Source organism: Pseudomonas sp. 30_B, from assembly GCF_017491605.1.
Lineage (GTDB): Bacteria > Pseudomonadota > Gammaproteobacteria > Pseudomonadales > Pseudomonadaceae > Pseudomonas.
Window position 1 is genome coordinate 395,525 of record NZ_JAFGYY010000001.1, and the last position, 92,644, is coordinate 488,168.

At 64.2% G+C, this 92,644-nt stretch carries 80 protein-coding genes, 2 tRNA genes, 1 rRNA gene and 1 riboswitch (1 of these 84 only partly in view); of the genes, 46 read left to right on the forward strand and 37 right to left on the reverse strand.

The window, feature by feature from the left end; genetic code table 11:
• The 9 genes from J5M67_RS01750 to J5M67_RS01790 form a co-directional block, all read right to left on the reverse strand.
• Positions 1–574 carry the 5' portion of a type 1 glutamine amidotransferase domain-containing protein gene (locus J5M67_RS01750; RefSeq protein WP_207882663.1) on the reverse strand. 104 nt of this gene lie to the left of the window's left edge, so the window shows 574 of its 678 coding nt (coding positions 1–574); its start codon is at positions 572–574; its stop codon lies beyond the left edge, outside the window.
• Positions 575–662: 88 nt separating this feature from the next.
• Entirely contained in the window at positions 663–1,673 is a 1,011-nt protein-coding gene (locus J5M67_RS01755) for a sodium:calcium antiporter (protein ID WP_207882665.1), read from the reverse strand.
• Between the two features lie 51 nt (positions 1,674–1,724).
• Positions 1,725–2,037: riboswitch (yybP-ykoY riboswitch) on the reverse strand.
• A gap of 38 nt (positions 2,038–2,075) precedes the next feature.
• Positions 2,076–5,360, reverse strand: a complete 3,285-nt coding sequence (locus J5M67_RS01760; protein WP_207882668.1) for a carboxyl transferase domain-containing protein — start codon at positions 5,358–5,360, stop codon at positions 2,076–2,078.
• A 194-nt stretch (positions 5,361–5,554) separates the two neighbouring features.
• Entirely contained in the window at positions 5,555–5,806 is a 252-nt protein-coding gene (locus J5M67_RS01765; protein ID WP_207882670.1) for a hypothetical protein, read from the reverse strand.
• A gap of 85 nt (positions 5,807–5,891) precedes the next feature.
• Complete coding sequence (locus J5M67_RS01770; RefSeq protein WP_207882672.1) at positions 5,892–7,298, reverse strand: ATP-binding protein; 1,407 nt, start codon at positions 7,296–7,298, stop codon at positions 5,892–5,894.
• Positions 7,295–7,972 carry a response regulator gene (locus tag J5M67_RS01775; RefSeq protein WP_207882676.1) on the reverse strand — a complete coding sequence of 226 codons (678 nt, stop codon included), beginning with the start codon at positions 7,970–7,972 and terminating at the stop codon, positions 7,295–7,297. Before J5M67_RS01775 ends, J5M67_RS01770 begins: the two co-directional genes overlap by 4 nt.
• A gap of 157 nt (positions 7,973–8,129) precedes the next feature.
• Positions 8,130–10,952 (reverse strand): FAD-binding and (Fe-S)-binding domain-containing protein, encoded by a 2,823-nt coding sequence (locus J5M67_RS01780; protein ID WP_207882678.1) that lies wholly within the window; start codon positions 10,950–10,952, stop codon positions 8,130–8,132.
• A 168-nt stretch (positions 10,953–11,120) separates the two neighbouring features.
• On the reverse strand, positions 11,121–12,266 hold the full coding sequence (gene lldD / locus J5M67_RS01785; protein ID WP_207882681.1) for an FMN-dependent L-lactate dehydrogenase LldD: 1,146 nt from the start codon (positions 12,264–12,266) through the stop codon (positions 11,121–11,123).
• A gap of 124 nt (positions 12,267–12,390) precedes the next feature.
• Positions 12,391–14,067: a lactate permease LctP family transporter gene (locus J5M67_RS01790; RefSeq protein WP_207882683.1), complete on the reverse strand. Its 1,677-nt coding sequence runs from the start codon at positions 14,065–14,067 to the stop codon at positions 12,391–12,393.
• Between the two features lie 330 nt (positions 14,068–14,397).
• Between J5M67_RS01790 and J5M67_RS01795 the strand changes: the two genes are divergently transcribed.
• The gene (locus J5M67_RS01795) at positions 14,398–15,174 is read left to right on the forward strand and encodes an FCD domain-containing protein (RefSeq protein WP_207882686.1); all 777 of its coding nucleotides are present in this window, start codon (positions 14,398–14,400) and stop codon (positions 15,172–15,174) included.
• A 36-nt stretch (positions 15,175–15,210) separates the two neighbouring features.
• On the opposite strand, the gene smpB is transcribed toward J5M67_RS01795, so the two are convergent.
• The gene (smpB, locus tag J5M67_RS01800; RefSeq protein ID WP_017518965.1) at positions 15,211–15,690 is read right to left on the reverse strand and encodes an SsrA-binding protein SmpB; all 480 of its coding nucleotides are present in this window, start codon (positions 15,688–15,690) and stop codon (positions 15,211–15,213) included.
• A 154-nt stretch (positions 15,691–15,844) separates the two neighbouring features.
• Here smpB and J5M67_RS01805 point away from each other — a divergent pair, with 154 nt between their 5' ends.
• Together J5M67_RS01805 and J5M67_RS01810 are read left to right on the forward strand one after the other, a co-directional pair.
• Positions 15,845–16,279 carry a type II toxin-antitoxin system RatA family toxin gene (locus J5M67_RS01805; protein ID WP_045216710.1) on the forward strand — a complete coding sequence of 145 codons (435 nt, stop codon included), beginning with the start codon at positions 15,845–15,847 and terminating at the stop codon, positions 16,277–16,279.
• The gene (locus J5M67_RS01810) at positions 16,272–16,580 is read left to right on the forward strand and encodes an RnfH family protein (protein ID WP_207882688.1); all 309 of its coding nucleotides are present in this window, start codon (positions 16,272–16,274) and stop codon (positions 16,578–16,580) included. The genes J5M67_RS01805 and J5M67_RS01810 overlap by 8 nt, the downstream gene beginning before the upstream one ends.
• Positions 16,581–16,649: 69 nt before the next feature.
• On the opposite strand, the gene J5M67_RS01815 is transcribed toward J5M67_RS01810, so the two are convergent.
• Complete coding sequence (locus J5M67_RS01815; protein WP_207882690.1) at positions 16,650–17,195, reverse strand: outer membrane protein assembly factor BamE; 546 nt, start codon at positions 17,193–17,195, stop codon at positions 16,650–16,652.
• Positions 17,196–17,291: 96 nt separating this feature from the next.
• On the opposite strand from J5M67_RS01815, the gene fur reads away from it, so the two are divergent.
• Positions 17,292–17,696, forward strand: a complete 405-nt coding sequence (gene fur, locus J5M67_RS01820; protein ID WP_015478949.1) for a ferric iron uptake transcriptional regulator — start codon at positions 17,292–17,294, stop codon at positions 17,694–17,696.
• Between the two features lie 144 nt (positions 17,697–17,840).
• Here the strand turns inward: fur and recN are convergent, their stop codons facing one another.
• The gene (gene recN, locus J5M67_RS01825; protein ID WP_207882693.1) at positions 17,841–19,517 is read right to left on the reverse strand and encodes a DNA repair protein RecN; all 1,677 of its coding nucleotides are present in this window, start codon (positions 19,515–19,517) and stop codon (positions 17,841–17,843) included.
• Positions 19,518–19,688: 171 nt separating this feature from the next.
• Here recN and grpE point away from each other — a divergent pair, with 171 nt between their 5' ends.
• From grpE to J5M67_RS01870, 9 genes are all read left to right on the forward strand, one after another.
• Positions 19,689–20,252 (forward strand): nucleotide exchange factor GrpE, encoded by a 564-nt coding sequence (grpE, locus tag J5M67_RS01830; protein ID WP_207882696.1) that lies wholly within the window; start codon positions 19,689–19,691, stop codon positions 20,250–20,252.
• Positions 20,253–20,342: 90 nt separating this feature from the next.
• A complete protein-coding gene (gene dnaK, locus J5M67_RS01835) occupies positions 20,343–22,259 on the forward strand; it encodes a molecular chaperone DnaK (protein WP_207882698.1) in 1,917 nt (638 codons plus the stop codon).
• 122 nt (positions 22,260–22,381) lie between these two features.
• Entirely contained in the window at positions 22,382–23,512 is a 1,131-nt protein-coding gene (gene dnaJ / locus J5M67_RS01840) for a molecular chaperone DnaJ (protein ID WP_207882700.1), read from the forward strand.
• A 58-nt stretch (positions 23,513–23,570) separates the two neighbouring features.
• Positions 23,571–24,377 (forward strand): 4-hydroxy-tetrahydrodipicolinate reductase, encoded by an 807-nt coding sequence (gene dapB, locus J5M67_RS01845; RefSeq protein WP_207882702.1) that lies wholly within the window; start codon positions 23,571–23,573, stop codon positions 24,375–24,377.
• Positions 24,378–24,564: 187 nt separating this feature from the next.
• The gene (gene carA, locus J5M67_RS01850) at positions 24,565–25,701 is read left to right on the forward strand and encodes a glutamine-hydrolyzing carbamoyl-phosphate synthase small subunit (protein ID WP_207882704.1); all 1,137 of its coding nucleotides are present in this window, start codon (positions 24,565–24,567) and stop codon (positions 25,699–25,701) included.
• Between the two features lie 26 nt (positions 25,702–25,727).
• Positions 25,728–26,381, forward strand: a complete 654-nt coding sequence (gene leuE / locus J5M67_RS01855) for a leucine efflux protein LeuE (RefSeq protein ID WP_207882852.1) — start codon at positions 25,728–25,730, stop codon at positions 26,379–26,381.
• A gap of 19 nt (positions 26,382–26,400) precedes the next feature.
• Complete coding sequence (gene carB, locus J5M67_RS01860; protein ID WP_207882707.1) at positions 26,401–29,622, forward strand: carbamoyl-phosphate synthase large subunit; 3,222 nt, start codon at positions 26,401–26,403, stop codon at positions 29,620–29,622.
• Positions 29,619–30,095 carry a transcription elongation factor GreA gene (gene greA, locus J5M67_RS01865; protein WP_017518953.1) on the forward strand — a complete coding sequence of 159 codons (477 nt, stop codon included), beginning with the start codon at positions 29,619–29,621 and terminating at the stop codon, positions 30,093–30,095. Before carB ends, greA begins: the two co-directional genes overlap by 4 nt.
• Positions 30,076–30,510, forward strand: a complete 435-nt coding sequence (locus J5M67_RS01870; RefSeq protein WP_207882709.1) for a DUF4149 domain-containing protein — start codon at positions 30,076–30,078, stop codon at positions 30,508–30,510. The genes greA and J5M67_RS01870 overlap by 20 nt, the downstream gene beginning before the upstream one ends.
• Positions 30,511–30,552: 42 nt before the next feature.
• Here the strand turns inward: J5M67_RS01870 and J5M67_RS01875 are convergent, their stop codons facing one another.
• Positions 30,553–30,867, reverse strand: a complete 315-nt coding sequence (locus J5M67_RS01875) for a YhbY family RNA-binding protein (protein ID WP_207882711.1) — start codon at positions 30,865–30,867, stop codon at positions 30,553–30,555.
• Positions 30,868–30,946: 79 nt separating this feature from the next.
• Here J5M67_RS01875 and rlmE point away from each other — a divergent pair, with 79 nt between their 5' ends.
• The 17 genes from rlmE (at position 30,947) to J5M67_RS01960 (ending at position 48,174) form a co-directional block, all read left to right on the forward strand.
• Positions 30,947–31,570, forward strand: coding sequence for a 23S rRNA (uridine(2552)-2'-O)-methyltransferase RlmE (gene rlmE, locus J5M67_RS01880; RefSeq protein ID WP_017518950.1), 624 nt, complete (start codon positions 30,947–30,949; stop codon positions 31,568–31,570).
• Between the two features lie 201 nt (positions 31,571–31,771).
• Entirely contained in the window at positions 31,772–33,688 is a 1,917-nt protein-coding gene (gene ftsH / locus J5M67_RS01885) for an ATP-dependent zinc metalloprotease FtsH (protein WP_207882720.1), read from the forward strand.
• Between the two features lie 9 nt (positions 33,689–33,697).
• Complete coding sequence (folP, locus tag J5M67_RS01890; RefSeq protein WP_207882721.1) at positions 33,698–34,567, forward strand: dihydropteroate synthase; 870 nt, start codon at positions 33,698–33,700, stop codon at positions 34,565–34,567.
• Positions 34,564–35,904, forward strand: a complete 1,341-nt coding sequence (gene glmM / locus J5M67_RS01895; protein WP_207882723.1) for a phosphoglucosamine mutase — start codon at positions 34,564–34,566, stop codon at positions 35,902–35,904. The genes folP and glmM overlap by 4 nt, the downstream gene beginning before the upstream one ends.
• 65 nt (positions 35,905–35,969) lie before the next feature.
• Positions 35,970–36,725: a triose-phosphate isomerase gene (gene tpiA, locus J5M67_RS01900; protein ID WP_207882725.1), complete on the forward strand. Its 756-nt coding sequence runs from the start codon at positions 35,970–35,972 to the stop codon at positions 36,723–36,725.
• A 2-nt stretch (positions 36,726–36,727) separates the two neighbouring features.
• Positions 36,728–37,120, forward strand: a complete 393-nt coding sequence (gene secG / locus J5M67_RS01905) for a preprotein translocase subunit SecG (RefSeq protein ID WP_207882727.1) — start codon at positions 36,728–36,730, stop codon at positions 37,118–37,120.
• Positions 37,121–37,136: 16 nt separating this feature from the next.
• Positions 37,137–37,222 (forward strand) — tRNA-Leu (locus J5M67_RS01910).
• Positions 37,223–37,313: 91 nt separating this feature from the next.
• A tRNA-Met gene (locus J5M67_RS01915) sits at positions 37,314–37,390 on the forward strand.
• Positions 37,391–37,517: 127 nt separating this feature from the next.
• On the forward strand, positions 37,518–37,976 hold the full coding sequence (gene rimP, locus J5M67_RS01920; protein ID WP_207882729.1) for a ribosome maturation factor RimP: 459 nt from the start codon (positions 37,518–37,520) through the stop codon (positions 37,974–37,976).
• Positions 37,977–38,021: 45 nt separating this feature from the next.
• Positions 38,022–39,503: a transcription termination factor NusA gene (gene nusA, locus J5M67_RS01925; protein WP_015478930.1), complete on the forward strand. Its 1,482-nt coding sequence runs from the start codon at positions 38,022–38,024 to the stop codon at positions 39,501–39,503.
• 27 nt (positions 39,504–39,530) lie between these two features.
• Positions 39,531–42,071, forward strand: coding sequence for a translation initiation factor IF-2 (gene infB, locus J5M67_RS01930; protein ID WP_207882731.1), 2,541 nt, complete (start codon positions 39,531–39,533; stop codon positions 42,069–42,071).
• A 106-nt stretch (positions 42,072–42,177) separates the two neighbouring features.
• On the forward strand, positions 42,178–42,567 hold the full coding sequence (gene rbfA / locus J5M67_RS01935) for a 30S ribosome-binding factor RbfA (RefSeq protein WP_207882733.1): 390 nt from the start codon (positions 42,178–42,180) through the stop codon (positions 42,565–42,567).
• Positions 42,568–42,570: 3 nt separating this feature from the next.
• Complete coding sequence (truB, locus tag J5M67_RS01940) at positions 42,571–43,485, forward strand: tRNA pseudouridine(55) synthase TruB (protein ID WP_207882741.1); 915 nt, start codon at positions 42,571–42,573, stop codon at positions 43,483–43,485.
• 98 nt (positions 43,486–43,583) lie between these two features.
• On the forward strand, positions 43,584–43,853 hold the full coding sequence (gene rpsO / locus J5M67_RS01945; protein ID WP_017518939.1) for a 30S ribosomal protein S15: 270 nt from the start codon (positions 43,584–43,586) through the stop codon (positions 43,851–43,853).
• 169 nt (positions 43,854–44,022) lie between these two features.
• Positions 44,023–46,128, forward strand: coding sequence for a polyribonucleotide nucleotidyltransferase (gene pnp, locus J5M67_RS01950; RefSeq protein WP_207882747.1), 2,106 nt, complete (start codon positions 44,023–44,025; stop codon positions 46,126–46,128).
• Positions 46,129–46,221: 93 nt separating this feature from the next.
• Positions 46,222–47,637, forward strand: a complete 1,416-nt coding sequence (locus J5M67_RS01955) for a hypothetical protein (protein WP_207882749.1) — start codon at positions 46,222–46,224, stop codon at positions 47,635–47,637.
• A gap of 186 nt (positions 47,638–47,823) precedes the next feature.
• A complete protein-coding gene (locus J5M67_RS01960; protein ID WP_207882750.1) occupies positions 47,824–48,174 on the forward strand; it encodes a BON domain-containing protein in 351 nt (116 codons plus the stop codon).
• Positions 48,175–48,232: 58 nt separating this feature from the next.
• On the opposite strand, the gene J5M67_RS01965 is transcribed toward J5M67_RS01960, so the two are convergent.
• From J5M67_RS01965 to J5M67_RS02000, 8 genes are all read right to left on the reverse strand, one after another.
• Entirely contained in the window at positions 48,233–49,696 is a 1,464-nt protein-coding gene (locus tag J5M67_RS01965; protein WP_207882752.1) for a rhomboid family intramembrane serine protease, read from the reverse strand.
• A gap of 57 nt (positions 49,697–49,753) precedes the next feature.
• Entirely contained in the window at positions 49,754–50,068 is a 315-nt protein-coding gene (locus J5M67_RS01970; RefSeq protein WP_243434423.1) for a DUF2845 domain-containing protein, read from the reverse strand.
• Positions 50,065–50,349, reverse strand: a complete 285-nt coding sequence (locus J5M67_RS01975) for a DUF2845 domain-containing protein (RefSeq protein ID WP_207882754.1) — start codon at positions 50,347–50,349, stop codon at positions 50,065–50,067. Before J5M67_RS01975 ends, J5M67_RS01970 begins: the two co-directional genes overlap by 4 nt.
• Positions 50,350–50,360: 11 nt before the next feature.
• Complete coding sequence (locus tag J5M67_RS01980; protein WP_207882756.1) at positions 50,361–53,453, reverse strand: DUF748 domain-containing protein; 3,093 nt, start codon at positions 53,451–53,453, stop codon at positions 50,361–50,363.
• A 99-nt stretch (positions 53,454–53,552) separates the two neighbouring features.
• Positions 53,553–54,167 carry a response regulator transcription factor gene (locus J5M67_RS01985; RefSeq protein ID WP_207882757.1) on the reverse strand — a complete coding sequence of 205 codons (615 nt, stop codon included), beginning with the start codon at positions 54,165–54,167 and terminating at the stop codon, positions 53,553–53,555.
• Between the two features lie 193 nt (positions 54,168–54,360).
• Positions 54,361–55,239 (reverse strand): oxygenase MpaB family protein, encoded by an 879-nt coding sequence (locus J5M67_RS01990; protein WP_207882759.1) that lies wholly within the window; start codon positions 55,237–55,239, stop codon positions 54,361–54,363.
• An 80-nt stretch (positions 55,240–55,319) separates the two neighbouring features.
• A complete protein-coding gene (gene acs, locus J5M67_RS01995; protein WP_207882761.1) occupies positions 55,320–57,257 on the reverse strand; it encodes an acetate--CoA ligase in 1,938 nt (645 codons plus the stop codon).
• Between the two features lie 63 nt (positions 57,258–57,320).
• Positions 57,321–58,412: a DJ-1/PfpI family protein gene (locus J5M67_RS02000; protein WP_207882771.1), complete on the reverse strand. Its 1,092-nt coding sequence runs from the start codon at positions 58,410–58,412 to the stop codon at positions 57,321–57,323.
• A gap of 101 nt (positions 58,413–58,513) precedes the next feature.
• On the opposite strand from J5M67_RS02000, the gene J5M67_RS02005 reads away from it, so the two are divergent.
• Positions 58,514–59,488, forward strand: a complete 975-nt coding sequence (locus J5M67_RS02005) for a GlxA family transcriptional regulator (RefSeq protein WP_207882773.1) — start codon at positions 58,514–58,516, stop codon at positions 59,486–59,488.
• Between the two features lie 42 nt (positions 59,489–59,530).
• On the opposite strand, the gene pgi is transcribed toward J5M67_RS02005, so the two are convergent.
• The 11 genes from pgi to dksA all read right to left on the reverse strand — a co-directional run bounded on the left by pgi (position 59,531) and on the right by dksA (position 72,292).
• Complete coding sequence (gene pgi, locus J5M67_RS02010; RefSeq protein WP_207882775.1) at positions 59,531–61,195, reverse strand: glucose-6-phosphate isomerase; 1,665 nt, start codon at positions 61,193–61,195, stop codon at positions 59,531–59,533.
• Between the two features lie 85 nt (positions 61,196–61,280).
• Positions 61,281–61,661 carry an aspartate 1-decarboxylase gene (gene panD / locus J5M67_RS02015; protein ID WP_045216800.1) on the reverse strand — a complete coding sequence of 127 codons (381 nt, stop codon included), beginning with the start codon at positions 61,659–61,661 and terminating at the stop codon, positions 61,281–61,283.
• A 120-nt stretch (positions 61,662–61,781) separates the two neighbouring features.
• Positions 61,782–62,633, reverse strand: coding sequence for a pantoate--beta-alanine ligase (panC, locus tag J5M67_RS02020; protein WP_207882777.1), 852 nt, complete (start codon positions 62,631–62,633; stop codon positions 61,782–61,784).
• Positions 62,633–63,430 carry a 3-methyl-2-oxobutanoate hydroxymethyltransferase gene (gene panB / locus J5M67_RS02025; RefSeq protein ID WP_207882779.1) on the reverse strand — a complete coding sequence of 266 codons (798 nt, stop codon included), beginning with the start codon at positions 63,428–63,430 and terminating at the stop codon, positions 62,633–62,635. Before panB ends, panC begins: the two co-directional genes overlap by 1 nt.
• A gap of 139 nt (positions 63,431–63,569) precedes the next feature.
• Complete coding sequence (gene folK / locus J5M67_RS02030; protein WP_207882780.1) at positions 63,570–64,055, reverse strand: 2-amino-4-hydroxy-6-hydroxymethyldihydropteridine diphosphokinase; 486 nt, start codon at positions 64,053–64,055, stop codon at positions 63,570–63,572.
• Positions 64,052–65,461: a polynucleotide adenylyltransferase PcnB gene (locus J5M67_RS02035; RefSeq protein WP_207882782.1), complete on the reverse strand. Its 1,410-nt coding sequence runs from the start codon at positions 65,459–65,461 to the stop codon at positions 64,052–64,054. Before J5M67_RS02035 ends, folK begins: the two co-directional genes overlap by 4 nt.
• Positions 65,462–66,219: 758 nt before the next feature.
• The gene (locus J5M67_RS02040; RefSeq protein ID WP_207882784.1) at positions 66,220–67,656 is read right to left on the reverse strand and encodes a sigma-54 dependent transcriptional regulator; all 1,437 of its coding nucleotides are present in this window, start codon (positions 67,654–67,656) and stop codon (positions 66,220–66,222) included.
• A gap of 26 nt (positions 67,657–67,682) precedes the next feature.
• Complete coding sequence (locus J5M67_RS02045; protein WP_207882786.1) at positions 67,683–70,634, reverse strand: sensor histidine kinase; 2,952 nt, start codon at positions 70,632–70,634, stop codon at positions 67,683–67,685.
• Positions 70,618–70,794 (reverse strand): hypothetical protein, encoded by a 177-nt coding sequence (locus J5M67_RS02050; protein ID WP_015478907.1) that lies wholly within the window; start codon positions 70,792–70,794, stop codon positions 70,618–70,620. The genes J5M67_RS02045 and J5M67_RS02050 overlap by 17 nt, the downstream gene beginning before the upstream one ends.
• A gap of 84 nt (positions 70,795–70,878) precedes the next feature.
• Positions 70,879–71,766, reverse strand: a complete 888-nt coding sequence (gene gluQRS, locus J5M67_RS02055; RefSeq protein WP_207882788.1) for a tRNA glutamyl-Q(34) synthetase GluQRS — start codon at positions 71,764–71,766, stop codon at positions 70,879–70,881.
• Positions 71,767–71,848: 82 nt separating this feature from the next.
• A complete protein-coding gene (dksA, locus tag J5M67_RS02060; RefSeq protein WP_015478905.1) occupies positions 71,849–72,292 on the reverse strand; it encodes an RNA polymerase-binding protein DksA in 444 nt (147 codons plus the stop codon).
• Between the two features lie 332 nt (positions 72,293–72,624).
• On the opposite strand from dksA, the gene J5M67_RS02065 reads away from it, so the two are divergent.
• Both J5M67_RS02065 and sfsA read left to right on the forward strand, forming a co-directional pair.
• Positions 72,625–73,797, forward strand: coding sequence for a pyridoxal phosphate-dependent aminotransferase (locus J5M67_RS02065; RefSeq protein ID WP_207882790.1), 1,173 nt, complete (start codon positions 72,625–72,627; stop codon positions 73,795–73,797).
• Positions 73,797–74,504, forward strand: coding sequence for a DNA/RNA nuclease SfsA (sfsA, locus tag J5M67_RS02070; RefSeq protein ID WP_207882792.1), 708 nt, complete (start codon positions 73,797–73,799; stop codon positions 74,502–74,504). The genes J5M67_RS02065 and sfsA overlap by 1 nt, the downstream gene beginning before the upstream one ends.
• 115 nt (positions 74,505–74,619) lie before the next feature.
• Here the strand turns inward: sfsA and J5M67_RS02075 are convergent, their stop codons facing one another.
• The gene (locus J5M67_RS02075; protein ID WP_207882794.1) at positions 74,620–74,949 is read right to left on the reverse strand and encodes a Rieske 2Fe-2S domain-containing protein; all 330 of its coding nucleotides are present in this window, start codon (positions 74,947–74,949) and stop codon (positions 74,620–74,622) included.
• 435 nt (positions 74,950–75,384) lie between these two features.
• Between J5M67_RS02075 and J5M67_RS02080 the strand changes: the two genes are divergently transcribed.
• Genes J5M67_RS02080 through J5M67_RS02090 form a run of 3 tightly spaced genes read left to right on the forward strand, consistent with a single transcriptional unit; the run spans position 75,385 to position 78,037 of the window.
• On the forward strand, positions 75,385–76,368 hold the full coding sequence (locus J5M67_RS02080; RefSeq protein WP_207882856.1) for an iron ABC transporter permease: 984 nt from the start codon (positions 75,385–75,387) through the stop codon (positions 76,366–76,368).
• Positions 76,368–77,135, forward strand: a complete 768-nt coding sequence (locus J5M67_RS02085) for a heme ABC transporter ATP-binding protein (RefSeq protein ID WP_207882796.1) — start codon at positions 76,368–76,370, stop codon at positions 77,133–77,135. The genes J5M67_RS02080 and J5M67_RS02085 overlap by 1 nt, the downstream gene beginning before the upstream one ends.
• Positions 77,136–77,146: 11 nt before the next feature.
• On the forward strand, positions 77,147–78,037 hold the full coding sequence (locus tag J5M67_RS02090; protein ID WP_207882798.1) for a ChaN family lipoprotein: 891 nt from the start codon (positions 77,147–77,149) through the stop codon (positions 78,035–78,037).
• A 505-nt stretch (positions 78,038–78,542) separates the two neighbouring features.
• Here J5M67_RS02090 and J5M67_RS02095 read toward each other — a convergent pair.
• From J5M67_RS02095 to J5M67_RS02105, 3 genes are all read right to left on the reverse strand, one after another.
• Complete coding sequence (locus tag J5M67_RS02095; protein ID WP_207882800.1) at positions 78,543–79,343, reverse strand: Crp/Fnr family transcriptional regulator; 801 nt, start codon at positions 79,341–79,343, stop codon at positions 78,543–78,545.
• Positions 79,344–79,447: 104 nt separating this feature from the next.
• Positions 79,448–79,720 carry a TfoX/Sxy family protein gene (locus J5M67_RS02100; protein ID WP_207882802.1) on the reverse strand — a complete coding sequence of 91 codons (273 nt, stop codon included), beginning with the start codon at positions 79,718–79,720 and terminating at the stop codon, positions 79,448–79,450.
• Positions 79,721–79,905: 185 nt separating this feature from the next.
• Positions 79,906–81,468 (reverse strand): bifunctional aminoglycoside phosphotransferase/ATP-binding protein, encoded by a 1,563-nt coding sequence (locus tag J5M67_RS02105; RefSeq protein ID WP_207882804.1) that lies wholly within the window; start codon positions 81,466–81,468, stop codon positions 79,906–79,908.
• A gap of 207 nt (positions 81,469–81,675) precedes the next feature.
• Here J5M67_RS02105 and mrcB point away from each other — a divergent pair, with 207 nt between their 5' ends.
• Genes mrcB through J5M67_RS02120 form a run of 3 tightly spaced genes read left to right on the forward strand, consistent with a single transcriptional unit; the run spans position 81,676 to position 85,193 of the window.
• Positions 81,676–84,000 (forward strand): penicillin-binding protein 1B, encoded by a 2,325-nt coding sequence (mrcB, locus tag J5M67_RS02110; RefSeq protein ID WP_207882806.1) that lies wholly within the window; start codon positions 81,676–81,678, stop codon positions 83,998–84,000.
• A 15-nt stretch (positions 84,001–84,015) separates the two neighbouring features.
• A complete protein-coding gene (locus tag J5M67_RS02115) occupies positions 84,016–84,864 on the forward strand; it encodes a tetratricopeptide repeat protein (protein ID WP_207882808.1) in 849 nt (282 codons plus the stop codon).
• Positions 84,864–85,193, forward strand: a complete 330-nt coding sequence (locus J5M67_RS02120; RefSeq protein ID WP_207882810.1) for a YqcC family protein — start codon at positions 84,864–84,866, stop codon at positions 85,191–85,193. The genes J5M67_RS02115 and J5M67_RS02120 overlap by 1 nt, the downstream gene beginning before the upstream one ends.
• Before the next feature lie 15 nt (positions 85,194–85,208).
• On the opposite strand, the gene J5M67_RS02125 is transcribed toward J5M67_RS02120, so the two are convergent.
• Complete coding sequence (locus J5M67_RS02125; RefSeq protein ID WP_207882812.1) at positions 85,209–85,652, reverse strand: DUF4124 domain-containing protein; 444 nt, start codon at positions 85,650–85,652, stop codon at positions 85,209–85,211.
• Positions 85,653–86,055: 403 nt separating this feature from the next.
• Here J5M67_RS02125 and J5M67_RS02130 point away from each other — a divergent pair, with 403 nt between their 5' ends.
• The 7 genes from J5M67_RS02130 to J5M67_RS02160 form a co-directional block, all read left to right on the forward strand.
• A complete protein-coding gene (locus J5M67_RS02130; protein WP_207882814.1) occupies positions 86,056–87,786 on the forward strand; it encodes an acetolactate synthase 3 large subunit in 1,731 nt (576 codons plus the stop codon).
• A 2-nt stretch (positions 87,787–87,788) separates the two neighbouring features.
• Positions 87,789–88,280: an acetolactate synthase small subunit gene (ilvN, locus tag J5M67_RS02135; protein ID WP_017516326.1), complete on the forward strand. Its 492-nt coding sequence runs from the start codon at positions 87,789–87,791 to the stop codon at positions 88,278–88,280.
• Positions 88,281–88,324: 44 nt separating this feature from the next.
• Positions 88,325–89,341: a ketol-acid reductoisomerase gene (gene ilvC, locus J5M67_RS02140; RefSeq protein WP_207882816.1), complete on the forward strand. Its 1,017-nt coding sequence runs from the start codon at positions 88,325–88,327 to the stop codon at positions 89,339–89,341.
• A gap of 149 nt (positions 89,342–89,490) precedes the next feature.
• Positions 89,491–90,315: a CDP-diacylglycerol--serine O-phosphatidyltransferase gene (gene pssA, locus J5M67_RS02145; protein ID WP_207882818.1), complete on the forward strand. Its 825-nt coding sequence runs from the start codon at positions 89,491–89,493 to the stop codon at positions 90,313–90,315.
• Positions 90,316–90,372: 57 nt separating this feature from the next.
• Complete coding sequence (gene msrP / locus J5M67_RS02150) at positions 90,373–91,383, forward strand: protein-methionine-sulfoxide reductase catalytic subunit MsrP (RefSeq protein ID WP_207882820.1); 1,011 nt, start codon at positions 90,373–90,375, stop codon at positions 91,381–91,383.
• Positions 91,383–91,991, forward strand: coding sequence for a protein-methionine-sulfoxide reductase heme-binding subunit MsrQ (gene msrQ / locus J5M67_RS02155; protein WP_207882822.1), 609 nt, complete (start codon positions 91,383–91,385; stop codon positions 91,989–91,991). The genes msrP and msrQ overlap by 1 nt, the downstream gene beginning before the upstream one ends.
• Before the next feature lie 544 nt (positions 91,992–92,535).
• Positions 92,536–92,644 (forward strand): 16S ribosomal RNA (locus tag J5M67_RS02160); the annotation flags it as partial.

The following is a 92,644-nucleotide window of genomic DNA, read 5'->3' on the forward strand; positions in this document are numbered from 1 at the left end:
GGCCTTTGCTGAAGCGGGCACCGTTGGCCTTGAGCATGTCCTGGACCAGGAAGGGCACCACGTCGGTGAGGCCCACGGCTTCCTCCTCGCTGTTGGTGAAGCCGGTGACATGGCGGCCCTGCACCAGCGGGCGGCCATCCAGCCCGCGCGGATGGCGGAATACGGCAGGGGCGTGGCAGACGGCGGAGACGGGCTTGCCGCTAGAGTGGAAGGACTCGATCAGCGCCACCGAGGTGCGGTCTTCGGCCAGGTCCCAGAGCGGGCCGTGGCCGCCGGGGTAGAAGAGGGCGTCGTAGTCGTCGGCTCGTACCTCGGACAGTTTCACCGTGTTGGCCAGTGCGGCCTGCGCTTCGCTGTCCTGGCGGAAGCGGCGGGTGGCCGGGGTCTGGGCGTCTTCCTCGTCGCTTTTGGGGTCGAGCGGTGGCTGGCCGCCCTTGGGCGAGGCCAGGGTCAGGGTGGCGCCGGCATCCTTGAACACGTAGTAGGGCGCGGCGAACTCCTCGAGCCAGAAGCCGGTTTTCTTGCCGGTGCTGCCGAGCTGGTCGTGGGAGGTCAGGACTACCAGGATTTTCATGCTCACTCCTTCGGCGTATCGCTGTGACAAGGGGCTGCCGCAGCAACGGCAGCCCAGACTGGTCAGTGTAGGCGGTACGCCGCGCTCGTCAGCGTGACAGGGTGATGCCCAGATAGGCGGCGTATAGCACGCCATTGAGCAGCAGCACCCAGACCGGCAGTCCATCACGCTGGGCGTTGAGGCGTAGCCAGAGGGCGGCGGCGAGGGTAATCAGCACGCCGGTGAGGACTTCGGTGCGCGGCTGCCAGGGGGTGAGCAGGATGCCGATGGCAGGCAGCAGGGTGCCCTGGAACACCATGGCGCCGCTGATGTTGCCGAACGCCAGGGTGTCCTTGCCGCGGCGGACCCAGAGGATGCTGTTGATCTTTTCCGGCAGCTCCGTGGCGATCGGGATGATCAGCAGCGACAACAGCAGTGCGGAAACGCCCAGTAGGTGCGAGAGTCCTTCGACGCCGTGGATGAAACCCTTGGCGCCCAGCACCAGCAGAGCGAGACCTAGCAGCAGTTGCAGCAGGATGGTCGCCAGGTTGGTTGGCAGGCCGATGCGCGACAGGTACATGTGGTGATCGGCCTCGGTGCCGTGGCCGTTCTCGACCAGCTCCTGCGAGGCACGCAGCGTGAGGGTGATGTAGGCAACGTAAGTGAACACCAGCAGCAGGCTCAGGCCGAGGCGTACCGTCAGGTATTCCACCGGCACGAACATGGCGACGGTGGCGAGACTGAAGGCGATCAGGAAGAAGTTCAGGTCGCGCTTGAGGCCCGTGCGCTCGGGGCGTACACGCCCGGTCAGGCCGCGTGCGCGCAGGGCGAAGCAGGCCATCAGGCAGGTGGACAGGGTCGACAGCATCAACGGCGCACCGAGGATGGCGCCCACGCCGACTTCCTGGTTGAGGTTGGCGTTACTGGTGCCGGCGAACAGTGCCAGCAGGGGAATCAGGGTTTCCGGCAGGGCCGTACCGATGGCGGCGAACAGCGAGCCGGTGACGCCTTCGGAGATGCCCAGGCGTTCGCCCAAATGCTCCAGCGCGTTGGTGAAGACTTCGGCGGCAACCAGGATCACCAGCAGCATGCCGAGCAATTCGAGGATGAAGGTCAGCATGCGTGGGGCCCCAGGTGGATGGAGCGAGGGATGGGCGGGTGCATCACGGTGAAAACTCCTGGCCGGTTCGATACCCATGACCACGCGCTCCCCGGCCCTTCGGAGGCAGCGTGGTCAAAGGTCTTGCCAGGCAGTGTATTGCTGGCGACGCCATGGCTTGAAATCTGTCTACGATCTGCTGTGCGTCGGCTGAACGTCGTTGAGACCCGCTGAGAAATGCTCATTTACTCTCGTAAACTCCGCTTTCTCAGCAGCTCTCGCCTAGTTCTGCTCTAGCTCGCGAGATCGTCAACGGATTTGGGCCAAGTGTGTTGACGTCGCCCCCGTTCGTGCGAACGGTCGGCTACTCCCCAATGACGCCGCGCATTCTAGCCGATCGCCGGCGTAGCTCAATCCGCCCGGTCACCAGGTGTCGATCAGTGGACGCTTTTTGCCCTGGCGTGGTGCAGGCTTCGGCGTCGACGCCAGGCCGCGCAGCAGCCAGCGGCGGGTGTCGGCCGGGTCGATCACGTCGTCGATCTCCAGATAGCTCGCCATGTTCAGGCCCTTGCCGTTGCGGTAGGCGGCGGCGACCAGCTTGTCGAACAGTGCCTGGCGTTCCTGCGCATCCGCCACGGCGGCCAGTTCCTTGGCGTAGCCGAGGCGGATCGCCCCCTCCAGCCCCATGGCGCCGAACTCGCCGCTGGGCCAGGCCACGGTGAACAGCGCCGCGTGGAAGCTGCCAGCGGCCATGGCCTGGGCGCCCAGGCCGTAGCCCTTGCGCAGGACCACGGTGAAGAAGGGGACGGTCAGGCTGGCAGCGGTGACGAACATGCGCGAGACGTGGCGGACGGTGCCGGTTTTTTCCGCCTCCGGGCCGACCATGAAGCCAGGGGTATCGCACAGCGAGATGATCGGCAGGTCGAAGGCGTCGCACAGCTGCATAAAACGCGCGGCCTTGTCGCCAGCCTCGGCGTCGATGGCGCCACCCAGGTGCATCGGATTGTTGGCGAGCAACCCGAAGGGCTTGCCTTCGATACGTACCAGCGCGGTGATCATCCCGGCGGCGAAGTGACGGCGCAGTTCCAGCACCGAGCCGCTGTCGGCCAACTGCTCGATGACCTGGCGAATGTCATAGACCCGCAGGCGATTCTCCGGCACCGCGTGGCGCAGCAGGCGCTGGTCGGCGCACTGCCAGTCGGCGGTGTCGCCCTGGAAGTAGCCAAGGTACTGGCGGGCGATGCGGGTGGCTTCGGCTTCGTCTTCCACCAGCACGTCGATCACGCCGTTGGCGCTCTGCACGTCGCTGGGGCCGACTTCCTCGGGGGCGAATGTGCCCAGGCCGCCGCCTTCGATCATTGCCGGGCCCGCCATCCCCAGGCTGGTATCGCGGGTGGCGATGATCACGTCGCAGCACCCCAGCAGCGCAGCGTTGCCGGCGAAGCAGCGGCCGGAGACCACGCCCACCAGGGGTACCAGACCGGAGAGCCGGGCCAGGCCGATGAAGCTCATGTTGTCCAGCCCGGCCACGCCGACGAAATCGGTGTCGCCCGGCCGCCCGCCGCCGCCTTCGGCGTAGAGCACCAGCGGGATGCGCCATTGTTCGGCCAGATGCAGCATGCGGTCGGTCTTCTTGTGGTTCATCACGCCCTGGGTGCCGGCGAACACCGTGTAGTCATAGGCCAGCACCAGGCAGCGGGCTTTCTCGTCGCCGAACTGCGCGGCGTTGATGCTGCCCAGGCCGCTGACCAGGCCGTCGGCGGGGCTGCTGGCGATCAGTTCTTCGACACTGCGGCGACGGCGCTGGGCGGCAATGGCCAGCGCGCCGTACTCGATGAAGCTGCCGTGATCGAGCAGGTCGGCGAGGTTCTCGCGGGTGGTGCGCTTGCCGATCCTGTGGCGCTTGGCGACAGCGTCCGGGCGGCGTTCGTCGAGGCCGATGGCGTGGCGTTCGAGGACTTCGGCGAGGTCGGCGCGGATGGCGTCCAGGTCGATGACGGCGGTGTCCTGGCTGTCCTGTGCCTGGATGTCCGCCGGTTCGATGAACAGCAGTGCATTGCCTGCGCCGAGGCTGTCGCCGGGGGTGGCGGCGAGGCTATGGACGACGCCGCTGGCGCTGGCTTTCACCTCGAATTCCATCTTCATCGCCTCGACCACAGCGATGGTCTGGCCCTGCGCGATGGCATCGCCGGGCGCTGTGTTCAGGCTGACGAGTACACCTGCGCTGGGGGTGGCCAATGGAATGCAACCGGCCGGCGCTGCGCTGGTGCGCTGCTCGACCGGAGCCTGCCCCGCATGGCTGAAGAAACGGTGTGGATGGGCATGTTCCTGCGCGCCGAGCAGGGCGGGCAGGTGCTCCTCGATGTAGCGGGTGGTCACGTGGTTCTCGGCCACTTCTGGCTGGCGCAGCAGATTGAGCAGCAGCGGGATATTGCTGGCCACGCCTTCCAGGCGGAACTCGCAGAGTGCACGATAGGCACGCTGCACCAGCTGTGGATATCCACCGTTGCCGTGGACGATCAGCTTGGCCAGCAGCGAGTCGTAGCCGGCACCGTTGCGGTATCCGGCATAGCCGTATCCGTCCACACGCAGCCCGGGCCCGCTGGGCGGTTCGTAGGCGCTGATCCGTCCGCAGGCGAGTTGCGGCGTGCCGTCGCTGGCGAGGCTCTCCAGGTTGATCCGCAGTTGCAGGGCATGACCACGCGGCGCGGGAATTTCCGCCTGGGTCAGGTTCAGTTCGGCGAGGCTGGCGCCGGCGGCGATGCGCAGCTGCGCCTGCACCAGGTCGATGCCGGTCACCGCTTCGGTGATGGTGTGCTCCACCTGCAGGCGCGGGTTGGCTTCCATGAACACGAAGTCGCCGCTGTCCTCGTCGAGGAGAAACTCGAAAGTACCCAGGCCACGGTAGTTCACCGCCTCGGCGAGGCGCAGCGCGGCGGCGAGGATGGCGCCGCGCAGGCGCGGGTGCAGGTTGGGGCTGGGGGCGATTTCCAGCAGCTTCTGGTTGCGCCGCTGCAACGTGCAGTCGCGCTCCCACAGGTGGCTGACGGCGTGGCCGTCACCGATCACCTGCACTTCGATGTGCCGGGCACGCGGGATCAGGCGCTCGACATAGAGGCGGTCATCGCCAAAAGCGGAGCGGGCCTCTGCCTGGCAGCGGGCATAGGCCTCGGCGATCTCGTCCCTGCTGCGCACCGCACGCATTCCGCGCCCGCCGCCACCGGCGAGGGCCTTGACCATCATCCCGGCGCCGCTGGGCAATTCGCGGAAGAAGCGCTCGGCGTCTTCCAGCGAAGTGGCGCGGTTGCTGCCGGCGGCCAGCGCCACGCCATGCGTGCTGGCCAAGTCGCGAGCGCGGGCTTTGTCGCCGAAACACTCCAGCACCTGGGCCGAGGGGCCGACGAAGGTCAGCCCGGCAGCCTCGCAACGACGGGCGAAGTCGGCACTCTCGGAGAGGAAACCGTAGCCGGGATGCACGGCATCGCAGCCCTCGGCCAGGGCGATGTCGATGATCTGCTGCTGGTCGAGGTAGGCGCTGGCGCCGCGTCCGCGCAGGGGCTTTGCCTGGTCGGCCTGGCGGGTATGCAGGGAATCGGTATCGTCCTCGGCGTAGATGGCAAGGGTGCGGATGCCCAGTTCCGCAGCGGCGCGGGCGATGCGAATGGCGATTTCGCCACGGTTGGCGATGAGCAGGTGCGTCAGGGACATGGCGATTCCGCTTGTGATTCTTGTCGGTCGGCAATCGCTACATCTTAGGTAGGCGGCTGGTCGGGGGAACGAACTGCTGGCTCGCGAATGGCGAGAGCTTCGTGGTGCTTATCGGCGCGGTAACCCCATCGGTGCGGTTGGCATTCGAGAACGATGGCGGCCGGCCGGTCCAGGCGGCCGGCCGTCGAAGGGCATCAGGACTTGCTGCTCTGCTTGAGCAACTTCAGGGCTTTTTCAGTCTGGGCGATGCAGGCCTTGGTATTACCCGACTGCTGTGCCTGGATGGCTTTCTCCTGCAGTCGCATGGCCTGGTCCTGGGTCTGGGCGCTACCGGCATTGGACTGCACGGCAGCATCGATTTTCTGAAGGTTGTCGCTGCACAGGTCGGCGGCGAACGCCGGCGACGCCAGCAAAGCGGCGGTAATGAGCAAGGCGGTACGTTTCATGGCTGTACTCCTGGCAAATTGACCGAGTCGTGGCGGACCGTTCACGCGGACCGTAAAGGGTGGACTGCTGGAGTTGTCCTCAGGTTCACTCTTTTTCGCTGGTGGTTGCCGGAAGTTCGACGCATACGCCCAGGCCGGCGCCGTCCAGTCCCGGGTGCAGGCTGATGCGGCCGTGGTGGATCTCCACGATGCGCTTGACGATGGGCAGGCCGAGCCCGCTGCCGGTGCTGCTGGCCACGTTGGGGCTGCGATAGAAACGGGTGAAGATGGCCGCCTGCTCGGCCTGTGCCACGCCGGGGCCGTTGTCGCGCACCCAGAGCACCAGCTGGTCGGCCGTGCGCTCCAGGCTCACCGCCACGCGACCGCCTTCGGGGGTGTAGCGCAGGGCGTTGCCGACCAGGTTGGTGAGGATCAGCCCGAGCCAGACCGACACCCCCATCAATGTGCTGTCCGGGTGGGTGTCGAGGGTGAGCTCGATGTGCCTGTCGATGGCCTGGGGGGCGAGTTCCGCGATGGTCTCCTCGGCGAGCAGGCCGAGGTCAACGCGACGGAAGGTCTCGTGCAGTTCCTCGCCGTCGAGGCGGGCCAGCAGCAGGATCTGCTCCATCAGCGCACTGATGCGTTCGACGCTGCGGCTGACCTGCTGCAAGCCGTGGGCATGGGCCGCCGGGTCGGAGGAGCGCAGTGCGACCTGGGCGTGGGTGCGCAGGCTGGCCAACGGTGTGCGGATTTCGTGGGCGGCATCGCTGGTCAGCCGGCGCTCAGCCTCCAGGGCCGACTGCAGGCGCTCCAGCAGCAGGTTCAACTCGTTGACCAGGCTGTGCACCTCCACCGGCGCCCGGCTCAGCGACAGCGGGTGCAGGCTGTGGGCGGTACGCAGGTGGAGCTGGGCGATCAGGCTGCGCAACGGCGCCAGGCCCTGGCGCACGCCAAACCACACCAGCACGAGGAACAGCGGCAGGGCCAGCAGCAGGGGGAAGAGCGCGCTGAACAGCAGCAGGCGCAGGGTCTTGGAGCGGAAATGCAGGTCTTCAAAGACCCAGATGCGCACTTCGTCGGCGCCTGGCGAGACGATCTGCAGGACGCGCCAGTTCACGTTGTCGCGTTGCAGGTCGGAGAAGCCCAGTGGCTGAGCTTCGATGCCGTGCGGCGGGCCAGGGGTGGCAAGCAGGGGTTGGCCGCGATACCAGATGGCGTAGCCGAGGGTCGCTTCACGGCGGATCAGCGGCAGTCCCTCGATGGCCTTGCGGCTGCGGGCGAGAATTTCCAGGGCGTCGGTGGACTGCGGATCGATGGCGTCGGCGACGTCCACCAGGCTGGCCGCGGCCTGGCCGAAGTCGATCATGTCCTGGTCGTAGAGGCGATTCACCTGCTCGCGGGTCAGGTGATAGGTGAACAGGCCGGCGACCAGCCAGCACAAGGAGATGCCGCCGATCAGCAGCAGCAACAGTCGACGACTGAGCGAGCCGACGCGGCGGGGGACGGGACTCACGGCGAGGACGCAGTGCCGGGGCGGTCGATCCCGTAGCCGATGCCACGCACGGTACGGATCAGGCCATTGCCAAGCTTGCGCCGCAGGTGGTGGACATGGACCTCGATGGCGTTGCTCTCCAGGTCGCCGTCCCAGCCGTACAGGGCCTCCACCAGTCGGGTGCGCGACAACACCTTGCCGCGTTGCTCCAACAGCAGACGTAACAGTGCGTACTCGCGCGGAGCCAGGTCCACCGGCGCGCCGGCGAGGCTGACCTGATGGGTCGCCGGGTCCAGCATCAGGTCGCCGTGCTGCAGCAGTGGCGCGGCACGGCCGGTGCGGCGGCGGGTGAGGGCGCGGACACGGGCGAGCAGCTCGTCGAGGTCGAACGGTTTGGTCAGGTAGTCGTCGGCGCCGGCGTCGAGGCCCGCCACGCGGTCGGTCACCTTGTCGCGGGCGGTGAGGATCAGCACCGGCGTCAGGTCGCCGCGCCGGCGCAGGGCGCGCAGCACTTCCAGGCCGTCCTTGCGTGGCAGGCCGAGGTCGAGCACCAGCAGGTCGAACTCGTCGGTCTGCAGCGCCTGGTCGGCAGCCTGGCCATCCTGGACCCAGTCAACGGTGTCGCCTTCCAGGCCGAGCCCGGCGCGAATGCCGTCGCCCAGCAACTGGTCGTCTTCTGCCAATAGAATTCTCATCGTGGTCCCCTCACCGGCCTGTGCAGCAGGATAGCTGGCGCCATCCGGTTCGGGCAGAGGGTGCCAGCGCTCGCTTAACGAGGTGTTAAGAACAGTGGCGAATTGGCGCCGCCTGCGGCCAATCGCGGACGGAGTCCGCTCCTACGCGGGCCGGGACCTATGAAGAGCCCTGCACGGGGCGCGCGCGGGTGACGCGATCCACCAGGTAGACCACACCGCGATAGTCGATGCCGCCGTGGGCTGACAGACCGATCTCGCAGGTGCGGCTGGTGGAGACGCCTTCCTCGCAGTACTGCACGGCATCTTTCAGCGTGCGCAGCGAGTGCGCGTTCAGCTCGGGGGTGGTGAAGCCCTTGTCGCCGGCGAAGCCGCAGCAGTGGATGCTCTCGGGAATCACCACCTCGCGGGTGCAGCGCTTGACCAGGTCGATCAGCGCCTGGCTTTCGCCCAGATGCTGGGTGCTGCAGGTGACGTGCACGGCCACCGGCTTGTCCTGCGGCTGGAAGTCCAGGCGCTCGACCAGATGGGTGCGGATGAACTTCACCGGGTCGTAGATCTTCAGCCGGTCGTCCGCCAGGTCCTGCACCAGGCGCAGGGTGCAGGGGCTGGTGTCGCAGTAGATCGGGTCGAGGCCGCCGCGGCTGGCGCGCAGCAGTTCGGCGAGCAGCTCGTCGCGCTTGGCGTCGGCCTGGTCCTTATATCCCTTGGAGGCGAACGGCTGGCCGCAGCAGAGGTTGTCGGCGTTGTCCGGGAAGACCACCTGATAGCCGGCTTTCTCCAGCAACTGGCGGGTCTTGTCGATCAGCGGCGTCTGCTCTTCGTCCGCCGCCGCTGGGCCCATGGCGCGGGACACGCAGGCGGTCAGGTAGACGACACGCGGCTTGCCGTTATCCACAGGCTGCGACATGGCTGCGAGACGCACGGGCTGCGGCATGGCCGGCGTCCATAGCGGCACGCGACCCTTGCTGGCATTGCTGATGCTGGCGCTGAGGTGGGCGAGGCGCGGCGCACCGAGCAGCATCCGTGCGCCATTGGCGGCATGCAGCATGAACTTCGCGCCCTTCATGGCGGTGGCGAAGTGGCGCGCCAGCCAGGTGGCGGTGCCGGCGTGGTGCGCCTCTTCACCGCGCAGTTTCTTGATCAGTTCGCCGGTGTTGATGTTCACCGGGCAGCGCTGGGCACAAAGACCGGTGGCGGCGCAGGTGTCGATGCCCTGGTACTGGTAGTCGCGCTCAAGCTCCGTGGTGTCGATGCCGGCGCGGCGTTTGGCCTGGATGTCGCGCCACATGACGATGCGCTGGCGCGGGCTCAGGGTCAGCCCCTTGGACGGGCACACCGGCTCGCAGAAGCCGCACTCGATGCACTTGTCGACGATCTCGTCGGCGGCCGGCAGCGGCTTGAGGTTCTTCAGGTGCAGTTGCGGGTCGTCGGTCAGCACCACGCCGGGGTTGAGGATGCCGGTGGGGTCGAGCAGGCGCTTGAGCTGCCACATCAGCTGGTAGGCGTCGTGGCCCCACTCGAGTTCGACGAAGGGTGCCATGTTGCGCCCGGTGCCGTGCTCGGCCTTGAGCGAGCCGCCGTATTCCACGGCGACCAGCTGCGCGACGTCGTCCATGAAGGCCGAGTAGCGCGCTACCTGCTCGGGAGATTCGAAGCCTTGGGTGAAGACGAAGTGCAGGTTTCCTTCCAGCGCGTGGCCGAACAGGATGGCCTCGTCGTAGCCGTGCTTGTCGAACAGCGCGATCAGGCGGTTGACGCCTTCGGCCAGTTGTTCGACGGGGAAGGTGACGTCCTCGATGATCACCGTGGTGCCGGTCTCACGCACGGCGCCGACGGCCGGGAAGGTGTCCTTGCGGATGCGCCAGAGCTGGTTGTAGACGATTGGGTCTTCGCTGAAATCGACCTGTTTCTTCACGGGGAAATCGGCGATGGAGGCGCTGATCTGTGCGAGTTGTTCATGCAGCAGTGACTGGGTCGCGGCGCGGGATTCGATGAGCAGTGCACAAGCATTGGCGGAGAGGCTTTTCACCCACTCGGGCATGCCCTGCATGTTCTCCACCGAGCGCAGGCTGCGGCGGTCCAGCAGCTCTACGGCGGACACCGGCTGCTGCTTGAGCACGGTCACGGCCTTGCAGCAGGTCTCCACATCGGGGAAGACGATCAGCGCACTGGCCTTGTGCGGGTGGTCGGGGACGGTGTCGTAGGTCACCGCGCTGATGAAGCCCAGGGTGCCTTCGGAGCCGACCATCAGGTGGGTGAGGATATCCAGCGGCTCGTCGTAGTCGACCAGGGCGTTGAGCGACAGACCGGTGGTGTTCTTCAGCCGGTACTTGTGGCGGATCTTCGCGGCCAGCTCGGCGTTGGCGCGAGTCTGCCGGCCCAGTTCGGCGAGCTGCTCGAGCAGGGCGCCGTGGCTGTCGCGGAAGGCCGCGACGCTTTCGGGCTGCTCGCTGTCCAGCAGGGTGCCGTCGGCCAGCAGCAGGCGCATGCCGGCCAGGGTGTGGTAGCTGTTCTGCGCGGTACCGCAGCACATGCCGCTGGCGTTGTTGGCGACGATGCCGCCGATCTTGCAGGCGTTGATCGACGCCGGGTCCGGGCCGATCTTGCGGCCGAAGGGGGCCAGCCAGGCGTTGGCCTGGGCGCCGATGACGCCGGGCTGCAGACGGATCTGCGTGCCGCCGTCACGGATGTCGCGGCCGTTCCAGTTGTCGCCCAGCACCAGCAGCACCGAGTCGCTCACGGCCTGGCCGGAGAGGCTGGTGCCGGCGGCGCGGAAGGTTACCGCCACCTGCTGGGCATGGGCGGCCTTGAGCAGGGTGGCGACTTCGTCTTCGCTCTCGACGCGGATCACCAGTTTGGGGATCAGCCGGTAGAAGCTGGCGTCGGTGCCGAAGGCCAGGGTCGAGAGCGGATCGTCGAAGCGGCGCTCGCGGGGAATCAGGTGTTCTACCGTGTCGAGGAACGCGGCGGGCAGGCTCATGGCGGCTCCAGTCATCATCGGTGAGCGTGGACCGCTGGGCGGCCCATCGGTGGTCTTTATGTAGATCGCACCAGGGCGCTTTTTTGTAGGAGCGAGCTTGCTCGCGAACCGGGCTGGCACGAAGCGGGGCGGGTTCGCGAGCAAGCTCGCTCCTACGAAGAGCCGGGCTTACGCGCCCAGTTCGCGCACCAACGAATCACGGGTGATCTCGCTGATGGACTTGGCACCAGTCAGCACCATGGCCACGCGCATTTCCTTCTCGAACAGGTCCAGCAGGTTCTTCACGCCGGCTTCGCCGTGGGTCGCCAGGGCGTAGAGGAAGGCGCGGCCGATGAGCACTGTGTCCGCGCCCAGGGCGACCATGCGCACCACGTCCAGGCCGTTGCGGATGCCGGAGTCGGCGAGGATCTTCAGGTCGCCTTTCACCGCGTCGGCGATCGCCGGCAGGGCTCGGGCGCTGGAGAGCACGCCGTCGAGCTGGCGGCCGCCGTGGTTGGACACGACGATGCCGTCGGCACCGAACTTCACCGCGTCTTTCGCGTCCTCGGGATCGAGGATGCCCTTGATCACCATCGGACCGTCCCAGAAATCACGGATCCACTCCAGGTCCTTCCAGGAAATCGACGGGTCGAAGTTGGCGCCCAGCCAGCCGATGTAGTCGGCAAGACCCGTGGGGTTACCGCGGTATTTGGAAATGTTGCCCAGGTCGTGGGGTTTGCCCAGCAGGCCGACGTCCAGCGCCCACGACGGGTGAGTCATGGCTTGCCAGACGCGGCGCAGCGGCGCGTTCGGGCCACTCATGCCGGAGTGGGCGTCACGGTAGCGGGCACCGGGCACTGGCATGTCGACGGTGAACACCAGGGTGGTGACACCGGCGGCCTTGGCGCGCTCCAGGGCGTTGCGCATGAAACCGCGATCCTTCAGCACGTAGAGCTGGAACCACATGGGGCGATCGATGGCCGGGGCGACTTCCTCGATGGGGCAGACCGACACCGTGGACATGGTGAACGGAATGCCTTTCGCCGCCGCCGCACGAGCTGCCTGCACCTCGCCACGCCGGGCGTACATGCCGGTCAGGCCGACCGGAGCCAGGGCGACGGGCATGCTCAGCGTCTCGTCGAACAGCTTCGTCTCAAGGCTCAGCTCGGACATGTTCTTCAGCACGCGCTGGCGCAGGGCGATGCCGGCCAGGTCATCGACGTTGTTGCGCAGGGTGCGCTCGGCGTAGGCGCCGCCGTCGGCGTAGTGGAAGAGGAACGGCGGCAGCTTGCGTTGGGCCGCGGCGCGGTAGTCGGTAGAGGCGGAGATGATCATGGGCGTCTCATCAATCGTGGTCTTGTCGAAGGCGTCGTCCCCGCGCAGGCGGGGACCCAGAGAAAACTAGCTGCTTAATCCGGACTCCCGCCTGGACGGGAGTGACAATCCAATGCCATTTCCCTTAATGAACCAGCATGCCGGTGAAGATATAGGCCTGGGCCAGGGTGATCAGACCCACCATGGCGGCGAACATCAGGCTGTGCTTGAGGGTGAAGCGGAACAGGTCGGATTCCTTGCCGACCATGCCGGTGGCGGCGCAGGCCACGGCGATGGATTGCGGCGAGATCATCTTGCCGGTCACGCCGCCGCTAGTGTTGGCGGCCACCAGCAGGGTGTCGTTGACCCCGATCTGGTGCGCGGTGGTGGACTGCAGCGAGCTGAACAGGGCGTTGGAAGAGGTATCCGAACCGGTCAGGAACACGCCCAGCCAGCCAAGGAACGGCGAGAAGAACGGGAAGGCCGCACCGGTGCCGGCCAGGACCAGCGCCAGGGTCGTGGACATGCCCGAGTAGTTGGTGACGAAGGCGAAGGCCAGCACCATGCCGATGGAGAGGATCGGCCATTTCAGCTCGATCAGGGTCTCCTTGAAGGTGGTCAGACCAGTTTTCGCGCTGATGCGCAGGATGAACATCGAGATCACGGCGGAGAGGAAGATCGCGGTGCCGGTGGCCGATACCGGGTCCAGCTTGAACACGGCGGCAATCGGCGTCGGGTTGGCAACGATGGGCGCGGTCTTCACCACCAGTTGGTCCAGGTGCGGGATGGCGAAATTGAACACCAGGCTGTACAGCGCGCCGCCCGGAGCGAAGAGCGCCTTGAACGGCTTCAGGGTCCAAATGGTGACCAGCACGGTCAGCACCAGGAAGGGCGACCAGGCCTTGAGGATCTCGCCGAAGCTGTAGGGAGTCGGCTCCGTGCCGCGCGGGCCGTTGCCGCCCAGGACGGCTGCGCCACCGGCAGTGGCGACTACTTCGCGCTCGCTAGCCGGTTGCCAGACCTTCAGGAACAGGGTCAGGGAAATCAGGCTGACCAGGGCGGAGGTGATGTCCGGCAGTTCCGGGCCGATGAAGTTGGAGGTGAAGTACTGGGTGATGGCGAAGCTGCCGCCGGCGACCAGCGCGGCCGGCCAGGTTTCCTTCACGCCCTTGAGGCCGTCCATCATGAACACCAGCCAGAACGGCACGAGGATCGACAGGAACGGCAGTTGGCGGCCGGTCATGGCGCCGATCTTGAATGCGTCGATACCGGTGACCTGGCCCGCCACGATGATTGGGATGCCCAGGGCGCCGAAGGCCACCGGTGCGGTGTTGGCGATCAGGCACAGGCCCGCGGCATACAGGGGGTTGAAGCCCAGGCCGACGAGCAGGGCGGCGGTGATCGCCACCGGCGCGCCGAAGCCCGCCGCACCTTCGAGGAAGGCGCCGAAGGAGAAACCGATCAGCAGCACCTGCAGTCGCTGGTCGCCGGTGATCGACAGCACCGAGCTGCGGATCACCTCGAACTGGCCGCTCTTGACCGTGAGTTTGTAGAGGAACACCGCTGCGACGATGATCCAGGCGATCGGCCACAGGCCGTAGGCGAAGCCATAGCCGGCAGCAGCGATGGCCATGTCGGCGGGCATGCCGAAGGCGGCGATGGCGATGATGATCGAAAGGGCGAGGGTGATGCTGCCTGCGACGTGGCCCTTGAGGCGGAACACGGCGAGGGCGAGGAAGAAGAACACGATCGGGATGACGGCGACCAGCGCGGACAGGCCGAGGCTGCCGAGCGGGGTATAGATCTGCTGCCAGGTTTGCATCTGGTTGGCTCCCTAATTGTTTTTGGGTGGAGGGCCTTGTTGCCGGTCGGGCGATTCCGTTGCGCTTGTGGCGCGCTGGCAGGCGGTCGACTGATCGCGGCGTAGTTGTCGTGTAATCGACTTTGCGGTAAATTGGTAATACCAATTTACAAAGCCGAGCGCTCAGGGTAAAAGCCCTGCAGTCGGCGTGTCAATTTGCTGCAGTTCAACTTTTGTCGATGACGCCCGGGTGGGTGGTGCGGTCTTGTGGCTGGCTTCCGGGCTGGTCAGACTGCCGTGATCGGCACGCAAGTCGCGGCGCAGAGCGTTTTTCCGTGGGAGAGCACGAAGATGGGGTTTGGTCAGGTCAAGCAGCGCCGTCTGTCGGATGACATCGTCGAGCGGCTGGAGGCGATGATTCTCGAAGGCACGCTCAAAGCCGGTGAGCGCTTGCCGGCAGAGCGTGCGCTGGCCGAGCAGTTCGGCGTGTCGCGGCCGTCACTTCGCGAGGCGATCCAGAAGCTGGGTGCCAAGGGGCTGCTGGTCAGTCGCCAGGGCGGCGGCAACTATGTCAGCGAAGGGCTGGGCTCGATGTTCAGCGATCCGCTGCTGCACCTGCTGGAGAGCAATCCTGAAGCGCAGCGCGATCTGCTGGAGTTCCGCCACACCCTGGAAGGCTCCTGTGCTTATTACGCGGCGCAGCGCGCGACCGAGGTGGATCGCCAGCGCCTGAAACAGGCCTTCGATACCCTGCAGGACTGCTACCAGAGCCCCGGCAAAGTCAGCCGGGCGGAGGAGGGCGCGGCGGATGCGGCCTTCCATCTGGCCATCGCCGAGGCCAGTCATAACGCCGTATTGCTGCACACCATCCGTGGCCTGTTCGACCTGCTCAAGCGCAACGTGGTGACCAACATCGGCGGGATGTACGCGCAGCGCGACGAAACCCGCGAGCAGCTGATGCGTCAGCATCGCGAGTTGTACGATGCGATTGTCGGCGGGCAGGCGGAGGCAGCGCGGGAAATTTCCCAGCGGCACATCGACTACGTGCAGGAAGTGCTGGCCGAAGCCCAGGCTCAGGAGGTGCGTCTGCAACGGGCACAGCGGCGCCAGGGCGCGGTGGACGCCTGACCGGCAACGCGCCCTCGCAGGAGGGCGCGACAGGAATCAGTCGTCCTTGCCGTGACGAATGGCGCGCTGGATTTCCCGGTCGGAGTCGCGCTCCTTCTCGGTGCCGCGCTTGTCGTACTCTTTCTTGCCCTTGGCCAGCGCGATCTCGCACTTGATCAGGTGCTTCTTCCAGTACATCGACAGCGCGACGCAGGCGTAGCCTTTCTGCTGCACGGCACCGAACAGCTTGCCCAGCTCGCGCTTGTGCAGCAGTAGCTTGCGCGTGCGCACCGGGTCGGCGATGACGTGGGTGCTGGCAGTGGTCAGCGGCGTGATGTGGCTGCCCAGCAGCCAGGCTTCGCCATCCTTGAGCAGCACGTAGCTGTCCACCAGCTGCGCCTTGCCGGCGCGCAGGCTTTTCACTTCCCAGCCGGCCAGGGCGACGCCCGCCTCGAAGCGCTGCTCGATGAAGTAGTCGTGCAGAGCCTTCTTGTTCTGCGCGATGGTCCCCGAAGGGTGTTTCTTCTGTTTAGCCATAGGCCGCGCATTATAGGGAGTCGCTCGCCGCGCCGCTATCGGGACAGCGTGCGACGGCATGCAAGCTTGAGGGGGCGTGGCTAATCTCGGACAATGCGCGCTGTTTTTTTGAGCAGCGGGCGTATGAAATGCCCCACAACCAAGCGAGATGTCTATGAGCACGCATATCCAGCGTTCGGCCCTGCTGCCCTATCCGGCGAAGGCGCTGTACGACCTGGTCAACGATGTGGCGCGCTACCCGGAGTTCCTGCCCTGGTGTTCCGCTTCCACCGTGCTGGAGGAAAGCGATACGGCCATGCGCGCCGAGCTGACCGTGGCCAAGGGCAGCATCACCCAGCGCTTCACCACCCGTAACGTGCTGGTGCCCGGCCAGAGCATCGAGATGAATCTTGAAGAAGGCCCCTTCACTCAGTTGCACGGTGTCTGGACCTTCAAGGCGCTGGGCGACAAAGCCTGCAAGATCTCCCTCGACCTGACCTTCGACTACGCCGGCGCCCTGGTGAAGGCGACCCTCGGCCCACTTTTCACCCAGGCGGCGAACACCATGGTCGACGCCTTCTGCCAGCGCGCCAAGCAGCTCCATGGCTGAGCCGGCGAGCATCGCCATCGAGGTCGTCTACGCGCTTCCGGAGCGGCAGGCCCTGTTGCGCCTGAGCGTGCCCTACGGCACCCGGGTGCGCGAGGCGGTGCTGTTGTCGGGAATCGCTGCGCAGTTTCCCGATCTGGATGTGCAGAATTGCCCGCTGGGGATTTTCGGCAAGGCCGTGGTCAGGCCCGATGAGCGCGTGCTGGAGGAGGGGGAGCGGGTGGAGATCTATCGTCCGCTGATCGCCGATCCCAAGGAAGTGCGCAAGCAGCGTGCCGCGCGGGCGAAAGCCGCCAGGGGGTGATTGCCCGGGGCCTGAAATAGCAGGCAACAAAAAGCCCGGCCTTGGCCGGGCTTTTTGTCGGACAGACCCTTATTGCGGGTTCTTGTCCAGCGGTTCCGGGGTCGGGACCGGCACGGTTTCCACCTGGTCCACTTCCTTCTGGATCTGCTCTTCCACGGAGCCGGGCTTGGCCGGTTGCTCCTTGGGCTGCTCGGGTTGCGGAACGCTTATCGGAGCTTCCGGTGCCAGCGGAGGCGTGACGCCGCCGTCGGTGCCGAGGATCGACTCGTCGCGGCTCACGCCGGGCATGAAGTCGCCATTGAGGCCGATCAGTTGATCGCTTTCGCTGAAGTACAGGCTCATGCGCTCCTGCTGGCGCTGACCGCCACCGGGCTGGATGCTGTACAGATAATCCCAGCGATTGGGGTGGAAAGTGTCGACGATCAAGGGGTTACCCATGATAAACCGCACTTGGCGCCGGGTCATTCCGGGCTTCAACTGGTCTATCATGTCTTGTGTTACGACGTTGCCCTGCTGGATGTCGATCTTGTAAACCCCCGGGAAAGAGCAACCGGCGAGTGCGGCGAGTCCCAGCGCGAAGGCGAGACTGGTCAGCATGAGCTTGGCGTTTTGCATCGGGTGGTGACTTCCACTATCTTGGCTGAGCGACGAAACCCCGATCATACCTGCATTGAGGGAAGCTGCGAAGCTTCCAGCGCCGAGAAAGCACACATGGTTGAAAATAGCGAACTGCGCAAAGCCGGACTCAAGGTCACGCTGCCGCGCGTCAAGATCCTCCAGATGCTCGATTCCGCCGAGCAACGCCACATGAGCGCGGAGGATGTCTACAAAGCGCTGATGGAGGCAGGTGAGGACGTAGGTCTGGCCACCGTCTACCGCGTGCTGACCCAGTTCGAGGCCGCTGGCCTTGTGGTGCGCCACAACTTCGATGGCGGCCATGCCGTCTTCGAGCTGGCTGATAGCGGGCACCACGATCACATGGTCTGCGTCGATACCGGCGAGGTCATCGAGTTCATGGACTCGGAAATCGAGAAACGCCAGAAGGAAATCGTCCGCGAGCGTGGCTTCGAGCTCGTCGATCACAATCTGGTGCTCTACGTGCGCAAGAAGAAATAAGCGTACGCGGAATGCAGAACGGCGACCCTCGGGTCGCCGTTTTCGTTTGTACGGCTTTTTTGTAGGAGCGAGCTTGCTCGCGAAGGCATAACGCCGAGGTCGTAGGGAAGACCGGTTCGCGAGCAAGCTCGCTCCTACAGGGGATTACCCCTGTACGGCGGAGTCCACCATCTTTCGGGCGTGGGCCAGGGATTCCTTGGTCAGGTCGACACCGCCGAGCATGCGGGCGATTTCCTCGATGCGCTCTGCCTTCTTCAGGTTCGCCACCGCTGTACGGGTTTCGCTGGTATCGCGGTCCTTGTGCACGAACAGGTGCTGATGGCCTTGGGCGGCCACCTGCGGCAGGTGGGTGACGGTCAGGACCTGGCCGCGCTGGCCGAGGCGGCGCAGCAGTTGGCCGACCACTTCGGCTGTGGGGCCGCCGATGCCAACGTCCACTTCGTCGAATACCAGCGTGGGGATGCGCGAGGTCTGCGCGGTGATCACCTGGATCGCCAGGCTGATGCGTGACAGTTCGCCACCCGAGGCGACCTTCGCCAGCCCCTTCATCGGTTGGCCGGGGTTGGCGCTGACGAGGAACTCCAGCTGCTCCCGTCCATTGGGTTGCGGTTCGTCCGAGGTGGCTTCGCGCAGGTCGATGGCAAAGCGCCCGCCGGGCATGCCCAGGCGCTGCATTTCAATTTCCACGGCTTTGGCCAGCTGCGGCGCTGCGGCCTGGCGGATGCGGCTGAGCTCCTCCGCCTTTTCCTGGTAATGGCGGGCATAGGCAGCCAGCTCGTCGCCCAGACGCTCGACGGCTTCGTCGTCGGCGTTCAGCGCTTCCAACTCGTCCAGCAGGCGTTGCTGCAGGTCCTGCAGTTCGTGAGGCTGCACGCGGTGCTTGCGCGCGAGGCTATAGATGGCGTCCATGCGCTCTTCCAGTTGCTGCAGGCGCATGGGGTCGGCGTCGAAGTGATCGACGAACCGGTTCAGCTCGCCGATGGCTTCCTCCACCTGGATCTGCGCACTGGAGAGCAGGTTCACCGCTTCGCCCAATGCAGCTGGCTGGCTCGGGAAGGCGGTCAGGCGATTGAGACTCGACGTCAGCGCGGAAAGCACGTTGCCGGCATCGTTTTCACTGCACAGTTCGACGACCTGGCGACAGGCGGCGATCAGGCTGCCGGCGTTGCTCAGGGTCTTGTGCTCGGCTTCCAGCGTCTCCAGTTCATTGTCGCCCAGGCCGAGGTTTTCCAGCTCTTCCAGCTGGTAGCTGAGCAACTGGTGGCGGGCGCGCTGTTCGTCGCCGTTGCGCGACAGGCGGTCAAGCTCCTGGCGGGTCTGCTTCCAGCGTTGCGCGGCGAGTTGCACCTGGCGCGCCAGGTCCTGGCTGCCGGCATATTCGTCGAGCAGGCGGCGGTGGGTGTCGGCCTTGAGCAGCGACTGGTGCTCGTGCTGGCTGTGGATATCGATAAGCAGTTCGCCCAGGTGCTTGAGATCGCCCAGCGGGCAGGGCGTGCCATTGATATAGGCGCGCGAGCGGCCTTCGGCGGTGATCACCCGGCGCAGGATGCACGGGCCATCCTGCTCCAGGTCGCGCTCGGCGAGCCAGTCTCGGGCTTCGGCAATGGCGCTGACATCGAAGCTGGCGAGAATGTCGGTCTTGTCGGCGCCGGGGCGCACCACGCCGCTGTCGGCGCGGTCGCCCAGGGCTAGGCCGAGGGCGTCGAGCATGATGGACTTGCCGGCGCCGGTTTCGCCGGTGATCACTGTCATGCCGGCGGCGAGCTCGAGATCGAGGTGCTCGACGATGGCGTAGTTGTGCACGGACAGATGAACCAGCATGGGCGGCGGCTCCGTAGATAGACATGGTTATTTATACAGTATTTTTCGCCTCTGGCAATTCTCCACCTGCCCCTTGAAGAAGCCGAATTCCACCCCATATAGACGGCAGAGCCGCGGACCAATGGGTTCGCTTTGTTTTCAAAGGCTTATTTTCTTTTTTAGGAGAGTGGCATGTCTGACGAACAACAGACTCAGGATTCCCAGTTCAACGAGCAGCCGGAAACCGGTGCTGCCGAGGACCTGAACGCCCGCGTGCTGGAGCTGGAAGAACAGCTCGCCGCGGCCAAGGATCAGAGCCTGCGCGCCGTCGCCGAACTGCAGAACGTCCGCCGCCGTGCCGAGCAGGACGTGGAGAAGGCGCACAAGTTCGCCCTGGAGAAATTCGCCGGCGACCTGCTGCCGATCGTCGATACCCTCGAGCGTGCGCTGGAGATGTCGAACCCGGAAAACGAGGCGATCAAGCCGATGCGCGAAGGCATCGAGCTGACGCTGAAGATGTTCCACGACACCCTGAAGCGCTTCAATCTCGAACCGGTCGACCCGCACGGCGAGCCGTTCAACCCCGAACATCACCAGGCCATGGCCATGGAGGAGAGCATTCGCCTCGAGCCGGGCAGCGTGGTCAAGGTGTTCCAGAAGGGTTACCTGCTCAACGGTCGCCTGCTGCGTCCGGCCATGGTCGTGGTCAGCAAGGCACCGGAACAAACTCCGCCTTCGATCGACGAGAAGGCTTGAAATCCACCACCCGGTCCCCATCTGGGTAATCAACCGAGCCAAAGACCCGCAACAGGGTCAGCGCGGAATCTAATTTCTGGAGAGTGAAATATGGGCAAAATCATTGGTATCGACCTGGGGACCACCAACTCCTGTGTGTCCATCCTGGAGAACGGTAACGTCAAGGTCATCGAGAACGCCGAAGGCGCTCGTACCACCCCGTCGATCATCGGCTACGCCAACGACGGCGAAATCCTGGTCGGTCAGCCGGCGAAGCGCCAGGCCGTGACCAACCCGAAGAACACCCTGTACGCGGTGAAGCGCCTGATCGGCCGCCGTTTCGAAGAAGACGTCGTACAGAAAGACATCAAGATGGTGCCGTACGCCATCGTCAAGGCTGACAACGGCGACGCGTGGGTCGAGGCCAAGGGCCAGAAGATGGCTCCGCCGCAGGTCTCCGCCGAAGTCCTGAAGAAGATGAAGAAGACCGCCGAGGACTACCTGGGCGAGCCGGTCACCGAAGCGGTCATCACCGTTCCGGCCTACTTCAACGACAGCCAGCGTCAGGCTACCAAGGACGCCGGCCGTATCGCCGGTCTGGATGTCAAGCGCATCATCAACGAGCCGACCGCGGCTGCGCTGGCCTATGGCCTGGACAAGGCCAAGGGCGACCACACCATCATCGTCTATGACCTGGGCGGCGGTACCTTCGACGTTTCCGTGATCGAAATCGCCGAAGTCGATGGCGAGCACCAGTTCGAAGTACTGGCCACCAACGGCGACACCTTCCTGGGTGGCGAAGACTTCGACCTGCGCCTGATCGACTACCTCGTCGAGGAGTTCAAGAAAGAATCCGGCATGGACCTCAAGGGCGACCCGCTGGCCATGCAGCGCCTGAAGGAAGCTGCCGAGAAGGCCAAGATCGAGCTGTCCTCGACCCAGCAGACCGACGTCAACCTGCCGTACGTCACCGCTGACGCCTCCGGCCCGAAACACCTGAACGTCAAGGTTTCCCGCGCCAAGCTGGAATCCCTGGTGGAAGACCTGGTCGCCCGCACCATCGAGCCGTGCCGCGTTGCGCTGAAAGACGCCGGCCTGGATGTCTCGAAGATCGACGAAGTGATCCTGGTCGGCGGCCAGACCCGTATGCCGCTGGTACAGAAGACCGTTGCCGAGTTCTTCGGCAAGGAAGCGCGCAAGGACGTCAACCCGGACGAAGCCGTTGCCATGGGTGCTGCCATCCAGGGCGCCGTGCTGGCCGGTGACGTGAAGGACGTGCTGCTGCTCGACGTCACCCCGCTGACCCTGGGTATCGAAACCCTCGGTGGCGTGATGACCGCGCTGATCGACAAGAACACCACCATCCCGACCAAGAAGTCGCAGGTGTTCTCCACCGCCGATGACAACCAGGGCGCCGTGACCATTCATGTTCTGCAGGGCGAGCGCAAGCAAGCCGCACAGAACAAGTCGCTGGGCAAGTTCGACCTGGCCGACATTCCGCCGGCTCCGCGCGGCGTGCCGCAGATCGAAGTGACCTTCGACATCGACGCCAACGGTATCTTGCACGTCGGCGCGAAGGACAAGGCCACCGGCAAGCAGCAGTCCATCGTGATCAAGGCCTCTTCCGGCCTGTCCGAGGACGAGATCGCGCAGATGGTGCGTGACGCCGAGGCGAACGCCGAGGAAGACCGCAAGTTCGAGGAACTGGCCGCTGCCCGCAACCAGGGTGACGCGCTGGTCCACGCCACTCGCAAGATGGTCACCGAGGCTGGCGACAAGGCCACCGCCGAAGAGAAAGCCGCCATCGAGAAGGCGCTGGGCGAGCTGGAAGTTGCCGTGAAAGGCGACGACAAGGCCGAGATCGAGGCGAAGATGAACGCGCTGTCCCAGGCGTCCACTCCGCTGGCGCAGAAGATGTACGCCGAACAGCCGCAGCCGGGTGCTGCCGCTCAGGGCGAGGCCGCTGACGACAAGGCTGGCGACGATGTCGTCGATGCCGAGTTCGAAGAGGTCAAGGAGAACAAGTAAGCCGCGTGCTTGCTTCCGCTCCGGCGCACCGACCAGCGTGTCGGTGCGCATGAAACGTCACGCGGGGGCTTGCTCCCGCGTTGGCGTGTCTGGGGGAGAGGTTTTCAAGGTGCAAAGAATTTATGGCCAAACGTGATTTTTACGAGGTACTGGGTGTCGAGCGCGGCGCCAGCGAAGCGGACCTGAAGAAGGCCTATCGCCGGCTCGCCATGAAGTTCCACCCGGACCGTAATCCCGGCGACAAGGAAGCCGAGGACAAATTCAAGGAGGCCAACGAGGCGTACGAGGTCCTGTCCGACGCCAGCAAGCGCGCGGCCTACGACCAGTACGGCCATGCCGGCGTCGACCCGCAGATGGGCGGCGGCGGGGCTGGCTTCGGTGGCGCGAGCTTCTCGGACATCTTCGGTGATGTCTTCAGCGACTTCTTCGGTGGCGGCGGTGGGCGCGGCGGCTCTCGCGGCGGCCCGGCGCGCGGCGCCGACCTGCGCTATACCCTCGATCTCGATCTGGAGGACGCGGTTCGCGGTACCACCGTGACCATCCGCGTTCCCACCCTGGTCGGCTGCAAGACCTGTAGCGGCAGCGGCGCCAAGCCTGGCACTACGCCGGTCACCTGTACCACTTGCGGTGGTATCGGCCAGGTGCGCATGCAGCAGGGCTTCTTCTCGGTGCAGCAGACCTGCCCGCGTTGCCATGGCAGCGGCAAGATGATCACCGACCCCTGTGGCTCCTGCCACGGCCAGGGTCGCGTGGAAGAGCACAAGACCCTGTCGGTGAAAGTCCCGGCTGGCGTCGATACGGGCGACCGCATTCGCCTGACCGGCGAAGGCGAAGCCGGCGCCCACGGTGGCCCGGCGGGCGACCTTTATGTGGTGGTGAACGTGCGCGAGCACGACATCTTCCAGCGTGACGGCAAGCATCTGTACTGCGAAGTACCGATCAGCTTCGCCGACGCCGCCCTGGGTGGCGAGCTGGAAGTGCCGACCCTGGATGGCCGCGTCAAGTTGAAGATCCCCGAGGGCACTCAGACCGGCAAGCTGTTCCGTCTGCGCGGCAAGGGCGTTGCCCCTGTGCGCGGCGGCGGTGCCGGTGACCTGATGTGCCGCGTCGTCGTCGAGACTCCGGTCAACCTGGACAAGCGCCAGCGCGAGCTGCTCGAAGAGTTCCGCAGTACCCTGCAGGGCAACTCTTCCCATTCGCCCAAGGTCAGTGGCTGGTTCGAGGGCATGAAGCGCTTCTTCGACGATCTATGATGCAAGGCCCCGGGCGGTGTGAGTCGTCCGGGGCTTTCTAGCTTTGGAGCAGTTTTATATGCGACGTATAGCCGTAATGGGCGCCGCCGGGCGCATGGGCAAGACCCTGATCGAAGCGGTGCAGCAGACCAATGGCAGCGCCGGTCTGACTGCGGCAGTCGACCGTCCGGACAGCACTCTGGTGGGTGCGGACGCTGGCGAGCTGGCGGGCCTGGGCCGCATCGGCGTACCGCTGTCGGGCGACCTGTCCAAGGTGGTCGATGAGTTCGACGTACTGATCGATTTCACCCACCCGACCGTGACCCTGAAGAACCTGGAAGAGTGCCGCAAGGCCGGCAAGGCCATGGTTATCGGTACCACCGGTTTCACCGTCGAGGAGAAGGCGCTGCTCAATGATGCGGCCAAGGACATTCCGATTGTCTTCGCCGCCAACTACAGCGTGGGCGTGAACCTCTGCCTGAAGCTGCTCGACACTGCCGCTCGTGTGCTGGGTGACGAAGTGGACATCGAGATCATCGAGGCGCACCACCGTCACAAGGTCGACGCGCCGTCCGGTACCGCACTGCGCATGGGCGAAGTGGTCGCCAATGCGCTGGGTCGTGATCTGGAGAAAGTGGCCGTTTACGGTCGCGAAGGCCAGACCGGTGCCCGTCCGCGCGAAACCATCGGCTTCGCCACCGTGCGCGCTGGCGACGTGGTGGGCGACCATACTGTGCTGTTCGCGGCTGACGGGGAGCGCGTGGAGATTACTCACAAAGCGTCGAGCCGCATGACCTTCGCCCGTGGCGCCGTGCGTGCTGCACAGTGGCTGGAGGGGCAGGCCAGCGGCCTGTACGACATGCAGGATGTGCTCGGCCTTCGCTGAAAGGCATAGCCGTACGTCGTGCAAAAGGTGGACCATGATGTCGCTTTTCTGTAAACTACAGCTTTAGTGTGTCCACTAAAAGCAGCGCAGCATGATCACATAAAAAGCGGGATGACTTCTTCTGACGTCATCCCGCTTTTTTACAATCTGCGCACGCCCAGCCAGGCTTGAACTACGGGAGGTCTTCTTGACTAAGCCAGCCATACTTGCACTTGCCGACGGCAGCGTTTTTCGCGGTGAAGCCATCGGCGCCGACGGGCAGACCGTCGGAGAGGTGGTGTTCAACACCGCCATGACCGGCTACCAGGAAATCCTCACCGATCCTTCCTACGCCCAACAGATCGTCACCCTGACCTATCCGCATATCGGCAACACCGGCACCACGCCGGAAGACGCCGAGTCGAACAAGGTCTGGGCCGCCGGCCTGATCATCCGTGACCTGCCGCTGCTCTCCAGCAGCTGGCGCGACAAGCAGTCCCTGCCGGACTACCTGAAAGCCAACGGTACCGTCGCCATCGCCGGCATCGATACCCGCCGCCTGACCCGCATCCTGCGCGAGAAGGGTTCGCAGAACGGCTGCATCCTGGCCGGCGACGACGCCACCGAGGAAAAAGCCCTCGAACTGGCGCGCGGCTTCCCGGGCCTGAAAGGCATGGACCTGGCCAAAGTCGTTTCCTCCACCGAGCGCTACGAGTGGCGTTCCAGCGTGTGGAACCTGGAAACCGACAGCCACCCGGAAATCGCCGCCGCCGACCTGCCGTACCACGTGGTCGCCTACGATTTCGGCGTGAAGCTGAACATCCTGCGCATGCTGGTCGCCCGCGGCTGCCGCCTGACCGTGGTGCCGGCGCAGACCCCGGCCAGCGAAGTGCTCGCCCTGAACCCGGACGGCATCTTCCTCTCCAACGGCCCTGGCGACCCCGAGCCGTGCGATTACGCCATCCAGGCTATCCGTGAGTTCCTCGACACCGAGATCCCGGTATTCGGCATCTGCCTCGGCCACCAGCTGCTGGCCCTGGCCTCCGGCGCCAAGACCCTGAAAATGGGCCACGGCCACCACGGTGCCAACCACCCGGTGCAGGACCTGGATTCGGGCGTGGTGATGATCACCAGCCAGAACCACGGTTTCGCCGTGGACGAGGCGAGCATGCCGGCCAACCTGCGCGCGACCCACAAGTCGCTGTTCGACGGCACCCTGCAGGGTATCGAGCGCACCGACAAGGTGGCCTTCAGCTTCCAGGGCCACCCGGAAGCCAGCCCCGGTCCGCACGACGTGGCCCCGCTGTTCGACCGCTTCATCGCGGCGATGGCCGAGCGTCGCTGAGACCTCCGAAGAGGTAAATGAAGATGATGCCGACCCTGGGAATCACCGATATCTGGACCTACGTTCTGGGTACGTTGTTCATCGTCCTGCTGCCGGGGCCGAACTCGCTGTTCGTCCTCGCCACCGCCGCCCAGCGCGGCGTGGCCTCGGGCTACCGGGCGGCGAGCGCGGTGTTCCTGGGCGATGCGATCCTGATGCTGCTGTCGGCGTTGGGTATCGCCTCAGTGCTCAAGACCGAGCCGATGCTGTTCCTGGGTCTGAAGTACGTCGGCGCCGCCTACCTGTTCTATCTCGGTATCGGCATGCTCCGCGGCGGCTGGCAGAAACTGCGCCAGCCCCTGTCGGAAGCCGCGGCTCCGGCCAAGGAAGTGGACGTCAACCAGCCGTTCCGCAAGGCGCTGCTGCTGAGCCTGTCCAACCCCAAGGCGATCCTCTTCTTCGTTTCCTTCTTCATCCAGTTCGTCGACCCGGGATACGCCTACCCCGGCCTGTCGTTCCTGGTACTGGGCACGATCCTCGAGATCCTCAGCGCCCTGTACCTGAGCTTCCTGATCTTCTCCGGTGTGCGTCTGGCGGCCTGGTTCCGTCGGCGGCAACGGCTGGCTGCCGGCGCCTCGAGTGGCGTCGGCGCCCTGTTCGTCGGCTTTGGCGTGAAGCTGGCCAGCGCAACCCTTTCCTGAATATTGCAACGAGAGTCCCATGCCCAAGCGTACAGACATCAAGAGCATCCTGATCCTCGGCGCCGGCCCGATCGTCATCGGCCAGGCCTGCGAGTTCGACTACTCCGGCGCACAGGCCTGCAAGGCCCTGAAGGAAGAAGGCTTCCGTGTCATCCTGGTGAACTCCAACCCGGCCACCATCATGACCGACCCGGCCATGGCCGACGCCACCTACATCGAGCCGATCAAGTGGCAGACCGTCGCCAAGATCATCGAGAAGGAGCGCCCTGACGCGCTGCTGCCGACCATGGGCGGCCAGACCGCTCTGAACTGCGCCCTGGACCTCGAGCGCCACGGCGTGCTCGAGCAGTTCGGCGTGGAAATGATCGGCGCCAACGCCGACACCATCGACAAGGCCGAAGACCGCTCGCGCTTCGACAAGGCCATGCGCGACATCGGCCTGGCCTGCCCGCGCTCGGGCATCGCCCACAGCATGGAAGAAGCCTACGGCGTGCTGGAGAAGGTCGGCTTCCCCTGCATCATCCGTCCGTCCTTCACCATGGGCGGCACCGGCGGCGGCATCGCCTACAACCGCGAAGAATTCGAAGAGATCTGCGCCCGTGGCCTGGACCTGTCGCCGACCAATGAGCTGCTGATCGACGAATCGCTGATCGGCTGGAAGGAATACGAGATGGAGGTTGTCCGCGACAAGAAGGACAACTGCATCATCGTCTGCTCCATCGAGAACTTCGACCCGATGGGCGTGCACACCGGTGACTCGATCACCGTGGCTCCGGCGCAGACCTTGACCGACAAGGAATACCAGATCATGCGCAACGCCTCGCTGGCGGTGCTGCGTGAGATCGGCGTGGAAACCGGCGGTTCCAACGTGCAGTTCGGCATCTGCCCGAACACCGGCCGCATGGTCGTGATCGAGATGAACCCGCGCGTATCGCGTTCCTCGGCGCTGGCTTCCAAGGCCACCGGCTTCCCGATCGCCAAGATCGCCGCCAAGCTGGCTGTCGGCTACACCCTCGATGAGCTGCAGAACGACATCACCGGCGGCCGCACCCCGGCGTCCTTCGAGCCGGCGATCGACTACGTCGTCACCAAGATCCCGCGTTTCGCCTTCGAGAAATTCCCGAAAGCCGACGCCCGTCTGACCACCCAGATGAAGTCCGTGGGTGAAGTCATGGCCATCGGCCGCACCTTCCAGGAATCCGTGCAGAAAGCCCTGCGTGGCCTCGAAGTCGGCGCCACCGGTTTCGATCCGAAGCTGGACCTGAACGATCCGGAAGCCGAAGGCATCCTCAAGCGCGAGCTGACCGTGCCCAATGCCGACCGCATCTGGTACGTCGCCGACGCCTTCCGCGCCGGCAAGAGCATCGCCGAAGTCTTCGACCTGACCCGCATCGACGAGTGGTTCCTGGTGCAGATCGAAGACCTGGTCAAGGACGAGGAGCGCGTGAAGACCCTGGGTCTGTCCGCTATCGACCGCGACCTGATGTACAAGCTCAAGCGCAAGGGCTTCTCCGACGCCCGCCTGGCCAAGCTGCTCGGTGTGACCGAGAAGAACCTGCGCAGCCATCGCCAGAAGCTCAAGGTGCTGCCGGTGTACAAGCGCGTGGACACCTGCGCCGCCGAATTCGCCACCGACACCGCCTACATGTACTCGACCTACGAGGAAGAGTGCGAAGCCAATCCGTCGACTCGCGACAAGATCATGATCCTGGGCGGCGGTCCGAACCGCATCGGCCAGGGCATCGAGTTCGACTACTGCTGCGTACACGCCGCGCTGGCCATGCGTGAAGACGGTTACGAGACCATCATGGTCAACTGCAACCCGGAAACCGTCTCCACCGACTACGACACCTCCGACCGCCTGTACTTCGAGCCGGTTACCCTGGAAGACGTGCTGGAAATCGTCCGCGTCGAGCAGCCCAAGGGCGTCATCGTGCAGTACGGCGGCCAGACTCCGCTGAAACTCTGCCGTGCCCTGGAAGAAGCCGGTGTGCCGATCATCGGCACCAGCCCGGACGCCATCGACCGCGCCGAAGACCGTGAGCGCTTCCAGCAGATGGTGCAGCGCCTGAACCTGCGTCAGCCGGCCAACGCTACCGCGCGCAGCGAAGACCAGGCCCTGGAGCTGTCGAAGAATATTGGCTACCCGATGGTGGTGCGTCCGTCCTACGTACTGGGCGGCCGTGCGATGGAAATCGTCTACCAGGAAGAAGAGCTCAAGCGCTACATGCGCGAAGCCGTGAAGGTCTCCAACGACAGCCCGGTGCTGCTGGACCGCTTCCTCAACTGCGCCATCGAAGTCGACATCGATGCGGTGTGCGACGGCGAGACCGTGGTGATCGGTGCGATCATGCAGCACATCGAACAGGCTGGCGTGCACTCCGGTGACTCCGCCTGCTCGCTGCCGCCGTACTCGCTGCCGCAGCACATCCAGGACGAGATCCGCGAACAGGTCAAGAAGATGGCCCTGGAGCTCGGCGTGGTCGGCCTGATGAACGTGCAGATGGCCGTGCAGGGCGAGGACATCTACGTGATCGAGGTGAACCCGCGAGCGTCCCGTACCGTGCCGTTCGTCTCCAAGTGCATCGGCGAGTCGCTGGCCAAGGTGGCGGCCCGCGTCATGGCCGGCAAGTCCCTGGCCGAAGTCGGCTTCACCCAGGAGGTGATCCCGCCTTACTATAGCGTCAAGGAAGCGGTGTTCCCGTTCGCCAAGTTCCCGGGCGTCGACCCGATCCTCGGCCCAGAGATGAAATCCACGGGCGAGGTGATGGGTGTCGGCGACAGCTTCGGTGAGGCATTCGCCAAGGCCCAGCTGGGCGCCAGCGAAATCCTGCCGAACGCCGGTTGCGCCTTCATCAGCGTCCGCGAGGACGACAAGCCGCAAGCCGTTCAGGTCGCCCGCGACCTGGTCGCGCTGGGCTTCGAAGTGGTCGCCACCGCCGGTACCGCCCGCGTCATCGAGGCTGCCGGTCTGCCGGTGCGCCGCGTGAACAAGGTGACCGAGGGCCGTCCTCACGTGGTCGACATGATCAAGAATGACGAAGTCACCCTGATCATCAACACCACCGAAGGTCGCCAGTCCATCGCTGACTCGTACTCCATCCGTCGTAACGCCCTGCAGCACAAGATCTACTGCACCACCACCATCGCGGCGGGTCAGGCGATCTGTGAGGCGCTCAAGTTCGGTCCCGAGAAGACCGTTCGCCGTCTGCAGGATCTCCATGCAGGAATCAACGCATGAGCAAATTTCCAATGACCGTCCAGGGCGCTCGCGCCCTGGAAGAAGAACTGAAATACCTGAAGACCGTTCTGCGCCCGCAGATCACCCAGGCCATCGCCGAAGCGCGTGAGCTGGGCGACCTCAAGGAAAACGCCGAGTACCATGCGGCCCGTGAACAGCAGGGCATGTCCGAGGCGCGTATCCGCGACATCGAGGCCAAGCTGTCGAACGCGCAGATCATCGACGTGACCACCATTCCGCACTCCGGCAAGGTGATCTTCGGCACTACCGTGGACATCGCCAACGTCGAGACCGACGAGACCGTGACCTACCAGATCGTCGGCGACGACGAGGCGGACATCAAGAACAGCAAGATCTCGGTCAACTCGCCGATCGCCCGTGCGCTGATCGGCAAGACCGAAGGCGACGCCGTACTGGTGAAGACTCCGGGCGGTGACGTCGAGTACGAGATCGTTGAAGTCCGCCACGCCTGATCGGCAAAGTCCAAGCGCAGGCACCATCAGCTGGCTGCTGGCCCAGACATTCTGGGTCGGTGGCCTTTGGCTGCTTCAATTCGTGATGCTGCCGGCGCTGGCCAAGATCGGCCTGGCGCCGCTGCTGGTGGATGCGGTGGCGGATGCCCTGAAGCCGCTGCTGCTGGGTTTCGCCGGTTTCTGCGCGTTGCTCCAGGCCCTGGTGCTCTGGCAGACGCGCGGATTCGCCGCCTTCACCCGCGAGATGCGTGGGCAATTGCTGCTCAGTGTGCTGGTGATGACGATGGTGTATTTCGGAGTACGCCAGGTCGCGCCGGACGCCGAGCGTTGGCTGCTGTTCAACTACCTGGTGGTGGCGCTCTGCGGGTTGCTGCTTGTGCTGCAGCCGGCGCCGGGGCGGGACGAGCGGAACTGACGCGGCGGAGCCTTGCCGGCTCCGCGCTGCCGGGCTTGACTGTCAGAGACCGCTGTAGCGGCTGATGTTCGACAGGTTCTTGTTCGGCTTGGGATTGCGGCGATAGATCAGCGCCATCTTGCCGATGACCTGGATCAGTTCGCAGCTGCCGTTCTGGCAGAGTTCGTCGATCAGCGCGCGACGGTCGTCACGTTCGGCGATGCGGAACTGCACCTTGATCAGTTCATGATCGTTGAGTGCACGCTCAAGCTCGGCCATCACGCCTTCCGAGAGACCGTTTTCAGCGACGGTCAATACGGGTTTCAGGTGATGCCCGATAGATTTGAACTGCTTTTTCTGCTCCTGAGAGAGCGCCATAATCTGACCCCTGGGAAAAAAGGCGGATATTCTACCCGAGTTTCGGTTATACCGGGATGCCGCTCAGACGAGGTAATACGTGGCCCGTTCCAAGACTAGCCATCGCTGGCTGAAAGAACATTTCGACGATCCTTACGTGAAGATGGCACAGCGCGACGGCTATCGCTCGCGTGCCAGCTACAAGCTGCTGGAAATCCAGGAGAAGGATCGCATCCTGCGCCCGGGCATGACCGTGGTCGACCTCGGCGCGGCGCCGGGCGGCTGGTCGCAGGTCACCAGCCGGGTGATCGGCGACAAGGGCACCCTGATTGCGTCGGACATCCTGCCGATGGACAGCATTCCGGACGTCACCTTCATCCAGGGCGACTTCACCGAGGACGAGGTTTTTGCCCAGTTGCTGCAGGCCATCGGAGAGAATCCGGTAGACCTTGTGATTTCCGATATGGCCCCCAATATGAGTGGATTGCCCGCCGTGGACATGCCTCGTGCCATGTTCCTCTGCGAGCTGGCCCTGGATCTGTGCACCCGTGTGCTGCGTCCGGGGGGCGATTTCCTGATCAAGATTTTCCAGGGTGAGGGTTTCGACGCTTACCACAAGCAGGTTCGCGAGAATTTCGAGAAGGTACAGATGCGCAAGCCGCTGTCGTCCCGCGACCGTTCACGGGAGCAGTATCTGCTCGCACGGGGCTTTCGCGGCGCCTAGACTGGAATGATTGGGCCGGCTGTTGGTCTATGCCTTGCAGGTTTTGCTTGTACCGGTGAAAGCCGGGGTTCATAAAGGGTTACAGACGGCGCCTGCCTGGCGGCGGGCGTTGTGTAGTAATTTTGGCCGGAAGGAGTCTGGCCGTCGTGAGAAGCGGTTTCCAGGGCGGAGCCGGCTTCAGAGGGTAGTCAATTGAACGACATGGCAAAGAACCTGATTCTGTGGCTGATCATCGCGGCGGTACTCGTCACCGTGATGAACAACTTCTCCAGCCCGAGCGAGCCACAGACGCTCAACTATTCCGACTTCATCCAGCAGGTGAAGGACGGCAAGGTCGAGCGCGTGACCGTCGACGGTTACGTCATCACCGGCAAGCGCCAGGATGGTGACACCTTCAAGACCATTCGCCCGGCGATCCAGGACAACGGCCTGATCGGCGACCTGGTCAACAACAACGTCGTTGTCGAAGGCAAACAGCCCGAACAGCAGAGCATCTGGACTCAGCTCCTGGTGGCGAGCTTCCCGATCCTGGTGATCATCGCGGTCTTCATGTTCTTCATGCGCCAGATGCAGGGCGGCGGCGGTGGCCGCGGCGGCCCGATGAGCTTCGGCAAGAGCAAGGCCCGCCTGCTGTCGGAAGACCAGGTGAAGACCACTTTCGCCGACGTCGCCGGTTGCGACGAAGCCAAGGAAGAGGTCAGCGAGCTGGTGGAGTTCCTCCGCGATCCGGGCAAGTTCCAGCGCCTGGGCGGTCGCATCCCGCGCGGCGTGTTGATGGTCGGTCCGCCCGGTACCGGTAAGACCCTGCTCGCCAAGGCCATTGCCGGCGAAGCCAAGGTGCCTTTCTTCACCATTTCCGGTTCGGACTTCGTGGAAATGTTCGTCGGCGTGGGCGCTTCCCGTGTTCGCGACATGTTCGACCAGGCCAAGAAGCACGCACCCTGCATCATCTTCATCGACGAGATCGACGCCGTCGGTCGCCATCGTGGCGCCGGCCTGGGTGGCGGTCACGACGAGCGCGAACAGACCCTCAACCAGTTGCTGGTGGAGATGGACGGCTTCGAGATGAATGACGGCATCATCGTCATCGCTGCGACCAACCGTCCGGACGTGCTCGACCCCGCGCTGCTGCGTCCGGGGCGCTTCGACCGCCAGGTGGTGGTCGGCCTGCCGGACATCCGTGGCCGCGAACAGATCCTCAAGGTGCACATGCGCAAGGTCCCGCTGGGCGACAACGTCGATCCGGCCGTGATCGCACGCGGTACCCCGGGCTTCTCCGGTGCCGACCTGGCCAACCTGGTCAACGAGGCCTCGCTGTTCGCCGCTCGCGCCAACAAGCGCATCGTCGACATGCGTGAGTTCGAGCTGGCCAAGGACAAGATCATGATGGGCGCCGAGCGCAAGACCATGGTCATGTCCGAGAAAGAGAAGAAGAACACCGCGTTCCACGAAGCCGGCCACGCCATCGTTGGCCGTCTGGTGCCGGAACACGACCCGGTCTACAAGGTTTCGATCATTCCGCGCGGCCGCGCCCTGGGCGTGACCATGTTCCTGCCGGAAGAGGACCGCTACAGCCTGTCCAAGCGTGCCCTGGAAAGCCAGATCTGCTCCCTGTTCGGCGGCCGTATCGCCGAGGAAATGACCCTGGGCTTCGAGGGCGTGACCACCGGCGCATCCAACGACATCATGCGCGCCACCCAGTTGTCGCGGAACATGGTGACCAAATGGGGCCTGTCGGAGAAGCTCGGTCCGCTGATGTACGCGGAAGAAGAGGGTGAAGTCTTCCTCGGACGCAGTGCTGGCAGCCAGCACGCCAATGTGTCCGGCGAGACCGCCAAGCTGATCGACCAGGAAGTGCGCCGCATCATCGATGACTGCTACGGCACTGCCAAGCGCCTGCTGGAAGAAAACCGCGACAAGCTCGACATGATGGCTGACGCGCTGATGAAGTACGAAACCATCGACGCCGATCAGATCGACGACATCATGGCCGGCCGCACGCCGCGCGAGCCGCGTGACTGGCAGGGTGGCAATTCCGGGTCCTCCGGCAATGCTCCCGCGCCGCGCGACGAAGGTCGCCAGGAAAACCCGATTGGCGGGCCCGCTGGCGAACACTGAGAGCACTGAATGAGTTCGTTGTACCACCCGACCCGGTTGCCTTGCGGCAGCCGGGTTCTTGATTTGAGTCGCCCGCATGTCATGGGCATCCTCAACGTCACCCCTGACTCCTTCTCCGATGGTGGACGCTTCAATCAGCACGATGCTGCGTTGCGTCATGCGGCAGAGATGGTGGCAGCCGGTGCCACGCTGATCGATATCGGCGGCGAGTCGACCCGTCCGGGAGCTCGAGTGGTGTCGCCCACCGAGGAGCTGGAACGCGTCGCTCCGGTAGTCGAGGCGATCGCCCGTGAACTGGATGTGGTGATTTCGGTGGATACCTCCACGCCGGCCGTGATGCGCGAGACCGCTCGTCTCGGTGCTGGCCTCATCAATGATGTGCGTTCCCTGCAGCGCGATGGCGCCCTGGATGCCGCAGTCGATACCGGCCTGCCGGTCTGCCTGATGCACATGCGGGGTGAGCCGGGGAACATGCAGGACGACCCGCGCTATCCCGACATCATCCAGGAGGTTCTCGACTTCCTTGGGGAGCGCATTGCGGTGTGCGAAGCGGTGGGCATTGCCCGGGAAAAGATCATCGTCGATCCTGGCTTCGGTTTCGCCAAGACCCAGAATCACAATCTCAACCTGTTCCGGCAGATGGAGCGGTTGCTGGAGCTGGGCTGTCCGATGCTGGTCGGGGTTTCCCGCAAGAGCATGGTCGGCCGCGCGCTGGGTCGGGAGGTCGATGAACGTCTCTATGGAAGTCTGGCCCTGGCGGCGCTGGCGGTGGCCAAGGGGGCCAGCATTATTCGCGTCCATGATGTCGCCGAGACGGTGGACGTGGTTCAAATGATTCACGCAGTGGAAAGTGCAAAGGAAGAGGGGAGATTCGCATGAGCAGGAAGTATTTCGGCACCGATGGTATTCGCGGCCGTGTAGGCACGCCGCCGATCACGCCGGATTTCGTGCTCAAGCTGGGTTGGGCGGTCGGCATGGCGTTCCGTCAGCAGGGCAAATGCCGTGTGCTGGTGGGCAAGGACACCCGGATTTCCGGATACATGTTCGAATCCGCGCTGGAGGCAGGGCTCTCTGCCGCGGGCGCCGATGTCATGCTGCTCGGTCCTATGCCCACGCCGGGTATTGCCTACCTGACTCGCACCTTCCATGCCGAAGCCGGCATCGTTATCAGTGCGTCGCACAACCCGCATGACGACAACGGCATCAAGTTCTTCTCCGGTCAGGGCACCAAGTTGCCCGATGAGGTCGAGCTGATCATCGAGGAGCTGCTCGATGCGCCGATGACCGTTGTCGAGTCGGCCCGCCTGGGTAAGGTGTCGCGCATCAACGACGCCGCAGGTCGCTACATCGAATTCTGCAAGAGCAGCGTGCCGTCCAATACCGATTTCGCCGGGCTGCGTATCGTGCTCGATTGCGCCCATGGCGCAACCTACAAGATCGCCCCGAGCGTATTCCGCGAGCTGGGTGCCGAGGTGTCGGTGATCGGTGCGCAGCCGAACGGCCTGAACATCAATGACAAGTGCGGCTCGACCCATATCGAGGTGCTGCAGCAAACGGTGCTGGCCGAGCAGGCCGACCTCGGTATCGCCTTCGATGGCGACGGCGATCGAGTGATGATGGTGGATCACACCGGCGCGGTGGTCGACGGCGACGAGATCCTTTTCCTGATCGCCCGCGACCTGCTCGATCGCGGCAAGTTGCATGGTGGCGTGGTCGGCACGCTGATGAGCAACCTGGGGCTGGAGCTGGCGCTGCAGGACCTGAACATTCCGTTCGTGCGCGCCAAGGTGGGTGACCGCTACGTGATGGCCGAGCTGCTCGCGCGGAACTGGCAGTTGGGCGGCGAGAACTCCGGTCACGTCGTCTGCTGCCAGCATACGACGACGGGCGACGCTGTCATTGCTGCGCTGCAGGTGCTGATGGCGCTGAAGACGCGCGGCCAGAATCTGGCCGAGGCGCGCATGGGCATCCGCAAGTGTCCGCAGGTGCTGATCAATGTGCGCTTTGCCGGTGGCAATGTTGACCCGCTGGAACATCCGGCAGTCAAGGAGGCCTGTGCCAAGGTCACTGAAGAGATGGCCGGCCGTGGGCGCGTATTGTTGCGCAAATCGGGCACCGAGCCGCTGGTGCGGGTGATGGTCGAAGGTGACGAAGAGGGCCGGGTGCGGGCGTACGCCGAGCAGCTGGCGAAAGTCGTGACTGAGGTATGTGCTTGATTTCTCTTGTCAGTTCCAAAACTGTCGAGTAATATCTGCGCCCACTTTGCTCAGCGAGGTACAGCATGCGTCGACCCCTGGTGGCCGGTAATTGGAAAATGCACGGTACCCGCTCCAGTGTAACGGAGCTGATCAAAGGCCTGCGGCAACTGGCTCTTCCTACGGGTGTCGACGTGGCGGTGTTTCCGCCCTGTCTGTACATCAACCAGGTCAAACATGGTTTGGAGGGTAAGGCGATTGCCGTCGGTGCGCAGAATTGCGCGGTAGAGCCGATGCAGGGCGCCTTGACGGGTGAGGTCGCAGCCAGCCAATTGGCGGATGCGAGTTGCTCTCTGGTGCTGGTTGGTCACTCCGAGCGTCGCCTGATACTGGGTGAAAGCGATGGAGTGATCAGTCGCAAGTTTGCAGCGGTTCAATCGTGTGGCCTGGTTCCGGTGCTGTGCGTGGGTGAAACCCGCGAGCAGCGCGAAGCAGGCAAGACTTTGGAAGTCGTCGGGCGCCAGTTGGGCTCGGTGATCGAAGATCTGGGCGTCGGGGCGTTTTCCCGTGCTGTAGTGGCTTACGAGCCGGTGTGGGCGATTGGGACGGGGCTGACGGCCTCTCCTGAAGAAGCCCAGGAAGTGCACGCGGCGATTCGCGCGCAGCTTTCGGCGGAAAACGCTGAAGTAGCTCGCGGCCTTCGTCTCCTGTACGGCGGCAGCGTCAAGGCAGCCAATGCTGTCGAGCTGTTCGGAATGCCGGATATCGATGGGGGGCTCATTGGTGGTGCCTCCCTGAATGCGGATGAGTTCGGTGCGATCTGTCGCGCCGCAGGAAACTGAAGATGCTGGAAACAGTTGTAATCGTGATTCACCTGCTGATGGCGCTGGGTCTGGTTGTGCTGGTCCTGCTTCAGCATGGCAAGGGTGCCGACGCTGGTGCGTCGTTCGGTGCTGGTGCTTCGGCCACCGTTTTCGGTAGCCAAGGTTCTGCTACCTTCCTGAGTCGTTTTACTGGTATACTCGCTGCAGTTTTTTTCATTACCAGCTTGGGTTTAGCGTATTTTGCTAAAGAAAAAGCTGATATGATTCGTCATGCCGGCCTTCCTGATCCGGTAGTGATGGAGCAAAAGCAGGAAAAGGCTCCGGCAGCTAACGATGTGCCGGGCTCGCAAGGGCAGCAACAGGCTCCTGCGACCGGTAACAGCGATGTTCCGGCGGCTCCTGAGCAGAAGTAAGCAGGCAAGAGTTTTTGCCGAGGTGGTGGAATTGGTAGACACGCTACCTTGAGGTGGTAGTGGCCATAGGCTGTAGGGGTTCGAGTCCCCTCCTCGGTACCATATACGAAAGGCCCGCTGTGCGGGCCTTTTCGTTCCGGAGTTTCGGTTGACCTTCAAGGGGCTCAACCGTATAATTTCGCACCAGCTTTGACGCGGGATGGAGCAGTCTGGTAGCTCGTCGGGCTCATAACCCGAAGGTCGTAGGTTCAAATCCTGCTCCCGCAACCAGTTTAGCAGAGCCCCTTTTCAGGGGCTTTTTGCTAGCTGGACAGTCCGTGCCGCCAGGTCAGGGCGGTCCTTAAGGGATGGGCGTTTCGCCCATTTTTTGTTTCTACAGCATACGCGAGGCGATCAGGTGTCGAGCAAGCTAGAACAGTTGCAGGCCTTGTTGGCCCCTGTAGTAGAAGCGCTCGGCTATGAGTGCTGGGGCCTGGAGTTCATTTCCCAAGGTCGTCATTCCCTGCTCCGGGTTTATATCGACCGTCCGGAAGGCATCCTGATCGATGACTGCGAGATCGTCAGTCGTCAGGTCAGCGGCATCCTGGATGTGGAAGACCCGATCAGTGGTGAGTACACCCTGGAAGTGTCCTCCCCCGGCATGGATCGGCCTCTCTTTACGCTTGACCAGTTCGCCCGCTATGTCGGCGAGCAGGTAAAGATCAAGCTGCGTACGCCCTTCGAACGGCGGCGCAATTTCCAGGGCATTCTCCGTGGTGTGGAGGAGCAGGATGTGGTGGTCCTGGTAGACGACCATGAATACCTGCTGCCGGTCGATTCGATCGACAAGGCCAACATCATTCCCCGATTTGAGTGAGCCGCCAGAGCGCGGATTCCAATGGATTGAAAGGCGAGGCGTACGATGAGCAAAGAAGTACTGCTGGTTGTTGAGTCGGTATCCAACGAGAAGGGTGTACCGCCTGGCGTGATTTTCGAAGCGCTGGAGCTGGCCCTGGCGACCGCGACCAAAAAGCGTTTCGAGGACGAGGTTGACCTGCGCGTGGAGATCAACCGCGCCAACGGCAACTACGAAACTTTCCGTCGCTGGACCATCGTCGAGGACGAGGACTACTCCAATCCGGCATCGGAACTGACCGTCGAAGACGTGCAGGAAGAGCACCCCGGCATGAAGGCCGGCGAGGTCATCGAAGAGAAGATCGAGTCCATCGAGTTCGGTCGTATCGCCGCGCAGACCGCCAAGCAGGTCATCGTGCAGAAGGTCCGCGAGGCCGAGCGCGCACAGGTGGTCGACGCCTACCGCGAAAAGGTCAACGAGATCATCTCCGGCACCGTCAAGAAGGTCACTCGCGATAACGTGATCGTCGACCTGGGCAACAACGCCGAAGCGCTGCTGGCCCGCGACCAGATCATCCCGCGCGAAACCTTCCGCGTCGGCACCCGCGTGCGTGCCCTGCTCAAGGAGATCCGCAGCGAGAACCGTGGTCCGCAGCTGGTCCTGTCGCGCACCGCGCCGGAAATGCTGATCGAGCTGTTCCGCATCGAAGTGCCGGAAATCGCCGAGCAGCTGATCGATGTGATGGCCGCCGCCCGTGACCCGGGTTCGCGCGCCAAGATTGCCGTCCGCTCCAAGGACAAGCGTATCGATCCGCAGGGCGCCTGCATCGGTATGCGCGGTTCCCGCGTCCAGGCCGTTTCCGGCGAACTGGGCGGCGAGCGAGTGGACATCGTCCTGTGGGACGACAACCCCGCGCAATTCGTGATCAACGCCATGGCTCCGGCCGAAGTGGCGGCGATCATCGTCGACGAAGATACCCACACCATGGATATCGCCGTCGCTGAAGACAACCTGGCCCAGGCTATCGGGCGCAGCGGTCAGAACGTACGTCTGGCCAGCCAACTCACCGGCTGGACCCTGAACGTGATGACCGAGGCCGATATCCAGGCCAAACAGCAGGCTGAGACTGGCGACATCCTGCAGCGTTTCGTCGACGAGCTGGATGTCGACGAGGAACTGGCCCAGGTACTGGTGGAAGAAGGTTTCACCACCCTGGAAGAAATCGCCTACGTACCGATGGAAGAGATGCTCAGCATCGACGGCTTCGACGAGGACATCGTCAATGAGCTGCGCTCGCGCGCCAAGGATCGCCTGCTGACCAAAGCCATCGCCACCGAAGAGAAACTTGCCGACGCACAACCGGCCGAAGACCTGCTCAGCCTCGATGGGATGACCAAAGAGCTGGCGGTGGATCTGGCGCTGCGTGGCGTAACCACCCGTGAAGATCTGGCCGAGCAATCGATTGACGATCTGCTCGACATCGACGGCATGGACGAAGAGCGTGCCGGCAAGTTGATCATGGCCGCCCGGGCCCATTGGTTCGAGTAAGCATTCGCGGCCTGAGGAGAGAAGTGCATGACGCAAGTCACGGTGAAAGAACTGGCCAAGACGGTCGATACGCCGGTAGAACGCCTGCTGCAGCAGATGCGCGAAGCCGGTCTGCCGCATAGCAATGCCGAGCAGGTGGTAACCGACAGCGAGAAGCAAGCGCTGCTGGCCCATCTGAAAGGCAGCCATGGTGAGCGCGCGGAAGAGCCGCGCAAGATCACCCTGCAACGCAAGACCACCTCGACCTTGAAAGTCGCTGGCAGCAAGACCGTCAGCGTCGAGGTTCGCAAGAAGAAAACCTACGTCAAGCGTGACCCCGCTGAGCTCGAGGCCGAGCGCCAGCGCGAGCTGGAAGAGCAGCGTGCCGCCGAGGAAGCTGCTCGTCTGAAGGCCGAGGAAGAGGCCCGTCAGCGCGCCGCTGCCGAGGACGCCCGCCGTCAGGCCGAAGCTGCCCGTCAGGCTAGCGAGACTGCTGCAGTCGCCACCCCGTCGGCCGCTGCGGAAGCCCCGCGTGCCGCCGCTCCGGCAGCGGCTCCGGCTGCCGCCGTTGCAGCAGCCCCAGCTCCGGCCGCGGATGACCGCAAGAAGGAAGAGCCGCGTCGTGTGCCCAAGCGCGACGACGAGGACGAGCGCCGCGATCGCAAGCATGCCCAGCATCGCCCGTCGATCAAGGAAAAGGAAAAGACCAGCGCTCCGCGCGTCGTCCGCGCAGGCGTCGACGACGAGGACAGTTTCGGTCGTCGCGGCGGTGGTCGTGGCAAGGCCAAGCTCAAGAAGCGTAACCAGCACGGGTTCCAGAGCCCGACAGGACCGATTGTGCGCGAAGTCAGTATCGGCGAGACCATTACCGTGGCTGAGCTCGCTCAGCAGATGGCGGTCAAGGGCGCCGATGTCGTCAAGTTCATGTTCAAGATGGGCAGCCCGGTCACCATCAACCAGGTGCTCGACCAGGAAACTGCCCAACTGGTAGCTGAAGAGTTCGGCCACAAGGTCAAGCTGGTCAGCGAGAACGCGTTGGAAGAACAGCTGGCCGAGTCCCTGAAGTTCGAAGGCGAAGCCGTACCGCGTGCACCGGTAGTGACCGTGATGGGTCACGTCGACCACGGCAAGACCTCGCTGCTCGACTACATCCGTCGTGCCAAGGTGGCTGCGGGCGAAGCCGGCGGCATCACCCAGCACATCGGTGCCTACCACGTGGAAACCGACCGCGGCATGGTCACCTTCCTCGATACTCCCGGCCACGCCGCGTTCACCGCGATGCGTGCCCGTGGTGCCCAGGCGACCGACATCGTCATCCTCGTGGTGGCGGCGGACGACGGCGTGATGCCGCAGACCCAGGAAGCCGTGCAGCACGCGAAAGCGGCTGGCGTGCCGATCGTGGTCGCGGTGAACAAGATCGACAAGCCGGACGCCAACCCGGACAACATCAAGAACGGCCTGGCCGCTCTGGATGTGATCCCGGAAGAGTGGGGCGGCGATGCTCCCTTCGTCCACGTATCCGCCAAGATGGGTACCGGCGTCGACGAGCTGCTCGAAGCCGTACTGCTGCAGGCTGAAGTACTGGAACTCAAAGCCACTCCGTCGGCCCCGGGCCGTGGCGTGGTGGTCGAGTCCCGTCTGGACAAGGGCCGTGGCCCGGTAGCCACCGTGCTGGTCCAGGACGGTACCCTGCGTCAGGGCGACATGGTCCTGGTCGGCGTCAACTACGGCCGCGTCCGTGCGATGCTCGACGAGAACGGCAAGCCGATCAAGGAAGCCGGTCCGTCCATTCCGGTCGAGATCCTGGGCCTTGATGGCACCCCGGATTCCGGTGACGAGATGACTGTGGTCGCCGACGAGAAGAAGGCCCGCGAAGTTGCTCTGTTCCGTCAAGGCAAGTTCCGCGAAGTCAAACTGGCTCGCCAGCAGTCCGCCAAGCTCGAGAACATCTTCGAGAGCATGGGCCAGGACGAGAAGAAGACCCTCAATATCGTCCTCAAGGCCGACGTTCGTGGTTCTCTGGAAGCCCTGCAGGGCTCGCTGGTTGGTCTGGGCAACGACGAAGTGCAGGTTCGCGTGGTCGGCGGCGGCGTCGGTGGTATCACCGAATCCGATGCCAACCTGGCGCTGGCCTCCAACGCGGTGCTGTTCGGCTTCAACGTCCGTGCTGACGCGGGTGCGCGCAAGATCGTCGAGTCCGAAGGCCTCGACATGCGTTACTACAACGTGATCTACGACATCATCGAAGACGTCAAGAAAGCCCTGACCGGCATGCTCGGCAGCGATGTTCGCGAGAACATCCTGGGTATCGCCGAAGTGCGTGACGTGTTCCGTTCGCCGAAGTTTGGCGCGGTCGCCGGCTGCATGGTCACCGAGGGTCTGGTACACCGCAACCGTCCGATCCGCGTACTGCGCGACGACGTGGTGATCTTCGAAGGCGAACTGGAATCCCTGCGTCGCTTCAAGGACGACGTCGCCGAAGTCCGTGCCGGCATGGAATGCGGTATCGGCGTGAAGAGCTACAACGACGTCCGCGTCGGCGACAAGATCGAAGTGTTCGAGAAGGTCGAAGTCGCTCGTACTCTGTAAGGGTATTCGAGCGTGAACGCAGCGCCCGGGCCAGTTTGAAAGCTGCCCCGGGCGTTTGCCGCTTTCAGGCCCGGAGCCTTTCGGCTCGGGTAAGCAGGTTAGGAAAATGGCTAAAGAGTACAGCCGTACCCAGCGTATCGGCGACCAGATGCAGCGCGAACTGGCGCTGCTGATCCAACGTGAAATCAAGGACCCGCGCCTGGGCCTGGTGACCATCACCGGCGTCGACGTGGCGCGCGATCTGTCCCATGCCAAGGTGTTCGTCACCGTGATGGGCCAGGACGATAACGCCGAGGTTGTGAAGCAGAACACCAGCATCCTCAACGATGCCGCGGGCTTCCTGCGCATGCAGCTAGGCAAGGCAATGAAGCTGCGCACTGTGCCGCAACTGCACTTCAGCTACGACGCCAGCATCCGCCGTGGCGCCGAGCTGTCGGCGCTGATCGAGCGGGCGGTAGCCGAAGATCGCCGCCACGGCGGCGACTCCGAGGAGTAAGGCGTGGCCCAGGTAAAACGAATCCGCCGTGCGGTCAACGGCGTGCTGGTGCTCGACAAGCCGCGCGGCATGAGCTCCAACCAGGCCCTGCAGAAGGTGCGCTGGCTGCTCAACGCCGAGAAGGCCGGTCACACCGGTAGCCTCGATCCCCTGGCCACCGGCGTGCTGCCGCTGTGCTTCGGCGAGGCGACCAAGTTCTCCCAGTACCTGCTCGACGCCGACAAGGCCTACGAGACCGTTGCCCAGTTGGGCGTTACCACCACCACCGGCGATGCTGAGGGCGAAGTGGTCGATCAGCGCGAGGTGACCGTCGGTCGGGAAGTCGTCGAGGCCGTGTTGCCGCGCTTCCGTGGCGACATAGAGCAGGTGCCGCCGATGTATTCGGCCCTGAAGAAGGATGGCCAGCCGCTCTACAAGCTGGCGCGTGCAGGAGAGGTAGTGGAGCGCGAGGCGCGTTCTGTTACTATTGCGCGCCTGGATTTGCTCGCCTTCGAGTCGCCCTGTGCGACGCTGGCCGTTTCCTGCAGCAAGGGCACCTACGTTCGCACCCTGGTCGAAGACATAGGCCGCGAGCTTGGGTGTGGCGCTCACGTCGCCGCCCTGCGCCGGACCCAGGCCGGGCCGTTCCAGCTGAACCAGTCGGTGACGCTGGAAGAACTCGAGAAAATCCATGCCGAGGGCGGCAACGAAGCCCTCGACCGCTTCCTGCTGCCGGTGGATGCTGGCCTGGAGCACTGGCCGCTGCTGCAGCTTTCCGAGCACAGCGCCTACTACTGGCTGCACGGGCAGCCGGTGCGCGCTCCCGAGATGCCGAAGTTCGGCATGTTGCGGGTGCAGGATCACGAAGGTCGTTTCATCGGTATCGGTGAAGTGACCGAAGACGGGCGCTTGGCGCCGCGTCGACTGATTCGGTCTTAAGGCCGAAACCGAGGGTGGCTGTCAGCAGGCACGGTCACTCCTCTTACTATGAACACAGGGAGAAGTCCCTGGCCTGTTACCTCAGAGGAAGCCCCATCATGGCACTGAGCGTCCAAGAAAAAGCCCAGATCGTTAACGAGTACAAGCAAGCTGAAGGCGACACCGGTTCCCCGGAAGTGCAGGTTGCACTGCTGTCCGCCAACATCAACAAGCTGCAGGACCACTTCAAGGCCAACGGCAAAGACCACCACTCCCGTCGTGGCCTGATCCGTATGGTTAACCAGCGTCGTAAGCTGCTGGACTACCTGAAGAGCAAGGACACCTCTCGTTACAGCGCCCTGATCGGTCGCCTGGGTCTGCGTCGCTAAGACGGCAAGCCTGAAGTGGGAAGCTGGGAGTCCGGAGTCGTTGAGCGGTTCATACCGCTCAACGGCTCTGGCTCCCGGCTTTCTCGCTTTTATAGGGAATGAATTCGGGTCCGACTCCCGGCATTTCCACGATTTCCCCCAAGGCAACTAAAGAGAAGGTAGAGAAACCGTGAACCCGGTAATCAAGAAATTCCAGTTCGGTCAGTCGACCGTAACCCTCGAGACTGGCCGCATTGCCCGCCAGGCCACCGGTGCCGTCCTGGTCACCATGGACGACGTCACCGTGCTGTGCACCGTTGTCGGCGCCAAGCAGGCCGACCCGGGCAAGGGCTTCTTCCCGCTCTCCGTGCACTACCAGGAGAAGACCTACGCAGCTGGCCGCATCCCCGGTGGTTTCTTCAAGCGTGAAGGCCGTCCTTCCGAGAAGGAAACCCTGACCTCGCGCCTGATCGACCGTCCGATCCGCCCGCTGTTCCCGGAAGGCTTCATGAACGAAGTGCAGGTTGTCTGCACCGTCGTTTCCACCAACAAGAAGTCCGATCCGGATATCGCTGCCATGATCGGCACCTCCGCCGCCCTGGCGATCTCCGGCATTCCGTTCGCCGGCCCGATCGGTGCTGCCCGCGTTGGCTTCCACCCGGAAATCGGCTACATCCTCAACCCGACCTACGAGCAGCAGCAGAGTTCCAGCCTCGACATGGTCGTGGCCGGTACCTCCGACGCCGTACTGATGGTTGAATCCGAAGCCGACGAGCTGACCGAAGACCAGATGCTGGGCGCCGTTCTGTACGCCCACGAAGAATTCCAGGCCGTCATTCGTGCCGTTGCCGAACTGGCAACCGAAGCGGGCAAGCCGAGCTGGAACTGGACCGCGCCGGTCGAGAACACTGCCCTGGTCAACACCATCAAGGCCGAGTTCGGTGCTGCCATCTCCGAGGCCTACACCATCACCGTCAAGCAGGACCGTTACGCGGCCCTGGACGCCCTGCGCGAGCAGATCGTCGCCAAGTTCGCCGGCGAAGGCGAAGGCCAGTTCTCCGCGAGTGAAGTCAAGGAAGTCTTCGGCCTGCTGGAATACCGCACCGTTCGCGAAAACATCGTCAACGGCAAACCGCGTATCGACGGCCGCGACACCCGCACCGTTCGCCCGCTGAAGATCGAAGTCGGCGTACTGGGCAAGACCCACGGCTCGGCACTGTTCACCCGTGGCGAAACCCAGGCCCTGGTCGTTGCCACCCTCGGCACCGCCCGCGATGCCCAGCTGCTGGACACCCTCGAAGGCGAGCGCAAAGACCCCTTCATGCTGCACTACAACTTCCCGCCGTTCTCGGTAGGCGAGTGTGGCCGCATGGGCAGCGCGGGCCGTCGTGAAATTGGTCACGGCCGTCTGGCCCGTCGCAGCGTCGCTGCCATGCTGCCGACCCAGGACGAGTTCCCCTACACCATCCGCGTCGTTTCCGAGATCACCGAGTCCAACGGTTCCAGCTCCATGGCTTCGGTCTGCGGCGCTTCCCTGGCTCTGATGGACGCCGGTGTTCCGGTCAAGGCGCCGGTTGCCGGTATCGCCATGGGTCTGGTGAAGGAAGGTGACAAGTTCGCCATCCTGACCGACATCCTGGGTGACGAAGACCACCTGGGCGACATGGACTTCAAGGTTGCCGGTACCGACAAGGGCGTTACCGCCCTGCAGATGGACATCAAGATCAACGGCATCACCGAAGAGATCATGGAGATCGCCCTGGGCCAGGCCCTGGAAGCTCGCCTGAACATCCTCGGTCAGATGAACCAGATCATCGCCGCTCCGCGCGCCGAGCTGTCGGAAAACGCGCCGACCATGATCCAGATGAAGATCGACACCGACAAGATCCGCGACGTCATCGGCAAGGGCGGCGCCACCATTCGCAGCATCTGCGAAGAGACCAAGGCCTCGATCGACATCGAGGACGATGGCAGCGTGAAGATCTACGGCGAAACCAAGGAAGCTGCCGAGGCCGCCAAGCAGCGCGTCCTGGGTATCACCGCGGAAGCCGAGATCGGCAAGATCTACGTCGGCAAGGTCGAGCGCATCGTCGACTTCGGCGCTTTCGTCAACATCCTGCCGGGCAAGGATGGTCTGGTGCACATCTCGCAGATCAGCGACAAGCGCATCGACAAGGTCACCGACGTTCTGCAGGAAGGCCAGGAAGTCAAAGTCCTGGTTCTCGACGTGGACAACCGTGGCCGCATCAAGCTGTCCATCAAGGACGTAGCCGCTGCTGAAGCCTCTGGCGTGTAAGCAACCGGTGAAAGAGAAGAGGGCCCCTTGCGGGCCCTCTTTTTTTGCCTTGAGAATGCGCCATTCGCCGATCTCGTACCAAGGATGCCCGAGATGGACAAGCGTCATTGCCACTACCACAGTGCCCAGCCCGCGACCTGGTATTGCCCGCCATGCGAGCGTCATTACGGGGATTGTTGCGTACCGCTGAACTCCGATGCGCCGGAATATGCGCCGGCCTGCCCACTGTGCCGGGGTGCGTTGCGCTATCTCGGCGCCGCCAACACCGCCCAGCCGTTCTGGGAGCGCCTGCCGCGCTTCTTCGCCTACGGCCTGCAACGTGGCCCTCTGGCCTTTGCCGCGTTGCTGGCGTTGGCTTGCGTGTTCATGCCTGGCGTTCTGCTGCTCTGGCTGGCGCTGTTCGCGGTGGCTACCAAATACCTGCATAGCGTGATCGAGACAGCCAGCTTCGGCGGCCAGGAGGCTCCGAGCCTGGTCGAAGCCTTCCGCCTGGAGAGTTTGCAGACATTCTTTCAACAGTTGGCGGTGTTCGTCATTGTGCTGGTGTTGCTGTGGCTGGCGGAGGACTTCCACAGCGAGGCGATCTACTGGGGCGTCAATATCGCCCTCATGCTGGCGCTGCCGGCGAGCATCATCCGCCTGTCGCTGGACAAGAGCCTCGGCTCGGCGCTGAGCCCGGCGGAAATCGGCCAGGTCATGAGCGCCATGGGCTGGCGTTACCTGATCCTCTGTGTGTTCCTGTTCATCCTCTGGCAGTCGCCCAGCTATGTCGGCTGGTTCCTGGCCCAGGGCCTTCCCCGGGTGGTGATGGTGCCGGTGGTGGCCCTGCTCAGCGGTTACTTCGGCGTGGTGATGTGCGCCATGATGGGCTATGCGGTGTTCCAGTATCAGGGCGAACTGGGCTATGTGGCTGCCGGTGACGATGTGCCTGCAGGTTTCCCTGCGCCGGAGTGGCGTCGTCGCAAGGCACTGGCCGAGGCCGAGATCCATGTCAAGGAAGGGCAGGGTGGCGCCGCGCTGGAGATATTGCAGGAGGCACTGCGCGAAGGCGCGCGGGACCTCAAGCTGAACGAGCGCTATCACCAGTTGCTGTTCTCGTTGAATGCGCGCAGCGAGTGCCTGAAGCATCTGCCTCATTACCTGCCGCTGGCGGTTCGCCTGAATACGCCCTTGGCCGTCACGGCGTTCCTCAATGCCCGCCAACTGCAGGCGGATTATCTGCCGGACGATCCGCTGGTGTGCGAGCGCCTCGCCGAACTGCTGCTGGAGCGGCACAAGGCGCGAGAGGCCCTGAGCCTGCTGCGCAATCTGCACCAGCGCTTTCCGGACTACCCGGGCATCCCGAGTGCCTATCTGCTGGCGGCGCGGGGCTTCTCCGAGGCGCTTGGGCAGGTCGAACCGGCCCGGCAACTGCTGGCGTTCATCCGCCAGCGCTATCCGCTGTTCGAGCGGATGAGTGAGGTCGTGCAGTTGGAAGCCGTACTGGCGAGTCTTGGTAAAAGCGCCTGAGTACCGCCGTGCAAGTTGCATGGCGGTGCAGGGCTGACTATGCAATCTGCATAATGCTGTTTTTTATAACTATCTGATTTTTATCGGATTTAATGTCTCGCTGAGGCTGGCACGGCGCTTGCGAGACTCCTGATGCAACTGCCGCCAGGAGGAGGCAGCAGTCTTCAACCATCAGGAGAGACCGCCATGAAACATCGCTTCAGCAAACTGGCCCTTGCCGCCGCCACAGCAACCGCCCTGAGCTTCTCGTTCGCCAACTCGGTGTTCGCCCAGCCGACGACGCTGGCCGCGAACGATACGGTTCAGAAGACCGAACAGGCGGTTTCCGACACCTGGATCACCAGCAAGGTGAAATCCATGCTGATCGCCAACAAGGACATCGGCGCCACCAACATCAAGGTCGAAACCAACCAGGGTGTGGTTTCCCTTTCCGGTAACGTCAAGACCGACGCTGAACGCCAACTGGCCATCAAGACAGCCCAGGACATCAAGGGTGTGAAAGCCGTTTCCGCCGACGGACTGAAGGCGGTGGACTAGGCGCACGGCCTGCGTCGATCGAAGCCCCGCCATGCTCGTCATGGCGGGGCTTCTTCATTCAGGGCGTGCGAGGGGCCAGGTGTTGCTGGTAGAGAAGGATCTGCCGGGTCGGGTCGGCATCGGGAAAGTGCCGACGCAGGAAGTGCGTCATCTCGGCAATGCTTCGGGCGTCCTGTCGCGGGTTCAGGCGCTTGGCCAGCTGGAGGGTCAGCGCCGGCAAGTGTTCCGGCCGTTGTCCGGACGCAACCAGCCTGCGCCAACAGCCCAGCGCACGGGTTGGCTCATCGAGTTGCAGCAGTTTGCGCAGCAGGTGCAATTGGATGGCCGGATGGCTCAGCAGGTTCGGGTCGTTCGTGGCACTCCCGTCGGCCAGCCGGCGAACCAGGGCATCGGCCTCCTGGCTGCGGGGCAGGGCGAAGAGTTGCTTGAGCACGGGCCCCATCAAGGCGCGGTCCTGGCGTGCCCTGGCGACTCCATAGAGGCGTTCGATCAATGGAAGGCGGCCAGGGTAGAGGTCGAGCAGTTCGCTTCCCCGCACTGCTGCCTGGTCAAGCGCGAAGCGGCCGATCTGTTCGTCGAGGCTGTTCAGGGCGCGCTTGAACGGGGCGTCGGGGGCTTCCTTGGCGAGATAAGCGTGATCGACTTTCAATCCACCCAGCTGGCGCGGCAGCCAGACGGCGATGAATCCCGACACCAGGCCGCCGATGTGCGCATAGTAATTGACGTGATCCGCGGCGCGCAGCAACCCGAACAACTCCTTGCCCAGCCACAGCGGCAGTATCCATAACGCCGGCGCACTGAAGTAACCAATCAGGGGGCCGAGCCAATAGAAGAAGCGGATGCGCCGCAGCCCATAGACCCCGATGTACATGCCCATCAGCCCGGAGATCGCGCCCGAGGCGCCTATGCCAGGCACCCAGGCCGGGTCCAGTGCCCACCAGAGCAGCCCCGAGCAGAGTCCGCAGAACAGGTACAGGCCCAGGTACATCCAGCGGCCCAGGGCGATTTCCAGGGCGAAGCCGAAGAGGAACAGGAACACCATGTTGCCGGCCAGGTGCCAGAAGTCGCCATGAAGGAACATCGAGCCGAACAGCCCTTCGACGGTGAAGCGCGCCGGTACGAAGCCGAAGCGCAGGCTGCTCAGGCGATCCCGTACGCTTTCCGCCTTTCCACGGGCGGCTTGCCAGGCGCGGTCCTGCTCGTAGGCCGGCAGGCTGCGCAGGTCGTGGCCGAATTCGAGGTCGCTGAGGATGAGCCAGGCCAGTTGCGTACGGGGCAGGGCTTCCAGCGCCTGGCGTTGATCCGGCTGGATGCGCTCGCGACGCTCCAGGGCGGCACTGAACAGCGGTCGTTCGCGGCTCAGCAGGTCCTGGTCGAGATAGACCTGGATGGCCTGCTCGCGCCGCTGGTAATCGCCACTTTGGTAGCCGAAGTAGATCAGGACGTTGAGCAGGATAAGCAGCAGCGTGACGACCGGAGGTTTCTTCCAGTCCAGCGGGTGTTCAGCGGGGACGATGAGCATGGGCGACCGGTCCTTGGCGCGAAGAGGCTGCAGGCTAGCACTGGCGAGGCGCGGATGTCAGTTGCCGCTGCGTTTGCTCTGGATGGTGGTCAGGCGGTTGCCCTCGAAGCGCACGAAATAAACCATGCCGTTCCAGGGGCCGTAGATCCATTCCTCCACAGCGACTTCGTTGCGCTGGCCCCAGTCGCCGACCACTTCCTTGTAGCCGAGGAACGAGCGGTCGACAGGGGGGCCGCAGCGATCGAGCACCTCGCTGGTGAGGTTGCCGGTGCTGATCAGCTTGCTGTTGCAACGCAGGCTGGCGGCTTCGGACTGCCCGGCGAGCAGCAGGAGCACCAGCAGCGCCGGGCGCAGGTTAATGCATGGGGTCAATTGCGCTTGAACTCGATGGTCTTGAGCCGGTTGGCTTCGAAGGTGAGGATATAGGTCGTGCCGTTGCGCGGCCCGTAGACCCATTCCTCAATGCGGTACTCGCGATTGTCGTAACTACCGAGGGAGTAACCGACCTCATCGCGATGCTCAGGCGCGCCGCACTTCTGCTCGACTTCCCAGGCGCGGTCGCCCGCGTTGACCAGGGCACTGCCGCACCGCATGCTCTCGGCCTGCGCGGTGGCGGCGCAGAGCAGCAGTGTGCAGGCCGCGAGGGCTTTCATGGTGCGATTCCTCATTCACTGTCCAGGTGGAGCTGGGTAGCCACGTTGCCACCATTCTCCGCCTCGCCGAGGCTGACGTCGATCAGATAGACGCGATCGTCGCCGAGGCCGCCCTTGGACACCAGATAGTCCTTGATCTGGGTGGCGCGCTCCTGGCCGAGCTTGCGCAGCAGCAGCTGGCTGTCGCTCCAGGAGGCCAGCACCGCCTGCTCCAGCTTCACGGTGCGGTCGGCCTGGCTCAGGTCCTTCCATTCAGCCGGCGGCTGTTTCTTCAGGCGGGTACGGTAGATCCCTTCCAGCAGAGCGGGTTGCACGTCTTCCGGGACTTCCAGCTTGCTGGCGTCGCTGGGCACCTTCTCGCCGCGACGTTGCAGCATGCTGTAGTAGTTCTTGCGGTATTCCTCCTGCAGACGCTTCCTGGCCAGCAGCGGGCCGTCGCTGGCCGCCGCGCTGACGCCTTCGACCTCGAGCTTGAGCGCCGGGCGCTGCTTGAGCGCGTCGGCCAGCTTGTCCAGGTTGGCCTGTGCCTCCGGGTCCAGCTCACTGGAGCCCGGGGCGAAGGTCACGTTGCTGAGATCAGGACCTTCGCCCCCAGCCAGGCCCGCGATGAACTTGAAGGGCGCCTGGACCGCGCGGATCACCAGGTTGCGCAGGGTTTGCCAGACGATGGGCATGACGCTGAACTGCGGGTTGTTCAGGTCGCCTTCCACCGGCAGCTGGATATCGATGTTGCCGTTGGCGTCCTTGAGCAGGGCAACCGCCAGTTTCACCGGCAGGTCCACGGCGTCCGGGCTGTCGACCTTCTCACCCAGTTGCAGGTGTTCCACCAGCACCTTGTTGTCGGCTTTGAGCTTGCCCTGGGTGATCTGGTAGTGCAGGTCCAGGTTCAGGCGCCCCTTGCGGATGCGGTAGCCGGCGAACTTACCCGAGTAGGGTGTCAGGGTGGTCAGCTCGACGCGCTTGAAGCTGGTGGCGATGTCCAGTTTCTCCAGCGGCGAGAAGGGGTTCAGGCTGCCCTTGATGGTAACCGGCGCGTACTTGTCGACCTTGCCCTTGATGTCCACCGAGGCGGGTTGCGGGTTGCGGTTGTCGAGGGTGCCGATTTCCCCGCTCAGTTGCTGGATGGCCGTGGCGAAGTCCGGACGCAGGGTCAGGTCGGCGAAGTTGGCCGAACCGTTGTTCACCTTCACGCCACCGATGTGGATACCCATCGGCTTGCCGGCAGCGCTGCCCGTGCTGCCCGTGCTGCCTGATTTGCCGGTCGAGCTCGGAGCCGAGGCAGGCTGCGGGATGATCAGCTCGCTGACGTTGGTGGTGCGGTCTTCGTTGATGATGAAGCGGGCGTAGGGCTCTTCGAGCGACACGCTCTGGATCGCCAGGCTGTCGCCGTGGCGGTAGGCCAGGCCATCCAGCGTGAGCTTGGTCCATTTGACGAAGTCGCGATCCTTGATGGTGTCCAGGGTGTGCAACTGGGTGACCTGGGCGCTGCCGTCGATGCCGAAGGCCAGCGGTTCGGTGCTCTTCAGGTCGACATTGAGGTCGCTGGCGAGGAAGCCGCTGCGCAACTCCAGGCGAATGAACGGATCGATGTAGGCCTGGGCGATGCGCAGGTCGATGTCGCGGGTGGCGACTTTCAGCTTGGCATTGACCGGGCTGAGATTGACCTGGCCGCTGGCTTCGACCTGACCGCGCTGGCCGAAGCCGGTCTTGAGCTTGAGCTGCAGGGGGGAGGTGAGCCGGCTGTCGATGTTCTGCAGGTCGAGGTCCAGTGGGCCGACTTCCAGCGCCACCGGCTTGGCCGGCGCGCGATCGGCCAGGTGGGCCTTGTAGCCACGCAATTGGGTATCGCGCAGCACCACGTGCCAGGCCTTTTCAGGTTCGGCGGTTGGGGCCGGTTTGGCAGGCTCGGCGGCAGGGGGCGGAGTCTGGGAGGGTTGAGCCGTTGTGGGGGCGGCCTCCACCGGCGCCTTGGCGGTCGCCTCCGCCGGCTTCCCTGTGTCGGGTGCAGTTGCCTTGGCCGCGGCGGGTGGCTCGGTGTTCTGGGGCGGCGGTGCGCTGTCGGCCTGGGGGGCCGGTTCCTGCGGACGCTTGTAGGGGTGGAAGTTGGCGAACAGCTTTTGCCAGTCCAGCTGCCCGTCCTTTTCCCGCGCGGCCCAGGCTTCCAGGCCCTGGCTGTGAATCTGCCCGACAACCACTTCGCGCTTGACCAGATCCATGCTGGTTTCGCTGACGTCCAGGCTGGCGAGCTTGGCCAGCGGCTTGCCGTCGGGCGATTTGAGGCTGAGATCGCGCAGGTTCACGGCTGCCTTGTCGAGCAGTAATTGGGTGCCCTTGGACAGATCCAGATGGTACTCGGAGGCGACGCCGAGTGTGCCGCTATCAAGGTTCAGCGGGGTGTTGTCCCGAACATAGGGCCACCACGCCTTGAGGGGGACGCCCTGGAGCGAGAAGGTGCCCTTGGAGGCCAGCGGAACCAGGCTCAGGTTGCCTTCCCAATCGAGCTTGCCACCGTGGGGGCCGATGGCCACCAGGTTGGCCTTGGCATCGTCGTCCGGCAGTGTGCTGAGATGGTCCAGCTCGAAGTTCATCGGGTTGAACAGGAATTCGACCGGCTCGCTCGGGCGGCTGTCGCGGAAGTGCAGGCTGCCTTCGGCCAGGCGGATACGGTCGATCAGCAAGGGGAAGGGTTGGCTGGGCTCTTCCTGCGCTGGAGCGGGCTCGCTCGGCGGCAGCTTGAACAGCTGGGTCAGGTTCAGCGTGCCGTTTTCAGCGAACAGCAGCTCCGTGTGCACTGCATCCAGTTCGACGTCTGCCAGGTGCAGATGGCGCTTCCACAGGCTGTCGGCTTCGAGGTTGACGTACAGGCGCTTGAAGCGCACCTGCTCGTCGCCGCTCTGGCCCAACTGAAGCCCCCAGAGGGTCAGTTCGAGGCTGAACGGGTTGAGTTCGATGCGTTCCAGGTGCGCTGGAACGTTCGCATACTGGGCCAACTGCTGATTGACCACACGCAGGGCGACCCCGGGAAGGATCAGGAAGCCCAGCAGGCAGTAGAAGAGGAACAGCAGCAACAGTGCGCCGATTGCGCGTATCAATCCTTTGGGCATGGCGGGTGTCGTTTTCCGTCGTGACGTGCCGTTGAAGTATGGCACGGCTGAGCGTTTGCGATCACACGAATGCCCTACCGGGCGTTGTTCGCGCGCGAATCAGTCGTTGAGGCGATGGGTGCGGGCGAACTCAACCAGGTCCACCACGCTTTCCAGGTTGAGCTTCTCCAGGATGCGGGTCTTGTAGGTGCTGACGGTCTTCTGGCTGAGGAACAGCTCCTCGGCGATGTCCTTGTTGCTCATGCCGCGCACGAGGCTGCGCAATACGACCAGTTCACGCGGGGTGAGGCTGGCGACGGGGTCGGTATGGCTGGCGATGTTGAGCGATTTTTCCGGGAAGCAGCGGTAACCGGAAACCAGCATGCGCGCCGCGTTGAGTATGGCGCTGGTGTCATTGTTCTTGCTGACGAAGCCATGCGCTCCCGCCGCCTCTACCTTGCTCGAGTACAGTCTTTCGTCCTGGGAGCTGAGCACCAGCAGGCGGATGTTCTCATCGAAGATGTGAATGCGTGCGAGGAGGTCGAGGCCGTCCATGCCCGGCAGGTTGAGGTCGAGGATCACCAGGTCCGGACGCTCCTTGCGTACGGCATCCAGGCCACCATGGCCATCGGCGGCTTCACGAACGACTTCGAACTGCGAGTCCTGCCCGAGTAGCGAGCGGATCGCCAAACGCATCGCTGGGTGATCTTCGATCAGCACGACACGCTTCTTCATAGGTAATTTCACTCCCTGAGTGTGGCAACTGGCGCGAATTGAGCTTGAAGATAGCCCAAATGTTCATAGCCGCACGGAAAAATCCTAGGCTCCCAGCGAAAACCATGCTCGGGGTCAAGTATCGATTCCATGCCGCAGGACGCGGGAGCAGAGACTTGCCCTACAAGGGGAACTCTGCCTATGAAGGGCCGGGTCAGCGCAGTGCTGGCAAGCCCATGCGTCGACGGGCCCGGTGCAGCGAGCCGTTGCGTACGGCCCAGCGCAGCAGCGGCACACTGCGTTTGACGCTGCTGCGGATCAGCTGGCGCTGCAGGTGGCCCTGGCCCAGGCCGAGCTGGTCGGCAGCCCACTCCGGCAGCAGGTCGACACCGGCGCGCATCATCAGGGCGCCGAAGGGCTTGGCCAGGAAGCTGGGTGCGGGCGCGTTGAGCAGCACCTGCACGACTTCCCGGGTGCGCTCGTCGTAGCGCAGTTGCGGCCGCATGTGCTGCAGGTAGGCGGTCACTTGCGCACGGGAACGTGGCACATCGCGCGCACCGAGCCGCTCGGCGATCAGGGCGATCTCGTCGTAGTAGCGGTCCTGATCCTCGCCGGACAGATTGGGATTGAGATAGCGCAGGTGGGAGGCGAGGAAGCTGCTGACCTCGGCGACATGGACCCAGGTGAGCAGGTCCGGGTCGTTGGCCGAGTAGCGGGTGCCATCGGGGAGCGTGCCCCGGACGCTGTCGTGGATGCGCCGCACGCGCTCGATGAGTTTGTCCGCGTCTGCCCGCGAACCATAGGTGGTGGCGGAGATGAACTGGCCGGTGCGCCGCAGGCGACCGAGCATGTCGCTGCGGAAGTTGGAGTGGTCCCAGACGCCACCCAGCGCGCCGGGATGCAGCATCTGCAGGAGCAGGGCGGTGATGCCGCCGATCAGCATCGAGCTGAAGTCGCCGTGGACTTTCCAGCAGATCGAGTCCGGGCCGAACAGGCCCGGATCGCCCTTGGGCGACTCGAAGTCGATCCCGCCCAGGGCGAGGCCGGTCAGGCTGAGCACCTGGCTTTCGATATGGCGGCGAACGGTTTCCATTGCGGCAGACAGGCCTCGGGGCAAGTACGTCAGGTCTGTAGGTTAACCCTAACGGCTTGCCCTCGGGGCCTGAAGCGGGGTCAACGATTCAGGCGGTTGTCGATGAGCCCTTGCACCACGCTGGGGTCCGCCAGGGTGGAGGTATCGCCGAGGTTCTCCAGTTCGTTGCAGGCGATCTTGCGCAGGATGCGGCGCATGATCTTGCCCGAACGGGTCTTCGGCAGGCCGGGCGCCCACTGGATCATCTCCGGTTTGGCGAAGCTGCCGATTTCCTTGCTCACCAGCGACAGCAGTTCCTGCTTGAGCGCATCGCTGGGCTGGATGCCATTCATCGGGGTGACGAAGGCATAGATGCCCTGGCCCTTGAGGTCGTGCGGATAGCCGACCACCGCGGCTTCAGCCACCGAGTCGTGCAGCACCAGTGCGCTTTCCACCTCGGCGGTGCCGATGCGGTGGCCGGATACGTTGATCACGTCGTCCACGCGGCCGGTGATCCAGTAGTAGCCGTCCTCGTCGCGGCGCGCGCCGTCGCCGGTGAAGTAGTAGCCGGGGTAGGGCTTGAAGTAGGTATCGATCATCCGCTGGTGATCGCCATAGACGCTGCGGATCTGGCTTGGCCAACTGGCCTTGACGGCCAGTACGCCGGAGCCGGGACCGTCGATTTCCTTGCCCTGCTCATCCAGCAGTACCGGCTGCACGCCGAAGAACGGACGGGTCGCCGAGCCGGGCTTGAGCGCGGTGGCGCCGGGCAGCGGGCTGATCAGGATGCTGCCGGTCTCGGTCTGCCACCAGGTATCGACGATGGGGCAGCGCTTCTCGCCGACCACGTTGTAATACCACTCCCAGGCTTCCGGGTTGATCGGCTCGCCCACCGAACCGAGCAGGCGCAGGCTGCTGCGCGAGGTCTTCCTGACCGGCTCCTCGCCTTCGCGCATCAGCGCGCGGATGGCGGTCGGGGCGGTATAGAAGATGTTCACCTGGTGCTTGTCGATCACCTGCCAGAAGCGCGAGGCATCCGGGTAGTTCGGCACGCCCTCGAACATCAGGGTGGTGGCGCCGTTGGCCAGCGGACCGTAGACGATGTAGCTGTGGCCGGTGACCCAGCCCACGTCCGCGGTGCACCAGTAGATGTCGCCGTCGTGGTAATCGAATACGTACTTGTGGGTCATTGCCGCGCCGAGCAGGTAGCCGCCGGTAGTGTGCAGCACGCCCTTGGGTTTGCCGGTGGAGCCGGAGGTGTAGAGGATGAACAGCGGGTCCTCCGCGTCCATCGGCTCCGGGGCGCAGTCCTCGCTGGCGCCGCGCAGGGCCTCGTGGTACCAGATGTCGCGGCCTTCGACCCAGGGGATTTCGCCCTGGGTACGCTCGACCACCACCACGGTGGAGACGTTCGGGCAGTCCTTCAGGGCCTTTTCCACGTTCTGCTTGAGCGGAATGTACTTGCCGCCACGCACGCCTTCGTCGGCGGTGATCACCACGCGGCAGTCGGCATCGAGGATGCGGTCGCGCAGGGCGTCGGGGGAGAAGCCGCCGAACACCACCGAGTGGATCGCACCGATCCGCGCGCAGGCCAGCATCGCGTAGGCGGCCTCGGGGATCATCGGCATGTAGATGCACACCCGGTCGCCTTTCTCCACGCCACGGCTCTTGAGCACGTTGGCCAGGCGGCAGACATGGCTGTGCAGCTTGCGGTAGGTGATGTGCGCGGATTCGGCGGGGTTATCGCCTTCCCAGATGATCGCGACCTGTTCTCCACGGGTTTCCAGGTGGCGGTCGATGCAGTTGTAGGTGACGTTGAGCTGGCCGCCCTTGAACCAGGTGGCCTGGCCCTTCGCCAGGTCGCCGTGGTGCACCGAGTGCCAGGGCTTGAACCAGTCGAGGAAGGCCTTGGCCTGTTCGCCCCAGAAGGCTTCCGGGTCGTCTACCGACTGCTGGTAGAGGCGCTGGTAGGCGTCGTTGTCGAGGTAGGCACGCTGGCGTACGGCCTCCGGGACAGGATGAAGGCTGATCTCGTACATGGGAAATCCTTGTTGTTGTGTGAGGCGAGATGCCCACAAGGGTGCATCCAAGGCCTGGCGGGTTCAAGGGTTGACCATGCAGTTTCGACGCGCTGGCGCGGTGGATCGTTCCGACGCGCTGTACTCCAGCTGGTCGGCGACCAACCGGCGGGTGGACTGGCCATAGCGGCAGGCAATGGCGTCGAGCGCCTGTTCCAGGCCCTGCGTGGCATTGCTGGCGGCCAGCGGCAGCCTGGGAATGCCTTGCGTATCGTCGGGCAGGAACATCAGGCCGCTGGCGCTGGTGACGGGCTGCTCGGCTTCGGCCATCACCTCGGTGCGGAAGGTTCGGGCCCAGGCATCCACGCGAAGGGCCAGGCTGACTTCATCGAAGCCCGGTTGCAGAGGGGCGGCGAAGCGTTCATGGCGCCAGACTGCAAGGTAGTTGGAAGCGGCTGTCAGATAGCCGTCCACACCGAGAGCGAAGCGCCGGCTGTCGTGCTGCGGGGACCAGTCCTTTACACCCAGCTCTTCTGCCAGCGCCGCAGCCCTCGCGGTTCCGGCGATGGCTTCCACCAGTGCCAGGGATGCAGGGAGCGCGGCGGTGACACCGGAGGTGCTCATCACCCTGGCGTCGACCACGTAGCGACGGTTCTCCTGCCACTGCACATCGGGAAAGTCATCCTGCCGCTGGCCGCGCGAGTACCAGTGGCCGGTGGCGCGTCGACCCTGCAGCAGGCCTGCATGAGCGAGCACCAGCACACCGTCGCAGATGCCGACGACGGTAGCGCCTTTCGCCGCCTGGTCCTGGATGAAGGCAAGCAGCGCGGCGTCTTCGCTGTCATGCACGGCGGGGACGATCAGGTAGTCGGCGCCCTGTGGATAACGCCTGCTGAAAGCTTCCGGGGTGGCCTGTGGCTGGAGCGTCAGGGCCGGCATCAGCCGCACCGGACCGGGCTCGGTCGATAGCGCCCATACATCGGCCACGCCGGAACGGCGCAGGACGCCCAGCGGCACGACATAGTCCACCAGCTCGGTCATGCGGTTCTGGGCGATGACGGCGATGACCGGCCGTTCCTGGCCCATGCGCGGTTGGTAGCGGGGAAGCGTGTCTTCAGCCGCGAGCAGGGTGTTGCCCATGAGCAGCAGGATCAGCGAAAGCAGGGAGGCTCGCATGGTCATCTCCGGAATGGGATTTCCAGCTTGCCGATGGGCTGGCTGTCACTTATGACAGTAATGGATGAATATCTGCCAATCGCTCTCCACGAGACTCTCCGATGGAAGCTCCACATCGCGTACTTCTGCTGGTCTTTCCCGACTTCCAGCTGCTGGATGCCACCGGTCCGGCGGACGTGTTCGCTTCGGTCGACGAGCATCTGCCTCCCTCCGCCCGGCCGGCTTATCGACTGGAGGCGCTGTCGCTGGCCGGTGGGCTGGTTCGCTCCAGCACCGGGCTTGAGTTGGCCACCCGAGCTCTACCCGAGCCGGCGGAGGCGGCCGGCTGCACCGTGCTGGTCGCTGGCGGCCACGGTGTGCAGGCGGCGATGCAGCAGGGCGGTATCGCGAGCTGGCTGGTTCAGGCCGCCCCCTTCGCCGCGCGCTGCGCCTCGGTGTGTACTGGCGCCTTCCTGGTGGCTCAGGCCGGCTTGCTGGAGGGGCGGCCGGTCGTTACCCACTGGCGTTACGCCGCGCTGTTGCAACGGCTGTTCCCGCGGCTGCAGGTCATGCCCGACGCGCTGTTCGTGCGTGACGACAAGTTTTACAGCTCCGCGGGCGTGACCGCCGGCATGGACCTCTGCCTGAGCCTGGTGGAGGAAGACCATGGCCGCGCCCTTTCCCTGCGCGTTGCCCGCGGGCTGGTCATGTACCTGCGGCGTCCCGGCGGGCAGCGACAATTCAGTGCGGAGCTGCTGGCAGAGCAAGCGCCGGTGGGTGGGCCGGTGGCGCAACTGGTGGATTGGCTTCGTCAACGGCTGGCGCAGGCGGTGGACGTGGAGGCGATGGCGGCGTATCTGGCAATGTCGTCGCGCACCTTGCACCGGCACTGCCAGGCTGAAATGGGCATGACGCCGGCCAGGCTGCTGTTGCAGCTACGCCTGGAGCGGGCCAGTCAGTTGCTGGAAAGTGGTGAGCCATCGCTCAAGCGCGTGGCGCAACACACGGGATTCGGCAGCGAGTACAACCTGCGGCGCGCCTTCGTGCAGGCGCTGGGCGTGACGCCCGGGGAGTATCGGCAGCGTTTCTGCCGGTAGAGCGGTAACGGATGCGCAGGCGCGCATCCGTCCGTATCGCCATCAGCCGCGGTGACGACCGCGGAAGAAGTCGATCAGGCCCTGGGTGGAGGCGTCTTCCGCACAGCTTTCCTCGCTGCCGACCAGACGGCCGTAGATCGCCTTGCCCAGCTCCTTGCCCAGCTCCACGCCCCACTGGTCGAAGGCGTTGATGCCCCAGAGGATGCTCTGCACGTAGACCTTGTGCTCGTACATGGCGATCAGCGCGCCCAGGCGGCGGGCACTGATGCGCTCCATCACCAGGGTGTTGCTCGGGCGGTTGCCCGGGATCACCTTGTGCGGCGCCAGGCGCTGCACTTCCGCTTCGTCCAGGCCCTTGGCGCGCAGCTCGGCCTCGGCTTCGGCGCGGCTCTTGCCGGTCATCAGCGCCTGGCTCTGGGACAGGCAGTTGGCGTACAGCCACTGGTGATGGTCGGCCACCGGGTTGTAGCTGGATACCGGGACGATGAAGTCCGCCGGAATCAGGTGGGTGCCCTGGTGCAGCAGCTGGTGGTAGGCGTGCTGGCCGTTGCAGCCTACGCCGCCCCAGATCACCGGACCGGTGCCGGCGGAAACCGGGGTACCGTCCTGGCGCACGCTCTTGCCGTTGGACTCCATGTCCAGCTGCTGCAGGTGGTCGGTGATGTTCCGCAAGTAGTAGTCGTACGGCAGGATCGCGTGGCTGCGCGCGCCCCAGAAGTCACCGTACCAGACGCCGAGCAGGCCCAGGAGGACCGGGATGTTGCGCTCGAACGGTGCGGTGAGGAAGTGCTGGTCCATGTTGTAGGCACCGGACAGCAGTTCCTTGAAATTGTTGATGCCCACCGACATGGCGATCGGCAGGCCGATGGCCGACCACAGCGAGTAGCGGCCGCCGACCCAGTCCCACATCGGGAAGATGTTCTCTTCGCGGATGCCGAAGGCCACCGCGGCTTCCTTGTTGCTGGAGACGGCGATGAAGTGGCGGTACAGCTCGGCTTCGTTACCACCCTGGGCCAGGTACCAGGCACGGGCGGCCTGGGCGTTCTTCAGGGTCTCCAGGGTGCTGAAGGACTTGGAGGAGACGATGAACAGCGTGGTTTCGGCATTCAGCCGGCTGGACAGTTCGCGGAATTCGCTGCCGTCGATGTTCGCCAGGTAGTGGCAACGCACGCCTTTCTGGGCGAACGGCAGCAGGGCCTCGGAAACCAGCTGCGGGCCGAGGAAGGAGCCGCCGATGCCGATGTTGACCACGTCGGTGATCGGCTTCTCGGTGTAACCGCGCCACAGACCGTTGTGCACGTAGCTGACCAGTTCGGTCATCTGGTGCAGCACGCGGTGCACCTCGGGCATCACGTCCACGCCGTCCACCAGCACCTTGTCGCCGATGGGGCGGCGCAGCGCGGTGTGCAGCACCGGACGACGCTCGGAGGCGTTGATCACGTCACCGCGGAACATCGACTGGATGGCCTCGCCCAGCCTGGCCTCTTCCGCGAGCTTCACCAGCAGCTCGAGGGTGTCCTGGCGGATCAGGTTCTTCGAGAAGTCGAGGAACAGGCCGCAGGCGCTGAGGGAGAAGCGCTTGAAACGCTCAGGGTCCTGGGCGAATGCCTCACGCATGGTGAAGCTCTGCATGTCCTGGCGATGGGCGGCCAATGCCTGCCAGCTCGCCAGTCGGGTGGCATCCAGCGGAGTGAGGTGGTGTTCCATGACGTACCTTCGGGGGTGTGACGTGCGTGTTTGAACCTGTGCTCTCGACCTTGAAAGAAGCCCGGTGGTTCCGGGCTTTTTGGGGTCAGGCGAGCTGAACGGGGATGGCGTTGCTGGTGTGGCTGAGCTCATTGCCGGGCGCCATGTACAGCATGCGCGGCTTGTAGCCTTCCAGCTCGGCATCGCTGAACTGAGCGTACGCGCAGATGATCACCCGGTCACCTACCTTGGCCTTGTGGGCGGCGGCGCCGTTGACCGAAATCATCCGCGAACCTTCCTCGCCACGGATGGCGTAGGTAGTGAAGCGTTCGCCGTTGTCGACGTTGTAGATCTGGATCTGTTCGTACTCGCGGATGCCCGCGAGATCGAGCCATTCGCCATCGATGGCGCAGGAGCCTTCATAGTCGAGCACGGCGTGGGTGACTTCGGCGCGGTGCAGTTTGGCTTTGAGCATGATGCTCTGCATGGCGTGGCTCCTCTTTTTCTGGGAGTGGGAGTGCGGTGCGAGTATGCCCGAGCACCGGAAAATCGCTCAAGGCCGCGACTGATGCGGCCTTGAGGCGAATTCTCGGTAGTCGTGCGGGGATTAGTCGATGTGGAAGGCGAGATTGTCGATCAGGCGAGTGGTACCGAGGAAAGCTGCCACCAGAATCACCAGCTGACGATCGTCTGCCGTGGCGGGACGCAGCCCGGCGGATTCGCGGATTTCCAGGTAGTCGATGCGCAGGCCGGCCTGCTCGATCTGTTGCTGCCCTTCGCCGAGCAGCGCGGGAAAATCGCGTTCGCCCTGGCGTATGCGCTCGGCCAGTTGTTTCAGCGTGCGCTGCAGGACGGGTGCAACGGCGCGCTGCTCATCGGTGAGGTAGCCGTTGCGGGACGACAGCGCCAGGCCGTCCTCGGCACGCACGGTGGGCTCGCCGAAGATCTGGATCGGCAGGTTCAGGTCGCGCACCAGCTTGCGGATCACCGCCAGCTGCTGGAAGTCCTTTTCACCGAACAGCGCCATGTCCGGCTGGACCATGTTGAACAGCTTGCACACCACGGTGGCAACGCCGTCGAAGTGGCCCGGACGGCTGCCGCCGCACAGGCCTTCGGAAACGCCGGTCACGTGCAGGCGGGTCTGGCCATCCATGCCGTCGGGATACATCTCCTCGACGGTTGGTGCGAACAGCAGGTGGCAGCCGGCATTCAGCAGCTTCTCCTGGTCGGCGGCGAGGGTGCGCGGGTATTTGTCCAGGTCTTCGGTGGGACCGAACTGCAACGGGTTGACGAAGATGCTGGCGACGACGAAATCGGCGCGCTGGCCGGCCTTGGTCACCAGCGCGGCATGACCGGCGTGCAGGTTGCCCATGGTCGGGACCAGCGCGATACGCTTACCCTCGCTGCGTGCGCGAGCCACCGCGGCGCGCAGCTCGCGGACTGTCTTTACCGTGTTCATCAGGCGAATCCGTGTTCCGGGCCGGGGAAGGAGCCGTCTTTCACGGCCTTGACGTAGGCGACCATGGCCGAAGCGATATCCGGCTGGCCCTCCATGAAGTTCTTCACGAACTTCGGCGCGCGGCCGGTCAGCGACAGGCCGAGCATGTCGTGCATGACCAGGACCTGGCCGTCGGTGCCGGCACCGGCGCCGATGCCAATGACCGGGATCTTCACCGCTTCGCTGATTTCCTGGGCCAGTGCCGAGGGGACGCATTCCAGCAGCAGCATGGCGGCACCGGCCTGTTCCAGGGCGATGGCGTCGGCGCGCAGCTGGCGGGCCTGATTTTCCTGGCGGCCCTGGACCTTGAAGCCGCCGAACAGGTTGACCGACTGTGGGGTCAGACCCAGGTGCGCGCACACCGGGATGCCGAGCTGGGCAAGTCGCACGATCGGCTCGGAGAGCCAGGCGCCGCCTTCGAGCTTGACCATGTGCGCGCCGGCCTGCATGACCGTTACCGAGTCGCGCAGCAGGCGGTCCAGGGAAGTCCCCGATTCGAACGGCAGGTCGGTGAGGATCAGCGAACCCTTGTTGCCGCGCTTCACCGCGGCAGTGTGGTAGGCCATGTCCTGGATGGTGACCGGGAGCGTGCTGTCGTGTCCTTGCAGCACCATGCCCAGGGAGTCACCGATCAGCAGCACGTCGGCACCGGCCTGGCTGGCAACGTGCGCGAACGTGGCGTCATAGGCGGTCAGCATTGCGATCTTCTCGCCGCTTTGCTTGAGACCTTGCAGGGTGGTCAGGGTGACATCAGGCATGAAAGTGTCCTCAGTTCTGCGCCGGGCAGGGGCAAACGGGCACCTATAGTCCGGATGGGGCGGACCGAAGTCAATTGCAGGTGTTACCGGACTGTTACGGCGTTACTGCCACTGCACCCCACCTGGGGCGCAGGATGCCTCAGGACAGCCGCTCCAGGCCGGTGAACGGACAGGCGGCGAGCAGGTCGGGCAGCGTCCGGCCATTGGGCAACTGCAGCTGCGGGGCGAGGTCTGCCAGCGGGTAGAGCACGAAGGCGCGGGCGTGCATGTGGTAGTGCGGCACGGTGAGGCGCGGCTCGTCGATCAGGCGCTCGCCGAACAGCAGGATGTCCAGGTCCAGCGTGCGCGGGCCCCAGCGTTCGTCCTTGCGCACACGGCCTTGCTCCAGCTCGATGGCCTGCAGGGCATCGAGCAGCGCCAGTGGCTCCAGATCGGTATCCAGCGCGGCCACGGCATTGACGTAGCGCGGTTGGTCCGGCGGGCCCAGCGGGTCGCTCGCGTAGAGGGGGGAAACACCGGCGAGCATGGTGGCTGGCACCTGACGCAGGGCGTTCAGCGCCGCTTCGAGTTGCTGGCGCGGCTCGGCCAGGTTGCTGCCGAGCCCGATGTAGACGCGTTCGCTCATTCGTTACCGGCGCCTTCGCCACTGTTACGCGGGCCGCGACGGCGACGGTTGGCGCCGCCGCGACGGCGTTTGCGCGGAGCGGCGCCGCCTTCTTCCTGCTGGCTGGCCAGGTTGCGGATCATGCCGCGACGTTCGCCATCGCTGGCGTCCTGGTAGTCGGTCCACCAGTCGCCAAGGCCACCGGTTTCCTCGCCGGCGCTCTCGCGCAGCAGCAGGAAGTCGTAGCCAGCACGGAAGCGCGGGTTTTCCAGCAGCAGATCGGCCTTCTTGCCCTGGCGGCGTGGCAGGCGCTCCTGCATGTCCCAGATCTCGCGGATCGGGATGGTGAAGCGCTTGGGCACCGCGGTGCGCTTGCACTGCTCGATGATCAGTTCGTGGGCGGCTTCCTGCATCGCCGGGATCGGCGGCATGCCGCGCTCCTGCAGCTTCAGCGCACGCGCGGGCAGTGCAGGCCAGAGCAACGCGGCGAAGAGGAAGGCCGGGGTAACCGGCTTGCCCATGCGGATGCGCTCGTCGGTGTTGGCCAGGGCCTGGCGCATCAGCTTGCCGGCGTATTCGGGGTCGGCTTTCAGCGCCTTGGCGCTGGCCGGGAACAGCGGGGCGAACAGGTCGTACTCGTTGAGCAGCTCGAAGGTGCGTTCGGCCTTGCCGCTCAGGAACAGCTTGAGCACTTCGTCGAACAGACGTGCCGACGGGATTTCGTTGAGCAGGTGTGCCAGGCGGCGGATCGGCGCGGCGCTGTGCTTCTCGATCTCGAAGTCCAGCTTGGCGGCGAAACGCACGGCGCGCAGCATGCGTACCGGGTCTTCGAGGTAACGCTGCTCCGGGTCGCCGATCAGGCGCACCAGGCGGTTACGGATGTCATGCACGCCATGGGCGTAGTCGAGGATGCGCTCGCCGGTGACATCGAAATACAGGGCGTTGATGGTGAAGTCGCGGCGCTGCGCGTCGTCTTCCAGGGTGCCGTAGACGTTGTCGCGCAGGATGCGGCCGGCCTCGTTGCGCGAGGCGTGGGCGCTGTCGGCGTCGTCATCGGTCTGCGGATGGTTGGCGCGGAAGGTGGCGACTTCGATGATCTCGCGGCCGAAGTGGACGTGGACCAGCTTGAAGCGGCGGCCGATCACCCGCGCGTTGCGGAACTCGGCGCGAACCTGCTCGGGGGTTGCGCTGGTGGCGACATCGAAGTCCTTCGGCGCAATGCCCAGCAGCGGGTCGCGTACGCCACCACCGACGATGTAGGCCTGGTAGCCGGCCCTGGTCAGGCGCTCCACGACATTCACCGCGTTCCTGCTGAACTGATCCCGCCGCAGCGAATGCTGATGGTTGCCAATGACTTCCGGGGTAGTGCGGACGGCGCGCGGACGGCGCAGTGGGGATCGGATGGACTGGATCAGCTTTTTCAGCATGTGTGCACTATCGGGGAGTGAATGTGGGGGTTGCCAACGCAGGCTCCGGTCAGCCCTGTAGCCTGGGCGTTTCGAGCGGATGCCGGGCGTATTCTGCTGCCTGGAAACAAATGGCAGCAAATCGGGTGCCGTCTGCGCCGCGGCGATTCTAGCATCGTGGGGTGGGATGATGAAGGAAAGTAGGAAAAAGGACTTGCGGGGAGAAGGGGAGAGGGTGTAGCAAAAGCTACTGGGGGAGCCGAGGCTCCCCCCCAAATAGGTGCGTGCTTTGTTTTTATTATGATGCCGGGCTTGTTGTTTTTGTTTGTTGACCCGTCCCTCGAAGCCAGTTGCTTCGGGGATGCTCCCCATGAGGGGATCCAATAGCAAACGGATTTGTTTGGTCGCTGAGTAAGCGATGATCTTGCGATCCAACCAGTCCTCGTGCTGCCTTCAAGCAGTTTTATTCTTCTCTGACTGGTTGCGGGACTGGTCCCGACGGCTACTCTTCTCCAAAAGAATCAGTTAGCTGCGCCTCCGCGATTTTGTTTTTGTTGTGCTGGAGTCGTTTCGTCTTGTTCTTATTTTGAGTTGTCGTGCTTGTTATTGTTGTTGTGCCAATAACAAAGCAGATGCCGTGCCAACTTTTGCAATTCCTTATTTTTCAAGGGTTTGCGAGGAATGCCCCCTGGGTGGCAGGCACAAAAAAGCCGGGTTTCCGTTACCGATGAACCCGGCTTTTGTTACGGAGCATGTCTCCGGTAACAGTGTGAAACGTCCTACGAGTCAGCCGAGGCACCGGATTTGCGGCGCGGAATGCCCAGGCGCTGGCGACGTTCCCACAGGCATTTGCGGCTGATACCCAGCTTGCGGGCCAGCTCGGTTTCGGTCATGTGATCCTGATGCTCGAGGACGAAGTGCTGGAAGTAGTCTTCCAGCGACAGATCCTCGGTAGGCTCGTGGTTGCTGGTGTTGCCGTTGGTCGGACGCGCTTCCATCTCCTCGACGAAGTCGTCTTCCAGATCGTCCAGCTCGATGTCGATGCCCAGCAGGTCGGCGGGAATCTCCAGGCCTTCGCTGAGGATCACCGCGCGCTCGATGGCGTTCTCCAGTTCGCGCACGTTACCCGGCCACGGGTAGTGGCGGATGGCTTGTTCGGCCTCGTGGGAGAAGCTCAGCGCCGGACGCCCCATCTGAGAGCACTGCCGCGCCAGGAAGGCGCGCGCGATCTCCATCACGTCCGCACCGCGCTCGCGCAGCGGCGGTAGTTTCAGCGAGATGACGTGCAGGCGGTAATAAAGGTCTTCACGGAACTGGCCGGTCTTGGCCAGCATCTTCAGGTCGCGGTGGGTCGCGGCGATCAGGCGCACGTCCACTTTCTGCGATTGCACCGAACCGACCCGGCGGATCTCGCCTTCCTGCAGCACGCGCAGCAGGCGCGCCTGGGCTTCCAGCGGCAGTTCGCCGATCTCGTCGAGGAACAGGGTGCCGCCGTCAGCGGCCTCCACAAGGCCTGCACGGCCGGCGCTGGCGCCGGTGAACGCGCCCTTCTCGTGGCCGAACAGTTCGGACTCGATCAGGGTTTCCGGGATCGCGGCGCAGTTCACCGAGATCAGCGGCGCCTTGGTGCGCTTGGACAGGTTGTGCAGGGCGCGGGCAACCAGTTCCTTGCCGGTACCGGATTCACCCTGGATCAGCACGTTGGAATCGGTGGGCGCGACCTTGCGGATCTTGGTGTACAGCTCCTGCATGGGCGGGCAGGAGCCGATGATGCCGATCTCGCCGTCCGCCGGGGCGGTGTTACCGCTGCTGCGCTCGGCGGCCTTGGCGTTACCGCGGGCTTCGACCGGGGCGTTACGGTTCTCCTGGCGGTCCTTGAGGATGCGTGCCACGGCCTGGAGCATTTCGTCGTGGTCGAAGGGCTTGGCGATGTAGTCCACCGCGCCCATTTTCATCGAATCCACCGCCGAACGCAGGCTGGCGTAGCTGGTCATGATCAGCACCGGGGTGCCCTGGGCCAGCTTGATCAGTTCGGTACCCGGCGCGCCCGGCAGGCGCAGGTCGCTGACGATCATGTCGAACGTCGGGATGCTGTAACGCTCCTGGGCCTCCTGCACCGAGCCAGCTTCGCTGACCTGGTACTGGTTCCGCTCGAGCAGCCGTCGCAGGGCGGAACGGATGATGGTTTCGTCTTCGACGATGAGGATATGTGCCATGTATTCAGCTCTCTCGACGTGCTCGTTTACTGCTCGGCCGTCGGGCCAGGATGCCGCGGCAAAGTGACGCTGATGCGGGTGCCGCATTCGCGTTCGGGGTCAGCCGGGCTGTCTATGGTGATTTGCCCATAATGCTCTTCCACGATCGAATAGACCAGTGCGAGGCCCAGGCCGGTCCCCTTGCCGGGGTCCTTGGTGGTGAAGAAGGGCTCGAACAGGCGCTCGATGATGGACTTGGGAATTCCGCTGCCTTCGTCCTCGACGATCAGGTCGATGGTCTGCTCCGACGCCTCGGTGCGCACGCGGATCGCGCCGTTGGGCGGCGAGGCGTCGCGGGCGTTGGAGAGCAGGTTGATCAGCACCTGGGCCAGGCGCTGGGAGTCGCCCTCGACCCAGTGCGCCGGGTCGCACAGGTTGAAGAACTGCACGTCGACGCTGCGCTTGTTCAGCGACAGCAGGCCGATGGCCTCCTGGGCGACGTCGGCCAGGCACACCGGCTCGGCCGCCACCTGCTTGCCGCCGGCGTGAGCGAAGCTCATCAGCGATTGCACGATGCGCGACACGCGCTTGGTCTGTTCGAGGATCTGGCCGCTGATCTCGGTCAGTTCACTGTCGCCCTCGCGCTCTTCGCGCAGGTTCTGCGCCAGGCAGGCGATACCGGTGATCGGGTTGCCGATCTCGTGGGCGACGCCCGCCGCCAGGCGACCGATGGAGGCCAGGCGTTCGGAGTGGATCAGCTTGTCTTCCAGGGACTGGGTTTCGGTGAGGTCTTCCACCAGCAGCACCAGACCACTGTTACCCGGCGCCAGGGGTTCCTCGATCGCCGCCTTGTGCAGGTTCAGCCAGCGGGTCTGGCCTTCGATGGACAGCCGCTGCTTGTGCAGGTGTTCGTCCGGCGCATCGATGAAGCCTTCCAGCAGGCCCTTCCAGGGCTCGGGCAGGGCGGCCAGGCGCGAGCCGACCACGCGTTGCGCGCTGACCCCGGTGAGGTCCTCGATGGCGCGGTTCCACATGAGGATTTCCTGGTCCTTGGCCAGCGAGCACACGCCCATCGGCAGGTCCTGCAGGGTCTGGCGGTGGTAGCGGCGCAGGGTGTCCAGTTCGGCGGCAAGGCCGGTGAGCCGGGAGTGGTAGTCCTCCAGGCGGCTCTCGATGAAGTGGATGTCCTCGGTGACGTAGCTCTCGCTGCTGGCCTTGTAGGGCAGGAAGGTTTCCACCATGTCCTGCGCCACGCTCGGGCCCATCAGGCCGGAGAGGTTGGCTTCGATGCGGTCGCGCAGTCGGCGCAGGGCATAGGGGCGGCGTTCGTCGAAGGGCAGGTGCAGGTCGCGCAGGGCCTGTTCCACTTCGCGCTGGGCGGTCTTGGCGCCCAGCGGCTTGGCCAGCTGGCTGGCGAACTCCTGCGGGGAGACGGCAATCAGTTCGCGGCGCTGCGGGCGGCGGACGTTGTCCACGGCGCAGGCTTCGGCAGCGCCTTTCTCTTCATCGCTGGCTTCGGTGAACAGCGAGACCAGGGTGAACACCAGTACGTTGGCCGCCAGCGAGGCCAGCGCCGCGAGGTGCCAGGTGGTGTCGTCGAGGACGTAGAGCGAATCGAACAGCGGCAGGTAGATGCTCTGCATGTTCGCGACCAGCGGGGTGAGCATGGTCAGTCCCCAGACCAGCATGCCCCCCACGAGACCGGCGATGAAGCCGCGGCGGTTGGCGGTCGGCCAGTAGAGCACGGCCAGCGCGCCGGGGAGGAACTGCAGGGTGGCGACGAAGGAGACGATGCCCAGGTTGGACAGATCCTGCTCGGCGCCCAGCAGCAGGTAGAAGGCATAGCCGGCCATGATGATCGCGGCGATCAGCGCGCGGCGGGTCCACTTCAGCCAGCGGTAGATGTTGCCCTCGGCCGGCGGCTGGTAGAGCGGCAGCACCAGGTGGTTGAGCACCATGCCCGAGAGGGCCAGGGTCATCACGATGATCAGGCCGCTGGCGGCGGAGATGCCGCCGACGAAGGCGGTCAGCGCCAGGGCCGGGCTGTCCACCGAGATGCCCAGGCCCAGGGTGAAGTATTCCGGGTTGGTCGAGGCGCCCAGGTGCAGGCCGGCCCAGAGGATCGGCGGCACCGCCAGGCTCATCGGCAGCAGGAACAGCGGCAGGCCCCAGCTGGCGCTGAGCAGCGCACGCGGGTTGAGGTTCTCGGTGAAGGTCATGTGGAACATGTGCGGCATCACGATGGCCGCGGCGAAGAACACCAGCAGCAGGGTGCGCCACGGCCCTTCGGCCAGCGGGGTGTGCAGGGTGCTCAGCGCTTCCTGGTTCTGCAGCAGCCAGACCTCCAGGCCGTCCGGTCCGCCGAACACGCCATAGAGGGCGAACAGGCCGATGGCGCAGAGGGCGATCAGCTTCACCAGCGACTCGAAGGCGATTGCCATCACCAGCCCTTCGTGGCGCTCGCGGGTGGCGATGTGGCGCGCGCCGAAGAGGATGGCGAACAGGGTGATCAGCGCGCAGAAGGCCAGCGCCGCGCGGTTGGGCTCGGACTCGCGGGTGAGGATGCTGATCGAGTCGGTTACCGCCTGGATCTGCAACGCCAGCATCGGCAGCACGCCGATCAGCATGAACACCGTGGTCAGCGCGCCGGCCCAGGTGCTGCGGAAGCGGAAGGCGAACAGGTCGGCCAGCGATGACAGCTGGTAGGCGCGGGTGATGCGCAGGATCGGGTAGAGCAGCACCGGCGCCAGCAGGAAGGCGCCGGAGACGCCCAGGTAGATCGCCAGGAAGCCGTAGCCGTACTGGTAGGCCAGCCCGACCGTGCCATAGAAGGCCCAGGCGCTGGCGTACACGCCCAGCGACAGGGTGTAGATCAGCGGATGGCGCACCAGTCGGCGCGGCACGAAACCGCGCTCGGTGATCCAGGCGACGCCGAAGAGAACCATCAGGTAGGAGGCGCTGATCAGGATCAGCTGGGTAAGGCTAAAGCTCGTCAGCATCGCGCTGGCTCTGCAGGATGAAGGTGACGACGATCAGGATCAGCCACAGCAGATACGGGCGATACCAGGCTCCGTGGGGATCTATCCACCAGTCCATGATGGCCGGCGAGAACAGGTAGATGCCCACGACCAGGAGCAACACCAGTCGGTAGATGTACATGTCGTCTCTCTCTTTGTTCGGCGGGCAGGCTACCTGCGCGCACAGTCGCCGGCAAGCCGGCTGCCACTGGGGACAGTTACCAGTCTAGAGCTGCGCGTCTTCCAGTGTCAGGCTGTGGGGGATGGCGTTGGCATCCCAGTGCGCGATGCCCCAGGCGAGCACCTCGCGCGGCGCGGCCTTGAGCAGGTCTGTGGGCGGATTCTGGCCCAGCGCCTTGAGTGCGCGTACCAGCAGCGGGGCGGCCTGCTCGGCCTCCAGCGGTGGCGAGCGGTAGGACTTGCCCAGCTTGTTGCCGTCAGGCTGGATGATCAGCGGCACGTGCAGGTAACGCGGCGCGGCGATGCCGAGCAGTTCCTGCAGGTAGAGCTGGCGCGGCGTGTTGTCCAGCAGGTCGGCGCCGCGGACGATATCGGTAACACCCTGCCAGGCATCGTCCAGCACCACCGCCAACTGGTAGGCGAACAGCCCGTCGCGGCGGCGGATGATGAAGTCGCCCACCTCGCGGCCCAGGTGCTGGCGAAACTCGCCCTGCAGGCGGTCGGTGAATCGGTACTCCAGCTCCGGCGCGCGGATGCGGATGGCGACGTCGCCATGCCAGTCATGCTGTGCATCGCGGCAGGTGCCCGGGTAGATGCCATGGGTGCCTTCGAGCTGCTTGCGTGAACAGGTGCAGGCGTAAGCCAGGCCGCTGCGCAGCCATTGCTCGACCTGTGCGGCGTAGGCGCCGCCACGCTCGCTCTGGCGCTGCACCGGGCCGTCCCATTCGAAGCCGTAGCGTTCGAGCGTTTCCAGGATCGCTGCCTGGGCCCCCGGCATCTCCCGTGGCGGGTCGAGGTCTTCCATGCGCACCAGCCACTTGCCGCCCACCGCGCGCGCATCCAGATAGGAAGCCACCGCTGCCACCAGCGAACCGAAGTGCAGGTAGCCGCTGGGCGTGGGGGCGAAGCGTCCGACGTAGCGGGAGGCGGGCATGGCGTCTCTTTGGCTTTCTATTAGGAGCGGGGCGCAGAAACGAAACGGGGCGCCGCAGCGCCCCGTTCGGGATCAACCAGGCTCAGGAGCCCAGCTGCTTTTCCTTGATTTCCGCCAGGGTCTTGCAGTCGATGCACAGGGTGGCGGTGGGGCGGGCTTCCAGACGGCGGATGCCGATCTCGACGCCGCAGGAGTCGCACCAGCCGTAATCGTTGTCTTCGATCAGCTGCAGGGTCTCGTCGATCTTCTTGATCAGCTTGCGCTCGCGGTCGCGGGCACGCAGCTCGAGGCTGAACTCTTCTTCCTGGCTGGCACGGTCGGCCGGATCCGGGAAGTTCGCCGCTTCGTCCTGCATGTGATGCACGGTGCGGTCCACTTCTTCCATCAGCTCAACTTTCCACTTGTTGAGGATGGAGGTGAAGTGCGCGCGCATGCGATCGCTCATGTACTCCTCGCCCTTGGTTTCCTGGTAGGGCTCGAAGCCACGAATCAGTTGGCTGCTCTGTTGTTTTGCTTTGGTGGGCATGGATGACCGCCTCTCACTCTCGCTAATCCTCTCGCGGATGGTCCTTCTCCGGCACTGCCGGCCCCGCGCTCGCAAGCGGGCGAACTTACCAGAACGATTCCCGGGACGCTACTCCCGGTTGTCGAGCCTGCAAGTTCCCGCACATGACCTGGCGACCTGGTCGCCGACTCGATGGACGCTGTTGTCGAGTTTTTTGCAAACCTCTGCACGATCCTCGGCTTTTGCTGGTAGATCGTGCATTTTCCAGGTAAGGCCGCCGATATTCGGTGGTCCACCTGTGTCGCTCGGTGGCCTGTTAGAATCCTCGCCTTGTCGTAAAGTTCGGAAAACCTATGGCTACTTCCTACAGTGCACGCAGTCGCGCCATCGAGCCCTTCCACGTCATGGCGCTGCTGGCGCGCGCCAACGAGTTGCAGGCCGCAGGCCACGACGTCATCCACCTGGAAATCGGCGAGCCGGATTTCACCACCGCCGCGCCGATCATTGCCGCCGGCCAGGCCGCGCTGGCCAATGGGCACACCCGCTACACCGCGGCGCGCGGCATACCGGCGCTGCGCGAGGCCATTGCCCGCTTCTACGCCGAGCGCTATCGGCTGTCGATCGACCCGCAGCGCATCCTCATCACACCCGGCGGCTCCGGTGCGCTGCTGCTCGCCAGCAGCCTGCTGGTGGACCCGGGCAAGCACTGGCTGCTGGCCGATCCGGGCTATCCGTGCAATCGCCACTTCCTGCGCCTGGTGGAGGGTGCCGCGCAGCTGGTGCCCGTGGGGCCGGAGAGCCGCTACCAGCTCACGCCCGACCTCATCGAGCGGCACTGGGATCATGACAGTGTAGGCGCTCTTGCGGCATCGCCGGCGAATCCTACGGGCACGGTGTTGCATCGCGATGAACTGGCTGCGCTTTCGGCCACGCTGAAGGCGCGTGGCGGCCATCTGGTGGTCGACGAGATCTACCATGGCCTGACCTACGGCACCGACGCCACCAGCGTGCTGGAAGTGGATGACGACGCCTTCGTCCTCAACAGCTTCTCCAAGTATTTCGGCATGACCGGTTGGCGACTGGGCTGGCTGGTGGCGCCCATTGATGCGGTCGGCGAGCTGGAGAAGCTGGCGCAGAACCTCTACATCAGTGCGCCGAGCATGGCCCAGCACGCCGCGCTGGCCTGCTTCCAGCCGGAAACCATGGCGATCTTCGAGGAGCGCCGTGCCGAGTTCGCCCGCCGTCGCGACTACCTGCTGCCGGCGCTGCGCGAACTGGGCTTCGGCATCGCAGTGGAACCCGAAGGCGCCTTCTACCTTTATGCGGACATCAGTGCCTTTGGCGGCGACGCCTACGCGTTCTGCCAGCACTTCATCGAAACCGAGCACGTTGCCTTCACTCCCGGCGTGGACTTCGGCCGCTACCAGGCCTCGCACCATGTGCGCTTCGCCTACACCCAGAGCGTCGAACGCCTGCAGCAGGCCGTTGAACGAATCGCCCGTGGCCTGAAGAGCTGGCGTCCCTGATGCGTTTCGAGCCGGCACTGATCGAGGCGCGCCTGATCAAACGCTACAAGCGCTTCCTGGCGGACATCGAGACCGCCAGTGGCGAACGCCTGACCATCCATTGTCCGAACACCGGTTCGATGCTCAATTGCATGAGCGAGGGATGCCGGGTCTGGTTCAGCCGCTCGAATGACCCCAAGCGCAAGCTGCCGGGCACCTGGGAGCTGGCGGAAACCCCGCAAGGGCGGCTGGCCTGCGTGAATACCGGGCGTGCCAACCGGTTGGTGGAGGAGGCGTTGCTCGCAGGTGTCGTGACCGAACTCGCAGGCTTCGATGAACTGCGCCGAGAAGTGGCCTATGGGCAGGAAAACAGCCGTGCCGACTTTCGCCTGATGTACGCCGGCAAGCCGGTGTACGTGGAGGTGAAGAGCGTGACGCTGGGCTTTGACGACACCGCAGTCGCCGCTTTCCCGGATGCGGTTACCCTGCGTGGGGCCAAGCATCTGCGCGAGCTGGCGGCGCACGCTCGCGAGGGCATGCGTGCAGTGCTGTTGTACGCGGTGAACCTGTCCGGCATCGAGGCGGTGCGCCCGGCGGCGGAGATCGACCCGGTCTACGCCGCGTCGTTGGCGGAGGCGCGTAACGCCGGGGTGGAAGTGCTGGCCTATGGGGCGCGGATCGATACGCAGGAAATCCGTCTTGGCCAGCCGTTGAGGGTGTTGTTGTAGTCCGGATATCGCAGCGGGGATTGTTCGCGAGCAAGCTCGCTCCTACAGGTCTGCGCTGTGCTGCTCTTCGTAGGAGCGAGCTTGCTCGCGAACCGGCCCAGGCACGGCTTCCGCGCTAGGCCTCGTCCAGCTCATCCAGCCAGATGCCCTGCTCATCCTCATGGCAGGGCAGGGCCTCCAGCACATCCCCGAGGCATGGTCCCTGGATGCATTCGCCGGTCTCGATCAGGAACAACGCCCCATGGTGGCCGCACTGCAACAGGCGGCCGCTGGCATCGAGAAAGTTCTCCGCGTCGTAGCCCAGCGGGATTTCCCGGTGCGGGCAATGGTTGCGATAAGCGTAGGCGCGGCCTTGGCGGCGCACCACGAAAAGGTTCAGGCCGGCGGCCTTGAAGCCCCGGCTCTGGCCTTCGGCCAGTTCATGCGGGGAGCAGAGCAGGATCATCCGGGTTCTCCATCCAGGGCGGGCATTATCCGTGCGCGGATGGCGGGACCGGAAGAGGGTGCACGTCCGTGTGCAGAAGAGGGGGCGGTCCGGTTGGCCATGACAGGGCAAGTGGACCCCAGGTAGGGCTTCAGTCGGAACGGGGCGTCGGAAATGCTCGTCGCCCGCCGCTCAGGGCCAGCGAGGCGCAGTCGCCAGACGTGCAGGGGAGAATGGTTTCGTCGATGTTGTGCCAGGGGCGCAGCCATGGCCGGAGCACTTCGCTGCCGACGCCATCGCGGGGCGACATAATACCTCAGGCGGAATCATCGTTGATGGATTGGCCAGTCTCGCCCGCGCCTTTTATCCTTCCGCGCAGGCCCTGAACCCGGAAGGTCGTCCTTGACTCGGATCGTTGCTGCTCGCCCGCTATTCCTGCTACTCGGAGTTTTTCTGCTGCTGGTTGTCTGGCTGTCGCTGGCCCTCGGGCCGGTGAGCCTGCCCCTGGGCGATACGCTGCGGGCACTGGCGCGCCTGGTTGGGCTGCCGGTGGCCGCTGGCGAGTCGGGTCAGGCCGAGTTGATCGTCGGCCAGATTCGTTTGCCGCGTACCCTGCTGGGCGTTGCCGCCGGCGGGGTGCTGGCGCTGGCCGGCGTGGCGATGCAGGGGCTGTTCCGCAATCCGCTGGCCGATCCCGGCCTGATCGGCGTTTCCAGCGGTGCGGCACTGGGCGCGGCGATCGCCATCGTCTTCGGTGCGTCCATCGGCGGGTTGCCGGAAGCCTTCGCCCCCTACCTGCTCTCCGTCTGCGCTTTCGCCGGCGGCCTGCTGGTGACGGCGCTGGTCTATCGCCTGGGGCGGCACAACGGACAGACCAACGTGGCCACCATGCTCCTCGCAGGCGTTGCGCTCACCGCGCTGGCGGGGGCGCTGATCGGCCTGTTCACCTACCTGGCCGATGACGCCACGCTGCGTTCACTGACCTTCTGGAACCTCGGCAGCCTGAACGGTGCCAGCTATCCCCGGCTGTGGCCGTTGCTGCTGATCACGCTGCTGGTGGCCTGCTGGCTACCGCGCCGGGCGGATGCGCTCAATGCGCTGCTGCTCGGCGAGTCGGAGGCGCGCCATCTGGGCTTCGACGTCGAACGCCTGAAGGTGGAGCTGATCCTTTGCACGGCACTGGGCGTTGGCGCGGCGGTGGCGGCGGCCGGCATGATCGGTTTCATCGGCCTGGTGGTGCCGCACCTGTTGCGCCTGATCGTCGGGCCCGATCACCGGGTGCTGCTACCGGCTTCGATCTTTGGCGGTGCCATCCTGTTGTTGTTCGCCGATCTGGTGGCGCGGCTGGCGCTGGCGCCGGCGGAGCTGCCGATCGGTATCGTCACCGCGTTGATCGGTGCGCCGTTCTTCCTTTACCTGCTGATAAGGGGGCGCTCCTGATGCTGACGGCGGAAAGCCTGCTGGTGAAGCGTGGTACGCAGACTGTCCTGCAGGGGGTGAGCCTGGCCTTGCGGCCGGGTGAAGTGCTGGGCGTACTGGGCCCCAATGGCGCCGGCAAGAGCACCTTGCTGGGGGCTCTCAATGGTGATCTGCCGTTGTCCGCTGGTGCGGCGAGCCTCGATGGGCGTCCGCTATCTGCATGGCGAGGTACTGATCGGGCGCGCCGGCTGGCGGTGTTGCCGCAGTCGTCGACGCTGAATTTCGCGTTCACCGTCGAAGCGGTGGTCGGCTTCGGGCGCCTGCCCCACGACAGCGGCCGCCAGCGCGATGGCGAAATCGTGGCAGCGGCACTGGAGGCCGCGGATGCAGCCCATCTGGCCGGACGCAGCTACCTGGCGCTCTCCGGGGGAGAACGCCAGCGTGTGCACCTGGCACGCGTGCTGGCGCAGCTCTGGCCGGGCGGGGCGGAGCAGGTCCTGCTGCTGGACGAGCCCACCTCGGCGCTCGATCCGCTGCATCAGCACACCACGCTGCACGCGGTGCGCGAGTTCGCCAATCGCGGCGCGGCGGTGCTGGTGATCCTGCATGATCTGAACCTGGCCGCGCGTTACTGTGATCGCCTGCTGTTACTGCATCAGGGGCGGCCGCAACTGCAGGGAACGCCCGACGAGGTGCTGCGCGCAGAGCCGCTGCGCGCGGTGTTCGGGTTGGACGTGCTGGTCCAGCGCCATCCTGAGCGCGGCCATCCGCTGATCATCGCCCGCTGAATGGAGCTCGAGTGAAGTACCTGCTGATTCCGTTGCTGGCGCTGCTGTCTGCCTGCCAGAGCCACACTTCCGCGCCGCCGCCGCTGCCGGCCTGGCAGAGCCCGGAGGGGCGTGACAGTGCCGAACTCGGCGTCATTCGCAACCTGCACAGCGGCGAGCAGCTCACCCCGCAGCAGTTGCTCGACCAACTGGCCGCGGCGCCGCGCGTGCTGGTGGGGGAGCAGCACGACAATCCGGACCATCATGCCCTGGAGCTCTGGCTGGCGCGCGCCCTGGCGGAGCGCCGCCCCAGTGGCAGCGTGCTGATGGAAATGCTCAATCCGAACCAGCAGACGCGGGTTGTCGCCGCGCAGGCCGCCGCGGCCAGGGGCGAGGCGCCGACGGACCTGATCGGCGCACTCGCCTGGCAGCCAGGCTGGGACTGGTCGCTCTACGGCCCGCTGGTGACCTGGCTGGTAAAGCAGCCGGCGCCGTTGCTATCGGCCAACCTGGACCGCAGCGAGATCATGCGCATCTATTCCGAGCAGCCACGGCTGGAGGGCTCGCGCTCCACGATGAATGCCGTGCGCGACAGCCTGCTGGATGACATCCGCGAATCCCACTGCGGCCTGCTGCCGGACAGCCAGTTGCCGGCGATGCTGGCGGTACAGCAGCAGCGCGACCGGCGCATGGCCGAGCGCCTGAAGGCGGCGCCTGGCCCGGCACTGATGATTGCCGGTGGTTTCCATGCGAGGCGCGATCTGGGTGTGCCGCTGCACCTTGATGACCTGGGCGCGGGGCAGGGGCTGCAGGTGCTGATGCTGGCGGAAGTGGGCAAGGCGGTGGCGCCGGGGCAGGCGGATTTTGTCTGGTACACACCGGCGCTGCCGCCGACGGACTATTGCGCGGCGCTTCGTCGGTAGCGCAAGCCGCAGTCATGGATGGGGTCTTCGGGCCCGTTTCCATGGGCGGTTTTCATGCGGGCAAAAAAAAGACCCGGCAAAGTGCCGGGTCGAAACCGTGATTAGCCTGATGAGGAGATAATCTGAAGAGTCCGACTGCATGGTCTCTTGAGCTTATCCGACTGGCCTCGCGGCCAGTGAGTTAATAATAACCATTATCAATTGAGAGTCAATGCTTTTTTATGCCCATGGTCGAGATTCGGGATTGCGCATAAAAACGCAGGCAAAAAAAGACCCGGCAAAGTGCCGGGTCGAAACCGTGATTAGCCTGATGAGGAGATAACCTGAAGAGTCCAACTGCGTGGTCTCTTGAGCTTATCGTCTGGCCTCGCGACCAGATGACTCAATAATAATCATTATCATTTGAGAGTCAACCTCTTTTCGTGGAGTTTTTCGCGATTGCGAAACATCCTCCCGAAAAACGAAAAGCCCGGCGCAGGGCCGGGCTTCTGGCAGAGGCTTGACCTCAGCTGCCCTGGCGCTGCACGCGCAGCTGGGTGACTTCCTTGTTCAGCAAGTCGATGCGTCGGGCCATGCCTTCGATCAGGCTGTGGGCGATACGCGGGTTGCTCTGCATCAGGCTGAGGAACTGGTCCTTGGGGATGACCATTACTGTGCACGGCTCGCTGGCGATGACCGAGGCGCTGCGCTTCTCGCGGGTGAACACAGCCATGGCGCCGAAAATCTCGTCCTTCTGTACGTCGCCGACCTTCTGCCCGTCGACGAAGGCTTCCGCGTGGCCCTCGATGATGATGAACACATGCTCGGCGTCATCGCCCTGCTGGATCAGCTGCGCGCCGGCGGCGAAGTGCTGGAAGCCGGTGGCCGGGCGGATTTCCGGCTGCTTCAGATGCGCCAGGGCGTCGGAGAGCAGGGCGGTATGGCCGATCAGGTAGTGCAGAAGCAGTTCCTGGCGGGGGCCATCGGCATGGATATGGCCGAGCACCTCGCTGCGCGAGTACGGGATCAGGCACAGCGGCTCTTCGGTGACGTAACGGCAGGGCGGCAGATCGATGCCCGTGCGCAGGCCGATCAGGTCGCCTTCCTGCAGATAGAACAGCGGTCGCTCGTCGACCAGGGCATGGACCAGGCCATTCTCGATGAGAAACAGTTGCTGGTCGGGCAGTTCGGCCTCGAGATCATCGGAGCGCTCGAGGCGTATCGGTTCGCCGCAGGGGGCCAGGCCAGCGAGCAGTTGCACCGGAATTCCCTGCAGGCGGTTGATCAGCTCATCGGCATAGGCAGGTTGTTCACCGAGTAGGTACATGGCCGTAATTCCTTGAATGGCGGCAGTCGAGGGCGCACGAAGGGCCCTGAGACCATAAGCGGGCAGGTACTTTTGCGTAAAGATTTTCCCACGGAGCTTGTGAGCTAGCTCTTGTTCCTCATCGGGAAAGTCTCAAGCTCGCCCAGAAGCGCGGCTTTGTGCGCAGGAGGAAGGTCATTCCAATGCACGTCGAGCAATGCCCCTTCAATGGCGTACAGCAGTACCTTCGATGCTCGGAAACCACGGGCCCTGACCGCCCGGTAAGCGCCAACGGCGCCCAGGCGGCGGAGGTCGGAGGCACTGTGGATACCGACGGCATGCAGCCATTGAGCGGAGGTCTTGCCAAGATTCTTCAGGTGCAGCAGTTCGTCGTTCATCGTCGGTCCTTGCGATGCGGCACGATCGGACGGGGGCGCACGGCCGAGAACTGCTCATAGCGGCCGGCTATACACAAGGCAAGTGTAGCGTGGCTTTGTGATATCGCTCTGCTCGAGCGGCAGGGCGGGAGAGGGCCTGGAGGCTCGGATCGGAGCCGCCGTGCTGGCGGCTCCGGTCGCGAGGGTCAGAGCCCCGGCAGGCGCTGACGGATGCTGGCGACCAGGGCGTCCAGGCTGGCGGCGTCCGGGGTATCGACGCGCTTGCTGTGTTGCTGCTCTTCGTCGCTGAGCGGCTCACGGGCGGCCAGCTGGGCCTGGATGGTCTCCAGGGTCGCATCCGAGGGGTCGTTGCCTTCGCTCTCGCGCTGCGCCAGCCAGCCGGCGATAACGCTTTCCGGCGCGTGGCAGTCGAGAATGAGGAAGGGCACGCCGGTTTCCTCGGCCATCTTCCAGGCGGCTGCACGCTGGTCGCGCTTGAGGAAGGTGGCGTCCAGCACCACCGGGTAGCCGGCGCGCAGGATGTCCGCCGCCAGGCTATTCAGGCGCTGGTAGGTCGCAGTCGTGGCATCGGCGGAATAGATGCCGCTCTGGTGCTGGCCGCGCTGCTCTGCGCTCTGCTCGCCGAACAGGCGCTTGCGCTCGACGTCGGAGCGCAGGCGGATGGCGCCCAGGGCCTCTACCAGACGCAAGCCTACCTGGCTCTTGCCGACGGCCGACACGCCAAGGGTCACGGCGAGGAAGCGCGAGGGGATGGCGCTGTAGCTTTCCGCCAGGTTGGCGTAGTTGCGGTACTGGCGCAGGGTCGCGGCCTTCTGCACGGCGTCGGTCTGGTGCGCCAGGCTGAACAGCGCGATCTTGGCGCGGACCAGTGCGCGGTAGGCCTTGTAGAAATTCAGCAGGTCCAGGGACTGGTAGTCGCCGGTGTACTCCAGGTACTGGCTGACGAAGCGCCGCGACAGGCATTTCAGGCCACGGTCTTCCAGGTCCATGGCGAGGAAGGCGTAGTCGGCGGTGACATCGGTGAAACGGAACGGCTCGTTGAACTCGATGCAGTCGAACAGCACCACCTTGTCGTCGATGATGGCGGCGTTGCCCAGGTGGATGTCGCCATGGCACTCACGAATGAAACCGTTGGCCTTGCGCGCCTCGAACACGCCGTGCAGGCGTTCGAAGCTGGACTCGGCCCAGGCCTCCAGGGCATCGAGCTGCAGCAGGTCGGCCTTGTCCGAGAGCATCGGGCGGATCTGTTCGAAGTTCTGCCGTACCGGCGCCATGCAGGCGTCCGGGGTGCCCAGCGGGTGTTCGGCCGGGACCTGCGGGGTGCGCAGGTGGAAGTCGGCGATCTGCTTGGCCAGGCCGTCGATGTGTGCGGCGCCAAGTTCGCCACGGGCCTGCACTTCGCTGAGCAGCTGGGTCTGCGGGAATTCGCGGCACTGGATCATGTACTCGATGGCCGGACCTTCGCCGCCCAGGCGCGGGGCGCTCTCGCTGCCGGTGATCGGCAGGACGTCGAGGTACAGGCCCTCGGTGAGGCGCTGGTTGAGGCGCAGCTCTTCCTCGCAGAAGTGCTTGCGCGCGGCCAGGTCGGTGAAGTCGAGGAAGCCGAAGTTGACCGGCTTCTTGATCTTGTAAACGTAGGAGCCCGTGAGCAGGACCCAGGAAATATGGGTTTCGATGACCCGGAAGCTTTCGACCGGATGAGGATAGAGCGCCGGGTTCTGCAGCGCAGCGATGAGAGTCTGGCTCACGTTTTGTCCTTGTCTGTCTATTTTCGAGAGGCAGGCATTATGGCCGCTGGGTCCTGTGGTGCAAACACCGCCCGGCAACCAATCCGTCGCGCCGAGGTCGAAGCTCGGCAGTCCCGGCGCCACTTCGCGCCAGTACCCGGCAAGAACCCGGATACCGTCTGGAACGGTGTCTGTCCCCTGTGGATAAAGTACGTATAATGCGCCGCCATGACGCGTCCCCGATCTTCCAAATCCCGTAAAAAAAGCGGCAAATCGTCGCCTGCCATGCGCAAGTGGCTGGGCTGGGCTCTCAAGCTCGGCCTGGTCGGCCTCGTGGTGCTGGCCGGTTTTGCCGTATACCTCGATGCGGTTGTCCAGGAGAAATTCTCCGGCAAGCGCTGGACCATTCCTGCCAAGGTGTATGCCCGTCCGCTGGAACTGTTCGTCGGCCTGAAACTGGGCAAGGACGACTTCCTGCGCGAGCTGGATGCGCTGGGCTATCGCCGCGAGAGTGCGGTGAACGGTCCGGGCGCCGCTGCCGTCTCCGGCAACTCCGTCGATCTCAATACCCGCGGCTTCCAGTTCTATGAAGGCGCCGAGCCCGCCCAGCGGATTCGCGTGCGCTTCTCCGGCAACTATGTCGCCGGACTGAGCGGTGCCAATGGCTCCGATCTCGCGGTCGCGCGCATGGAACCGCTGCTGATCGGCGGTCTGTACCCGGCGCACAACGAAGACCGCATCCTGATCAAGCTGGACCAGGTGCCGCCGTACCTGATCGATACCCTGGTGGCGGTGGAAGACCGCGACTTCTGGACTCACCACGGCGTTTCGATCAAGTCGATCGCCCGTGCCGTCTGGGTCAACGCCAGCGCCGGACAGTTGCGCCAGGGCGGCAGTACGCTGACCCAGCAGTTGGTGAAGAACTTCTTCCTGACCAACGAACGCAGCCTGTCGCGCAAACTCACCGAAGCCATGATGGCGGTGCTGCTGGAGCTGCATTACGACAAGCGCGAAATCCTCGAGAGCTACCTGAACGAGGTGTTCCTCGGTCAGGACGGCCAGCGTTCGGTGAACGGTTTCGGGCTCGCCAGCCAGTACTTCTTCAGCCAGCCGCTGTCGGAGCTGAAGCTGCCGCAGGTCGCGCTGCTGGTCGGCATGGTCAAGGGGCCTTCCTATTACAACCCGCGCCGCAACCCGGAGCGCGCGCTGGAGCGCCGCAACGTGGTGCTCGACGTGCTCGCCGAGCAGGGGGTGATCACTCCCGCAGAGGCCGCCGCCGCCAAGCAGGCGCCGCTGGGCGTGACCCAGCAGGGCAGCATGGCCAACGGCAACTATCCGGCCTTCCTCGACCTGGTGAAGCGTCAACTGCGCGAGGACTATCGGGATGAAGACCTGACCGAAGAAGGCCTGCGCATCTTCACCAGCTTCGATCCCATCCTGCAGATGAAGGCCGAGTCCGCCGTCAGCGAGACCTTCAAGCGCCTCGACGGTCGCAAGGGCGTTGCCGAGACCGAGACCGCGATGGTCGTGACCAACCCGGAAACCGGCGAGATCCAGGCGCTGATCGGCAGTCGCGATCCGCGCTTTGCCGGCTTCAACCGCGCCATTGACGCGAAGCGGCCGATCGGTTCGCTGGTCAAGCCGGCGGTCTACCTGACTGCACTGGAGCAGCCCAGCCAGTACACCCTGACCAGCTACATCCAGGACGAGCCGTTCCAGGTGAAGGGCAAGGATGGGCAGGTCTGGAAGCCGCAGAACTACGATCACCAGTCGCGCGGCACCATCTTCCTCTACCAGGGCCTGGCCAACTCGCTGAACCTGTCCACGGCCAAGCTCGGCCTGGACCTGGGCGTGCCCAATGTGCTGAAAACCCTGGAGCGCCTGGGCGTCTCGACCGACTGGCCAGCCTATCCGTCGATGCTGCTGGGCGCCGGTGCGTTGAGCCCGATGCAGGTAGCGACCATGTACCAGACCATTGCCAGTGGCGGCTTCAACACTCCGCTGCGGAGCATCCGCAGTGTGCTGGCATCCGATGGCCAGCCGCTCAAGCGTTATCCGTTCCAGGTCCAGCAGCGCTTCGACCCGGGCGCCATCTACCTGGTGCAGAACGCCATGCAGCGGGTGATGCGCGAGGGTACCGCGCGCTCGGTCTACAACCAGCTGCCGGCCTCGCTGACCCTGGCCGGCAAGACTGGTACCACCAACGACTCCCGTGACAGCTGGTTCTCCGGCTTCGGCCAGGACCTGCTGGCGGTGGTGTGGATCGGTCGCGACGACAACGGCAAGACGCCGCTGACCGGTGCTACCGGTGCCCTGCAGATCTGGACCAGCTTCATGCGCAAGGCCGATCCGCTGCCGCTGGACATGCCGATGCCGGATAATGTGGTGCAGTCCTGGGTCGATCCGCATACCGGGCAGGGCACCGATGCCAACTGCCCCGGCGCGGTGCAGATGCCTTATATTCGAGGAAGCGAGCCGGCCCCTGGCGCCGGTTGCGGAATCCAGGCGCCGGCCAACGAAGTCATGGACTGGGTGCGTGGCTGGCTGAACTGATGCGAGAGGTTTGAAGTGAGAAAAGCTTGGTTTGCAGCGTCGGCGACTCTGGCGCTTCTGTCCGGTTGTGCAACTCCGCAGCACGGTGCGATCCCGGTGCAGGACTCCGGCACCTCCGTTTCCAACTCGGAGCGAGTGGGGCGTAGCCGTGGCAACTATCAGGCACCGGTTTCCGCCAGTGCTGGCCAGAGCATTCCCCAGGGCGATTCCGGCGTCACCGTGATGGTGCCCAAGGATGCAGGTGCTGCGCCGATCCAGACCTTCCCGGCGCAAACCGGCGCGGCGCCGATCAGCACCGCGCCGATGACGACCGCGCCGGGCAGTACCGGCTCGAATTATTCGCAGCAGCCGATCTCCACCAGCGGCGGCATCACCTCGAACGGTGGTTTCCAGTCGCAGACCTACCAGCAGCCGGCGTACCAGACCCCGCCTGCTGCGCAGGGCAATACCTACCAGGGCAATACCTACAATCAGGGCGGCACCTACAAGGCGCCGTCGGGTATTCCGTCGAACAACACCGGATTGGCTGCTGACGAGCAGCTCGATGGCCCGGTGCTGGCGCTGCTGACCACCGCCTCGCAACAGCAGGGCGGCGGCGATCTCAATGGCGCCGCCGCCAGTCTGGAGCGCGCCCAGCGCATTGCTCCGCGCGAACCGCAGGTGCTCTACAAGCTGGCCCAGGTTCGCCTGGCCCAGGGCGATGCCGCGCAGGCCGAGCAGGTGGCGCGTCGTGGTCTGACGCTGGCCGGCGGCCGTCCGACCTTGCAGGCCAGCCTGTGGGACCTGATCGCCAAATGCCGTCAGCAGCAGGGTGACGCCGCCGGTGCCGCCGAAGCCCGGCAGAAAGCCAAGGTGACCCTGTGATGGATGATCGACTGCCGGCGATTGCCGACCAGCTGCTGCTGATCGAGCGCGAGATGCGTGCCGTTGGCCTGTGGGGGAGTGAGAGTCCTTCGCTGGAACGGCTCTCCAGTCACGAACCGTTCTGCGTGGATACGCTGGCGCTGGAGGAGTGGCTGCAGTGGATCTTCCTGCCGCGGATGAAACAGATCATCGAGAGTGGAGCTGATCTGCCTGCCGCATCCGGCATCCGGGAAATTGCCGAGGAGGCTTATGCCACTGAAGGGGCGCGTGTACAGGTGTTGCTGGAGGCACTTGGCGCCTTCGACCGGCTGATCGGCGCGGGGCACTGACGCTGCCGCGCTGCCTCAGTTGCAGTTTGCCTGGATCGCCTTTTCGTTCTCGCCGATACGCGCCTGCCGCTCTTCTTCGGTGATGCGGCGGTACTCGCCGTTCTCTTCCTTCACGCGAACACGCGGATTGTTCCTCAACTGAGCCAGGTTTTCCCGAGCCTGGCTGCAGTTCTGCGCGCGCTGGGCGTCCTGCTGGGCGACCTCCTGCTTCACCTTGTCGTCCACGGCTTTCTGCTTGTCGTCCGCGCTGGGAGGAACCACCGGCTTGGGTGGCGGCAGCGGGAAATTCGACTTGGGCGGTGCCGTGCTGGTGTTGACGGCCGAGGCGTTGGTGCCTTCAGGCGGCTGCGCGCCGAAGTGCGTGACTCCCTGAGCGTCCACCCATTTGTAGATCTGCGCGGCCATCACGGTCGGGGCCAGAGCGAGCAGCAGGCTGCCCAGGAAAATCGTCCGTCGCATGCGTTGTCGATCCTTGGGGTGCGGGGTCTACCAGTAACTATAACCAAATCGCCAGCTTATTCATCTGGAGAAGTTCACATCCCGGCTTCATCCAAAAGCTATATATGGCTTGACTTGACCGCTTCGTTTCAGAAGAATCCAAGGTTCGCTGCAGTGGGCCGGCCGCAAGCTGGTTTTACTCGGCAGACAAGAGGTGCTACCCGCGCCGCAAAGTTTCACCCTGTTTCGCGTTACCTCGCGCTGGGTGGAGGCTCTCCGTAACACAAACAGGAGTGTCTCCAGGTTCTGCTCATTCGGCAGTCGACGTAGCCGGCGATTACATTCGCCCATGTCTGCCGGGCAGCCATCCAAGTCGGTCCCCCACGATGGGGGTGTCCGTATATAGCGTTCTAGAGGTGACAACGTGGAACTTTTATCCGGCGCTGAAATGGTCGTCCGCTCCCTGCGTGACGAAGGCGTTAAGTACATCTACGGGTACCCGGGCGGTGCCCTCCTGCATATCTACGACGCTCTCTTCAAAGAGAACGAAGTAACCCACATCCTGGTTCGCCACGAGCAGGCCGCCACTCACATGGCCGACGGCTATGCGCGCGCCACCGGCAAGCCCGGCGTGGTGCTGGTGACCTCCGGTCCCGGCGCGACCAATGCCGTCACCGGCATCGCCACTGCCTACATGGACTCCATCCCGATGGTGGTGATCTCCGGCCAGGTAGCGAGCAACATGGTCGGCACCGACGCGTTCCAGGAAACCGACATGGTCGGTATCTCCCGCCCGATCGTGAAGCACAGCTTCATCATCAAGCACCCGTCGGAAATCCCTGAGGTCATCAAGAAGGCCTTCTACATCGCCCAGTCCGGTCGTCCCGGCCCGGTCGTGATCGATATTCCGAAGGACATGGGCGACCCGACCCAGAAGTTCGAATACAACTATCCGAAGAAGGTCAAGCTGCGCTCCTACAGCCCGGCGGTTCGTGGCCACTCCGGCCAGATCCGCAAGGCCGCCGAGATGCTGCTGGCCGCCAAGCGCCCGATCATCTACGCCGGTGGCGGCGTGATCATGGGCAACGCCGCCGAGCCGCTGACCGAAGTTGCGCGCATGCTCAACGTGCCGGTGACCAATACCCTGATGGGGCTGGGCGGCTATCCGGGCACCGACCGCCAGTTCGTCGGCATGCTCGGCATGCACGGCAGCTACACCGCGAACCTGGCGATGCACCACGCTGACGTGATCTTCGCCGTCGGTGCGCGCTTCGACGACCGCGTGATCAATGGCGAAACCGCGGCCAAGTTCTGCCCGAACGCCAAGGTCATCCACGTCGACATCGACCCGGCCTCGATCTCCAAGACCGTCAAGGCCGACATCCCGATCGTCGGCCCGGTGGACAGCGTCCTGACCGAAATGGTCGCGATCCTCAAGGAAATCGGCGAGACCCCGAACAAGGAAGCCCAGGCAGCCTGGTGGAAGCAGATCGACGAATGGCGCGGCAACCGCGGCCTGTTCCCCTACAACAAGGGCGACGGCAGCATCATCAAGCCGCAGACCGTGATCGAGACCCTCTGCGAAGTCACCCATGGCGATGCCTATGTGGCTTCTGACGTGGGCCAGCACCAGATGTTCGCGGCGCAGTACTACCGCTTCAACAAGCCCAATCGCTGGATCAACTCCGGTGGCCTGGGCACCATGGGCTTCGGCTTCCCGGCCGCCATGGGCGTGAAGCTGAACTTCCCCGACGCCGACGTCGCCTGCGTGACCGGTGAAGGCAGCATCCAGATGAACATCCAGGAGCTGTCCACCTGCCTGCAGTACGATCTGCCGGTGAAGATCATCAACCTGAACAACGGTGCGCTGGGCATGGTCCGCCAATGGCAGGACATGCAGTACAACAGCCGCTACTCGCACTCCTACATGGAATCGCTGCCGGACTTCGTCAAGCTGGCTGAAGCCTATGGCCACGTTGGCATGCGCATCACCGACCTGAAGGACCTGAAGCCGAAGATGGAAGAAGCCTTCGCGATGAAGAATCGCCTGGTCTTCCTCGACATCCAGGTTGATACCAGCGAGCACGTCTACCCGATGCAAATCCGCGGCGGTGCGATGCGCGACATGTGGCTGAGCAAGACGGAGCGTACCTGATCATGCGACACATCATTTCCCTGCTGCTGGAAAACGAACCCGGCGCGCTCTCCCGCGTCGTCGGCCTGTTCTCCCAGCGCAACTACAACATCGAAAGCCTGACCGTCGCCCCGACCGAGGACCCGACGCTCTCGCGCCTGACCCTGACCACCGCTGGTCAGGATGAGGTCATCGAGCAGATCACCAAGAACCTCAACAAGCTCATCGAGGTGGTAAAACTGGTGAATCTCTCGGAGAGCGCGCACATCGAGCGCGAACTGATGCTGGTGAAAGTGAAGGCCACCGGCGCCCAGCGCGCCGAGGTCAAGCGCACCACCGACATCTTCCGCGGGCAGATCGTCGACGTCACCAGCAGCGTCTATACCGTGCAGCTGGCCGGTACCAGCGACAAGCTGGACAGCTTCATCCAGGCCATCGGCACCGCGTCGATCCTCGAAGTCGTCCGCAGTGGCGTCACCGGCATTGCCCGTGGCGACAAGACTCTCAGCATCTGATTTGAAATACGGCCCACGAGGCCAACTGACAGGGGATTACCCAAATGCGCGTTTTCTACGATAAAGACTGTGACCTCTCCATCATCCAGGGCAAGAAAGTTGCCATCATCGGTTACGGTTCCCAGGGCCACGCCCACGCCTGCAACCTGAAAGACTCCGGCGTCGACGTTACCGTCGGCCTGCGTGCGGGTTCTTCCTCCGTTGCCAAGGCTCAGAACCACGGCCTGAAAGTCGCCGAAGTGGCTGAAGCCGTTGCTGCCGCCGACCTGGTCATGATCCTGACCCCGGACGAGTTCCAGGGCCGCCTGTACAAGGACGAGATCGAGCCGAATCTGAAGAAGGGCGCCACCCTGGCCTTCGCTCACGGCTTCTCCATCCACTACAACCAGGTCGTTCCGCGCGCTGACCTCGACGTGATCATGATCGCGCCGAAGGCCCCGGGCCACACCGTGCGCTCCGAGTTCGTCAAGGGCGGCGGCATCCCCGATCTGATCGCCATCTACCAGGACGCTTCGGGCAATGCCAAGAACGTCGCCCTGTCTTACGCCTGCGGCGTTGGCGGCGGCCGTACCGGCATCATCGAAACCACCTTCAAGGACGAGACCGAAACCGACCTGTTCGGCGAGCAGGCTGTTCTGTGCGGCGGTTGCGTCGAGCTGGTGAAAGCCGGCTTCGAAACCCTGGTCGAAGCCGGTTACGCGCCGGAAATGGCCTACTTCGAGTGCCTGCACGAGCTGAAGCTGATCGTTGACCTCATGTTCGAAGGCGGCATCGCCAACATGAACTACTCGATCTCCAACAACGCCGAATACGGCGAGTACGTGACCGGTCCGGAAGTGATCAACGCCGAATCCCGTGCTGCCATGCGCAATGCTCTGAAGCGCATCCAGAACGGCGAATACGCCAAGATGTTCATTTCCGAAGGCGCCACCAACTACCCGTCGATGACCGCCTACCGCCGCAACAACGCTGCCCATGGCATCGAAGTTGTTGGCGAGAAGCTGCGCGCCATGATGCCGTGGATCGCTGCCAACAAGATCGTCGACAAGTCCAAGAACTAAGGTCTTTTCGACATACGAAGAAACGCGGCGCTTGCCGCGTTTTTTCGTTCTGGGGCGGTGATCTGGTATAAAGCGTGGGCGCCCGGGCCGTCACCGCAGTAGCGTGCCCCGGCGAATCTCAGCCTCAACGAGTTCTCAAGGAATCGTCCATGAGTGAAGGTCACGAGGAGCCGAACAAGGCTTCCGACACCGAAGAAAGTCTGCTGCCCATCGATGAACACATCGAAGAGGGCCATGACGCCGAAGGCCGCAAGGTCCGCCATCGCGGTATCTACCTGCTGCCCAACCTGTTCACCACCGCGGCGCTGTTCACCGGCCTGTACGCCATCATCAATGCCATGAGCGGTGACTTCTCCAATGCCGCCATCGCCATCTTCGTGGCCATGGTCCTGGATGGTCTCGACGGCCGTGTCGCGCGCCTGACCAATACCCAGAGTGCCTTCGGCGCCGAGTACGACTCGCTCTCCGACATGGTCGCCTTCGGCGTTGCACCGGCACTGGTGGCCTTCGAGTGGGCGCTGAGCAGCCTGGGCAAGGTCGGCTGGATGGTCGCCTTCATCTATGTGGCGGGTGCCGCGCTGCGTCTGGCGCGCTTCAACACTCAGGTGGGCACGGCCGACAAGCGCTACTTCATCGGTCTGGCCAGTCCGGCTGCCGCGGCTCTGGTTGCCGGTACCGTCTGGGCCTTCGCCGACTTCGACGTCCAGGGGGCCAAGGTGTCCCTGCTGGTTGCCCTGATGGTTGCTCTTGCCGGCATGCTGATGGTCAGCAACATCAAGTACTACAGCTTCAAGGATCTGGACCTGCGCGGCCGCGTGCCGTTCATGGCGATCCTGGTGGTGGTGCTGGCGTTCGCCGTGGTCTTCACTGACCCGCCGCGTATCCTGCTGTTGCTGTTCCTTGCATACGCCGCCTCCGGCCCGGTGCAATACTTGTTGCAATTGCGCCGTCGCAAGCAGCCGCCTGCCGTGTAATTTCCTGCGGGCTCCGCAGTCTATTGGCGCATACAGCCAGTCGTTGCGGAGCCCGTCATGCTGATCAAGTCGTCCCGCCTTTCCGATTGCCACGAATCGGAAGTCACGCCCGAGTCCCTCTATTTCTCCCGCCGTCAGTTCATGTCTGGCGCGTTGGCGGCTGCCGCGCTGTCCGGGTTGCCTCGCATGAGCCTTGCCGAGGGTGGGCGCTACGCCGATGTCGAAGCGGTGCAGTCTCCTGCCTGGCTGAGCGAGAAACTTGCGGCTGCTCGCTGGGATGCCGTCACGGTAAAGAATGAGGCGATTACGCCTTTCAAGGATGCGACGAACTACAACAACTTCTATGAGTTCGGTCCGGATAAGGGTGATCCCGCCGCCAATGCGGGAGCGCTGAAGACCGAGCCCTGGTCGGTGGTGATCGACGGGGAGGTGGGCAAGCCCGGCAAGTACGCGCTGGAAGACTTCATCAAGCCTTTTCAACTGGAGGAGCGCATCTATAGATTGCGCTGCGTCGAAGCCTGGTCGATGGTCATTCCCTGGATCGGCTTTCCGATCTCCGAGCTGATCAAGCGGGTGGAGCCGACCAGCAATGCCAGGTTCGTGCGTTTCGAGACCCTGGTGGATCGTCAGGACATGCCGGGTGTGCAGTCCAACTTTGCCCTGATCGATTGGCCCTACGTCGAGGGCTTGCGCATGGACGAGGCCATGCATCCCCTGGCCATTCTTGCCGTCGGGATGTACGGGCGGGTACTGGCTAACCAGAATGGCGCGCCGTTGCGCTTGATCGTGCCGTGGAAGTACGGCTTCAAGGGGGCCAAGTCCATCGTGCGCATCAGTTTCGTCGCAGAACAGCCGAAGACTACCTGGCAGAGCCTCGCTCCCAATGAGTACGGCTTCTATGCCAACGTCAATCCGACCGTCGACCACCCGAGGTGGACGCAGGCCCATGAGCGTCGCCTGCCCAGTGGACTATTCAGCCCCAATGTTCGTCCCACCCTCATGTTCAACGGCTATGCCGATGAGGTGGCCTCTCTCTATGCGGGCATGGACCTGAGGAAGGATTACTGATGCGCAATCCGTTATGGCGCGGCGCCGTGTTCGTTTCCGCCTTGTTGCCGCCGCTCTATTGGTTGTACCAGGCGTGGATTTTCGCCCTCGGGCCTGACCCGGGGAAGGCACTGGTCGACCGGCTGGGGCAGGGTGGATTGGTCCTGCTGCTGATCACCCTGGCGATGACGCCGCTGCAGAAGCTCACCCGCTGGAATGGCTGGATACAGGTGCGCCGGCAGCTGGGCCTGTGGTGCTTCACCTATATAGTGCTGCACCTGAGTGCCTACGCCGTTTTCATCCTTGGATTGGACTGGGCGCAGTTGGGCGTTGAGCTGCGCAAGCGTCCCTATATTTTCGTCGGCGTCACCGCCTTCCTTGGGCTGCTCGCAATGGCGGTAACCTCCAATCGTTACAGCATGCGCAGGCTGGGGACTGGCTGGAAGAAGCTGCATCGCCTGATATATGTCATCCTCGCCCTGGGCCTGTTGCATATGCTGTGGGTCGTGCGTTCCGACCTGGAGCGCTGGGTCATATATGCCGCTATCGGGTGCTTCCTGATGCTGTTGCGGCTACCGCCAGTGGCGCGGCAGCTGCCCTTGCTTCGAAGCCGTTTCATAACCAGCTAAAGTTTCTTGCAGAAATCTGTTGACGGGGATTTTTCAGTCCCTATAATGCGCACCAATCCCGGCGACGAAGCGATGAAAGGGCTTGAAAATCAAGTACTTACAGTGAGTCGAAGTTGAGAGTGGTGATCAGGCGGGTGATTCACTTGCCGCTCTTCATTGGCTGCTCCGGCAGCGAGCTGAAGAGAAGGTCATCGAGGTGCTTGACAGTGAGTTTGATCGCTGTAGAATGCGCCTCCCGCTGATGAGAAGGCTTCCTTCACTGATGCGCAAGCGGTTGAGTAGAAAAGAGATTTTCGAAAATAACGCTTGACGGAAAAAGAGGTTAGCGTAGAATGCGCGCCTCGGTTGAGACGAAAGCCTCATCCAAACGCTCTTTAACAAGTCGAATCAAGCAATTCGTGTGGGTGCTTGTGATGTAAGACTGATGATCGACTGATTATCAGCAACGCAAGTAACACTCGTGAATTCGAGAGTTTTAGCTCATTAAGTTGAGCATGCGATTGCTGAGCCAAGTTTAGGGTTTTCGCAAAACCCAAGCAGTATTGAACTGAAGAGTTTGATCATGGCTCAGATTGAACGCTGGCGGCAGGCCTAACACATGCAAGTCGAGCGGATGAGTGGAGCTTGCTCCATGATTCAGCGGCGGACGGGTG

What these genes read in the sequence shown, in the direction of transcription:
- J5M67_RS01755 (WP_207882665.1), bottom strand. Translation starts at nt 1,673, where the DNA reads ATGCTGACCTTCATCCTCGAATTGCTCGGCATGCTGCTGGTGATCCTG.
- J5M67_RS01760 (WP_207882668.1), bottom strand. Translation starts at nt 5,360, where the DNA reads ATGTCCCTGACGCACCTGCTCATCGCCAACCGTGGCGAAATCGCCATT.
- J5M67_RS01765 (WP_207882670.1), bottom strand. Translation starts at nt 5,806, where the DNA reads ATGAAACGTACCGCCTTGCTCATTACCGCCGCTTTGCTGGCGTCGCCG.
- J5M67_RS01775 (WP_207882676.1), bottom strand. Translation starts at nt 7,972, where the DNA reads ATGAGAATTCTATTGGCAGAAGACGACCAGTTGCTGGGCGACGGCATT.
- J5M67_RS01780 (WP_207882678.1), bottom strand. Translation starts at nt 10,952, where the DNA reads ATGAGCCTGCCCGCCGCGTTCCTCGACACGGTAGAACACCTGATTCCC.
- lldD (WP_207882681.1), bottom strand. Translation starts at nt 12,266, where the DNA reads ATGATCATCTCCGCCTCTACCGACTACCGCGCCGCGGCCCAACGCAAG.
- J5M67_RS01790 (WP_207882683.1), bottom strand. Translation starts at nt 14,067, where the DNA reads ATGCAAACCTGGCAGCAGATCTATACCCCGCTCGGCAGCCTCGGCCTG.
- J5M67_RS01795 (WP_207882686.1), top strand. Translation starts at nt 14,398, where the DNA reads ATGGGGTTTGGTCAGGTCAAGCAGCGCCGTCTGTCGGATGACATCGTC.
- smpB (WP_017518965.1), bottom strand. Translation starts at nt 15,690, where the DNA reads ATGGCTAAACAGAAGAAACACCCTTCGGGGACCATCGCGCAGAACAAG.
- J5M67_RS01805 (WP_045216710.1), top strand. Translation starts at nt 15,845, where the DNA reads ATGAGCACGCATATCCAGCGTTCGGCCCTGCTGCCCTATCCGGCGAAG.
- J5M67_RS01810 (WP_207882688.1), top strand. Translation starts at nt 16,272, where the DNA reads ATGGCTGAGCCGGCGAGCATCGCCATCGAGGTCGTCTACGCGCTTCCG.
- J5M67_RS01815 (WP_207882690.1), bottom strand. Translation starts at nt 17,195, where the DNA reads ATGCAAAACGCCAAGCTCATGCTGACCAGTCTCGCCTTCGCGCTGGGA.
- fur (WP_015478949.1), top strand. Translation starts at nt 17,292, where the DNA reads ATGGTTGAAAATAGCGAACTGCGCAAAGCCGGACTCAAGGTCACGCTG.
- recN (WP_207882693.1), bottom strand. Translation starts at nt 19,517, where the DNA reads ATGCTGGTTCATCTGTCCGTGCACAACTACGCCATCGTCGAGCACCTC.
- grpE (WP_207882696.1), top strand. Translation starts at nt 19,689, where the DNA reads ATGTCTGACGAACAACAGACTCAGGATTCCCAGTTCAACGAGCAGCCG.
- dnaK (WP_207882698.1), top strand. Translation starts at nt 20,343, where the DNA reads ATGGGCAAAATCATTGGTATCGACCTGGGGACCACCAACTCCTGTGTG.
- dnaJ (WP_207882700.1), top strand. Translation starts at nt 22,382, where the DNA reads ATGGCCAAACGTGATTTTTACGAGGTACTGGGTGTCGAGCGCGGCGCC.
- dapB (WP_207882702.1), top strand. Translation starts at nt 23,571, where the DNA reads ATGCGACGTATAGCCGTAATGGGCGCCGCCGGGCGCATGGGCAAGACC.
- leuE (WP_207882852.1), top strand. Translation starts at nt 25,728, where the DNA reads ATGCCGACCCTGGGAATCACCGATATCTGGACCTACGTTCTGGGTACG.
- carB (WP_207882707.1), top strand. Translation starts at nt 26,401, where the DNA reads ATGCCCAAGCGTACAGACATCAAGAGCATCCTGATCCTCGGCGCCGGC.
- greA (WP_017518953.1), top strand. Translation starts at nt 29,619, where the DNA reads ATGAGCAAATTTCCAATGACCGTCCAGGGCGCTCGCGCCCTGGAAGAA.
- J5M67_RS01875 (WP_207882711.1), bottom strand. Translation starts at nt 30,867, where the DNA reads ATGGCGCTCTCTCAGGAGCAGAAAAAGCAGTTCAAATCTATCGGGCAT.
- ftsH (WP_207882720.1), top strand. Translation starts at nt 31,772, where the DNA reads ATGGCAAAGAACCTGATTCTGTGGCTGATCATCGCGGCGGTACTCGTC.
- folP (WP_207882721.1), top strand. Translation starts at nt 33,698, where the DNA reads ATGAGTTCGTTGTACCACCCGACCCGGTTGCCTTGCGGCAGCCGGGTT.
- glmM (WP_207882723.1), top strand. Translation starts at nt 34,564, where the DNA reads ATGAGCAGGAAGTATTTCGGCACCGATGGTATTCGCGGCCGTGTAGGC.
- tpiA (WP_207882725.1), top strand. Translation starts at nt 35,970, where the DNA reads ATGCGTCGACCCCTGGTGGCCGGTAATTGGAAAATGCACGGTACCCGC.
- secG (WP_207882727.1), top strand. Translation starts at nt 36,728, where the DNA reads ATGCTGGAAACAGTTGTAATCGTGATTCACCTGCTGATGGCGCTGGGT.
- nusA (WP_015478930.1), top strand. Translation starts at nt 38,022, where the DNA reads ATGAGCAAAGAAGTACTGCTGGTTGTTGAGTCGGTATCCAACGAGAAG.
- infB (WP_207882731.1), top strand. Translation starts at nt 39,531, where the DNA reads ATGACGCAAGTCACGGTGAAAGAACTGGCCAAGACGGTCGATACGCCG.
- rbfA (WP_207882733.1), top strand. Translation starts at nt 42,178, where the DNA reads ATGGCTAAAGAGTACAGCCGTACCCAGCGTATCGGCGACCAGATGCAG.
- rpsO (WP_017518939.1), top strand. Translation starts at nt 43,584, where the DNA reads ATGGCACTGAGCGTCCAAGAAAAAGCCCAGATCGTTAACGAGTACAAG.
- J5M67_RS01955 (WP_207882749.1), top strand. Translation starts at nt 46,222, where the DNA reads ATGGACAAGCGTCATTGCCACTACCACAGTGCCCAGCCCGCGACCTGG.
- J5M67_RS01960 (WP_207882750.1), top strand. Translation starts at nt 47,824, where the DNA reads ATGAAACATCGCTTCAGCAAACTGGCCCTTGCCGCCGCCACAGCAACC.
- J5M67_RS01965 (WP_207882752.1), bottom strand. Translation starts at nt 49,696, where the DNA reads ATGCTCATCGTCCCCGCTGAACACCCGCTGGACTGGAAGAAACCTCCG.
- J5M67_RS01975 (WP_207882754.1), bottom strand. Translation starts at nt 50,349, where the DNA reads ATGAAAGCCCTCGCGGCCTGCACACTGCTGCTCTGCGCCGCCACCGCG.
- J5M67_RS01980 (WP_207882756.1), bottom strand. Translation starts at nt 53,453, where the DNA reads ATGCCCAAAGGATTGATACGCGCAATCGGCGCACTGTTGCTGCTGTTC.
- J5M67_RS01985 (WP_207882757.1), bottom strand. Translation starts at nt 54,167, where the DNA reads ATGAAGAAGCGTGTCGTGCTGATCGAAGATCACCCAGCGATGCGTTTG.
- J5M67_RS01990 (WP_207882759.1), bottom strand. Translation starts at nt 55,239, where the DNA reads ATGGAAACCGTTCGCCGCCATATCGAAAGCCAGGTGCTCAGCCTGACC.
- acs (WP_207882761.1), bottom strand. Translation starts at nt 57,257, where the DNA reads ATGTACGAGATCAGCCTTCATCCTGTCCCGGAGGCCGTACGCCAGCGT.
- J5M67_RS02000 (WP_207882771.1), bottom strand. Translation starts at nt 58,412, where the DNA reads ATGCGAGCCTCCCTGCTTTCGCTGATCCTGCTGCTCATGGGCAACACC.
- J5M67_RS02005 (WP_207882773.1), top strand. Translation starts at nt 58,514, where the DNA reads ATGGAAGCTCCACATCGCGTACTTCTGCTGGTCTTTCCCGACTTCCAG.
- pgi (WP_207882775.1), bottom strand. Translation starts at nt 61,195, where the DNA reads ATGGAACACCACCTCACTCCGCTGGATGCCACCCGACTGGCGAGCTGG.
- panD (WP_045216800.1), bottom strand. Translation starts at nt 61,661, where the DNA reads ATGCAGAGCATCATGCTCAAAGCCAAACTGCACCGCGCCGAAGTCACC.
- panC (WP_207882777.1), bottom strand. Translation starts at nt 62,633, where the DNA reads ATGAACACGGTAAAGACAGTCCGCGAGCTGCGCGCCGCGGTGGCTCGC.
- panB (WP_207882779.1), bottom strand. Translation starts at nt 63,430, where the DNA reads ATGCCTGATGTCACCCTGACCACCCTGCAAGGTCTCAAGCAAAGCGGC.
- folK (WP_207882780.1), bottom strand. Translation starts at nt 64,055, where the DNA reads ATGAGCGAACGCGTCTACATCGGGCTCGGCAGCAACCTGGCCGAGCCG.
- J5M67_RS02035 (WP_207882782.1), bottom strand. Translation starts at nt 65,461, where the DNA reads ATGCTGAAAAAGCTGATCCAGTCCATCCGATCCCCACTGCGCCGTCCG.
- J5M67_RS02040 (WP_207882784.1), bottom strand. Translation starts at nt 67,656, where the DNA reads ATGGCACATATCCTCATCGTCGAAGACGAAACCATCATCCGTTCCGCC.
- J5M67_RS02045 (WP_207882786.1), bottom strand. Translation starts at nt 70,634, where the DNA reads ATGCTGACGAGCTTTAGCCTTACCCAGCTGATCCTGATCAGCGCCTCC.
- J5M67_RS02050 (WP_015478907.1), bottom strand. Translation starts at nt 70,794, where the DNA reads ATGTACATCTACCGACTGGTGTTGCTCCTGGTCGTGGGCATCTACCTG.
- gluQRS (WP_207882788.1), bottom strand. Translation starts at nt 71,766, where the DNA reads ATGCCCGCCTCCCGCTACGTCGGACGCTTCGCCCCCACGCCCAGCGGC.
- dksA (WP_015478905.1), bottom strand. Translation starts at nt 72,292, where the DNA reads ATGCCCACCAAAGCAAAACAACAGAGCAGCCAACTGATTCGTGGCTTC.
- J5M67_RS02065 (WP_207882790.1), top strand. Translation starts at nt 72,625, where the DNA reads ATGGCTACTTCCTACAGTGCACGCAGTCGCGCCATCGAGCCCTTCCAC.
- sfsA (WP_207882792.1), top strand. Translation starts at nt 73,797, where the DNA reads ATGCGTTTCGAGCCGGCACTGATCGAGGCGCGCCTGATCAAACGCTAC.
- J5M67_RS02075 (WP_207882794.1), bottom strand. Translation starts at nt 74,949, where the DNA reads ATGATCCTGCTCTGCTCCCCGCATGAACTGGCCGAAGGCCAGAGCCGG.
- J5M67_RS02085 (WP_207882796.1), top strand. Translation starts at nt 76,368, where the DNA reads ATGCTGACGGCGGAAAGCCTGCTGGTGAAGCGTGGTACGCAGACTGTC.
- J5M67_RS02095 (WP_207882800.1), bottom strand. Translation starts at nt 79,343, where the DNA reads ATGTACCTACTCGGTGAACAACCTGCCTATGCCGATGAGCTGATCAAC.
- J5M67_RS02100 (WP_207882802.1), bottom strand. Translation starts at nt 79,720, where the DNA reads ATGAACGACGAACTGCTGCACCTGAAGAATCTTGGCAAGACCTCCGCT.
- mrcB (WP_207882806.1), top strand. Translation starts at nt 81,676, where the DNA reads ATGACGCGTCCCCGATCTTCCAAATCCCGTAAAAAAAGCGGCAAATCG.
- J5M67_RS02120 (WP_207882810.1), top strand. Translation starts at nt 84,864, where the DNA reads ATGGATGATCGACTGCCGGCGATTGCCGACCAGCTGCTGCTGATCGAG.
- J5M67_RS02125 (WP_207882812.1), bottom strand. Translation starts at nt 85,652, where the DNA reads ATGCGACGGACGATTTTCCTGGGCAGCCTGCTGCTCGCTCTGGCCCCG.
- ilvN (WP_017516326.1), top strand. Translation starts at nt 87,789, where the DNA reads ATGCGACACATCATTTCCCTGCTGCTGGAAAACGAACCCGGCGCGCTC.
- ilvC (WP_207882816.1), top strand. Translation starts at nt 88,325, where the DNA reads ATGCGCGTTTTCTACGATAAAGACTGTGACCTCTCCATCATCCAGGGC.
- pssA (WP_207882818.1), top strand. Translation starts at nt 89,491, where the DNA reads ATGAGTGAAGGTCACGAGGAGCCGAACAAGGCTTCCGACACCGAAGAA.
- msrP (WP_207882820.1), top strand. Translation starts at nt 90,373, where the DNA reads ATGCTGATCAAGTCGTCCCGCCTTTCCGATTGCCACGAATCGGAAGTC.
- msrQ (WP_207882822.1), top strand. Translation starts at nt 91,383, where the DNA reads ATGCGCAATCCGTTATGGCGCGGCGCCGTGTTCGTTTCCGCCTTGTTG.